The sequence below is a fragment of the Clostridium uliginosum genome, assembly GCF_900112485.1.
Lineage (GTDB): Bacteria > Bacillota > Clostridia > Clostridiales > Clostridiaceae > Clostridium > Clostridium uliginosum.
The window spans coordinates 1-111,486 of sequence record NZ_FOMG01000011.1; the positions used below are offsets into that span (position 1 = coordinate 1).

Sequence of the window (111,486 nt, forward strand, 5' to 3'; positions counted from 1 at the left end):
AAAGCAACACGTGAAGAACAAGGTCTTGCAGAAAGAGCTAAGAAATTAGGTGTTGACATTACAGGACTTTCAACAGCAGATGCACAAGCAAAAATTATGACAGCGCAAGCTCAAAAATTAGGAATAGATACTACAGGACTTTCTAATGATCAAATAAAAGCAAAAATAAAAGAAGCACACCAACATCAAGGACCTTCAGAAACAACTGAGAAGTAAGATATAGTTAGTTTAAATATTCTTAAATCGCTTTTTTACCACCCTATGGGTGTAAATTCTACTGATTAGTAACGAGGAGGGGCTGTCTCAGAATTATCAAGTGAAGTAATAATAAAGAAATAGAAATAACATTTATTAAAGAAGACTAGAAAAATAAGCTAATAGTTTCTAACATTTAAAGTTGTACCCATAAAAGATTGCTCCTAATATGCATTAGGACAATCATTTATGGAACAACTTCAAATAAAGAAACTCTAAGTTTATTTTTCAATGCTTCTTCTACAAATGTTATTTCTATTTTTTTTTTTGAATATACATCATATCATTAAATGATTTGTATTATGATGCAGCTCCTTTTTTGCATATAATCATTTTGAAGTATAATTTTCTTTCATGTTCCTTATTGAAAAATGTGATGCAACCAAAAGTGGTACAATATAAGGATAAATAAAAACATATAGGGAGTGTTTATTGTGAAAAGGAATTATACAATTACAAATACAACCAAGGAAGAAAGAATAAAAATTTCAAATGAAGCATTAGCTATTTCTATAATACATGGACAAGAACTAACTTATGAAACAAAAAAACTAGTTTCAGAATATATTGATGGGAAAATTGATATCTCTAGCATATTTTCATCTTTGAACTAGTCAGTATAAGTGGTATAATATTTAATAATAATATGATTATGGACAACTGACTAAACTACAATAAAAATGCTAAAGTTAAACAATCATATTAGATCAGAGGGGGAAGAAATATGATAAAAAGAATTAAAAAGGTAATGGCGTTAATGTTAATTGCTACTTCAGTAGTTACAATAGCACCGAAAAATATATTTAATGTAAAGGCTTATGCGGCAACAACATCAACAACAGCTGCAACAGGCATGGAGTGGACAGACGCGGATGAGGCTAAGGTACAAGAAGGATTAAAAGTTTATTTAAAGAAAAATGTATGTACTGATGCAGATGCTATTAAGCTTACATTTATGAAATATGTAAAGATAGATTTAAGTAAAGAAACAGCAGAAAAGATAGTAACTCCAATGGTAACAAAAGAGGTAACTGCAAAGGTAACAGCAATGGCAACAGCACAGGCAACTGCTGCAGCAAAAGCAAAATATCCTGATGCAACCGATGGACAAATTGCAGAAATGATTAAGCCTCAAGTTGAAGCTCAAGTTAAGGTTCTAGTTCCTAAAATATTACCTGGTGCGATTGCCACAGCAACTACACAACTACAAAGTGCAACACAAAAAATACCTGTATATCAATATGCAGGAGTAAAAGCTGATGGTACAGTAGTTGGAATGGGAATTATAGCTGGTGGACCAATAGCAGGAATGTTATTAAAATCAGGACAAAAGCCAATATATGTGGATACTACTAAACTTGGTGTAGAGGGTAATTTAGTTCTTGGAGAGTTAATAAATAAATTAGAAGATGTAATAAAAAATTTAGGAGATAATATAAAGGGTATAATAGGAAACATTACTGAGGGATTAAATGACATATCTAATTCAATTAATGATGTTACTAATTCAATAGATGATTTATTTGATGATCTTAATGATCATACTGATGACTTCCTTGATAGAATTAACAAGGATGAAGGATGGGACAAGACGGATGGTTACATCTATTATTATGATGAGGATGGTATTAAGTTAAGAGGCGTTAATGAAATAAAAGGTAAGAAGTATTATTTTAATAGAATTGATGGTGCTTTAGAGACAGGCTGGCAAATCGTTGATGGTAAGAGATGTTACTTCTCACCTAAAAATCGTTATCAAGTATTTAGTCAATGGATAAAAGATGGGGACAAGATATATTGTCTTGATGCAAATGGAGAAGTTAGAAAATCTCAGTGGGCTCAAAATGGAAATAAGACTTGTTATTTAAAGGCTGATGGGACTGTAGTTACTAATAAGTGGTTTAAAATTGATGATTATTGGTATTATTTTGATAACAATGGGAACATGGAAAATTCAACTTGGAAGTGGTGTGGTGATTCTTGGTATTACCTAGGAAGTGATGGAGCTGCCGCTAATAAGTGGACACAAATAAATGATAAATGGTATTGCTTCAAAGATCCATCAGGTGCAATGTATACAGGTTGGTTTAGACATGACGGAAGCTGGTATTGTGCAGATGATGATGGTTCAATGAAAACTGGATGGGCATATTCAAGTGATGGATGGTGCTATTTAGATGATGAAAGTGGAAAGATGAAGAAAAATGAATGGGCTTTAGTTGATGGAAAATGGTATTACTTTAATCTTAACGGAATTATGGTAACAGGTACAAGATACATTAATGCAACTAAATACCATTTTAGTGCAGATGGAATTTTAGAATAGAGATGTTTTTTTAAGAAATATGGATATGTATTTACTACGTATTGTTGAAAAAATTTTTTTGATGCAATGACTTAAGTGAAAGGCATATCCATATTTTTTTTTAGATGCTCATTATAATAAGGAAGAAAAAATGCTTCTCAAGAAATAGAATTTATATATTACTTCAGATACTAGAAAATAAACTAAGAATTTCTATAATTTTAAAAATTAACTTAGCTAAAATAACTAAACTCACCTAAAGGTTCAAACAATAGTTATTTCTTAATGCTTAGTTAATTTTTAAAATAATGAAACACTAAAGTTTATTTTCTTAATGTATCTTGTGTAAATATAAATTCTATTTCTTTTTGTAGATGAGCCATAGGTTAAGGAAGAAATTTTTTCAGAGTTTCTATAAAATATATTTTTATGCATTTACTTTGGATACTACAAGTCTTATTTCCATTAGGAATATTAATCATTAATAGGTTAAGATTATCTTAATTTACAGATTGTTATCTTAATGGTAAAATGTAGATTAAAAGGGAGGCGGAGTTAAATGAATAAAAATATTAAACGTATTATTGCAACCACACTTGTTGTTTGTGCTTTTTCTGCAATAGAACCAGTACAATATATGAATTTAACAACAACAAAAGCTTATGCAAGTTCTAATAAAGAGAAGAGAGATAAGAGAGATAAGAGAGATAAGAGGGATAAGAAGGATAAGAAGGACAAATTTAATAAAGATAATTTTGATGACCTTAAGCTTAATGAGGAATCAAGCTCAGATAAGATTCAGCTTTACAGTAAATCTAATTGCAAGAGTGATGATGAAACAGATTTTGAATTTAGTGATACAACATATTATGCAAAGGTTTCAAAGGGGACTAGCTCAGTTAATATAACTGCAGATAATGATAGCGATTATGAAGTATATGTTTTTAAAGGAAATAATAAAAAGAAATATGATTTGGGTGATGAAATTGACATTGATTCAGGAACAACTACACTTTATGTAAGAGCATATAAAGATGGTGATTTTGATAAAGATAGTGTAAAGCGTGATGTAAAAAAGACATATACAATATATGTAAAGAATGGTTCTAGCTCAAGTTCTGATTCTGATACTACTGATGAAGATAAGGATCAAGATGATATTTATTTAGATGATCTTAGACTAAGTGAGGGAAAAATAGATTTCTCAAAAGATAAGACTTCATATGATGTAAATGTTAAGGAATCAATAGATGAAATAAAAATTACAGCAAAGCCAGAGGATGAAGATTATACAGTTAAAATTGATGGATCAAAAGTGGATGATGGGGATAATTATAAAAAGACAGTAGAGTTAAAAAAAGGCAAAAATGCAATAGAAGTAAGTATTAAAAATGGTTCAGACAAGAGAATATACACATTAAATATAAATAGAGGAACAACTTCAAGTTCAACTAATACAACAGAAAATAATAAGCCAGCAACAGGAGACAATAATATTACAGTAGATCGTCCAACACAAAGTAATAAAAAAGCTCAACAATGGGTAACTGTAAATGGCAAATGGCAATATAATGATGTAAGTGGAAATCCACTTAAGAGTGCATGGCTTCGTGATAAGAATTCAGGAAAATGGTATTTCTTAGATGCAGATGCTAATATGGCTACAGGTTGGTTATATACTGGTGGAGTTTGGTATTATTTAGATAATAGTGGAGCTATGCAAACTGGATGGATACAACTTGATAGAAAATGGTATTATTTAGATACGAATGGAGTTATGAGAACTCAATGGATAAAGGTCGATGGTAAGTATTACTATTTAAATGAATCAGGAGTAATGCGTTATGATACCATTATAAATGGATACAAATTAGATGCAAGTGGAGCTTGGATCGGATAAGGCATATTCATTCCTAAAAAAGGACATATTAGCATGTAGTGATACATTGTAAATAATGATTTTAGTGTTTCATCATTTCTGTTATAGAATTTGGCATTGCTTGAAGCTTTAGCTGAGTTTGCCATAATTCTATTGCAGAAATGATAGAAACACTTAATCACTATTTGCTAGTATCCGTAGTACTAATATGTCCTTTTCTAGGTATAGATGTTCTTAGGTATATTTAAAAGAATAGCTAGTTAGTATGTTAGTCTATTTTGTGTTATATAATCTTCTAATGTAATAGAATATAATATAAAAAATTTATATTTATTTACAATATTTACATATAAATATTGTTATTTAAGTTAAAAGGTAGATATAAATATATTAAAAGGTACCGAAAATTGCATTTGCTGTTGTATATATTAGTGAAGGTTTAAAATAGAAATTATAGGATAATATTCTATAATTTATCTTTGTCCTATTATTTTATTTCATATGATTAAGACATCTTCAAAAGAATAACTAGTCAGTATGCTAGTATATTTTTCACTATACTGAATCGACAGAATCCTGTGATAGGACAATTATCATTAGAACTGTCTATTTATTTGACACAAAATATCCGTTGCATAATTTAAACTTAAGAATAAATTAAGAAATTCTTAATTTTTAGTTTAATATGTTAATGGTAAAATTTATGATAAAAAGGGGAGGAATATTTTAATGAGTAAGAAATTAAAGAAAGTAATAGCAATGGTTCTTACAGTAGCTGCATTTGCTACAATAGAACCTTCAAAGTATATTAATTTGACAACAACAGTAGCACATGCAAGTGTATCTAGTGATGCATTAAAGAATCTTGAAGTTAAGAAAGGATCAAAGGAGCTTCAACTTTATAATAATTCTAAGTGCAAGAGCCGTGATGAGGTAGATTTTAAGACTGATAAAACAGATTATTATGTCAAAATTGGTAGTAGTAAGTCAGTTAAGATAAGTGCAGACTTAGGTGCTGGTTATAAAGCAAAAGTTGTTAAGTCAGGTAGTAAAAAGGAATATGATTTAGATGAAAAACTTTCAGTAAGTGATGGAACAAAACTTAAAGTAACAGTATATAGTGAATCTAATAAAAATGACGAAGAGACTTATAATATAAAAGTAAAAAGTACTTCATCAAGTTCAAGGGATGATGACGATGATGATGAAGATTATGATGATATTTATTTAGATAAAATTAAGTTAAGTGACGGCGATATTGATTTTTCAAGAAAAACATCTTCATACACTGTAAAGGTTAAAGAATCAGTTGAATCAATAAAAATAACAGCAGAGCCAGAAGATGATGACTATACAGTTAAAATTGATGGTAAAAAAGTTGATGAAGATGATAAGTATAGAAAAAATGTAGATTTGAAAAAAGGTAAGAATGAAATTGAAATAAAGATTAAGGATGACTCTGAAAGCAGAACTTATACTTTGAATATATATAGAGGAACTTCTGATGCTATAGATGAAGATGATGATGATAATCAAGATGATGTATATCTAAAAAATATTAGTTTAAGTGATGGAGAGATTGATTTTAAAAAGAGGACAAGTTCTTATGATGTATCTGTTGAAAAGTCAGTTGATGATATAAGAATAACAGCAAAGCCACAAGAAGATGATTATACAGTTAAAATTGATGGTAGAAAAGTTGATGATGATGATGATTATAAAAGAACAGTTGACTTAAAAGAAGGTAAGAATGAAATTGAAGTAATGGTTAAAGATGGTTCAGACCAAAGAACATATACTTTAAATATATATAGAGGAACTAAACCTGATAAAGATACATCAACTGATACTAATGAAAAAGCAAAACCTAACCAATGGGTGACTGTAAATGGTAACTTTTATTATAATGATTCTATAGGAAATCCAATTAAGAATTCTTGGTTCATTGATAGAAATCTTGGTAAATGGTATTTTATGCAAGCTGATGGAAGTGCAGCCAAAGGTTGGTTATATAATAATTCTACATGGTATTATTTAAATTATGGTAACGCAGCTATGGAAACAGGTTGGTCATATATAGGTGGAACATGGTATTACTTAGGAAGTAATGGAGCTATGGAAACAGGTTGGAAGTATATAAATGGAACATGGTATTACCTAAATTCTAATGGTTCTATGAAAACAGGATGGTTAAATGATGGTAATGGTAGATGGTATCTATTAGATAACACAGGAGCAATGCTTGCTAATACAACTATAAATGGTTATAAATTAGGAGCAAATGGAATGTGGATTAGATAAGATTCCAAAAGTAAGTTTCCTTTTTAAAATAGGATATAGATGGTTTTAAGGCATATTAAAGAAAATAACAAGTCAAAGATGCAACGTATATTTTGAGTCAGACAAGGAGATGAAATTAACGCATAGCAAGCTATGGGTTGATTTTATCGACGCAGTATGACGCAAAATAGACTAACATACTGACTTGTTATTTATTTTATTATGCCTAAGTATAAAAATAAATGCAAATAAATAGAGATATGATAGGCTACAGATACGAAAAGTAGTTTCGTGAATAGTTTATATCATATCTCTATTTTTTATTTTTAAAACATTAGATAAAAATTTAGTATAAGAAGCAACTAAATCTTCAAATTCCAGTAAAAAGGGAATTGAAGATGCCATAAAATTAATATTATCTTAAGGTATTAATAATTTACGTTTTAACATTATAATGTTAAAATTATTAGTATATACATAAGGCATATTGACTTGTTATTTTTTGAAGATGCCTAAGTAGAAGGGGGAGGAGTATGAATAAAAGCATTAAACATATACTTTTAGGAGCTTTAGTTGTTGGTGTATTTGGAGTTATAGAACCTGCAAAGTATTTAAGCTTAACGACTACAAAGACTTATGCTGCAAGTAGAGTATATTTTAAAAGTGTATCTTTAAGTGATGGATGTAATATTAATTTCTCTGATGATGTATATTCTTACGTTTTGGATGTTGATAAATCTCTTGAAGAAATAATAGTGAGGGCTAAACCGGAAGATTCTGATGATAAGGTTAAAATTAATGGTGAAATAGTAACTGAAGAGGACAAGTATAGAAAGATAGTAGAACTAAAAGACGGTAAGAATAAAATTGAACTGGAAGTTAGAGATGATAATAGCGCTAACACAGCTATTTATACTATTTATATATATAGGGGTGGAAAAGAAGCTCTTTATTTAAAAGATATGATGATTGATGGGAATAATATTGGATTTGAAAAGACAAAGCCTTTTTATAATATAGAAGTTGATGAAGATACATCTAGAGCACTGCTTAATCCAGTGACAGAAGACGATAATTATACAGTTTCAGTTAATGGTACTGAGCTAGATCCTGATAATAGTTTAATTAAAATAAGATTTAGTGGTATAGGTAAGTATATTATTAATGTTAATGTTAAAGATAAGGAAACTAAGAGAGAAAAGGCATATATATTAAATATGTATGTAGGTATTCCTATATCACCCGATGTTTCTAATTCAGTTAACTCAGTAATCAAACCTAATCAATGGATAGTTGTAAATGGCAGGTGGAGATATAATGATTCAATTGGTGAATGTTTAAATAATATATGGTTTTATGATAAAATGTATGATAGATTTTTTCATTTTAATAAGAGAGGAAATATGCAGACAGGCTGGATATCAGATAAGGGTAATTGGTATTTTCTAGCTTCACATGGTGCAATGCAAACAGGCTGGATATTAGATGATAATAAATGGTATTATTTAAACTCATATGGTGTGATGCAAACAGGTTGGGTTGAAAGCAATAATAAATGGTATTTTCTAGATTCAGATGGTGCAATGAAAACAGGGTGGATATTAGATAAGGGTAGCTGGTATATATCAGATTATACTGGAGAAATGCAAACAGGTTGGATAATATATAAGGGTGACAGGTATTTCTTGAATTCAGATGGTACAATGAAAACAGGTTGGCTTAAGAATGGTGATGACTGGTATTTTTTTAATGATTACGGAGGCATGAAAAGTGGAGAATGGGTATTAAATAATGGTAATTGGTATTATATAAATTATAATGGAACTATGAGAACAGGAGGGTTAAATGAAGGTGATAGGTATTACTATTTAAATGATGATGGAACCATGAATACAAGTACTAAAATTATTGATGGACATACTTATAACTTCAATGAAGATGGATCAGTTATATTTTAGATATCTTTAAAAATATGTTGCATATTGATAAGGCACATGAAAGAAAACAATAGATCACATATACATGTACACTGGTCTATTATTTTTTTAATATGACTAAATCAAACAACTGAAATGAAATATATAAATTAAAATCAATGAAATATAAAGTCTTAGGTGCTAATTCAGAGCATCTAAGGCTTTTTTATGTTGCAATTAACTGTATATAGATGGATTGTTTATGGGTATATTATTCATATTTTACAGTTTACTGGGTTACATAATGGGAAAAGTTTGTTATTATGGTATTATAGTAGATAATAGGAACTATTAGGAACTAATAAGCTTAGGCATTTTCAAAAGATAACAAGTCAATATATAAGCATCTTTGACTTGTTATTTTATTTCATATGCCTTAAGGAATTAGAGATTTACATAAAGCGGAGGTAATATCAATGAAAAATGTAGTTTTAAAAAAGGCAGTAGCAGCAGTTTTGGCCGCCACAACAATTTTAACAGTAGTTCCAGTGGGGGCTTCAGCTGCTTGGATAAGAGAAGGCCAAAGTAACTGGAGCTGGAATGAAAGTGGAGCAACTTTTATAGGATGGAAAAATATTGATGGAAATTGGTATTATTTTGATAATAATGGAATTATGATAACTGGATGGATTAATAACTGGGGGAATTGGTATTACACAGATAGTAGTGGCGTAATGCAAAATGGTATAATTGAAGTTAATGGAAAAGTTTATGCACTAGGATCAGATGGAGTTATGCAAACAGGAAGAATTTCAATTAATGGACAATCTTATAATTTTGATGAAAATGGTATTGCAACAGGAGATAGAATTCCTAGTGCTAATAAGACTTTTGATGTTGCTAATAATGTTTTACCAGGAGGTTATAAACCACCATACAGTAGTGATGGGAATTTGTGGGGAGCAGCTTCATCAAATAATACAAATTCATCAAGTAAATCAAATTCCTCAAATAACTCGAGTTCATCAAGTGATGATATGTTTGAAAATGCTAAAGAAATTATAGTTAAGTATAAGGTAACTTTTGATTCAAATGGTGGAAGTAAGGTATCTTCAATAAATGGTGTGAAATCAGGAAAAACAATAGATTTACCAGATGAACCTACAAAAGATGGTTATAAATTTGATGGTTGGTATAAAGATGATGATGATTTTGAAAAGGAATTTACAGAGGATACAAAAGTAAGAGCTGATATTAAATTGCATGCAAAATGGGTAAAATCAGATGGATCTGCGGATACAAAACCAGATACAAAGCCAGGTGAACAAGTAGTGCTACTTTCTAAAGTAATTACTAATAATATATCAGGAAAAGACAGTGTTAAAGTGAGCGCAAGGGCCACTAATTATACAAATGGAGCAAAAGCTACGATTGAATTATTTGAAAAGTCTACTGGAACTGTAGTAAAGACAGAAACTGTAGATATAGGATCAAGGGGTCTTATAAGCTATACATTTACAGGAGTAGGCGTAGGGACTTATACAGCTAAAGTAACTGTTGGGACAGTGAGTGCTAGTTCAGAAGAATTTAATGTTATATCATCTTCAGATGCAGCAGACACTGCTATTAAAAAAGATGCAGAAGCACTTAGCTTAGGTGATTTAAGTTTTGTAATATCAGATTTTAATTTACCAACGGGAGGAAGTTATGGAACAACTATTACTTGGGCATCAGATAATGAAGATATTATTAGTAAAGATGGAAAAGTGAAAAGACCAAATGGAACTGATACTAAAGAAGTAAAATTGACAGCAACTATATCAAAAGAGGGTGGACTTTCAGTCAAAAAAGACTTTACAGTAACTGTTAAGAATTTAGATGAAAAATTAAAGTCAGCTGTACAAGAAATTAATATTGCAATGGCTACAACTAGTGATGCAGCAGCAAAGTTTAGTGCTATTAAAACAAAACTTGATGACAAAGAAATTATGGTTGTATTTGGAGTAAGTAAAGAAGAATATGCAAACTATGTAGCATTGAAAGTAACTGGTGATAAGTATCAAATAGAAGTGGCAAAAGGAGTTTACGATGCAAGTAGGGGTAAAGCTTATGTAGAAGATGAAAATGGAGCAAAAGCAATTAAAACTGCATTCAATACTGGAGTTAAAAAACAAACCAGTCAAAAGGGGATAGATGATAAGAATTCACAAGGAGAAAAAGATTTAGTAGCTGCAAGAGAAAAATTAATAAAACTAATAAATGAATATGAAGCTAAATCAGATGTAACTGAGGATAAATATACAGCAAGTAGTTGGAAGGCATACCAAAATGCATTAGCACAAGCAAAGGATGCACAAGATAGAACAAGTATAAATTTTGTACAAAGTTCAATGGAAAAATTAAAATATGCATTCGATAATTTGACTGGAGCTTATTTAGTAAATATAGATATTAATTTAAATGGTACAGTATGGGGTGGATTTAGAACAGTAACCTTAGAAAAAGGATCAGAAAAGATAGAAGCAAAAGATACAGAAACAGGAGTTAAGGCATCTTTAATAAATGGAAGATATAAAATAGTTGTTGATGGTGAAGATACTGGTAAAATAATAGAAATAACTAATGCTAGTCCAACTAAAATAGTATTAGATTATTATACAATAAATTTAAAAATGAAAACATCAGACTTAGTAAGAGGTGAAATAATTAAAGGAACTTATGGTGATAAGAATATTGCAAGTGAACTTCAAGGATCAAAAATGGTGCTTGGAGGGAAAGAGTTAACTATTAAAGTAAATGGTACAAGTAGCAATGTAAACATAAAGAACTTCAAGTATGCATGGTCAGAAGAAAATATTGTAAAGTCAGAAGGTCAAACATTTGTAATTAATGAGGTTAAAAATAAATTAGATTTAATATGTAAAATTACACCAGATGACCGTTTGATAAATAAGATTTTAGTTTCCAGTGATAGTTCAGGTAAAGTTACAGTTAAGGCAGATGCATTTAATGTTGGATCAGAAACAATAAAAGCTGAATTAATGCAAAATGGAAAAGTAATTGAAAATGGAACATGTAATATGAAAAAAGATTCAGAAGCGGAAGATAATTTTATAGCAGAATTTAATAATATAGCAACCGGTAGTTATATAGTAAGGGTAACAATTAGCTCAGGTGATAATGCAGTAAGTAACGAAGCGAGAGTTGTTGTAAAGCAAATAGATTCAAACTTAGTTAAGGCGATACAAGAAATTAATGGAGCAATAGATAAGGGAACAGAGGGGGATAAATTTACATCTTTAAAAACAGCAATTGAAGTAAATTATACAAATTTTAAAATAACTAATGAAGAGTATAATTTATATAAAGCTCTGGAAACTTCAACAGAGCCAAAAGATAAATATCAAATAGAAGTCTTAAAAGCAGTTTATGCAGGTAGTAATCAAAAAGCTTATTCGTTAGATGAAACTGGAGCAGAATCTATTAGAAGTAAATTCACTGCTGCGGTTACAACTCAAACAAATGAAAAGAAGAAAGTGGAAGATAATGTAACTGCAGCTGCAGAATTGGCAAAAGCAAAAGAAGATTTAACAGCATTAATAGATGGTGAAATTGGTACAGATCGTAATAATCCACAATATATAAAAGATGAGGTTAAGTATACTGTGGAAAGCTGGAAGATTTATTCAGATTCAATAATTAAAGCATTAAATGCTGAAAAAGTTCAAAATCCTACTTTAGTAAATGTAATAAAAGCAAAAACTGACTTAGAATCTGCAAAGACTCAATTACAATTAGGATATGAAGCAACAATAAAGGTTACAAAAGATGGAACTGCATATGATAATTTTGGTATAGTAACTTTAAAACAAAAGACATTAAATATAATACAATCAAAAGAAATAGCAACAGAAAAACCAGAAACGGGTGTTGTTAAGGCAAGTAGATTGGCAAATGGAGAATATGAAATCTTTATTAATAATAAAGATACTGGTGACACTATAACAATAAAAGATGGTGTAAGTGGAAATAAAGAACTAAAATACTATACAGTTAGTTTTAATTTAGATAAATCAGAAGAATTAGTTAATAGTACAATAACTGCAAAATATAATGATAAGGATATTATTAAATCTGGAGATGTAGTACTAGGAGGCCAAAATTTAACTGTTACAGCAATTGGTAAAAGTAGTGTTTCAGGTGTAAGCAACTTTATTTATACATGGACAGGGTTAACAAATATACCAACAGATAATGCATCAATAGTTACAGAGCATACAGTTGGAAAGAAATTAGATATAACCTGTAAAATTAGCACACCTGGAGTGTAAACAGAGTGTTAGATATTATAACATAGTATAAATTTTAAGATTTTAGAAATATTTATAGAAAAATTTACAAGGGAGTATTATGTTAATATTTAAGATATAATAAAAGTAATGTAGAAATATTTAGGTTAGGAAGTGAAGTGTGTGGATAAAGAAATATTAGAGTTATTGCAAAGGATAGAAGGACGATTTGATAAATTAGAAGTAAGATTTGATAATTTAGAGGGTAAAGTGGATAAATTAGAGAACGGACAAGAAAAGATAGTAAACAGGTTAGATGACGTAGACAATAGATTGGATAAAATAGATATTAGATTAGATAATTTAGAAATTGGACAAAAAGAAATAAAAGATAAATTAGATGACATTTCATAAGATATGACTGCGGAACTAACTCATATAGCAAATATAGTTAGTGGAGTAGATAAGATAACTGTAAAAAATTCACACGATATAACTGACTTAAATATTGAGGTAACTAGATTACAAGCTTAAAAAATAACTGAAAACTATATATAAGGTATTAGTTTTGTATTAGCTAATACAAAGAAAAAAGTGTTGTCTCAAGATGATTTTGAGACAGCTTTTTTCATATTAGGCTATGTTTTAAAACCGTGTTGATATTGTTACATATTGTTCAGTGTGCTAAAGAATTGATATAGGAAACTCGACTCATATTCATTCGATGAGTAAGTTCGAGTAATAAAATATAAAATTTTGACTCTCACTTAAGAGTTCTAAAAGTCCAATTCTAATGCACACTTCACAAAAATGTAACAATATCAACACTATATTAAAACATAGCTTTATATTAAGATATCCAAACTAGGATTGAAAAATTCTATTTGTTGGAAAACTTTCTTTTGGATATAATTATATATAGGTGGAGAGGGTAAACTTAAAGCAAAAATCGAATTATTAATAAGTAGTAGTTTAATAAATCTCTTTTTGTTTTTTTATTGTTGCACAAAATGAGTTTAATGTAGTATAACATATGCTAATATAGTATTATTACATTAAAATTTAATTATATTTTATTAGGGGTTGATATTGTGAATTCTTTATATGTACCTATTTATGCCACACTAAGAAAAATATCTATAGAGTTAGATAAATTAGATTTTATAAAATATGTATTTGTATATGGAAGTGTTTCTAAAAAACATATTCATAATGATAGTGACATTGATTTGTTAATAATAGGAACTAAAGATAAAAATATAGAATTAGTGAATAGTTTATCTAAAATTTTTGATGATTTAGACATTAATGTGGATGTGGATTTTAAGTATTACGAATTTAATAAATTTAAAATCATATATAAAACTAACACATTTTTAAAATATATTGAAAAAGATTGTAAAACAATTAAGGAGGTACAGAATGAATTATCTAGATTTTGCAAATAAAGATTTAAATTCAGCAAAAATATTACACAAATATACTGGAGAATATGATAACATTGTTGTGCTATGTCAACAATACTTAGAAAAGGCATTTAAATATCTATTAGATAGAAAATTGGGAGAATTAAGTAAATCACATAAATTGGTCACATTATCTAAAAAATTAGAAATAAATGAATTAGATAAGTATGAAAATTTTTTAAGAAAAGTACAGGATTATTATTTTGATAAAAGATATCCAAGTGAGGATTATATGGAAACAATAAAAGAAGAATGTGATGAAGTTGTAAAAACTACTTTAATTATTAAAGAAATTATAGAAGCAGAATTAAATAAATTAAACAAAGTAAATACAGTAAATACAGAATTAAAACAATGTAATTTATTTGATAACTTGAAATAAATTAGCACCAGTAGGATGTAAATTTTAGCACTTCAGGAATAAATTTAGTAAAATTTACAATATAGTATTGTACTAGCTAATATAAAGAAAAAAGTGTTGTCTCAAGATGATTTAAAATGATTTTGAGACAGTTTTTTTTCATGTTAATCACTGTGTTAAAACTATGTTTATATTGTTATATATTATAAAGTGGGCTAAGAAATTGAACTTTACAAAAATATAACAATATTAACACTTTTCTAAAAAATAGCTTCGCATCAAAATAACAAAGTTAGGATTGATAAATTCTATTTGTTGGGAAATTTTATTTTGGATATAATCATATATAGGTGGATATTAATTTTCTAAATATGTCTAAACAGAAGAATGCTTATGTATTTGGGCACTTATATGTGATATAATACTTTATGCAACTTACTAAGTAAAAGCGTATGTGAGTTGAGTTTCATAAGTAAGAATCCAAATTTAATATTTGGTTATTCGAACTTACTCAGCGAACGTATATGAGTCGAGTTTCATATATAAGTCTAAATTTTACATTATTATATATAATGTATTTTATTTTGAAAAAATGGCTCTGTTTTAATATAGTGTTTATATTGTTACATTTTAGCCCATTGAACAATATGTAATAATATCAACACGGTTTAAAAACATAGCCTAAAAAATATATATGTTGCATTGATAATTTTATATTTTGCAACTTAGAAATTTTGAAAACTTTTTAATGTTAGGGAGGAATTTATCTTTGGCTGATTATATAAATGAAATTGAAAAGAGAAGAACCTTTGCAATTATTTCCCATCCGGATGCTGGTAAAACTACACTTACAGAAAAATTATTACTTTATGGTGGTGCTATAAGACTTGCAGGTTCTGTTAAGGCTAGAAAATCATCAAAACATGCAGTTTCTGACTGGATGGAAATTGAAAAACAAAGAGGTATATCAGTTACTTCTTCAGTAATGCAATTTAATTATGATGGATATTGCATTAATATACTAGATACTCCAGGTCACCAAGACTTCTCAGAAGATACTTATAGAACACTTATGGCAGCTGATAGTGCAGTAATGGTTATTGATGCTGCAAAAGGTATAGAGGATCAAACAAGAAAGTTATTTCATGTTTGTGCTTTAAGAGGAATACCTATATTTACGTTTATAAATAAAATGGATAGAGAAGCTCAAGATCCTTTTAAGTTATTAGAGGATATTGAAAATGAACTTGGAATTAAGACTTATCCAATTAACTGGCCTATAGGTTGTGGTAAGGAATTTAAAGGTGTATTTGAAAGAACTAATAATAGAATATTAGCTTTTAATTCTGGAAACCATGGTCAAACAGAAGTTAGTTCTGTTGAAGGTGATGTAAATGATGAGATATTTAAGGATCTTTTAGGTGCTCCTTTACATAATAAGCTTATGGAAGACATAGAGCTTTTAGATATAGCAGGAGATGATTTTGATGAATCAAAGGTTAGAGGAGGAGATCTTACTCCAGTATTCTTTGGATCAGCATTAACAAACTTTGGAGTTGAGCCATTTTTAGCTCACTTCTTAAAAATGACTTCATCACCGCTTCCTAGAAATTCAAGTGCAGGTGAGATCAATCCATTTGATAAGGAATTCTCAGCGTTTGTCTTTAAGATACAAGCTAATATGAATAAAGCTCATAGAGATAGAATTGCATTTATGAGAATATGTTCAGGAGAATTCAAAAAGGGAATGGAAGTTATGCATATGCAAGGCGGAAAGAAGATTAAGCTTGCGCAACCTCAACAATTCTTAGCTCAAGAAAGAGAAATAGTTGAAGAAGCTTATGCAGGAGATATAATTGGTGTATTTGATCCAGGTATATTCTCAATAGGAGACACTTTATGTACTCCATCAAAGAAATTTAAATTTGAAGGAATACCAGCCTTTGCTCCAGAACATTTTGCAAGGGTAAGACCAATAGATACAATGAAGAGGAAACAATTCGTAAAAGGTGTTACTCAAATAGCTCAAGAAGGAGCAATTCAAGTATTTAAAGAAACACATATAGGTATGGAAGAAATCATAGTTGGTGTTGTTGGTGCACTTCAATTTGAAGTATTAGAATACAGATTAAATAATGAGTACAATGTAGATATTAAGATGGATAGATTATCTTATAGATATGTAAGATGGATAGAAAATAAGGATGTGGACATGGATTCATTAAACTTAACTTCAGATACTAAGAAGGTAAAAGACTTAAAGGAAAGAAATCTACTTATATTCCAAAACGATTGGGGAATAAGTTGGGCATTAGATCATAATAAGGGATTAATACTTTCAGCTGTGGGTAAAAGTGAAGAATAGAGGGTAAAAAAGGTTTTGTATATAGCTATGTTTTAAGTGAAAAGGGCTGTCTCAGAATACAAATCATTTAATGGTATTATGTATATTCAAAAAAATAGAAATAACATTTGTGTAAGAAGCATTGAAAAATAACCTTAGCGAAATTTTTCTAGTCTTCTTTAATAAATGTCATTTCTATTTTTTTGTTATTACTTGACTTGGTAATTCTGAGACAGCCCTACTATTTTAAAACATAGCTTTTTATATTATTTTGGTGTAATTAGCTGTTTTAAGATTTATTTTGTTTTAAAACATTATAAATAATTGATGCTGCTTCTGTATTAGTTATATTGTTTGAAGCATTGAAATTTCTATTATTATCACCTGCAATGATATTAAGTCCATAACATATTGAAGCATAACCCTTTAATTCTTCAGGGATATTATCTTTAAATGGATTAATAAATATTTCAGAGTGCTTTGCTATTTCTTCATACTTTAAATATCTAATTACAAATTTTGAAGCATCTTGGTTTGAAACAAAGGCATTTGGTGTTTTTTCTTCTTCTTTAATAATACCATCTTTTATTAGCATATTATAAAATTCTTCATCATTATAATAATTTTGAATAGGAGAATAAAGATATTTTAAGAAGTTATCTTGTGTTATATTGCTGTCTGGATTAAATTTATCACTTTTAATATAGTAACCATTGTTTAAAAGTTGTTTTACAGTTTGTTCACAAGAATGTCCAGATATATCTGTGTACTCTGGTACTTTATAATCTTTATATACATCTCCTTTAAAATCTAATCTTGTTCCATTTACAGGATCAAGAAGATATTCTCTATCTAAATTTAAAAAGTTATAAATTAACCCAACCTTATCTTTATCTATCAAGGAATATTCTAAGTTAAAGCCTACTGCACTACTGATTTTATCAAATGCATTTTCTTTATTTATAGTTCCGTTAATAGAAGGAAAGGTTACATTATCATACCAAGATCTATTATATTGAATTATTTTACCTGTGCTTTTATTTATTTCTACATTTAATGAATTGCTAACAAAGTCTATTCCATTTACTTGACGAACAAAATTAAAGGAAGAGATATCATTTTTATAGTTATCTGATTTGTCAGTATTTAAAATTAATTCATAAGCACTATTGTATTTTGTAGATGAAAATTTATCTGGTGCTACTTGTTTTAAAAATTGCTCTGCCATATCTAAAGCTTCGTTTTGTGAGATATTTTTATCACCTTTTGCTTCTTGTGAATAATAATTAAAAGAAATTAACTCTTCAGATTTTGCATTTACTTTACCATAACCACCTTCAAATGTAAGTTGCCAAATATATTCATCATTTAAATAATCTTTGTTTAAAGAGGCATCTATTAATTTCATATTAGAATCTATAAGATCTATGTGAGATTTTAAAATACTTTCAGCTTTTTCCTTTGTAATGAGCCCAGAAACATTTTTAATAGCATTTTCTTCTTCTGCGGTTAAGGTATTAATTTTATCGGCCATTCCTTCAGATAAGTTCATTTTATTTGCCATGTAAATATTATTCTCATTATAAAGTTTAATGGCAGCTCCTGTTTTTGCATCTATTGCTTGTAGGTTACTGTTATTTACAGAATAAGCAGGAAAAATATTTAATTTTTTTTGAGAATAATCATAATAAGAATAATACTTTAAATCTAAACCTAGCTTGTCTAAGTATGCTTTTTTAGCTGTAGCATAATCTATTTTATTATCTAAAGTTGGATATTCAAATATTTTATTTGCTACATTTTGAGTTAGTCTATTAAATGTAGTAACTTCACCAGTATATTTGTTTACTCCTATATTTACAGAAGAAAAACTAATAGGTACATCATTTGAAAATTGTTGATATATAAATGTATATTTATTATCTTGAAAATTATTAGTTTTTGTGTCAATAAGCTTCATTTGATTTGAAGAAGAAGGAAATACCTTTGATAAAAATTTTTCGGCAGAATTTTTAGCTTCTTCTTTTGTAATTTGTGCTAAACCACTTGAAATATCATTAATACAATATTTGTTGTATTCATATAAATTTTTATTTTCATCAATCAATGCATGGATTTCTCCATAATCTGATTGATCTTTTTTCCAAGTAAGTTTCCACGTTGTAACCTTATCACTACTTGTCCCGCTTCCTGATGAAGAATGTGTGAAATTAGTGTAATCATCTGGAACTGTTATAATGTTTTTTGCGGCAGTAATAGCTTGCTCAAGACTTTTACTATCAGTTTCTGCTGCAAATACTGGAGCAGGAAGTATTAATAAGAAAAAGGTTAAAATTAAACTTAAAAATCTCTTATTTTTCATAAAATACACCACCCTTTATAATTTATTTAATAATTTCCTAAAATAGGTATTTATATTATAATAACATATTTTGGATATAATGTATTATTATACAAAAAAGTATTAAGTAAAGATTTTAATTTAAAAACACAGTCCAATTCTTTAGCACTCTGAACAATATGTAACAATATCAACACGGTTTTAAAATAGAGCCAAATAAAAAAATGTTTCAAATAATGCAACATTTTATCTTTTTAAATTGTGTTATAGGTGAGGGGGGAATCATAATGAATGATATTTCATTGCGTACGAATGAAATTACATCAGAAGATTTAGATAACTATGGAGATATGGTATTAAGGCTTTCATATTCTTATATGAAAAACATACATGATTCAGAGGATATACTTCAAGATGTTTTAATACAGTTAATTAAAAACAAATCTAATTTTAAAGATGAAGAACACAAAAAGTCTTGGATTATTTGTGTAACTAGAAATCTTTGTATAAATAAGTTAAAATCTTCATGGTTTAAACATAGACAACCATTAATAGAATTCCCCTATTATGATAATTATAAAGAGACTAATAGTGATGTATTTGAGGCTGTAATGAAATTGCCAGTAAAATATAGAGAAGTTATTCATCTGTTTTATTATGAGGATTATACTACAGCAAAAATCGCATCGATAATTGAAAAAAAAGAATCCACGGTACGTTCTTTATTACATAGAGCAAGAAATATACTTAAAAAAACATTGAACGGGGGATACGATTTTGAGTAAGAAATATAAATACTATATGAATAAAATTACTATGGATGAAGACATGAAAAAAAGGATACTTGTTAATATAGATAATATAGCTAAAAAAGAGGATATAGAAAATAGAAAAGATAAAATAAAAAGCACTCATAGTAGGTTTATAAAGAATCTTTTAATGTATGCAGCATGTTTTGCAATTGTTTTATGTAGTATAACTAATAACTCATTTATAGATTTTTTTAAATCTAAGAAATTAGATTTAAAGTCAGTTGAAGTTTCAAACCCTACTGATTCAATAGAAGTAGCAGAAAACAAAGAAATGGATGTAGACTTACCAAATGAACAATTAGAATCACGGGAAAGAGAGCAAAGTACGGAAAAAAATATAAATTATCAAAATACAAATAGTTCATCAAAGAAAGTATCTGAAAATACAAAAATAGAAAAGTCATATTCAACATCAGAAGAAGGTGATACAAAATCATCATCAGAAAGCGGACAAGCAAAGGATGTAGATTCAAATTTAAATTATAGTAATTCATATAATGATTCTTCGCCTTTAATTGAGAAAGCTAATAGTGATAATGCATATTTAAGTGATAGACCTAATGATGTTAAATTTAATGATAATAATTTAGATAAACAGATTACTAAGTTAGATAATGATAATTCACTTTTAAGTAATAGATCTAATAATGTTAAATCTAATAATAATAATTTAGATAAACCAATTTCCAATATAGATGGGGCAATTATAAATAAAACATTTGAAGAGAAAAAATTTAATAGTTTAGCAGCGTTGAAGAATTCAGCTAATTTTGAATTTAAGGTTCCACAAGAATTGCCTCTAGATTTTAAAATAGATAATATAAGCTCTATTTCAAATAAAGTAGTATCAATAAATTATGTTAATGGTGATGATACTATTGTATTTAGAACGGCTAAGGTAACAGAAGATATAAGTGGTGACTTCACTAAATATGAAGTAGAGAAAACAGTAAATTTTAATTCAATGGATATAATTTTAAAAGGAAGTAATGAGTTTATTAATCTTGCAAAATGGAATAAAGATAATATATCATATAGCATTTTAGCGAAAAAAGGTCTTGGGGAAGATGATATTTTAAATATGGCTAAAAGCATTGACATACCTAAATAAGGTACATGAAAGAAAATAATAGACCAAAGATGCATCGTATATTTGCCGACGCAGTATGACGAATAATAGACGAGCATACTGGTCTATTATTTTTTGAATGCGTCTAAATAACAATATTGGCTAGTTATTTACCTGTAGATTCCTTAAGTTAAAGTTAATCATTTTTCTAGATTTACAGTACATATTTAGGTTAATTTCATATAATGTAGTACAGGAAAATAATAGACTGTTTGATTAAACAATGGAGGAAATCTCAATGAGAATGATAGACAAAGCGCAGTTTGATACTAATGATAGCAAAGGGAAATTTGATTTAGATATTGAATCAAATTCTAATTCTTGCAAATTAAAGTTAGGAATACGTCCACAAGATAAAATGATATATATATGCGCAGGGAAAACTAAATATTTTGAATATGAATCTTCACAATCTTGTGGAAATTTTGTGGTTAATTATTTAGGTTCTAATTACAAGAATGATGATGATGTTGTAATAGGTGATTTAGGTAAATATATCATAACTAATACAGGGATAGCAGTATCAACCAATAATGCGTTAACACCTGGTCAATCTGATAGTTTAAACTTTGAAGTAGTAAGTAAATGCGGAACTTATACATTTAAAGTAATATTTACTTATTATCCAGAAGAGTGTTGTATTAAATAATTTTTTAAAATAAAGATGAAAGTAATTTAATGAAAGGCTATGTTTTAAAAGCGTGTTGATATTGTTACATATTGTTCAGCGGGCTAAAGAATTAAACTTAAGAACATCTAAATGAGTATAGTCCCATTCCAGCTTGCTCCAAAGACAAGTTTTGGACAAGCAACTAATGTGACAATACTCATTAAGAGTTCTAAAAGTCCAATTCTAATGCCCACTGAACAAAAATGTAACAATATCAACACTATATTAAAACATACCCTTTTTATTTTTTAGAAATTTTAGAAATAGCTTTGTAACTAGAATTAACTATATATTTATTCTTTGAGTACATTATTAACTAGTATATATTTAATTAAGTATAATGTTTTAAAGTGCAAATTTTTCTATTGCTTTTGCAACTCCATCATTTACATTTGTATCTGTTACATAATCAGCAACTTCTTTTGCTAAAGCACATCCATTACCCATTGCAACGCCAAGTCCTGCATATTTAAGCATTGAAACATCATTTTCATTATCACCTATGCACATTATTTCTTTTTGATTAATTCCAAGTTTCTCTGCTAGTATTTTTGCGGCATTTCCTTTTGATACTCCATGTTGCATTATTTCAAAGTTATTACCACCTGAACTTACTGTTTCTAAATCAGAAAATTTAAGCAGTTCTTTTTTTACTTCAAGAAGTTCAGTTTTATCTTCTCTATTATCTAAACATATAATTTTAATAATTTCATCACCATATTTGTTGATGATTTCATTTATATCTGAAGTTATAAAGAATTTAATTTTTTTCTCATCAGGTACTAACTTATTTGTAACCACATATGTATGATCTTCTGGAAATTCTTTTTCCATAATTGCAGTATCGCAAGTATAATATATAATTTTAAAATTATGATTATTTACTGTACGATATATTTTTAATATTTGTTCTTTTTTTAGTGTACTTGTGTATATAACCTCATTAGTAGACTTATCTTTAATGTAAGAACCATTACATGCTATAAGAGCTGTTTTTATACCTACAAGATCTGAAAAGTAATCTGCAGAAGCAAATATTCTTCCTGTACAGATTGCAACATTTATTCCTGAAGCAACAGCTTTCTTTAAGGTATTTTTATTTTTTTCACTAATTTCGCTATGTTTATTTAATAAAGTTCCATCCATATCAATACAGATTAATTTATAGTTCATTATGTTTTTCCTCCTAAGTAAGTACCTACAGGATACCCCGAGGTACTATTTGTACTATTATTGTACTATTCTTGTATATAATCTTCAAGGTATGCTCTTCCAATTATTCAGCCTTTAAAATCTTATTTATGGATATTAAGATACTTATATGATTAATTTACACTTCTTATATATTGTGATAAAATTAAGTCAAGTTTAGTAATAATTTGTTGATGAAATTTCATGACTTTTAACAATTAAATAGAGGGGAGAAATGACTGTTTTGATTATAAAAAACAAAATAACAGCTTTTTTACTAGTTTTTGCAATGATAATTAGTTTAATTCCAGCAACAACTGCATATGCAACAATAACAGATATTAATATAATATCTGACACACAGGTAACTGCAGAGCAAGCTAAGAAATGGGCAAAGACTAAAGGCGCAAGTGAAGAATTTTTAGCCTTAGCGGATCTTTATTGGGAATACGCAGAGGAATGTGGTAATGTAAATCCAGGAATTGCATATGTACAAGCTGGTAAAGAAACTGGGTTTGGTAAATTTGGAGGAGTATTAGATGCAAGCTATCACAATCCATGTGGAATGAAGACTTCTGCAGGTGGAGGAGATACTGATAAAAATGCTCATAAAAGGTTTGATTCTTGGGATGAAGGGGTACAAGCTCACTTAGATCATTTAGCATTATATGCAGGAGCTAAAGGATATCCAAGAAGTGATAGTTATGATCCAAGACATTTTATAAGCATAAAAGGGAAGGCAACTACTGTTAACTCTTTAGGTGGCAAATGGGCGCCAAGTAGCACTTATGGTGAAGAAGTAAATAGCTATTATAAAGCTTTATGCTCTTATTCAGGCATAGATAGTGCAGATAATAATAGTCAAAATGAAAATAATAACAGTTCAGGCACTTTAAACCCAGGTACTACTGAGTCTAAACCAAATGAATTATCAGTAGAACCAGTAATTAAACCTGAAATACCAATAATACCTCCAGCACCCTCTAAGGAACCAAAAGTTACATCAACAATTGGTTGGAAGAATGAAGATGGAGTATGGTATTATTACTATTCAGATAATACTAAAGCAAAAGGATGGATTAAACCAGATGCAAATTGGTATTATTTAAATGATTCAGGTAAGATGCTAACTGGATGGTTAAACGATAATGGAACATGGTACTATCTTAACGATAATGGAACAATATCATTAGGTTGGAAACAAATTGATAAAAAATGGTACTATATGCAAACTAGTGGAGCTATGTCAAAGGGGCTACAACATGATGGATCTAATTGGTATTCCTTTAAAGATTCAGGGGTTCTAGTAACTAATGGATGGTTGTCAATAGGTAAGAAATGGTACTATTGTGAAGATAGTGGAAAGCTAAAGACAGGATGGTTTAAAGATGGTGACACTTCTTATTACATGCAAGGTGATGGAAGTATGGCAACTGGTCTTAAATCTATAGAAAATAAAACTTATTTATTTGGAGATAATGGAGCAAACAAGACAGGATGGACATCCATTAATAATTATTGGTATTTCTTTAATGAAGATGGAGACATGTCTACAGGCTGGATTAATCTAGATGGAAACTGGTATTACTTATATAATACAGGAGCTATGGCAAAGGGATGGCTTGATCTTAGTGGAACTTGGTATTATCTAAATAGTAATGGAAGTATGGCAACTGGTTTTGTAAAAAGTGGTTCTGATTATTATTATTTAGATAAGTCTTCAGGTAAAGCTCTTACTAATACTACAATAGATGGATATAAAATAGGTGCTGATGGTAAGAGAAAAGGACAAAGCTCAAATAATGATAATACAAACACACCTAATACGCCAAGTACTCCAGGAAATAATACAAATTCGGGTGGAAAGAAATTAATAGTAATAGATCCAGGACACAACTTTGGTGGAGATGATGGAGCTTATGCTACACATGATAGAGTTACATATATAGAAAGAGATTTAAATATGCAACTTGGAGTTAAGCTTAAATCAGATCTTGAATCTAAGGGATATACAGTAATGATGACTAGAAATGAAACAGATAGAGAAACTTTAGCTGTAACTCCAAGTCTTACTAAGAGAGTTAATTTAGCTAATGATATTGGTGCAGATTTCTTTGTAAGTTTACATCATAATTCAGCTGATGCAGCATCTGCAAATGGTATAGAAACTTTCTATAGTTCAAAATCACAAGATGAGAACTTTGGAGGCGCATATAGTGATTCTAAGATTTCTATTAGTAAATCTATGGCAACAAATATTACAAATAATATTTGTAATAAAGCTGGATTTACAAATAGGGGAGGTAAGGACAGCGGATTATTTGTTTGCAGAAATACAAAGATGCCTTCAGTATTAGTAGAATGTGGATTTATAACAAATCCATCAGAAGCAATTAAATGTACAGATTCAAGTAGTCAAGAAATTGTTACATCTGCAATTGCAGACTCAATAGCAAGTGGATTGAACTAGGGATCTTCAAAAAATAGGGATAAGCATTTACTTAGTATTGCAGAAAATTTCTTAAAGAGTTATCTATCATTTCAAAACTGAAAAGTGTTAAACTCGAGATAAATCTCTCAGACAATAACACTTTTCACCTTTGAAATGATGAAACTCTAATAAGAAATTTTTTGATGCAATACTAAGTAAAAGGCTTATCCCTATTTCTTTTTTTAGATGTTCTAGTTGGTGATAGTGAGACACTAAGGTTTATTTTTTGATGTAATACTACGTAAAAGACATATCTCTATTTCTTTTTTAGATATTCTATCTTATATTTTTATGGATTTGAAGAAAATGCATAATACTTATGTGGATAATTTAAAAACAAATTTAAGTGTTATTTGATTTTTAATAACATTGTAATATTTAAAATGTTTACATGATTTTATTGGTAAATAATAGATGGATAAATTTGAGGATTTGGCATAAAGCGTGTAAAATCAAGGGGGAAAGGGAAGAATGGAGAGGATTTATCTAATTTACTTTTCTTTTTGTATATGTTAAAATTATTGTGATTTTGGAATATTATGATGGAGTTTTTTGATGAATTTTGTAATGATATTTCTAAATTTAATTAGGTATTTGAAAAAAATAACAGTCCAATATGTTATGTATATTAACTGATTATTTTTTGAAAATGCATTAGGTTAAAAAGAAATGGAGGGAAGGGAAAGTTTTGAATATTAATAAAAAGGTAATTTCATTTTTTCTTGCTTTAGCTATTGTGTTATCAATAGCTCCAACGACAAGTGTACAAGCTGCTATTGCTGACATTAATATAGTGTCAAATACTCAAGTAACTGTTGAGCAAGCTAAAAAATGGGCTAAATCTAAAGGTGCTACTAATACTTTTATAAATTTAGCAGAGCTTTATTGGAAATATGCAAAAGACTGTGGAAACGTTAATCCAGGCATTGCATATGTACAATCAGCTAAAGAAACCGGATATGGGAAGTTCGGTGGAGTATTAGATGAAACTTACAACAATCCTTGTGGACTTAAAACTTCAGCAGGTGGAGGAGATACTGATCCAAATGCTCACACAAGGTTTAATAGTTGGGATGAAGGAGTACAAGCTCACTTAGATCACTTGGCATTATATGCAGGAGCTGAAGGATATCCTAAAAGTAATACTTATGATCCAAGACATTTTGTAACTATTAAGGGTAAATCACCTACAGTAAATTCATTAGGTGGAAAATGGGCTCCAAGTAGCACATATGGTGAAGAAGTTAATAGCTTATATAATGATATGTTAACTTACTCAGGCATTAATGTTAAGCCGGAGGTAACACCAAATACTGATGATAAAGGTGGATCTGTAAGCCCAGAAAAGCCTGTCATTCCAAACACACCAACAGCTCCTGAAGTAACTTCACCAATTCAAAATTCAAATGATAGTAGTACAAATATTACATCATCAATTGGATGGAGATGTGAAGGTGGAACATGGTATTACTACACATCAAATGGTAGTAAAGCTACAGGATGGATAAAACCAGATAATAATTGGTACTATTTATATAGTGATGGTTCTATGGCAAAAGATTGGCTTAGGGCAGGAAGTAAATGGTATTATCTTCAATCTTCTGGAGCAATGAAACTTGGATGGCTTAAAGATGGATCCAAGTGGTATTACCTTCAAGGTGATGGTAGTATGGTTAATGGATTTAAGTTAATTGACAACAAAAAATACTTTTTAGATAGTAGTGGAGCAATGAGAGTTGGTTGGTTTTCAATAAGTGGAAATTGGCATTACTTTAATACTGATGGAAGTATGCTTAATGGATGGATAAGACCTGATAATAATTGGTATTACTTATACTCAGATGGAATTATGGCAACAGGTTGGTTTAAGCTTGGAGAAACATGGTACTATTCAAATAGTAATGGATCTATGGCAACAGGTTGGACAATGAGTGGCAATGATTTCTATTATTTACAACCTTCCTCAGGTGCAATGCTTAAAGACACTGTAATAAATGGATGGCAAATAGGCACAGATGGTAAGAGAGGTAGTAGAGTTAGTGGTGGTTCTTCAAAATTAATAGTAATAGATCCAGGACATAACTTTGGTGGCGATGATGGTGCTTATGCTACACACAATAGAGTGACGTATGCAGAAAGAGATTTAAATATGCAACTTGCAGTTAAGTTAAAGTCAAAACTTGAAGATCAAGGATATCAAGTAATGTTGACTAGGAATGAAACTGATAGAGAAACATTAGGAGTGACTCAAAGTCTTACTAAAAGAGTTGAGATGGCAAATAATTTTAATGCAGATTTCTTTGTGAGTTTACATCATAATTCAGCTGAAGCAGAATCAGCAAAAGGAGTAGAAACTTATTATAGCTCAAACTCACAAGATGCTAACTTTGGTGGAGCATTTAGTGATTATAAGCTTTCTATAAGTAAAAATATGGCAGTTGATATTACAAACAGCATTGTAAATAAAACTGGTGCTGTAAATAGAGGCGGAAAAGATGGAAATCTTTTTGTATGTAGAAATACAAAGATGCCTGCAGTACTAGTAGAATCTGGATTTATAACAAATACGGAGGAAGCAGCAAACTGTGCTGATTCAAATTATCAAAATAAAATAGCAGGTGCAATTGCAGATTCTATATCAAGTGGAATTTAGGCATCTTAAAAAAAATAGCAGTCCAATATTATATGTATATTGGCTGCTATTTCTTTTGCTTAATGATTAATTTTAGGCATACTCCCCAAAAAATAATAAGTCCTTATGTCTAAAATTATAGTTTTTTTTCAAAACAATGAAATTTACCTTTTCGAAACTGAACATCACCAACATAAAGATAATTTAAACAACTATATAATTTCAAGGCAAAAGGATTTTGAGAAAATGCATCAAGACGAATTGCACAGTAACCTTGTTTTATTAATTCTTCTTCACCTAACATAACTATTTTTTTACCAATACCTTTTCCTTGAATGTTAGGATCAACACATACACGATGGATTATAGAGACTTTGCCAGAAGCTTCTTTAAAATCATATTTCCAATTAAGGTCGTTATATTCTTTATCATGTTCTTCATTCATTACAATTGTTGCAACAGGAGTATCATTAATTGTTAATATGTACATTTTATTGTTCTCTATGTCGTTTCTTATAACATCTTCATTAGGATAAAGTTCATCCCATTGATTAATTCCTAAATTTTTCATGTTTTCAACTGCACTAAAAAATATTGATAGAATATTATCTATATCTTTTTTATTTGCTAATCTAAATTCGTTTTTCATTTTATCCCCCTAAATAAGTTATTTGCGTTCATATGCCTAAATTGCTATGGAATTTATTTGAATAGTATATTCTAAAAATTTTAAATAAGTCTTATTTTTAAATATATATATTCTAAAAATAATTGTTCATTTGAATTTATTCAGTATCTCTATTATTTCTTTAAATGTTAACCATATAAATAATGAATTATATTAATTAGAACATATATATACATTTTTAATTTTATATTGTACAACGTAAATTGTAAAATGTAAATTAATGTAGTTACATTCAAAAAAATAATAGATCATTATTATGCGCTGTTACTTTATTTCATTTCATGTGTCTTAATCTATAAAGATAATGCTAAATTAAACGAAAATATAATATGATTAATAGTTTAAAAATAGTGTAGATGTATGTATTAATTATATATATATAAATTGAGTTTAAATTACATATTTTTTAAAAATATAATTACCCAGGAAATAAATATCAAAAAATATAATATGGTATTATTTACACAGTGTGATATTAATAACAATTGCTGTAAAAACCTTATTTTGTGTAGAAAAATATGATAATATATAAATATATATTATAAGTTGGGAAATAAGATATTAGGGGGATAAAAATGGGAAAGAAAAACAATAAAAAGAGAATTATATCTTTATTAATAACATTTATGTGTATTTTTTCACTTCTACCTACGTCATGGGGTGGATATAGTGAAAAAGCTAATGCATCAACTCCATCAGGAGCAGGCTATGAAATAACTGTTGGAGGAGTAAAACTTGATACTAATACTCAAGATCCTAGTAATACAGTAGGTCAAGATTCAAATGATAAAAGTATTTATATAACAAAGGGAAGATTTAAATCTTTTGAAATAAGTATTCCGGATAATCCAAAAGATACAATAGAAAATAAAGAAAGTACATTAGGAAATATAACAACTAAGATTGAAACTACAACTAAAATTGAAAGAAAACTTGAACTAACAACTATTAATAAGATGAGCTTAGACGATACACAAAAACTTGGATGTACAGTTACAGATAATGTTGGATTAACCAAAAATGGACTTGAAATACATGACCTTCCATTAGGTATTAATGAAATAGGTTATAAAATTAAAGAAACAACTACAATAACAAATAAAAAGACAACTTATACTACAGATGATAAGGGTAACATTAGTAATAGTACAGAAGTTACAGAAGGTCCAACTTCAGCATCACAATATACTAAGGAAGAAGCTATAACTATTGAACATGCCTCAGTATATGCACAAGATAAAATAGATAAAATAGATTTTTCTAGTTATATTGGTAAGAAAGATGCTAATATTGAAAATACAGAGAAAAATAAAGTACCATTTTTATATAAAAAGCAATTAGAAACAACAGAAACTGAAACTTTTTTTACATATGAACACATTGTAAATGACCAAATTAGTACTTTAGATTATGTAATAAACTTTCAAGAGTCGTTTAATTTAGATAGTGCTAGAGTGTGGATGGATGGTATAGAAGATTTAACAGTACAGAAAAACGGAAATAAACTAATTGGATCGTTAAGTAAAACTGATTCAAAGATTATGGTAATTAGTATACCTAATGATAATAATCTTGGTAAAAATTACGCTATTAAATTAAAGTTTAAAGATGAAAATAGTACTGATGACTATACTCTTAGAGGAGTAAAAATTGACAGTAAATATTATAGTGATATTATTACAGATAATGAAAATTATATAGGAAAGTCATTTGAAGATCTTGGGAAAAAGGGTGGCACTAAAGTATATAAAGGCCAAATTACTTTGGATAAACGTGCTGGAAAGGTTAAAATAACTCCTACATTTGGTGCAAAGAGTGGCTATGTGATTAAAGCAAGTAATCATTATATTAATGATTATGGTGGAACCACTATAAAACAACAAGACTTTGATCAATATGTTTCTTTTAGTGATAGTACTAGCACTAAAGAAAATGCAAATGTAATTTATTTAGATGTTTATAAAGGATCAAGTGATTCTGATGTGTTAGGAGATCCTTTGGCAACATATCAATTAGAGGTTAAATTCAGTGGTGAAGAATCTAATTTTAATTTTGCTTTTGATAATGCAATTTTAAAGGAAGCTAATGGTGGAACTACACCAATACCATTTAATTCTTCTACATATAAATATGATTTTTACCTTACTGATCCTACAAAACCAGCAAATATTAAATTTACTACTATAGGTAATTTTTTAGATGGTGCTATAGCAAAAGTTACAGTTAATGGACAAGAAGAAGTTGTTAATAAGGATGGAAATTTAAGTTTAGACTTAAGTAAATGCGCTGGTAAACAAATGATCATAAGACCTTATAAAAATGGTAATCCAGTAGGAGATAAGTATATATTTAATATACAAGGGGATGGTAAAGATCCTGAAAATCCAGAAGTTCCTAGTAAGGAAAATGCTTATTTAAGTTCTTTAAGCTTTAGTACAGGAGATTTAAAGAAGGATGATGGAACTGCAGGATTTTCAAAAGAAACATTAAATTATGATTTGACAGTAAAAAAAGATAATAAAAAGATAGATGTAACTGCAGTAACTGATGAGCTTAAAGCTAATATTACTGAAGCAAAAGTTGTAGAAACTGGAAAGACATATGCCTTAACTTCAGGTTCAAAGATGGAGATTCCATTACAAGAAACTGGTGAAACTACATTGCAAATTATTGTTACAGCTGAGAATGGTAAGACTAAGAAGCTTTATACTGTTACAATTAAACAAGATGCTAGAAGTTCTAATGCTAAATTAAAAAATGTAGAACTTAATCCAGGAGATTTTAATTTTGATCCTGATAATGATACATGCAAAGTTCGTGTAGATCCAGATGTAAAGAGTATTAAAGTTAAGCCTATTCCTGAAGATGAAAACTATTCAAACATTACTGTTGATGGAGAGAAGTTTACTAGCTCACCGATATCTGTAAGTCTTAAGGGACAATGGAAAACAGAAATTGAAATAAAAATTACATCTGAAGATGGAACAAAAACTGAAACTTATACTTTAAATATCTATAGAACTAATGATGATATAAATGATATTAAAGATCCAAATGATGATAATAATAATGAAGATAATAATAAGAATGATGCATATTATGATGAAAGCAATAAAATTTGGATTGATTTGAGTAAATATGAAGAATGGGCTAAAGTAAAAGGAAACTATATTTACTTTGACAACAAAGGTAGACAAGTTAAAGATGCTTGGGTAAAAGTTGAAAAAATTTGGTACTATGTAAATTCATCAGGATATAGAGCAACAGGTTGGAAACAAGAAACTGATGGAAGATGGTATTGCTTAGATAATAATGGAAAAATGCAAATAGGCTGGTACTATGACAAAAATAGAGGTAACCAATATTACTTTAACGCAAATGGAATCATGAAAACAGGATGGCTACTTTCAGGAGGATCTTGGTATTACTTTGATGGAAGTGGTAGAATGCTTCAAAATGAAAGAGCTTATATTGATGGTCAATGGTATTCATTCTCTAGTTATGGAATGATGTACTAAGGCACATGAAAGAAAATAACAGATCAAAAAATGCACTGTTTACTGGATGTCAGGCAAGGATGCAAGTTCTGCTAATAGGGGCTATCAGTAGAACTTTCCGACACAGTATGATAATCAATAGACAAGCATACTGGTCTGTTATTTTTTGAATGTGTCTAAAATATAGTAGACACAAAAAAGAAGATATATTATCACTTGGTGATAGTAGTAAAAAATATATAAAACCAGAAATGGGACAAATAGTGCTTTATAAACTAGGAAGATTATACTAAGTATTTCTAATGTTTATCTCGCAATTATTTGTCCTATTTTTTAGTGTAATTTCTTTATAAGGCTATGTTTTAGAAGAGTGTTGATATTTTAATATAAAGGCGAACTGGCATTGGAATTTGCTTTTTAGAACTCTTAATGAATATTTGTACTATTAATTGCTTGTCACAATCTTTGATTGGGAGCATGCATTAATAGGACTAATCTTTATTTTAGAGTTCTTAAAGTGAATTCCACCGTCCAGGAGCTTTAGATTAAAATATCAATACTCACTTAAAACATAGCTTCATTTATAATCATTTTTTTTATATGTCTTAGTTTAGTAAATAAATTACAGTACGTTTCCTGCCAAATTTTTTAACTTTATCATGTGATGGTAGCCATACATCTATTATGTAGGTTCCATCATTTTTTATTTTAATTGCGCCACCTCTATCCTCAACATTAAATATACAATCTGATTTATAGGACTTTAATTCAGGAATGAACATTTTACTTCCAAGAGGAACGTTTTTAGGCGCTGCAATAACACCTATTCTAGTCTGTGTTTGCATTGCAGTTTTTTTACCCCATGACTCTGAGCATGAAGCACAATTGCAATAAGCAGTTAATTCAGCTTTAATAGGTGTTCCTATTTCACCACCACGACTTATTTTAATTTTATTATCATTTATTTTAATATCTTTAGGCATATCATATACTGGATAAGGTGGAATTTCATCATACTCCTTAACATAATCTTTATGCACATATCCTGTGGTGTAATCATGTTTTATTTTGTACCATTCGCCTTCTTTATCTAATATATCAAAAATCATGCCTTTATATAAACCATAATATACTGAACCATTTTTATTAGGGTTCTTTCTAATACAAAGATTAGAATCAATATTTACTACTTGTCCATGTTTTTTTAAATCCTTGGAAATATCATTAATTTCCTCATTTTTGCTATTTGCTGTTAACTTTATTTCTGAACTTGAAATATTCCAAGCTTCATTTGAAGCTATGTTGTTAAGTTTTGTATTGTCATAAGTTAAAGGCAGAAATGTTGATGAACATATATATAGTCCACATAAACATTTTGCTAATTTTGACAACCAATCACTCCCTTCAGTTTTTCCTTATAGGATTAAGAAAAAGTATTTATTTAATCTTTAAAATAAAATTTCAATATACAGTATTATAGACATATAATAAGTAATATATACTAATAAATTACATGGTTCTTATATAAATACATAATTTTATTATTATGTATAATAAACGACAATTTATAATTAAATTTCATAAATTATACCTAGTTTTTTGCCCGATAAATTTAATTATACCAAAAAATAAAGAATTAGGAAAGCTTTTTACTAATTACCATGTAAGTAATTACTTTCATTTGTTGTTGATTAACAGCAGAAAAGCTATAATAATTCAGGATATAGTGTAGTTTTAAAACAAAGCCTAATATAATAATAGATTGGATATAATTACAATATATATTATAATAAATAGGTATTATAAGATAAGGCATATTCAAAAAAATAGCACGTTAGTATGCTAGTCTATTTTGTCTTAAGGCGAGGTGCCCCTTGAGGGTATAAGTTCATCTTATGTCACACTACATCGGTATGTTCACTTAATAGACAAGCTACGAGCAAACATATCTCCTTGTTATTGTGAAAAATATACATCACATCTTTAACTTATTATTTTATTTAATATGCCTAAATTAATATAAAAGGAAAAATGAGGGGGAAAAGGGTATGATAGAAGTAAAATATAAAAATACAGAAGAACAGTGGATAGATTTTTCAATCTATAAAACTAATAATTCTGAAGTCCATCAAAAATCGGTTAAAATAAGAAAAAGGATAGTTGTTTTTTTAGGGCTTTTCATTGGAGTACTTTACTGCATTTTAGGAATGCAAGAATATAATCAAGGAAATAGTCCGATTTTTTCAATTATATTTGCACTTATTTTTATTACATTAGGAATTACATCACCTTGCTATTTACCAAAATTTTGGTTGAATAAAGCTAAAAAGAATCTTAAAGAAAGATTAAAGAATGATGAGGGTATTTTAGGAAAGAACATAACAATAACATTGAACAAAGAAGAAATGAATATTACTAAAAAGAAACATAAAAATAGTGTTCCATTAAGTTTAATTACAGATTTTACTACAATAGATGATTGTCTTTGTATAAGTTTTGAAGGTAATGAAGAAGTTATTATTCCTTATGATGCATTTAAAAGTGATGAAGATAAAAAGATATTTGAAGATACTATCAAAAAATATCTTTTTAAGAAATAGAATTTAGGCACATTCAAAAAATAATAGGAAAGCATGCTTGACTATTTTGCGTCATACTGCGTCGGCAAATCGCTATTAATCGAATATTTGTCTCCTTGTCATTGTACCAAATATACGATGCCTATTTGGTCTATTATTTTCTTTCATGTGTCTTATATATTACTTTAGATGCTAGAAAGTGTGTTCTAAAAAATTGATAAGTATTTAACATTAAAGAACTTATATCATTAGTAATAGTGATATAAGTTCTTTATTTACATGTTGTAAAATCATGTTATAGAAATTTAGTAGGGAGGTTATTCGTACATATTTTGATACAGAAGATTATTGGTGTTAGTATAAAGTAGTGGACACATTAATTTATCTTACTTTTTAATTCATCTATTATCTTTAATAGTAGTTCTTGATTTTTCTTATACTCTTCCTGTTGATCTATTAACAAATCAATTTTATTATGCAAATCTTCTATTATAATTTCAGATTTTAAGTTAACAAGGTAGTCATTTGCAGCAGTTAATCTATCTTTTTCTGATTGACGATTTTGTGACATCATGATTATTGGAGCTTGTATAGCAGCAAGACAAGATAATATTAGATTCAAAAATACAAATGGATATGGATCAAATGCTTTATTACTTAGAATAACAGCATTTCCGATAATCCAAATTGCTAATACAACACCAAAAGTTATTATAAAGGTCCAACTGCCACCAAATGTGGCTATTTTATCAGCAGTTCTTTCTCCTAACGTGAAGTTTTCAGCATGTATATTATTTATATTCGTTGAAACCTTACCACTAATAAGTTCGTGAAGTAATTCTTCATCAATATTACTTCCCTTTATGTCCTTATCTTTTTCTAATATTTCTCGTACCAATTCTTCTTTGCTATTGCATATTGTATCCTTACCATCCATAAATAATCACTCCTATTCATTATGTGATTTTTCCTGTCACTTTATCCATAAATTGTAACCTTAATTATCCCTAAGAAAAAGTTCATTTTATTTAGTTTAAACAAAATTATTTATAGGGGACTCACATATTTCTTCTAACTTTAGTAGAACATTTTTATAACCTTCTTTTATTATATTATTGTTAAATAAGTCTTTATAAGATATATCTTTTATATCTTTTTCTAAAATTTTATTAAAATTCTTACCATATAATTTTTTTAAAAATATTTCACAGTCTATTTTTATAAGTTCATACATATCTTCACTTGTATAGTTAAAATTTTTCATGTCATAATTTATTTTTTCTATAATTCCATAAAGTTGATAAAGGTAACTCATTTCTTTTAGATCAAATATACCAGTTAGAGAAACTATAGCTTTAGAATACTCACCATTTACAGGGATATATATAGGAAACTGATTTTTTGTGTTATGAGTAAGTATACGTAAATTATCTATACTTTCAAATATAGCAGTGCATATGTCTAAACGTACAATATTTGCATAAGCACATAAGTTTTTATGATTCATTTTTTCTTCTAATTGTCTATTTTCTTTTACAATTTTAGTTTGTACTTCAATGTTTTTTAAGGTAGTAATTTTATTTATCCTCCAGCTACAAATTGCTCCTATTGTAGCACCTAGTAATATAGATATAGCGGAAATAATTGTTGTTATTAATGATTCCGGCATAAATGTTTTTCCTTTCGCATTGTTATATATATAAGTTCCAATAAAGTTTGTTCATTAATATAAGGCACATTCAAAAAAATAACAAGTCAATATGATAGTCTATTTTGTGTCATGCTGCGTCAGCAGAATGGCCTAATAGCTCGCTATTAAATTATTCTGTTTCCTTGCCTGACGCAAAATATACATCGCATCTTGGACTTGTTATTTTCTTTCATGTGCCTAAATCTTAGAATATTTATAAATGTTATAACTCACCAGTATAGTGAGGAACTTATATAGAAAATTTATGATATATATGCTTCTAACTAGATATTGTTAATTAAAGATATAATTTTCTATAAAAATTATATAAAAGATTATAAATGTATTAACTTAATTAGAACATATATATTAATAATTTCGGTATGTTTTAGATGGGTGTTGATATTATTATATAATATAGAACTGGCATTGAAATTTGCTTTATATTAAAATATCAACACGGTTTTAAAACATAGCCAATAATTTTTATATTTTATAAAGTCAAAAAATAATTTTAAAATTTACTTTTGTGTTAAATGTATTATGTGCTTATTTTTAGATTTATAAGCATATAATACATTTAATTATTTTTTTGAATATATCTTAAATATGAAAAAGCTCCTCATATCATAAAGTTTAAGATCGTTTATAGGTTAAGGCATTTAGCTAAATCTAACTAACTTGATTAAGTATTACACTCACAATTCTATTTATTTTTAGATAATAGAGTAAAATAGACTGAAACACAAAAGTAAGATAATGAAAGTTAATGTTCATATTGTACATATAAGAATGGAGGAATATTACTATGTTTACGCTATCATTTAAAAATGATAAAAAACAACCTACTGTTAAAAAAAATTTAACTACAGAGGTAAAGATAATTGAATTTAAAGGACTTAAATGGATTGATATTATTAGACCTACTAATAAGGAAATTCAAATGCTTAAGGATATGTATGAATTTCATGATCTCTTGCTAGAAGATTGCATGACTGAGCATCAAAGGTCAAAGGTAGATTCCTATGAAGATTATAGTTTTATCGTAATTCATCTTCCAAGATATAGAAAAGAACTTTTCAGAATTGACTCTGAAGAGATAGATATTTTTATAGGTCATGATTACTTAGTTACACTTCATGAGGGAGAACTTAAACCTTTAGTGGAGCTAGCAAAAAAATGTCAATCAAAAGAAGAATTACGAAGTGAATATATGGAGCAAGGTTCAGCATTATTGCTTTATGAGATAATTAAAACACTATTTGATTATTGCTTTCCTATGCTTGATAAGATTGGAAATATAGTTAATGAAATAAATAGAAAAGTGTTTGCTAATCGTTCTAAATCAATGCTTGAAACTATATCAAGAACTAAGATGCAGATAATAAACTATAGAAGTGTAATTAAACCATTAAGACCAGTTATAATAACTTTAGAAAAAGCTATTAAAAAATATCTGCCTAAAGATATGGATATATATTTTGATGATATTACTGACAAGATAGAAAAAATATGGGATATGCTTGAAAATTATAAAGAAGTTATTGAATCTGCGGATAGTACTTTTGCATCACTTACAAACCATACAATAAATGGTTTGATGCGTACTTTTACAATTATTCAAGTTGCTATATTGCCAATGACTCTTGTTAGTGGACTCTTTTCTATGAATGTACAAGGAATACCAATGCACAATTATGAAATGGCATTTTGGATAGTATTTGGAATGATATTTATTCCAACTGTACTTATTGGATTAGTATTGCTCATTAAGAAAGATAAATGGTTTTAGTAAAGGAGAATTGGAATTGATTATGATTTTTTAGTTGCTATAGGCAAATGTTGCAAATACTTTAAAAGTTATTAAATGTTCAAAATTACCACAAATAAAAATTTCAAAAATGTGAATAATAAGAAGTATTGAATTTCATAATTAATAGAAAATAAAATTCATATCTTATTTGGATTAAGTATCACAATTAGGATATATTAACCATGGGTATAAAATTTAGATTTCAAAATTATTTAATTAAATATAATAACTTATTTAAATCACATTGGAGGATAAAAAATTGAAAAACAAATTAAAGTTCTGTTTATTTTTTGCAAGTATGCTTTTTGTTATTTTTCTATTTAAAGAAAATATAAGTAGCATGCCTGTAGCATCTAACGTAACAACCACTAAAAATTTTAATATAAATGAAGAAGTAATTAGTGATAGAAAAAAAGTAATTTATTTAACTTTTGATGATGGTCCTAGTGGTAAAGTAACAAATAGAGTGTTAGATACTCTAAAAGAAAATGACATAAAAGCAACTTTTTTTCTTATTGGTAATCAAATTAAAGGTCGAGAAGACGTGGTAAAAAGAATGTATGATGAAGGACATAGCATAGGACTTCATACCTATACGCACAAATTTAAGAATATTTATTCAAGTGAAGATAAATTTGTAAAAGAAATGATTGATTGTCGTAATGAAATAAATGAAGTAGTTGGGATTTCTCCCAATATAATTAGGTTTCCAGGAGGTAGTAGAAAACATTTAAGTAACAATTTTTTAAATAAATTACATGATAATAATTTTAAAATATATGATTGGAATTTAGAAAATTCAGATGGGTTAAACCCTAAAATTCCACCAGATAAATTATATAGAAAAGCTACAAAGGGAAGTGAAAAGTTATCAAGGGTCATACTTCTTATGCATTGCACCGCTATGCACAAGAACACTTGCGAAGCTTTGCCAGAAATAATAAAATATTATAAATTACAGGGGTATGAATTTAAGACTATTACAGAAGATACACCAGAATTATATTTTCCAATAACAAGAAAAACATTTAATTTTTTTGAATAGATCACCTAAGGCATATTAAAGAAAATAACAAGTCAAAGATGCAACGTATATTTTGAGTCAGATAAGGAGATGAAATTAACGCATAGCAAGCTATGGGTTGATTTTACCGACGTGAGTAGAGAACCAAAAGTGAGAATCGAAATTTTATATTTCGTTCTTCGAACTTTCACACCGTGCAATCTATGATTTTGTGTGAATCACTTACTCAGCGAGTGTATACGAGTCGAGCTTCCTTATGACGCAAAATAGACTAACATACTGACTTGTTATTTATTTTAATATTCCTAAGTATTTCTATAATAAATAAGTTTAAGAAATAAGATTTAGAATTTATTTATGTTGATAAAAAAACGATTTTAAGAAATAGAATTTATACATTACTTGAGATGCTAGAAAATGAATCTTGCGTAAGTATAAATTCTATTTCTTTTTTTATATGTCTTATTAAAACTCACTTACAACTATTTGTTTGTGTATTTTATCTTTGAATTTGTCTACATATAAAGAGCCTGAGCCTGTATAGGTTGCTAAAAAAACTTCAGAAGGATCATCTACTCCATATTTCTTTAATTGATATTTCAACCATTTGCGATCACGATTAATTTGTTTTAAGTTTGTATCTACTACTATTCCATCATAAATTAAATCTAGACCTATTCTTGCCTTAGGTACAGGAATATTCATATTTTTTGGTGTTAATGGTTGTAAGTCGGATTTTTTTAGAACAGAAAGCTCACCATTTGTTTCTAATACTGCAAATTGAACTTCACTTATATCAAATATATCTTTACATCTTAATTGATGTTGTAAGTTTGTAGCATTGTATTTTAATTTACGCATAGTATCTTCTAATATTTTACCGTTAATTATTATTATACTTGGTTCACCTTCTATATGTTTTGCCATATATCTTGATTTAGTTGTGAGTAAGTCAATACCTAATCCTAGAACTACCCAAGCAAGAAGTCCTATCCAATGAGTCCAAGCCGCGCTTGATAAATCAGTTGTTAGGGTAGCGGCAATTGACCCAATAGTTATCCCTAGTACATAATCAAAGGGCGTAAGTTGAGATATTTGTTTTTTACCTAGAATTCGTGTAAATATTAGTAGTGAAAAAAAAGCAAAGATTGCTCTTACCAATACTATAATTCCTTCATTCAATTTATATCACTCCCATGTAAATAAATATTTTTTAAAATGTGCCTTATTTTTATTAATATATTAGATAGTGTAACAAATAAATCAGTAATTATTCTCACTATTCTTTTTAGTTAAAGATGCTATTTAGGGTGTTATGAATTGTTTATATAATTAAGAATTATATTTTAAAAATAATTTAAATAAGATTTTTTAAAATATATTTACTTTTAAATTATGCTGTACTATAATTTATATAGTTCATATTATGAACTATATAAATTATAACAACATATATATAAGTATTATATGAAGTGTAGAGTAGATTTAAGGGGGATTTTTATGTTAGAGGATAGATTAGAGATATTAAAGATATTAAATGATAATTTTAATATTAATCAAAGGGAATTAGCTAAGAGGACAAATATTTCATTAGGCAAAGTGAATTCTATTTTGAAGGACTTTACGCTTGATGGAACTATAGAGAGAATTATTAATAATAGAGGGATTTTATATAGGGTAACTGAAAAAGGTATGAATATTTTAGAGGAAAATCTTGCTTCTGCTAAGAATACAAGATTAAAACTTCATGAAGAAGAAAAGAAAATTGTTAAGCAAGCTGTGATTCTTGCAGCTGGTAGAGCTAAGGAATTTGGAAGACCAGTTGGAATGCTTGAAATTGAGGATTTTAAGTTAATTGATAGAACTTTAAATATCCTTAAAGAGAATGGAATAAATAAAATTGTGATTGTTATAGGTTATGAAAGTCAATATTATGAGGAATATTTTAAAGATATTAAGAATGTAACTTTAGTTAAGAGTGATACATATAAATGGACTGGAACAATGCATTCTTTATCACTTGCTAAGGACTATATTGATGATGATTTTTTACTTGTTGAAAATGATCTAATCTTTGAAGGTAAAGCAATTAAGGAACTTGCTGAAAGTGAAAATCGTGATTGCATACTTTTTACTAATGAGAGTGGTTCTGGTGACGAGGCCTTTGTTGAGATAAGGGATAATCATTTATTTAAGATGTCTAAGGATATTCACCAATTTAATAAAATTGATGGTGAGATGATTGGGCTTACTAAGATTTCTTATAAGTTATATTCAATGATGCTTGAGGAGTTTAATGGAAATGTTAATCCATATTTAAATTACGAGTATGTATTATTAGATGTAGCTAGAAGTTATAATATTGGATTTGTTAAGATAGATGATCTTGCTTGGGGCGATGCAGATACTCAAAAAGAGTATGAAAAAATTAAAAATTATCTTTACCCAACTATAAGAAGAAGAGAGCTTAGCTATGAGATAAATAATATAAAGACTATTGTTCGTGAAGCTTTAAAAGCAGATGATGATGATATTACAGAGGTTGTACTAGCAGGCGGAATGACTAATAAGAATTATAGAGTATGTGTTAAGGGGAATAGATATATCTTAAGGGTTGCAGGCACTGGTACTGAGCAAATGATTAATAGAAATACAGAAATGTTTAATTCAGCAGTAGCTTCAGAAAAAGGATATAATGTGGAAGTTCCTTACTTTAATCTTGAAACTGGGGTTAAAATATCTAAGTTTATAGAAAATGCAGAAACACTAACTCATAGAAGTATTAAGAAGGAAGAAAACTTAAAGCAAGTTACAAGTATTTTAAGAGACTTGCATGAATGTACTGATTTTCATATGGACAATGAATTTAATGTATTTAGAGAACTTGAAAAGTATGAAAATATTTTAAAAAGCAATAATGGAGATTTCTTTGATGATTATGCTCAAGTGCGTGAAAAGGTAATGATATTAGAAGAAGAATTAAAAGAATGTAATAGAGTTTTTGTACCTTCTCATAATGATTTAGTTTCTGAAAACTTAGTCAAAGATACAGAAGGCAGAATTTATTTAATTGATTGGGAATATAGCGGAATTAATGATGATATGTGGGATTTGGCAGCACTTTCTTTAGAAAATGAATTTTTAGAAGATGATGTTGAACTTATGTTTAGACTTTATTTTGGAAAAGAAGCGGATGAAAACTCAAGAAGAAGATTACTAATTCATCAAATTTGCCAAGATATATTATGGGCAGTTTGGACACTTATAAAAGAAGCTGAAGGAGATAATTTCGGTACTTACGGAATTGATAGATACAATAGAGCTAAGGAAAATTTAAAAAGACTTTAAAATTATTTTTTGATTTTTAAGGAGAAGATAACATGAGAGCAATTTTAATGGCAGCAGGTATGGGAACTAGGCTTAGACCTTTAACAGAAACTACTCCAAAGTCTTTAATAGAGGTTAATGGAATGCCTTTACTTGAAAGACAAATAATTAATTTAAAAGAACGAGGAATTGATGAAATTATAGTATTAACAGGTTATTTACATGAAAAATTTGATGAAATAGTTAAGAAATATAATTTAATAAAGGTAGTTAATGATAAGTATGATGTTTACAACAATATATATACAATGTATTTAGTAAGACAATATCTAAAAGATGCATTCGTTATTGATGCAGATAATTATATTACAAGAAACTTCTTGCCTGAAGATATGCCAAATACTTCGGTTTATTATTCAGCATGTAAGGAAAACATTATTGGAGAATGGATTCTAAACTATGATGAAAATGAAAGAATATTTGGAGTTGATATTGGAAAAGAAGGAGATAAACCTAGTTACATAATGTCTGGTGCATCTTTTTGGACAGAAAAAGATGGTATTTTAATAGCTAAAAAAGTTGAAGAGGTAGTTGCTGGTGGAAATTTTAAGGATTTATATTGGGATAGTATTGCGGTAGATAACCTTAAAGACATGGATGTGCGTATTGAAAAAATAGACTCAAATGATATTTTTGAAATAGATTCACTAGAGGATTTAGAATACTTAAAGAATACACTTAAAATACAATAGATAGTGGTGGAAAGAAATAGGGATAATCATTTACTCGTATTGCAGAAAATTTCTTAAAGAGTTGTCTATCATTTCAAAACTGAAAAGTGCTAAACTCGAGATAAATCTCTCAAACAGTAACACTTTTCACCTTTGAAATGATGAAACTCTAATAAGAAATTTTCAATGCAATATTACGTAAAAAGCTTATCCCTATTTCTTTTTATAGAGAGACTATAATGAAATAATCCTAAAATGATGAAAATATAATAAAAGTTTTTTTACGCAATATTACGAAAAAACATATCCATATTTCTTTTATTGTAGATGATATATTAAATGAGGAAAAAAATTCCTTATTATCTGACACTAAATGTATGACATGTTTTTGGTCTATTATTTTATGTGCCTAGAAATTATGTTTATCATTTCTTTTACGTTCTAATACATTTTTAATTATGAAAATAATTCCTGCTACCAGTGCACCAACCATAAATGCTTGTATACCACTACTGCATTCCATAAAATACCTCCTTTGAGTTTTACTTCAATTATACAATATACGAAATATTTATAAAATAATATTAATTTTTATGCATTTTTCCTAGGTATAAATTTTATTTTGTAACTCTTTGCTTAATTTTAAGGTTCTGTTTTAAAAGATGAAAAAAGTAATAATAAATACTAATTGACAATATTACTTGTTAGAATAAAGTATAGATACGGATAATGAATCATACCAAAGAATTAATGATATGTGAATTTGACAAGATTTTATCTTAGTGTAAAATATAGTAGAAGTAAAATAATCCAGAGGGGATTATAGGAGGAAACATATGGCTAAGTCTATGTCAAAGAATGCATTTTTTAAAGCAATGTTAAATTTATTTAATATAATTTTACCTATATTAGTAGGTCCGGTAATAACTAGAGTGTTTGGGCCAGATCTTTATGGATATATTGGGTATGGAGAATCTTTAACTGCATACTTTTTAATATTTGCAAGTTTTGGAATTTATCAATATGGATTGAGAGAAGTTAGTAGAGTTAGAGACGATAAGGTTAAACTAAAACAGACTTTTACTAGTTTATTTATTTTTACGACTGTTACAAATATTGTTACTTCAGCTGCATATATGATTTTTGTATCAATAGTTTATAAAAATCAACCATATTTTTATACATGTATAATTTTAGGCTTTAATTTAGTATCTAATCTTTTTTATGTGGAATGGGTTAATGAAGCTTTAGAAAATTATGATTTTATAGCTATTAAGACAATGATAGTTAGAATAATATATTCAGCTTTAATAGTATTATGTGTTAGAAATCAAAAAGACTTTTTATTTTATTTATATTTAGTTGTTTTCTTTAACTTATTAAATAACATAATAAGCTTTATATATATTAAGAAGAGAATAAATTTTGATTTTAATAATTTACATTTTGCAAGACATATTAAACCTATGTTTTTTGTTGTTATCTTATCAAATACAGGAGTTTTATATACTCAGCTTGATAAGATAATGATAGGTAATTATATTGGACTAACAGATGTTGGTTATTATTGTACAGCTCAAAAAATAATGACTATAATAAATACACTTATGCTTACGGTAATTCAAGTAACAATGCCAAGGCTTTCTAATTATTTGGGTAATGGTTCAAAAGATGAGTATATGATACTGCTTAAAAGGATAGTAAAAATTTATTTTATGTTTTTATTTCCAGCTTCAATAGGAGTATTATGTTTATCAAGAGAAGTTATTTTAATTTATGGGGGGATAAAATTTATTGAAGCAGTTCCTATAATGATAATGTTCTCTATTTATATGTTAAGTATTGGAGTAGAAGGAATAATAGCAAATCAAATTATATACCTTCATGGAAGAGAAAAAGATGATGTTAAATTAATATTTATAGGTGGAATATTGAACTTAATATTCAATAGCATATTGATATTTATAGGCAAATTTAGTGCTACTAATGCTATAGCTACTACACTTTTGGCAAATTTAATTGTTATAGGTTTTGAATATAGGCTAGTTAAAAAAAATATGAAAATAGATATAAATTTATTTAGTTTTGAAAACATAAAATACTTCTATTACTCTTTATTGTTTATTCCACTAACATTAATAGTTAAGTATTTTACAAATAGTGTAATTATGGTAACCTTAGCAGTAGTATTTTTATGTGGAATATATTATGTGGGAATTTTAGCAGTTACTAAAGATAAGGTATTTTTTCAACTTTTAGATGTATTCTTAAAAAAATTAAAAATTAAAAAATCTTAGAATATTTATAGTATATATGCATTAATAAATTTACATTTGAAATTACAGTAAATTTAAATTATTTATATGTTGTAGTAAACACAATTTATTGCAACATATAGTGTTACATTATTACAAAAGATAAAAATAACTTGGGAATTTCAAAAAAATAATAAGCTAAAGGAGTTCTTGATATAGTGGTTTAGTATTTTTTCATATTTAGAAGAAAAGGTGAGATATAATGGAGTTATTTATTAAGAATAGAAAAAATATAGTAAGAGGTTTACCAGCAGATAAGATAAAAGAAGCACTTAATATAATGAATACTAATGAAGAGAAAAGAAAAGATAAGTATATAATAATATCTAAAATTGATAAAGTTAAAAAGGAATTAACAACTGCAAAGGATATAAGCAAGGTATCTACGGCTCAAAGAAATTTAAGAAGGATGGCAGAACTAGAAAGTGAAATACGAGGATTAGAAACAAGCCTTAGGAATGTAGAGATGTTTGAAAATAGACAATTAAAAGTAGAGATAGATAATGCTGTAATTAATCCTACTGCGATTAATGTGTTATCTGCATATGAGTTAAGTTGTGAATCTTATGAACAATTTGATTCAGAGATAAACGAAATACTTAATGAAAAGAAACTTGTGGCATCATCTAATATTAACGAGGCATTTTTAGATAGTATGCAAGCATTAACAGAGATACAACAATTAATGATTAAGATGTTGATAAATGGTGATGATTTGAGCAAAGTATCAGATGATTTAGAAAATATAAAAAAAGTTATAAAGGAGAGATACCTATAACTCTTACCCCTGAGTTGTAAACTTGCTAGAAATTTTCCAATGAGTGAATATTAATCTGGTTTTCTTTAAAAAAGAGGATATATTTGTACTATATATACTAGTAAATAGTTATTAAGGCTTTCTATTTACAATGTATTATTTCGTACATATATATCCTCTTTTTTTATTTTATATGTTTGACTATGTTTTAAATTAATGTTGATATTGTAAAAGATAGTCAAATATTTTTATATGAACGTATTGTATTGAACAATGAACAATGATAATATAAAATTGTTCAAAAAATGAACTTATTAAATGAATGTGTTAAAATACATGATTAATATAAATTATATTATAGAAATTAAAAAAGTTCTAAAGCAATATTAAAAAGGGGAGATTATAATGGGTTTTGATAAAAATAATTATAAAAAAGGTGTAATGAGTGGAGTTATTTCAGCTATTTCTTGGGGAGCAGATACAGTACTTATGGGATTTATTTTAGCTATGACTCCATTTGTAAAAACACAAGAAGCAATACTTTTAGCACCAATTATTACTGCATTTTTGCATGATAGTTTTTCAACAATATGGACATTCATATATCTTGGTTTAAGAAAACAACTAGGAAATTTCTTTAAAGCAGTTAAAAGTAAAAGTGCTTTATGGGTTGCATTTGGTGCACTACTTGGAGGACCAGTTGGTATGACAGGATATTTATTATCAGTAAAATATATCGGACCTTCATATACTGCAATAATCTCATCTTTATATCCAGCAGTTGGAGCAATACTTGCAATGATAGTATTAAAAGAAAAAATCAATAAAAAAGGGTGGATTGGATTAGTAGTAGCAATTATAGGAGTATCAGTTTTAGGATATACTTCAGCATCAGGATCAACTAACCCTATAGGGTTCTTATTTGCACTATTATGTGTAGTTGGATGGGGCAGTGAATGTGTTATATGTGCTTATGGAATGAAAGGTGATGAAGTCACTTCAGAATTTGCACTTCAAATAAGACAATTTACATCAGCAGTAACTTATGGATTCTTAATAGTTCCAATAGTCGGTGGTATAGGTTTAAGTTTTGATATATTAAGAAACGGTGTTATATTCTGGATTGCTGGAACAGCACTAGCTGCAACAGTATCATACTTATTTTATTACACTGCAATTTATAAAATAGGAGCAACAAGAGCTATGGGTATAAACATAACTTATGTTGTATGGTCAATTATTTTTGATAAGATATTCTTGGGAAGTCAAATAGGATTATTAACAGTTTTAAGTAGTATACTTGTTATAGGTGGAGTTTACTTTGTAGCAAAAGAACCAACACCAGAAAAATTAAAATAAGCCCAATTTTTAAATTTGGCTATGTTTTAAGTGAATGTTGATATTGTAATATAAAGCTCATGGACAGTGGAATTCACTTTAAGAACTCTAAAACGAATATTAGTCCTATTAATGCATGCTCCTAATCAAAGATTATGACAAGCGTTAATAGTACAAATATTCATTAAGAGTTCTACAAAGCAAATTCCAATGCCAGTTCGCCTTTATATTAAAATATCAACACTATTTTAAAACATAGCCTTAAATTTTAATTATTTTTAAATCCGCACTATAGTTTAAACTATAGTGTGGATTTTTAGTATATTGCTAAACAATAGTATTATTTAGTATAATAATGTCTTAATAATATTTATTTTGTAAAAATATAATATATGATTTTTACATTAGGTTCTGTTTTAATATCAACATGGTTTTAAACAGAATCTCACATTAAATATCAATGAGGTGAAAAGATGAACATAAGAAAAAAGTTTATTACTTTACTTATTTTATTGGCTACAATACCTGTAATTATTTCGACAAGTATATGTCTTGGTAGCTTTAATAATAAGTATATAAAAATGATTGAGCAAAATGTAATAGCAGAAGCTAAAAATCAATCAACAAATTTAGAAAACTTTTTTGGACAATGTGTAATTAATCTTAATGTTATTATAAATATGCCAGCATCGATTGAATTATTAGCTGATTCAAATAATAAAGTTAATTCTGAAGATACAAAATATAATATGAAAATAGTAAACCAAATTTTAACTACAAGCAAAAATGAACAATCTTTTATAAATATAATGTCACTTATTAATAAAAATGGAATTATAATTGCATCAAGTGGTAATGAGTATATAGGTAAAGATACGATACTTTCTAATCAAGATATAGAAAAGCTTTCACATAATCAAACGATTGTAACGAAGATTATCTCAAGAGAAGATTTTAACAATGGTGTAAAGAGTTGTATTATTGCAACTCCAATTTTTTGTGAGGAGAAATATCAAGGATCTGTGCTTAGTATAATAGATATGAGCTATTTTGAAAAAATTGTAAATGATAAGGTTTTTTTCAAAACAGGTAAAATTACAGTTATGGATGGAAATGGAGATGTTGCAGCGACTGTTAATGAAAATTTAACTGATAATATTAATAATATTGAAAAGCCTAATACTTTATCTCAACAATGGAACAAGATAGATTTTAATAATAATCAAAAAGGAACAATTGATTACACTATGGATGGAATTCATAAAATAGGTTATTACTCTAAGATTGCAGATACAGGATGGACAGTATTAAGTGTAGTTGAATGGGATGAATTTACAATTCCGCTAAAACAAAGTATTAAAGTAATATTTATTTCAATAGTATTTATTTTAGTATTAATAATAATTGCTAATACATTTATAATTAACTATTTTTCTAAGCCAGTGTATAAATTACTAGAATCTATAAAAAGAGTACAACAAGGTAATTATGCAAAGCGATTTATATATAATAAGGCAAATGAATTTGGAGAAATAGCTATAGCATTTAATGAATTAATAGATACAATAGTACAAAACGAATCAGAAATAGAACATAGTAATAGAAAGCTAAAATCTTTAGTTTCTAATATACCAGGTGGAGTTCATCGCTCTAGAATAGAAAATGGTTGTTATATTTTAGATTTTATGAGTGCTGGAAGTTTAAATGTTTTAGGGTATAACAAAGAAGAAATTAAAACAAAATTTGATAATCAATTAATTAATATAGTTTATGAAAAGGATCGTGATAAAGTAAGTACTGAAATAATGAAACAATTAAATGAAGATGATAAATTTAATATAGAATATAGAGTTGTACATAAGGATGGAAGTATTATATGGGTACTTGATAATGGTCAAATAGTTGAAAATAAAAGTGGCCCAATATTTACTTATAGTGTGGTAATAGATATAACTGAATCAAAAACTGCACAAGAGAAACTTCGATTAAGTGAAAATCGACATCGTATTATTATGGAACAAACAGAAGATATAATTTTTGAATGGACTATTGCAGAAGATACGATTTCTTATTCTTCTAATTGGAATAGTAAATTCAAGTATATTCCATTTAAAAGTAATGTTAAAGAAAATGTATTTAAAAGTAACAGTATTTATAAAGACGATGCAGAAGGATTTAAAGAATTATTACTAGATATTGAAAAAGGAAATCCATATAGGGAAACTGAAATTAGAATCCGAACAGAAAAAGATAATTATATTTGGTGTAGGGTTAGGGTAACTGCAATATTTGATGAAAATGGATTTGTTTTTAAGGCGATCGGAGTAATAATTGATATTGATAAAGAAAAAAGGAAGACTGAGAATCTTTTATTTAAAGCTCAAAGAGATAGCTTAACTGAGTTATATAACAAAGGAACAGTACAGCAAATTATTGAAAATTATATAGATAATGATGGAATAAATGGTAAGCATGCATTATTTATGATAGATATTGATGACTTTAAATCAATTAATGATAATTTAGGTCATTTATTTGGAGATTCTGTTTTGCACGAGGTTTCTTTAGCAATCTCAAATGTTTTTACAAAAGATGACGTTGTTGGTAGAGTAGGCGGAGATGAATTTATGGTGTTCTTAAAGAATGTAGATTCAGAAGAGTTAATTCTAAAAAAAGCTGATGACTTAGTTCAAGCATTTAAAAAGATTTTTACAGGAGAAAATTTGAAGTATAAAGTATCTGGTAGTGTAGGTATTGCTAGGTATCCATATGATGGTGAAAATTTTAATGAACTTTTTATAAATGCAGATAAAGCTTTATATTCAGCTAAAAATCAAGGAAAAGATAACTATTGTATTTTTTCGAATACCTTATAAAAACATACAAATAATGACTTGATATTATTATATATAATAGAAGCTATGGCAAAGAAACTACATAATAACTAGTAAAGGATGCTGTATCAAATTATTTTTAAATAGTTTGATACAGCTTTTTTATTTGTGAAAAAATAAATTGATAAAATTTTCCATGAACTTATTGTATTGAACAATGAACGGTGGTAGTATTAAGTTGTTCAAAAAATGAACTATAAAAACCGCAAGGGTATCTTAAAAATAGGCGTTGCTTTAAAACCGTGATGATATTGTTATATATTGTTCAATGTCCACTTTATAACAATATAACAATATAAACACTCTTCTAAACAGAGCCTAAGAATTAAAGGATTTATAGGGGGAGAAATGTTATGAATAAGTTTATAAAAAAAGTTTGTACTATAGGATTAATTACAATGATAACAAGTGGATTGGTGGCATGTGGAACGGGAACAGCTAATGGATCAACCAAGGTACAGAAAACTGCTGATGGTAAAATTCAAGTAGAGTATTGGTATGGTCTTGGAGGAAAGCTTGGAAAAAATATGGAGAAGGTAATTAGTGAATTTAATGCATCACAAGATAAGTATGAGGTTAAAGGGGTAGCTCAAGAAGATTATGATACTACTTTTAAAAAGCTACAAGCAGGCATTGCTGCAAAGAAAGCTCCAACACTTGCAATAATAGAAGCTGATAAGGCAGCTATTTTAAATAATAGGGATGTATTACAGAATATAGGTGATTATACAAGTCAAGATATTGATTTTGAAGAAGAAAATTATATAGAATCTTTTATGGAATTGGGTAAGAAAAATGATAAGCAGTTTGCTTTTCCAATGTATGGGACAACTCAAGTTTTGTATTATAACAAAAAGGCTTTTCAAGATGCAGGGATATCACAGGATTCTTTAAAGACTTGGACTGGAATTGCAGAGGCTAGTAAAAAGTTAGTTAAGAAAGAAGGGGATGAGGTTAAATTTTATGGATGGGAGCCAATGTGGGGAGCAGATAATTTAATTGATGCTTCTTTAAGTAATGGAGGAACAATTTTAAGTGGTGACGGAAGTAAGGTATTAATTAATTCTCTAGAATGGATAGAAGCTTTTGATGGATTTAGAAGTTGGATACATGAAGATAAGGTTATGCGAATTCACTCAGGTGGACAAGGATGGGAATATTGGTATTCAACAGTTGATGATGTTATGAAAGATAAGAGTGCTGGATATACTGGTTCTTCAGGAGACCAAGGAACTCTAGATTTCGAAAAATTAGCTGCATGTCAGCAACCATCATTTAAAGCAGGAAAAGAAGCAAAACCAATTGCAGAAGCAAGATTTTTAGTTATTCCAAGTGTTGTAAATGATGAAGCAAAACAAGGTGCTTATGAATTTATTAAATATTTTACTAGTGCAAAAGTTAGTGCAGAATGGTCAATGGATTCAGGATATATTTCAGTAAATAAGAAAAGCACAGAAACACCTGAATTTAAAGCGTTTGTAGAGAAAAATCCACAAGCAGCTGTACCAAGTGCACAAGCGCTCCATGCTACAAAGACATTTATAGATCCTACAGATGGAAAAATATATGATGCATTAAAAATTGCAGCAGACAAAGTGGAAATAGAAAATATACCAGCTAAAGAAGCTTTAGATGAAGCACAAAAAACTGCTCAAAAGGAACTAGATAAAGCTTTAAGTAAATAGATGTATCCTGTAGATAAGTATAGTGAAAAGTGGATAAAATATTAAAAATTGTGGATAAGCTATGTGAATATGTTTACAACTTTATAAAATTATAAATATTAACTGTGAAAATAATTAGGTTAATAGATAATATTAGTTCATAAAATAAAAAGGTTATGTTTTAAGTGAATGTTGATATTGTAATATAAAGCTCATGTACAGTGGAATTCACTTTAAGAACTCTAAAATAAATATTAGTCCTATTAATGCATGCTCCCAATCAAAGATTGTGACAAGCAATTAATAGTACAAATATTTATTAAAAGTTCTAAAAAGCAAATTCCAATGCCAGTTCGCCTTTATATTAAAATATCAACATTATTTTAAAACATATCCAATAAAAAAATTGCGGATTAAAAATAAATAGTTATATCTATTAATGCATTTAATTAATTATTTTAAAGAAAGGAAAAGTATAATGAATTTTACTGCATGTTCATTATACAAGGTGGAATTATGAAGAAATTAAAATCTAAAAAAGTTAAACATATATTAATTGTACTAGGATTTATATCGCCAGCAATAATTCCACTTATTATATTTTGGATATATCCAATAATTAAATCTATATTTATAAGTTTTACAGATTGGGATTATATAACTTCTAACTATAATATGGTTGGACTTAAAAATTATGAAGAATTGTTTTCAAATCCCATGTTTTATGATGCATTAAAAAACACTTTGATATTTACTTTAGGGACATTAATACCTACCATAGCAGGAGGACTAGCTCTTGCTATGGTGTTAAAATCAAAACTTAGATGTTCAGCTATATATAAAGCCATAATCTTTTCTCCATGGATAACACCTACAGTTGCTATTTCTATTGTATGGAGCTGGATTTTTGAACCACAATATGGATTTGCAAATTATATATTGCAAATTTTTAATCTACCTAAATCTGAGTGGCTACAAAGTTCAAATACAGCTATGTTTTCAGTAATTATTGTTACTGTTTGGAAGGGGCTAGGATGGGCAATGGTGTTTTATTTGACTGCATTAGAAAAAGTCCCTAAGGATTTATATGAAGCAGCTTCAATTGATGGAGCAAATACTTTTAATAAGTTTAAAAGTGTAACATTACCACTTATATCACCAACTACTTTCTTTTTGAGCATAATAACAACAATAAATTCACTTCAAGCGTATGATCAAATTCAGGTTTTAACACAGGGTGGACCATCAGGAAGTACAAGAACCTTATTATATATGTATTATCAATCAGCTTTTGAAAATTTTAATATAGGACAAGCAACTTCGATAGCTACTGTGATTTTAGGTATTACAGGTATCTTAGCAGTGTTACAATTTATTGCATCGAAAAGATGGGTACATTATTAGGCATATTCAAAAAAATAATAGACCAAATATACGACGCATCTTTGGTCTATTATTTTCTTTCATGTGCATTAAAGAATTGAAAATGCCTTAGTTTTAGGGGGGAGAATATGGAGAAAAATTCAGATCAAAAGTACAACACTACTTTAGAAAAAAATAAAGAGTTTATAATTAATGAAGCAAATATAATTGATGATTATAAAGAAATAAGCAAAAAGAAAAAAGTACTTAATATTAATAACTATAGAAAAATGTATAATATACATAGCATAGATAGGGAGAAAACAGATAAATCAATAGATAATGAAATAGTAAAAAAAGCTCCCAAAAAATTATTAATTTTAAATGCTTTTAGACATCTTCTAATTTTAAGTGCAAGTTTGATTGCATTTTTTCCTTTCCTATGGATGGGGTCTAGTGCTTTAAAGACAAGTAGCGAAATATTTAATTTTCCACCTAAGCTAATTCCGAATAGTCCTCAGTGGAGAAATTTTATAGAGGTATTTAAAGAAGCACCTTTTGGAGGATATATGTTTAACAGTTTGTTTACAGCATCTTTTGAAGTGGCTTTTCAAATATTAACTTCTGCTATGATAGCTTATGCTTTAACTCAGCTTAAATTTAAAAGTAAGAAAATTTTATTTGGAGTAATAATGGCTACATATATGTTACCTTCAGCTACAACATATGTACCATGTTATATATTACTATCAGATATGAATTTGATAGATACTCTGCTAGGACTTATTATAAGTAATACAGCAAATATATTTGGGATATTTTTATTTAGACAAGCTTTTCTACAGATTGATCACAGCTTAGTAGAGGCTGCAAGGATAGATGGTGCTTCTCACTTAAAGATATTATGGAAAATAATATTTCCATTAACTAAACCAACATTTATAATTTTTGGATTAATAAGTTTTGTAACTTGTTATAACGATTATATGTATCCATCTCTTATTATAAAAAGTCCGGAAAAATTTTTAGTTTCAGCCGGACTTAGACAATTTTTTATTGAAGGAGGAGCATATGGGATAAAGTGGCCTCAAGTTATGGCTGCAAGCACACTTACAGTTTTACCACTTCTGCTTTTATTTATAATAGCACAAAAGTGGTTCATGAAAGGGGTTGAGGATACCGGAGTGAAAGGATAAATTATTTCTTTTAACAAATAAATAATATTCAAGTTAAGAACAGGAGTTGCAATAAGAAACTTCTGTTCTTTTGTTTTTAAACAATAAAAAAACGTATGCACATAATACTTTTTAATAGTGAGAATAATGAACTAAAATTATGGAACTGATATCATATAATTACGGGTAGATAATAAAAATTAATATGGAAATAGAATCATATAAATAGTTTTACTAATAAATAAAAACTATAAGTCAAGATATAATTTAGGTATATATATATTTAAATAAAATATAAAATAAATTTCAGATAACAGAAAAAAATATAAAAATATTGACATATCATATATGGAATTGGTATCATAAAATAAAGTTCTTAAACAGTGGAAACGTTTTTCGATTAAAAAGTTAGGGGAGATGTTATTATGAAAGAAAATGTAGTAGCAAAAGAGATATTAGAGAATATCGGTGGAAAAGAAAATATTAAATCTATAGAACATTGTGCAACTAGATTAAGAATCATATTAAAAGATAAGGAAAAGATTAATGAAAAAGCAATTGAAAATATTGATGGCGTTAAAGGTCAATTTTTTGCAGCAGCACAATATCAAATAATCCTTGGAACAGGATTTGTAAATAGGGTATATGATGTAATCGTTAAGAACACAGAAGAATTATCAAACAGTAGTGCAAAAGAAGATGCTTATAGTGAAATGTCAATGTTACAGAAGATATCAAGAATATTTGGAGATGTATTTGTTCCAATAATCCCTGTATTAGTTGCAACAGGGTTATTCATGGGATTAAGAGGACTTTTACAAAATTTAGGAGTAGCAATTGGTGGTAACTTCCTTCTTTTCACACAAGTATTAACTGATACAGCATTTGCATTCTTACCAGCACTAGTTGCTTGGTCAACAATGAAAAAATTTGGTGGAACACCAGTTATAGGTATAGTAATAGGATTAATGCTTGTATCACCAAGCTTACCAAATGCTTATAGTGTAGCAGCAGGAACAGCTGATCCAATACATCTTTCTATATTTGGATTAAGTATTCCAGTTGTAGGATATCAAGGATCTGTATTACCAGCATTAGTATTAGGAATTATTGCAGCTAAAACTCAAAAGGCTCTTAAGAAAGTTGTACCAGATGTATTAGACTTAATAGTTACACCATTTGTTACATTATTAATATCAATGATATTAGGATTATTAGTAGTTGGTCCAATAATGCATAATACTGAACAACTAGTTTTTGGAGCAATTAAAGGATTTATGAACCTTCCATTTGGAATAGGTGGATTAGTAATTGGAGGAGTTCATCAACTTATAGTTGTTACAGGAGTCCACCATTCATTAAGTGCTTTAGAAGTTGAATTATTAGCAAGTACAGGAAGAGATGCATTCAATGCAATGATAACTTGTGGCATAGTAGGTCAAGGTGCAGCATCAGTAGCAGTAGCATTAAAGACAAAAAATAAAAAGAAACGTTCATTATATATTTCATCAGCAATCCCAGCATTTTTAGGAATTACTGAACCAGCAATATTCGGAATTAACTTAAGATTCATGAAACCATTTGTATTTGGTTGTGCAGGTGGAGCAGTAGGCGGTATGCTTGCAGGAATGCTTCATATGGCTGGGACAGGAATGGGGGTCACAGCTCTTCCAGGAACATTGTTGTATATGGATAATATAGGTGGATATGTTTTAATAAATGGAGTAGCAATAGCAGTAGCATTCTGCTTAACATATTTCTTCTTTAAAACAGAAGAATAAGAACAATAAATATAGTATATTAAATAATAAACTAGATAGATTTAATGATAGAATTGTACTTTCACTAAATCTATCTAATTATAAATAGAGTAAAATAAAAATTTAACACAAATTAAAAAAATGTTTAGTGAAATTAATAAAATTAGTGATACTACATAGATAACTTATTTTTTAATATTATGAAATAATAAGTTATAATAATATTAAAAAGTAAGGTATATATGGAGGTTATTATGTATCGAAAAGTTACGATTCAAGACATTGCTAATATGGTCAATGTATCTAAAAGTAGTGTTTCGAGATATTTAAATAATGGATATGTAAGCGAAGAAAATGCTAAGAAGATAAAAGAAGCCATTGAGAAAACAGGCTTTGAAACTAATTTTTTTGCAAAAAGATTAAAAATGAAAAGAAGTAAATTAATAGGCATTGTACTTCCAAGAATTGACTCCGTTACAGTGGGAAAATTATTAACTGGAATTAATAGTAGACTCGAAGAAAATAATTATCAAGGTTTAATATTAATAAGTAATTTAAGTATTGAAAAAGAATTAGAGAATATAAATAGTTTGTATCAACAAGGTGTTGACGGAATTATTATTAATGCTATTGCTATTACTAAGGAACATATTAAATTAATTAGTAGATTAAATGTTCCAATGATTTTTACAGGACAAAAAAGTGAATTTGTTAATTGCATCAAGATAGATGATTATGAAGCAGGAAGAATAATGGGAAATTATTTTAAGGAAAAAGGCCATAAAAACATCGTTTTTGCAGGAGTAACAGAAGAGGATAAAGCAGTTGGTGTGGAACGTAAAGATGGATTTATAAATGCTTTTAAACATAATAACCAAGAAAGTAGTGTTAATTTTGTAGAGACAGGATTTTCATTTGAAAAGTCATATGAAATGGCTAAGGAAATATTAAAATACAAGCCAACAGGAGTAGTTTGCGCAACTGATAATATTTGTTTAGGAATACTTAGATATTTACATGAAAACAATATTAAAGTGCCAGAAGAAATTTCAGTAGCTGGCTTTGGTGGATATGATGTAGGAAGTGTTTTGTATCCTACACTTACTACAATTGCTTTTGATTATGATTTGACTGGAGTAAAGACGGCACAAGGTATTTTAGACTTAATCGAAGGAAAAGAATTAGAAAAAGATAATGAGGTAACTTTAAGGTTAGTTGAGAGAGAAAGTGTAAGAAATTTTTAATAGGAAGAAATAATTTATATAAGGCACATCTTTGCGCTATTATTTTCTTTCATGTGCCTAATCAGAAATTAAGGAATCTTAAAGCGATAGAAAAATAATTTAGTTAATGATAAGTTAATAAGCTTTAGAAATAATAGAAAAATAATGCAGATATATTAAGAAAGAAAGAGGTAGTTATGTCAGGTAAAGATATATACTCCAGAATACAACAAGACTTAAATAATTATTATAGTAATAAGGATAACAACATATGGAGAAATAATTTCCACATAGAAATGCCATTTGGTTTAGTTAATGATCCTAATGGATTAAGTTATTATAATGATAAATTTCATATTTTTTACCAATGGAATCCGTTTGGATGTGAACATAAGAATAAACACTGGGCTTCAGTTAAGACAACTGACTTTGTTAATTTCACTAAGCCAGAAATAATTTTAAAGCCAGAAGATTGGTTTGATAAGGATGGATGCTATTCTGGTGGTGCATATGTAAAGGATGATACTCTAAAATTATTCTACACAGGAAATGTTAAGGATGAGAATAATAATAGGGAATCTTATCAATGTATAGTTGACTATCATAAGGATGGAACTTTTGAAAAGAGAGGTCCAGTAATACTTAAACAACCTGAAGGATATACTGCTCACTTTAGAGATCCAATGATATTTGATCACCATGGAATTTACTACATGGTACTTGGAATCCAAACTGAAGATTTAAAAGGAAGAGCTTTAATTTATAAATCAGAAGATATTGAAAAATGGAAGTTTGCTGGAGAATTAAAGACTAATATGAATGATTTTGGATACATGTGGGAATGCCCTAACATGATTAGCATAAGTGATAATAAGTATGCATTTTTATTTTCACCACAAGGATTAGAAGCTGAGGAGTTTAAATATCAAAATATATATCAATCAGGATATGTAATTGGAGATTTAGATTTACATAAAGTGGCTTTAAATCACCATAGTGAATTTAAGGAATTGGACATGGGATTTGATTTTTATGCACCACAAGTATTTAACCATTATGGTCAAAATATTATGCTTGGATGGGTAGGTATGCCAGAGGAGGATGCTGAATACCCAAGTGCAACTAATGGAGGATGGATGTTCCCCTTAACTTTGCCTAGAGTATTAGAATACAAGGACAATGTATTATATCAGAAACCATTTAAATTAGTAGAAAACTTAAGAGAATCACAAGCTTTAAGTGTTAAGGATGTAATTTGTGATGATTATAAATTAAAATTAGATTCAAGAAATGTAGAAATAAACTTAGATTTAGATTTAAAAGAAAGCAATTATGTAGATTTAAAGTTTAAGTTTAACGATGAATATATATCGTTAATTTATGATAAAAAGTTAGAAGTATGTATTATAGATAGAAATAATATGAAATTAGGCGGAAAAGGAATCAGAAAGTTTAAATTGAAAGTTGAGGATTCATTAAAATTACATATACTTATTGACAATTCTGTTATTGAAATATATTATCAAGAAGGTTTGGAAACAACAACATTTATGTATTTTCCTAAGGAAGATAAATTAGAAGTGGAAATTAAAAATGATGATAAATTAAAAATAAACCAATTATGCGTTTGGAATTTAAGGGGTGTAAAGTATGAATAAAAACATTTTTTGTATTGGAGAACTTTTAATTGACATGGTATGTGTTGATAACAAAGGTTTAAAAGATGGTGAAAAGTTTGAAAAAAAAGCAGGTGGAGCACCAGCTAATGTTGCAGCAAGTATTACTAAGCTGGAGGGAAATGCCTATTTTTTAGGTCAAGTTGGAGATGACTTCTTTGGAAAATTTTTGATTGGATTATTAAATGATTTAAACATTAATACTGAAATGGCAGTAGAAAAAGGAAGCACAACAATGGCTTTAGTAGGAATTAATTCAGATGGAGAACGCAACTTCGATTTTTTAAGAGGAAGTGACGGAGATTACTCATTTGAGAATGTTAATACATCAAAGATAACATCGACAGACATAATCCATTTTGGATCAGCTACAGGATTCCTAGATGGAGAATTAAAGAAGACATATTTTAAATTATTAAAATATGCAAAAGAAAACAACATATATGTATCATTTGATCCAAACTATAGAGATGCATTAATCAAAGATGATATGTTAGATCAATTTATAATAGATAGTAAGGAATTCTTAAAGTATAGTGATTTCACTAAGTTAAGTGATGAAGAATTATACTTAATCACTAAAGAAAAAGATATTACAGATGGAGTTAATAAGCTACATAAGTTAGGAGTTAAAGTAGTAACTATTACTTTAGGTTCTAAGGGAACTTACTTAAGTATTAATGGAGAAAATGTAATAATTCCATCAATTAAGATTAAGCAAGTAGATTCAACAGGTGCTGGAGATTCATTTGTTGGAGCTGTATTGAAGCAAGTATCTGATTTTGAAGATAAGAGGAATATTAGCATAGATCAATGGAAGAACATAATTGCTTTTGCTAACAAAGTAGGAGCAATAACATGTACAAACTATGGTGCAATAGCATCAATGCCTACATTAAGTGAAGTACAATAATCATAATTAAACTATACTATTATGTAGTGCAATATAAAGTTATGGATATAATTTTATAAATATTAGAACTAGTAAAGATACAATAAGGAATTTTATCAACACTCTGCTAAAACATAGCCTAATAAAAATATTGAAAAAATTCCTTATTGTGTATATAAGGCACATGAAAGAAAATAACAAGTCCAAAATGCCATGATTATTTTTCATCAAGCAAGGAAGCAGATTGGTCTCATAGCGGGCCTATTAGGGCAATCTGCTGACGCAGCATGATGGAAAATAGGCTTGGCAGATGGACTTGTTATTTTTTTGAGTGTGCCTAAGTAGTTGTAAGATAGATTGTTTTATTTTAATATGTTCATTACAAATTTATAAATTTTAGGATTTGTTTTAAATAATGAGAATAGCACTATCCATTTAAATTCATGTTTACTACTTTTAATATATTGACTATATACTTTAGTAGCTTTATTTTTAATTAAACTTATTGTTTCATAATCATCAGGGAAATTCTTTATACATCCAAAGTAAAGGTCTATGATTGACCAAAGATACCATTTTAAAGTTTTAGCATATAAACTTTCATTATTTAATTTAGACATAAAGTCTACTTTTTCATCAAATACATCTAATACACATAATCTTTTTTTATCGAATTTAGCATTCATAATACTATCAGGTGTATTTCTATAGTAATATAGTTTTTTGTTTGTAAAAATAAGTTTATTTGATGAAAATAATAATTTATACATTATAGCTTCATCTTCAAAGATTTTAATTAAAGGAAATCTTATCTTATCAAATAAGAATTTCTTATAAATTTTATTCCAAAGAACAACTGTTGAAACATACATATCATTATATAGATTATGTAGTGATTCTATATTATCAAAATATGTTATAATTTCATTTTCTTGATTTATAATTTTTACATTTTCATCTTCTGCCTTTAAATAATTGCATTGAGCAATATCTGCATTACTATTTTCAGCTAAATTAAATAATGATTCGTACATATTAGGTTCTATCCAGTCATCACTATCAACAAAGGCAATATATTGTCCTTTTGCTATATCTAATCCAGCATTTCTAGCAGTACTTGCACCACCATTTTCTTTACGAATTACTTTTATTCTATTATCTTTTTTAGCAAATTCATCACACATTTTACCAGAATTATCAGGTGAACCATCATCAATTAGAATTAATTCAAAGTTTTTTAATGTTTGATTTAATATGCTATTAATAGATTTAATTAAATAAGTTTCAGCTTTGTATATTGGCATAATAATACTTATTAAAATTTGAGGATTTTCAATATTATCCTGTATTTTTATGTTCATATTTTATTATCTCCATTACTTTTAGATATTTGTAAACTATTTTAATAATAGTCTATTTTGTAATATTATATCATTATATATATTATTATGTTAATATATATTTTACATTTTTACTTATAAATGAAAAGTATAAATCAAAGAATTTTAATGACTAAATTTCTAACAAATACAGAAAGATTTATCTTATATTGCACATTGTTAATTGAATTATATATATGTTAATAAAAGTAGTATTTTTGTATGTGTTTTCATTGACATAAGTCAAGTTTGATAATAACATTAAAATGAATATTTAAATGGAATTATGTAGAATTTGATTTAAAAATAAGTTTTATAGATACATTGAGAAGGTGGCATAAAATGAATAATATATCAAAGAAAACAAGTAGTAACGTATATAAAAAGGATGACTACGAAGATTTAAGTTTAAAGGATGCACAAGCTTTAATGGTTAGTATTTTAAAAGATGTAGATCAATTATGTGAGAAACATGGACTTAAATATTTTTTAGATGCTGGAACTTTACTTGGCGCAGTAAGGCATAAGGATTTCATTCCTTGGGATGATGATATGGATATTGGAATGCTAAGACAAGATTATGATAAATTTTTAGAGATAGCAAAAAAAGAATTACCAGAACATTTATTTTTGCAAACATTTAAAACTGATAAGTATTATGATATTTATCCAGTACCTTGTAAAATTAGATATAATGGTACTATTTTAATAGAAAAGGCAATAGGTGAAAATGACAAAATGCACAATGGAGTTTATATAGACATATTTCCATATGATAGTCTACCTAAAACAAAGTGGGTTTATAAGCTTCAAAGAACTTTAAGTTATGAGATATTAAAAAGTTTAAATAGACTTCGTGATAAGCCAGAACATTTAAGTTTTAAAAACAGGATAACTTTTACGTTCTATAAATTAGTTACAAAGATATTTTCTATTAAAAGAAGAGAAAAGTTTTTTAAGTTTTTAATTAATTGGAATGACCCAAATTCAAAGTATATGGGGTATGGTGTTGATACATATTGGAGTGAGTATGTTTACAAAAAGGAAGATTACTTTGATTTAGTTAAATTAGAATTTCAAGGAGAGCATTTTTATGCACCAAGAAATTATGATGCGATTTTAACTCAATTATATGGTGATTATATGACACTTCCAAAAGAAGAAGAGAGAGTATGGCATGCTAAAGAAATTAAAAAACTTAAAGAAGTATAGATGCCTAAGGTGAAAATTGCACTTATGCAAGACTAACCGAAATAAAAGGGAAGTGTTTATTTCGGTTGCTGAAGATTTGAATGTGGATTTCTAACAATAGAAGTTGCACCATTTTTGCTTGTTCCCAAGGCAAGCTTGTGACAAGCAACAAATGGAACAACTTCTATTGAAGAAATGCCTACATTCAAATCTTTTGATGCAACACTACATAAACACTGCCCTTTTATTTCTTTATTTAGTGCATAAGTATGGATGCTGGTACCTATAATGAAGAGAATTATGAACTTTTACTTAAGAAAAATGACTAAATATTGCATATATTCAACAATATTAGTATAATTCAAATAGTGTTTAAATTTAGATGAAATAAATAATAAAGTATTGATAAGCATAATTGAAATAGTGTTTAAACCAAGTATATAAATAAAGAAGTAGGCCTAAGATGATAGAAGGAGTGACTGATTTGGTAAAGGTATCTATAATTACTCCTGTTTATAATGTGGAAGAGTGTATTGAAAAGAACATAAAGTCAATTATAAGTCAGACTTGTAAGGATTTTGAACTTTTGCTTATAGATGATGGATCTAAAGATAGAAGCATTGAAATAGCAAGAGAATTACTTGAAACTTCAGATATAAATTATAAAATTATATCCCAAAAAAATTCAGGCGTGAGTACAGCTAGAAATAGGGGAATTGAAGAAGCAAATGGAGAGTATATATCGTTTTTAGATTCTGATGATTATATTGATTCCAGATATGTTGAACTTATGTATGAAAAGGCAATTACTAATGATTGTGATGTAGTATTTTGTGATTATAGTGAAGTTGATGGTGATGGAAAAATATTAGCACAAAGTTCAACTAATTTTTTGGATGATTTTATTGAGGGAAAAGAAGGTGCACTTAGGCAATTAAATGGAGAAATTAACTTAGGGATGAGAAGTGCAATATATAGAACTTTGATTATTAAGGGAAATAATCTTGAGTTTGATAGTAATAGAAAGTATGCTGAGGACATGGTATTTATAGTTAAAGCATTACTATATGCGAAGAAAGTAATATCAGTTGATGAAGTATTGGCATATTATGTTAGATGGGATGCGGCAGTTACAAGAACTGCATCTTTAAAACATTTAGATTGCTATTATTCATATGTTGATTTATTAAAATATATTAAAGAAATTGGGGATTTAAGAGAGATAGAAGAGTTCTTAATTCAATTTAAGATTCCTTATTCAATTTCTCATATTTTTTCTACGTTATGTAGAGAGGAAAAATTCCATGAAGACCTTTTTAGATTTTTAAAACAAGATGATGTTAGTCAAGCATTAAAAAAATATAAACTTCAAAAATTTGATAAGAATAACATTAGATATTTAATTCAATGTAAAGGGATGAAGTGTTGTCCTAATCTACTTTTAAAGGCTTTTAATATTATATTAAGATAAGGCGAAATTAAAAATAACTTGCTTGAATTTTAGCAAGAATCTCTTAAATGGGAGGAGATTAAGATGAAGAGTTGGAAAACGGCAATAATAATGATAATAGATATATTTATGGTTAATATGGCATACCTTTTTGCTATAAATATAACACACACTGGCAGTTTTACTGAGATTGCTAATATATACTCTAAAGATGTTATAGTTTTAAGCATAATATATTTAGTATGTTTTTATTTATTTAAAATGTATGAGAGTCTATGGCATTTAACAGGAACAGATGAATTTTTATTGGGTGTTGGAGGAAGTATTTTAGCAGGATTACTTACTATTGGTTATACTAGAACATTAGGTTCAACTATACCTTTAAATGTTTCTGTTGTAGGAATACTTTTAACTATTTTCTTTGTATTAGGATATAGAATTCTTTATAGGGTTTATAGAAGGACACTTTTATACATACCATTTAAATATTCATCAGATCAAAGAAGGGTAATGATAGTTGGAGCAGGTTCTGCTGGTACTATGATTATTAATGAAATGATGGCAAGGAGAGAATTAAAGTATAACCCTATAGTACTTATAGATGATGATAAAAGTAAGCTCGGCAGAAGAATATCAGGAGTTAAGGTAGAAGGTAATAGACATGATATACCTTACGTTGCAGGAGAACAGGAAATTGATTTAATATTAATTGCTATTCCATCACTTGATGCTAAAAATAAATCCGAACTTATTGAAATTTGTAAAAACACTAATTGTAAGTTACAAATAATACCTGGTATGTATGAGATTTTAAGTGGTGATGCTACAGTTAGCAGGATTAAAGATGTTGATTTAGAAGATTTACTTGGAAGAGATGCTATACAATTAGATAACAAGGGGATTTCTGATTACATACAAAATAAGGTTATTTTAGTTACTGGTGGAGGTGGCTCTATTGGTTCAGAGCTTTGTAGACAAATAGCCTTATATAAACCTAAGAAACTTATTATATTTGATATTTATGAAAATAATATATATGATATTCAAAATGAACTTAGAGAAAAGTATCCAGAATTATCTTTAAAGGTATTAATAGGATCAGTTAGAGATAGAAAAAGACTTCATGAGGTTTTTTCTAAACATAATATAAATGTTGTATTTCATGCAGCAGCTCATAAACATGTACCTTTAATGGAGGATAGTCCCAAAGAAGCTGTTAAGAATAATGTATTTGGAACATTAAACGTAGCAACAGAAGCCAGTTTAGCTAATATAGATAGATTTGTATTAATATCAACTGATAAAGCTGTTAATCCAACTAATATTATGGGTGCAACAAAGAGACTTTGTGAAATGATTATTCAAGCTATGGATAAACAATCAAAAACTGAATTTGTTGCAGTTAGATTTGGTAATGTACTAGGAAGTAATGGATCAGTTATTCCACTATTTAAAAGACAAATTGCTCATGGAGGACCAGTTACGCTTACTCATAAAAAAATCGTTAGATATTTTATGTTAATCCCAGAAGCAGCTCAATTAGTTCTTCAAGCAGGTGCTTTTGCTAAAGGGGGAGAAATTTTCGTTCTGGATATGGGCAAGCCAGTTAAAATTTATGATTTAGCTTGTGACTTGATTAAGCTTTCAGGATTTGAGCCAAATAGGGACATAAAAATTGTAGTTACAGGACTTAGACCGGGAGAAAAATTATATGAAGAACTTCTTATGAGTGAAGAAGGACTTAAGGATACTGAACACAAAAAGATATATATAGGTAAACCTACATTTGAAAGTATGTATACTTTAAAACGAAAGCTTGACCAATTACAAGGATTATTGGATTTAGATGATATTAGAGAAGTCAAACAACAAATGCAAAGGATAGTACCAACTTATCATTGTAAAAATGAAGATGAGATTGCAGCAGATAATGCTGATAAGGAATAAAAATACAGGCGAGAATAGAAAGGGCGGTGAGAGTCTGATTAGATTTATAACTGATCAGACCTATATGGATAGAGCAAATAAAGTTAGAAACATATTCTTAGCAATTTTATTTATAATTGCTGGAGGAATATCAATATTAAATGGTAGTTATTTAGTAACAGCAATGTATATATTAACAATATTGTTAGCCGTATATATTATTAAAGATAAGGATATTTATAATCTATTATATGCCACACTTTTAGTTTCGCTATTTTATGATTACACATTACATGTTCCTAAAATTGAAAGTATATATTTCTTTCATATAGTTTTAGGAATATTTACTTTGTTATCATTATATAGAGTCTTTAAAGAGAGAGAGATACTAGCTAAATTAGATAAGAAGGTTTTAGCTTTTTTTGTGATTTGGTTTATATATATGTGTGTTAGTATTACATGGGCTTTAAGCAAAAGTTTATCTATTAAATATATAGCTATATATTTAATGATGTTTGCTTTTATTGTGGACATGATGATATATAATATAAACAAAGAGAGAATCAAAAAAACTGTCAATTTATTATTGCTTTTAGTATCACTTATAGCAGTTGTTGGAGCAGTAGAAGTTTTCTTGGGACAACAACTTCCAGTAAAGCATTACTTTGATACTTTTAAATTATCAAACTTACATCTTAGTATAATAAGAGCAAGGCCAATAGTATTTTCATTTAATACTAATAATTTAGCAGCAGCACTTGCTATTTTATCGCCAATATGTTTTTATGCTATATATAAATTCGAGAATATAATCCTAAAGATAGTATTTACTTTAGTTACATGCATAGCATTTTCATTAATAATGATTATAACTTCAAGAACAGGCTATGTATCTATGCTATTTGGATTTGCAGTATATTTTATATATTCTTTATTCAATATTAAAAATATAAAATTAAAAGGATTTATATTTCCTTTAATTTTAGCAATTAGTTTTGTTTTTTTATATAAATATAGTTTTATGTTTATGAATATTAAACCAATAGAGGATGAGCTAAATGGTAAACCTCAAGTTGGGAATATGCTAGCAGATAAGATGCATTCATTAGAATCAACACAGTTTGAAGACGGTGGAGAAGGTTCAACAAATGTAAGAGGAACTATTATACATGATGTTTTACAAGGGGTTATAAAAGAAAAGAACTACTTAGGATATGGAGTAGGTAATGTAGAACAATACATTAGAGAACAAGGAAATACAAACAAGGTATATAGTCCTCATTGCTACGCTGTAGAGATACTTGGAGATTTTGGTGTTGGAGGAGTCTTATTGTATGGAGTATATTACTTATACTTATTAGTTAGTAATATTATTATAGGAATAAAGAAAAAGAGTGTTATGTGTTTTGCAGCTGTATCAGGGCTAATAGCATTTGCACCAGCAAGCTTTGGACCAAGCTCAATAACATATGTATTTTCATATTGGGTGCTTATGGGATTTGCAATTTCATGCATTCAAGTTTACAAAGCAGAAGATACTAGTTATATAGGAAGAAGATCAAAAGAATTTACATTTTTAAGGTAAGTGATGTTTTAAAAATGTGTTGATATTGTTATATATTGTAAAGTGGGCTAAGAAATTGAACTTAAGAACATCTAAATGAGTATAGTCCACTTTTAGCTTGTTCCAAAGGCAAGCTTTTGACAAGCAGAAAAGGTGACAATATTCATTAAGAGTTCTAAAAGTCCAATTTCAATGTCCACTTTACAAAAATATAACAATATCAATACTTTTCTAAAAGGTATATTAAAAAATAGCTATATTATTCATTAATAAATGCAATAATATAGCTATTTTTTATGTGAATATATGCCTAACCTAAATATCTTCTAATTATGTCTGTAATTATATCTGAGGTATCTCCATTTCCAAATGCTGAAGGTGGGGTACCTGTTGGGCTAAAGTTTGAGATTGCATCTAATATTTTATTAGAATCACTTCCAACGATTGTGTTCCAACCATTTTGAACAGTTTCAACCCATTCAGTTTCATCACGCATAGTTATACATGGTTTCTTTAAGAAGTATGCTTCTTTTTGAACTCCACCACTATCAGTTAAAATTTTCTTTGAATTGTTTTCTAAAGATACCATTTCCAAGTAACCAACTGGATCAATAATTTTTATATTATCACCGATCGGTAAATTATATTCTTCAATAAACTTCTTAGTTCTTGGATGAAGTGGAAGTATTATTTTTTCGTTGCAGTTACTTAAAGCACTAATTATTGAAGTTAATCTTTCTATGCTGTCTGTATTTTCAGCACGATGAATGGTTGAAAGTATATAGCTTTCTGGAGTTAAGTCAAGAGTTTCAACTATTGTTGATACTTTCTTAGCTCTTTCTTTAAATAAGTTTATAGCATCATACATTACATCACCAGTATTATACACACCTTTTGTGATATTTTCAGCTGCTAAGTTTTTTTGAGCAGTTAATGTTGGTACAAAAAGCAAATCAGAAATGTGATCTGTTAATATTCTGTTTTGTTCTTCAGGCATAGCCCTGTTGAAGCTTCTAAGACCTGCTTCTATATGAGCTACTGGTATTAATAATTTACTAGCACATAAAGAACCAGCAAGTGTAGAGTTGGTATCACCATACACTAAAACCATATCAGGTTTTTCTTTTAGATATATGTCTTCAAGAGCAATTAACATATTACCAGTTTGATGTCCGTGATTTGATGAACCTATGCTTAGGTTATAATCAGGCTTTGGAATTCCAAGCTCCTCAAAAAATATATCTGACATATTATTATCATAATGCTGTCCAGTATGTACAAGTATTTCAGTATTTTTTTTTCTAATTTTATTTGAAATTGTTGCTGCTTTAATAAATTGAGGTCTGGCACCTATAACAGTTAATACTTTCATATATTGTTACCTCCTTTTAAATTTATCATAATTAAGGCTAATATGCCTAATATCTTTATTTTAGCACATTTTAATTGATAATTCTTTTGTTTTACATATTGTTTTACATATTGTAAGAGTTATTTAATTTTTATAGATTTAAATAAAAAAAAATTTGTGTTATAATCTACTAGAATTAAAAGAAAATTATTATAAAATAAGGGATTTATGCAAAAAACTAATATATGCTTTTAGTATATAAGGCACATTCAAAAAACAACAAACCAGTATGCTTGTCTATTTTCTTTTATGTGCCTAAAATCTATATATTGAGTTATAGATTAGATATTAAGGAGAGAATTTTAAATGAACATTTTACTTATAAATCACTATGCAGGTTCTGATTATCATGGAATGGAATTTAGACCTTATTATATGGCTAGAGAATGGGTTAATATGGGACATAATGTAACTATTATTGGTGCTGACTTTTCTCATTTAAGAAAGAAAAATCCTAAGATAGAAGATAGTATTCAAGAAGAAATTATTGATGGAATTACTTATGTGTGGGTTAAAACACCTGAATATAAAGGTAATGGTATAGGAAGAATAAAGAACATATCTACATTTATGTATAAATTGAGAATGAATTATAAAAAATTGGCAGATAAATATAAACCAAATGCAGTTATTGCATCTTCAACTTATCCTTTAGATATATATCCAGCTTATAGGATTGCAAAGAGATGTAATGCTAAGTTATGCTTTGAAATACATGATTTATGGCCATTAACGCCTATGGAAATTGGGGGATATTCAGAAAAGAACCCTGCTATAGTATTGCTTCAAAGAGCAGAGGACTTTGCATTTAAAAACTCAGATAGAGTTGTATCAATTTTACCTAATGCAGATAGACATATAAAGGAAAGAGGCTTTAATACAGATAACTATGTGCATGTTCCAAATGGTATTATAATTGATAGCGAAAAGAAAACACCTCAAATTGAAAACAGTATAGAAAGATTACAAGAATTAAAGAATCAAGGATATTTCTTAATTGGATATACAGGAAATCATTCTCCAGCAAATTCATTAAATACAATGCTTGATGCTGCAAAGAAGACAGAGGATGAAAAAATAAAATATATATTAGTAGGTAATGGAAATATCAAAGATGAATTAATTGATTATGCAAAGAGCAATAATATAACTAATGTAGAATTCTTAGATCCAGTATTAAAAGATAATATGGAAAATGTACTAAGGTTGTTAGATATTTGTTATATAGGATTAAGAAAAGAAAAATTATTTATGTATGGTGTTAGTCCAAATAAATTATTTGATTATATGCTAGCATCAAGACCAATAATTTATTCTATAGAAGCATCAAATGATCCAGTAACAGATGCACAATGTGGAATTTCTGTACCAGCTGAAGATTCAAATGCAGTAGTAGAAGCTGCTCTTAAGATAAAGAATTTATCAGAAGAAGATAAGATTATTATGGGTCAAAATGGACATGAGTATGTATTAAAAAATCATACTTATCATGGATTAGCAGAAAAGTTCTTAAATGCTTTGAAATAATTTTAGCAGATGATAGATATTTGAAATAATTTTAGTAGAGGATAGATATATGAATAAATTTAATAAGATAGTTAAAAGAATATTTGATTTTATATGTTCTTCTTTAGGACTTATAGTACTTAGTCCTGTTTTTCTTATAATAGTTTTAAAAATAAAATCTGGATCAGATGGTCCGGTGTTCTTCAAACAAATAAGAGTTGGAGAATATCAAAAAGAATTTAAAATTTTAAAGTTTAGAACTATGGTTGTGGATGCAGAAAAGTTAGGAAAACAGATTACAGTAGGTAAGGACAATAGAATCACTAAGGTTGGATCTTTCTTAAGAAAATATAAATTAGATGAATTACCCCAATTGATCAATGTATTTAAAGGGGATATGAGCCTTGTAGGACCAAGACCAGAAGTACCAAGATATGTTGAATTATATAATGAAGAACAAAAGCAAGTACTTGAAGTAAAACCAGGTATAACTGATTTAGCATCTATAAGATATAAGGATGAAAATGATTTGCTTGGTACAGCTGAAAATCCGGAAGAATTTTATATAAACACAATTATGCCAGATAAATTAGCATTAAATGTAGAGTATATAAAAAAGAGTAATGTGTTTTTTGATATTTATATAATAGTAAAGACTATACTAAAGTGCATATAAGGCATCTTTAAAAAATAACTAGTTAATATTATAGTTTATTTTTCACCATACTTTGTGGATAAAATAGATATTACATATTGGACTGTTATTTTTTCAGATACCTAATCTAAATATATAGAAAAGGTAGTGTGAAATTATGAAAAAATTAAAGTTTGCAATTATAGGTTGTGGAAGAATTTCTTATAAGCATGTGGAGGCTTTAGCTAAAAATTCTGATGAAGCTGAATTAGTTGCAACATGTGACGTTGTTTTAGAAAATGCTGAGGCAAAGAGAACAGAGTATATGGAAAAGAGCGGGGCATCTGCTGATTCTGTTCATACATATGAAGACTATAAGAAGATGTTAGAAAATGAAGATATAGATGTTGTTACAATAGCAACAGAAAGTGGATATCATGCTGAAATAGCTATTTATTGTATGAAAAAAGGAATAAATGCTTTAATAGAAAAGCCAATGGCTATGTCAATTGAAGATGCAAATGAAATGATTAAAGTAGCTAAAGAAAATAATGTAAAGCTTGCTGTATGTCATCAAAATAGATTTAACAAGCCAATACAAAAGTTAAGAGAAGCTATTGAAGAAAATAAATTTGGAAGATTAATTAATGGTACTGCAAGAATACTTTGGAATAGAAACATGGGATATTACGAACAAGCACCTTGGAGAGGAACTTGGGCTTTAGATGGTGGTACATTAATGAACCAATGTATACATAATATTGACTTACTTCAATGGATGATGGGTGGAGAAGTTGAAAAAGTATATGCTGAATGTGATACTTATTTAAGAGATATTGAAGGCGAAGACTTTGGTGCAATTATTGTAAGATTTAAAAATGGAGCTATAGGAATGATTGAAGGATCAGCTTGTGTTTATCCAAAGAACTTAGAAGAAACATTAAGTATATTTGGTGAAACTGGAGCAGTTTCTATTGGTGGATTAGCTGTTAATGAGCTTGAAACTTGGAGATTTGAAGGTGAAGATGAAGAGAAGATTAAAGCTTCAGTTAATGTTAAAATAGATAATGTTTATGGTGAAGGACACACTCCATTATTTAAGGATGTAATTGATGCTATAAATAATGATAGAGCACCATTAATTTCAGGTGAAGAAGGAAAGAAGGCTATGTCAATAATTCTTGCTGCATACAAGTCAAGAAAGACAGGAATGCCTGTAAAATTCCCATTAGAAAACTTCAAGACATTAGATATGAAAGATGATTTTAAAGGAAGAAAATAATCATAAAATAGAATATATTTTAAAACTGTGTTGATATTGTTACATATTGTTCAGCGTGCTAAAGAATTGGACTTAAGAACATCTAAATGAGTATAATCCCATTCCAGCTTGTTCCAAAAACAAGTTTTAGACAAGCAATTAATGTGACAATACTCAAGGAAACTCGACTCATATTCATTCGCTGAGTAAGTTCGAGTAACAAAATATAAAATTTTGACTCTCACTTAAGAGTTCTAAAAGTCGAATTCTAATGCACACTTCACAAAAATGTAACAATATCAACACTATATTAAAACAGAGTGTATTTTTAAAAAAGTAAATATAATTAAGGTACATTTAAAAAAATAACAAGTCAGTATGCTAGTTTATTTTGTATCATACTACGTCGGCATGTCCACCTAATAGCACACTATTAGGCAGATATACCTCGTTGTCTGACACTAAATATACATCACATATTTGACTTGTTATTTTATTTCACGTACCTAAGAAAATATTTCAACTTTTTGTCTTGAATTAGGGAAAATAATATATCCAATTAATATAGCAAGTATAGTTGGAATCAACCAAGCAAATCCTAATTTAGCTAGAGGAATAAAGTTTAAATTAAGTGATGGTATTATTTGAGCTATTCCAAAAACTAATGAAGTATAAACACCTAGACGTACTGCTTTTATGTTTACAATGTATTTATTAGCTAAAGTTGTTATTATTAAAGTAATAGCAACTGGATATAATACATTTAAAATAGGACCTGATAGTACAACTATTTTATCAACACCAAGAGAGCCTATTACAATGCTTATTAATGAAATTACAATAGCATTAAATTTATAAGATAATTTACCATTAGATATTTTTTCAAAAAAACCAGAGCCAGCTGTTAACAATCCAATAGATGTTGTTAAGCATGCTAGACCGATAGCAACTCCGATAATAGTAGTTCCTATATTACCTAATATACTTTTTGATACTAATAATAAAATTCCTGTTTTAGATATATCACTAATATTCATACTGCTTGTCTGAGCGCCTAAAATAACTAATCCACCATAAATAAAGGCTAAACCTGTAATGGCTACAAGACTTGATTTAATTGTCATAGGTAATATTTCTTCTTTTGAATATCCTTTTTCTAAAACTGCGCTTGAAATAACTGTTGCAAATAATAAGCCAGCTAGAGCATCCATGGTTTGATATCCTTCTATAAACGATGATGATAATACTGAAGTTGCATTGGTAGAGATTATATCACCTATTGGCATGATGAGTCCTTTAACTATTATAAATGTTAATATTAATATAAGTAATGGAGTTAAATATTTACCTATTGTATCTATTATCGAAGATCTTTTCAATACAAATGCTAGGTTTATGATAAAGTATATTATCATTGAAATAAGAGGAGTAATACTAGGAAATAAAGGGCTTATTGTTAACTCATAAGTGGTTGCAGCAGTTCTTGGAATTGCAAGCATTGGACCTATTGCTATAAATAATATTATAGCAAAAATCACAGAAAATCTTTTTCCTATTTTTGATGCCATCGTTTCAAATGTACCATCACCTTTTGCTGCAGATAAAATTGCAAGAAGTGGTAATCCGACTCCGGTACATATAAATCCTATCATTCCTGCAATATATTGCGTGCCTATTGAATGTCCTAAAAATGGTGGAAATATTAAATTACCAGCACCAAAAAACATAGCAAATAGAGCAAAGCCTATTATAATTATATCTTTAGTGTTTTTTTTCATAATGGGTTCCTCCTTAAATATCTAAATATATAGTTTATTGATTCCTCCCTATTGCTCAAGAGAAAAAGGTAGTGATTTCATATGATATAGGAATCAATTTATAAATTTTCCAAAAAACAAGTATAAATACTAATACTTTTGATATTAGCATAATATTACCAAATTATCAACATATAATAACATTATGTGACTAATTAATTATAATAGTGCTATATAATTATATAGAATTTTATAAAATTATAGAAAAAAATTAATATTTCATAATATAATGAAATTTTCATATAGTATACGTATTAGATATTAACACATTAATAAATATGTGATAACATAAGGGTATAGAAGATTAAAAAATTTTTTATATAAGGAATCTGAAAAAAATAATAGACTAGCATACTATCTAATTATTTTTTAGAAATACGCATTACATGAGAGGAAGATATAAGATGAAAGTTAAAAAGGCAATTATACCAGCGGCTGGACTTGGAACAAGATTTTTACCAGCAACTAAGGCTCAACCTAAGGAAATGCTTCCTATAGTTGATAAACCAACAATTCAATATATAATTGAAGAAGCTGTTGCATCAGGAATTGAGGAAATCCTTATTATAACTGGTAGAAATAAAAAATGTATTGAAGATCATTTTGATAAATCAGTAGAATTAGAACTTGAATTAGAAAAGTCAGGAAAAGAAGAATTATTAGAATTAGTAAGAAATATTTCAGATATGGTTGATATACATTACATAAGACAAAAGGAACCAAAGGGATTAGGTCATGCTATTCATTGTGCAAAAACTTTTGTAGGTAATGAACCATTTGCAGTTTTATTAGGTGATGATGTGGTTGATAGTGAGACACCTTGTTTAAAACAATTAATTGATTGTTTTAGTGAATATAATACTACTATTTTAGGAGTTCAAACTGTTCCGGAAGAGAACGTTTCAAAATATGGAATAGTTGACGGAATTCATGTAGAAAATCGAGTATATAAAGTTAAAGATCTAGTTGAAAAACCATCAGTTGAAGAATCACCAAGCAATGTTGCAATTTTAGGAAGATATATAATAACTCCACAAATATTTGATATTTTAGAAAATACTGCGCCAGGTAAAGGTGGAGAAATACAATTGACAGATGCATTAAAAACTTTAATCAGTCAAGAAGCTATGTATGCTTATAATTTTGAAGGTAAACGATATGATGTAGGAGATAAGCTTGGATTTTTACAAGCTACAGTAGAGTTTGCATTAAAAAGAGATGAATTAAGAGATAGTTTTATTGAATATTTAAACACAAAACCTTGGGAAAAATAGTAGTAAGGTTTAAAATAATAATGAGTTAATATGTAAGATAATGAATACATATTATTAAGGTATTTTCAAAAAAATAACAGTCTAATATACATTGTATATTAGACTGTTATTTTTTTATTAAATTGCTAATTATAAACAATAGTCAATAATATTTTTATTAATTTTTAAATCAAAAATGACAAAATAATTAAAGATTTTACAAATAATAACGAAAATAATAATAATAATAACAAAAATATGAAGTGATAAGGGGCGGATTTTAATGAATAATAACAAACCAGAAGTTAAAGATAAAATTTTATTATTTAAATTTAAGACTCTTAAGAGCAAATTAGTTGCAATGATGATAATGATTGCAGCAATTCCAATTTTAGCGTTAGGAATTACATCCATGATAGGATTTTCAATTTCTAGTGATAAGGATTTTAAAAAAAGTGGAGTTAGTTTAGGTCAAGCAGTAGATGAAACTATAAATACAAAGATTCATAACGCAGAAACAATGTTAAATTATGTTGGAACAAGGCATGCCTTTGATGATAGTGAAGTTGATAATAAAGAATTATATCAAGATTTAAAATTATTTAGAGAAGGAAATGCAGATGTTCAAAGTGCTTATTATTATAGTGGTAACGCTAAAAAATTTGTTATATATCCTGATGCGAATATATCAGATGGTGATTATACACAAAAACAATGGTATTCAAAAGCTAAAGAAGCAAATGGTAATTTTGCCTTTACAGACGTCTATGTAGATATGGCAACAAAAGAATATGTAGCAGCAATATCTAAGATTATTATACAAAATGGTCAAATAAAAGGAGCTTTATGTATAGATTTTAAATTAACAAGTATTGCAGAATCAATAGCAAATATTAAATATGGTGATAAAGGATTACTATCAATTGTTGATAATAATGGAACTGTAATAGCACATACAAATAAAGAATTAATAGGAAATACAGACATAACTAAAAAAGAAGAATGGAAGAATATATTAAGTTCAAAGAGTGGAGCTACTAAGATTAAGGAACAAGATGAAGAGTATAGTGTCAATTTTACAACTTCAGATGTAACCGGATGGAAAATATTACTTCAAATACCTCAATCAGAACTTAACCAATCACAACAAAGCTACAAAGTAATTCTATTTATAACAGCACTTGTATTATTAGCACTTGTAATAATATTAGGAAGAATTTTTGCTGTTGGATTAGCTAAAAATATAAATAAAATTAAAGAAGTAATTGGTGAAGCTGCAAATGGAGATTTTACAAAAAATATCGATATTTCAACAGGAGATGAACTTGAAGAACTTGGAATGAGCTTTAATGAAATGCAAGATAATATTTCTAAGTTAATTAGCAAGGTTGATGATTCTGTTAAAGAAGTTAATGGTACTTCAATTAATTTAGCTGGTATGAGTGAAGAGGTTTCATCAGCGATTGGGGAGGTAGCTAATACTATAGGTGAAATTTCAAAGGGTAGTATGGAATCGGCTCAAAATCTTGAAGTATTATCAACGAATTTAGAAGATGTATCAATTGAATTAAATACAATTAATAGTGCAACTAAAAATATAAATTCTGTAGTTATTGATACAAATAACTTAGGAAAACAAGGTCTTGAAATAATGCAAGTGGTTATGGGAAAATCAAGTCAAACTAAGATTAGTACTATGGAAGTTAATAGTGTAGTTTCTATGGTTTCTGAAAGTGTCCAAAATATTGCACTTATGAATCAAACCATATCACAAATTACTCAACAAACTAACCTTTTAGCACTAAATGCTGCAATAGAAGCTGCTAGAGCTGGCGAGGCTGGAAAAGGATTTGCTGTTGTAGCTGATGAAATAAAAAAGCTTGCAGAACAAACAGCATTATCAGCTAAAGATATTGATTCAATAATAAAAGAAATTGCAAGTAATGTAAGCACTGCTGTAAATCAAGTTCAAGAAACTAATAAAACAGTAGAAAGTCAAGAAGAATCAGTACTAAATGCAGAAAAGATATTTAATGATATGATAACTGCTATAGATGATTTAACTAAGAAAGTTCAAGAAATTGCTTCAGGTGTTATTCAAGTTACTCAAAAGAAAAATGAAGTTGTAAATCAAGTACAAAATTTATCAGCTATAGGAGAACAAACTGCAGCAGGAGCAGAAGAAGTATCTGCATCCTCTGAAGAAGTTGCAGCATCAACTGATGAATTTGTAGGACATGCAAATAAATTAAAAGATTTATCAAAAGAATTAAGTATAGAAATCAAACAATTTAAACTTAAATAAAAATTAAGAGTTTAATTAAAAAAATGATAAGGAACTAGATCAAAAAATATCTTTATACTAAAATATTAACCCCATTTTAAAAAATAGTTTATTTATTTTTGTATAGTACATTTATGTTGAAACAATCTATATCCAGTCCTAAATAATTTTTTTAAAAGAGATATGATGAACTCAAAAATGAATTAATCCTTGTTGAGTTTATATCATATCTTTTTTAAAAATTAAAATACCTTAAACAGCAAGAACAAGTGAAGATATAAAGGCAGCTAATGCGCCACCGGTAATTGCTTGAAGAATGTTTGGAAGAGCTTTTTTAAAGCTTGCACCTAATACAACAGTTGCAGTTAATACACCAATACCAACTGAAACCCCTTGATCAACCCAAGCTCCAGTTTGATGAATTAGTGGTAGTGCTGTGCCATGATTTAAGCACCATGTTAGTCCAACAACAAATGCACCTGCTATCCAACCACCTATAGCTCCAAATTGATTAACTAGTTTTCCCCATGTCATTCTTATAAGAAATGGAAGCATAAAGCCACCAACCATTGTGTGTATAGCCATTGACGTACTCATAATAATCTTCTCCTTTTAACAATAATTTTTTTTGATAATTACTTTACTTTTCAATATTTTAAACGTTTTCTTTTTCTAGTTCTTTAAACTCAACAGTTTGTTCATTTTTAAGCTTTTGTGCTTCATCTTTCATAAAATCTTTTTCAATCATTCCAGCAACAAATCCACCAACAATAGCTCCTATTATTACACAAATAAGTGTTGGCAAACCATTTGCTAAAGGTTGTACTGATTTTTCGATAAAGGCTTGTTTTAAAAATAAACAAGTACCTATACCAAGTCCCATGTCAATAAAACCAGAATTGTCATCAAATTTTATTAATCCTAAATAATGGTTCATGTACCAAAGGATACTGATAATAAGTGTACAAGCTAATAATCCTCCAGCTATTCCATACGCCTTAACATAATCTCCCCATACAAGTGCTACAAACAAACCAGCATAAGCATAACCAATAACCCCTCTTAAGAATTTCATAAATATAACCCCCTTAAATTTTATATATTAAATACTGTTAATTTAAATCTCTCATAAATTTAATAGCTTGTACAATATTAAATATTAATAAAAGATAAAAAATTAACAATGTTTAAACTTATGGTTTTTATTTTTAAGCTAAATTTTAATAAAATAAAATAGTGAGTACAGGATCAATTTTAAATATAATTTTATAAATTAAACGATAAATTTTTTCTAAGCTTGTACTATACGATACAAATTATCTGAATATTTCGAATATAGAAATATATTATCATACGAATTATGTTCAAACAAACATTTTCAAAACAATTATTTTGACATTATTAGTATAAAAAATAATTTGATTTAATCAAGAAAAAACGTAATTAATTATTAAAAAAACGTTATTAATTTTAGTGAATATATGGAAAATAGTGATTTATGAGGGTGATAAGATTAAAAAGAGCAGTGTTACAAGTACGAATTTTACTGTAAAATTTTGTTTTAAATTATCGTCTATAAATAAAAAAGAATGTTAAAAGTTTATTAATTTATAAAAAAAATTAAATATATGGTGCTATATTTTAATAAAAAAATTAAATGAAGAAAATATAACAATTAAAATTTTAAGTTATGTTTTAAGTGAGTTTTTTTGTCTATGAGCTTTATTTGATAGCTAGCAACAATAATACTCATTAACGGTTGCACATTCAGGGATAACACTTTCTACCCCACAGTTAAAAGCAAGTTTCACCTGAGAGTAAGAACTGTATTTATATTAGAATATCAACACAATTTAAAATAGAGCTAAATTTTAAAAATAAGCAATAAAAAATAGAAGCCAAACGGCTTCTATTTTTTATATTTAAAATGTTTTTGGAATGAATCCTATTTTCTTTTGCATTTTTCTTAATGTTTTATTAGCAACATAAGAAGCTTTTTTAGCACCTTCAGTATATATTTCTTCAAGCTTTTTCTTATCTTTTAAGAATTCAGCTACTTTTTGTTGCATAGGTACTAATTCTTGAATTACGGCATCTGCAACATCATTTTTAAGCTCTGCATAGCCCTTACCTTCATAATTAGCTACTAATGATTTTGGTTCAACGCCTTTAATAGTTCCTAGTATATTTAATAAGTTTTTAACACCAGGTTGATCATCAGTATAATTTACAATTCCAAGGCTATCTGTTACAGATCTATTAATTTTTCTTTTTATAACATCTGGTGGATCCATAATTAATATAAATCCATTAGGATTATCATCTGATTTTGACATTTTCTTTGCTGGTTCTTGAAGACTCATTATTTTTGCTCCAGCTTCAGGAATATATGGATCTGGGATTTTGAATGTTTCACTATAAGTATTATTAAATCTTGCAGCGATATCTCTTGTTAATTCTAAATGTTGTTTTTGATCGATACCAACTGGAACTAAATCAGTATTATATAAAAGTATATCTGCTGCCATTAATACTGGATAGTTAAATAATCCTGCTACGATTGAATCACCATATTTTTGTGATTTATCTTTATATTGAGTCATTCTTCCAAGTTCACCCATGTAAGTATTACAAGTAAGTAACCACGAAGCTTCTGCATGGGCTGAAACATGAGATTGAATAAACAATGTATTCTTATTTGGATCTATACCTGCAGCAAGGTAGATTGATAATAACTCTAAAGTTCTTCTTCTTAAATCAGCAGGTTTTTGACGAACTGTTATAGCATGTAAGTCTACAACACAATAGTAAGTATCAAATTCATCTTGCAATTTAACCCAATTTTTTAATGCTCCAAGGTAATTACCTAAAGTTAAATCACCAGAAGGTTGAATACCACTAAATATAACTTTTTTATTTTCAACTGTATTTTCTGACATGAAAAACACCTCTTTCTTAAGGTACATAATAATACTTATATTATAGGTTTTGCTTACATGTAAGTCAATTATTACAAGAATATGGAGAAAAATAGACTATTATTATTGACTAGTTATTTTGAAAAAAATGTCTAGATAGTTAATGATCAACCTATTACTTTCTTCCATGCTCCTTATAATGAAGAAATACGTATAATAGATTAATAATAATTAATATGATAAAATGATTGTAAAAATAGTAAATGTAATTTTAATAATAGACTATGTTTTAGAATAGTGTTGATATTGTTATATTTTGTTGCTCGAACTTACTCAGCGAATGAATATGAGTCGAGTTTCCTATATTAATTTCTTAGACCACTTTACAATATATAACAATATTAACATGTTTTTAAAACAGTACCTAATAATAAAAGATATACTTAGATTTTGGAGGCTGTAATTATGAAAATATGTTATTTAGCAGATATTAATAGTGCTCATACTCATAAATGGTTAAATTATTTTGTAGAAAAAGGATATGATATTCATGTTATATCACTTGGCAAAGGTGAATATGAAGGGGTTACAGTACACTGTTTAGATGTAGAAGATGGCGTTATGAAAAAGGCTTCTGATAAGACAAAATTAGAATATTTAAAAAAGATTAAGAGCGTAAAAGAGTTGGTTAAAGAAATAAAGCCAGATATACTCCATGCTCATTATGCTAGTAGTTATGGATTGTTAGGAGCTTTAACAAATTATCATCCATATATGATTTCAGTTTGGGGAAGTGATGTATATGATTTTCCTATTAAATCTCCTATACATAAGTTTATAATAAAATATAATTTAAAAAAGGCAGATTACATTTTATCAACAAGTAATGTTATGAAGAAAGAAACAGAAAAATATACCAATAAATCAATTGAAGTAACTCCATTTGGTGTTGATATTAATAAATTTACACCGAAAAAGGTAGAAAAAGATGAAATAGTAATTGGAACAATTAAAACTCTAGAAGAAAAGTATGGGGTACAATACTTAGTTAAAGCATTTAAAGAAGTTAAAGATAGAAATAAAGATTTAAAGCTTAAGTTAAGAATTGGTGGAAAAGGAAGTCAAGAGCAATACTTAAAGAGCTTATCAAAGGAACTTGGAATAAAAGATGATGTAGCATTTTTAGGGTTTGTAACGCCAGAAAATGTTATAAAAGAATTTCAAAGTTTTGATATGGCAGTCTTTCCTTCAACTTTAGATAGTGAAAGCTTTGGAGTTGCTGCAGTAGAAGCAGAAGCCTGTGGTACACCTATAATTGTTTCTAATGTAGGAGGATTAATGGAGTCTACTAAACCTGGAGTAACTAGCTTAGTAGTTAACAAGGGGTCAGTAGATGAACTTGCAGATAAAATAGATGAATTAGTTAATAATAAAGAGCTTAGAGAAGAAATGGGAAGAGCTGCAAGAAAATTTGTAGTGGATAATTATAGCTTAGAAGATAATTTTAGTTATGTGGATAGTATATATAAAAAGGTAAATTTAGAAAAATAATATTAGCATGCCCCATCTTAGAAACTTGATGCGTATTATAAATCACAATATTGTATGGATACATTTGATTTAATCTTAAAATGATTTTATAATATTATCTAATAAGTTAAGGGGGCAAGTTAATGGAAAATAAAAATAACAATTTAAATACTAAAGAACTAGTCTTAATGGGATTAATGATAGCTTTAGTGTACTTAGCAGGCAGTATAATTAAAATTCCTTCTGTGGGAGGTTTTGTGCATATTGGGGATTGCATGGTGTTCCTATCAGTAATACTTTTAGGTAAAAAGAAGGGTGCAGTTACAAGTGCTTTAGGGATGTTTCTTGTAGATGTTTTGGGTGGATACTATTTATGGGCTCCATTTACATTAATAATTAAAGGACTAATGGCATATATTGCAGGATTTATTTTAGAAAAAATGAAAAATAATAATTCAGCTATAAGCTATGCAACTTCATTTTTTGTTAGTGGTATATTCATGGTTATAGGGTATTTTTTAGCAGGAACAATTATGGCTGGTTTTTTAACAGAAAAAACAGGAATAGTTCAAGGAATAATATATGCTTCTAAAGATATATTAGGAAATATAGTACAAGTTGGTACTGGAATTGTAATTGCAATCCCACTAAGTGCTGTAGTTATGAAAGCAAAGAAAACAGTTTTAAATTAGGATATGTTTTAAAATCGTGTTGATATTGTTTAGTGTGCTAAAGAATTAATATAGAAAACTCGACTCATATACGCTTTAGCTGAGTAAGTTCGAGATACCAAATGTAAAATGTCCACAGGGAAAGTTCATGTTTCCAAATATAAAATGCTCATAGAGAAAGTTCGAGGAACCAAATATGAAATTTGGACTATTACTTTTGGACATTTACTTTTAGACTCTTACTTAAGAGGTCTAAAGACAAAATAAAAAGTTCTCTATGAGTAATTAAACTTCATAGAGAACTCTTTTAAATAACAGAATTAATTATCTTCTGTTATTGTTTCTGTCATTTTTTCTAGCTCTTCTACAATCAGGACATCTTACAGGTTCGTTTTCAAATCCTTTTTCTTTGTAGAATTCTTGTTCTCCAACTGTAAAAATAAATTCATTTCCACAATCTTTGCACATTATTTTCTTATCTTCCATTTTAAAATCCTCCTTAAAATTCATAGGGTAAATTGACTTTGATAATTCCAACCTTATAAACTAAGAAGGAACGGAACATTATCATCGAGAATTACCTACTATACTTTAAATTTATTATAACATATATATGTTATAATACAATATTTAAACATTTAAATATTGTATTATAATATAATTTTTATTAATATATTTTTAAAATTATATATTAAATTAATCATTAATTTATTTCTGATTTTTTTTATATTTTATAGATACTATCATATAACTTATAAGAGGTAAAATTAACAAGAATGTTAATGAAGCTAATTGAAAGTATTTTAAAGAATAAAATAAAGTATAGTTATTTTTTGCAACTATATATGATAATAAAAATACTATTAAAGAAAACAAACTAAAGTATATTATTTTGTTTTTTATTTTATCCTCATATATTAAGTATATGCCATAAGCACATAAAATATACTTAATGAAAAAGCCTATAACAATTCTGAATATGTAAAAAAATTGTCCAAATTCTATAAATTCTAATACTCTTACTCTTTCAGCTTGAATTAAACCTGGATAAAATATATTAGCAGCTCTTTGTGGTCCTAAAAATGCAATTGTCCCTACTATAGAAAAAACTAATATTATTGAAGTCAGTATACATCCAATAAGTGTATGCTTTTTTAGATTATTTTTATCATTTAACAATTTTAAATAAGGAAGAGTTATTGATATTGAAGATAAAGAACCTAATATCAAAATAATAGATTTAAACGTATCTTTAGTTAATCCATCTGATAATATGGGTAGAACATAGCTATAATTTTTATAAGGTTCCATTAAAATAGCAAGAACACCATCATTAAATAGTAAAAATGAAAAAGATACAATAATGACTATTAATATTGTTGAAAATTTTTTGCTTAAAACATAAATGCCAGGTATTAAGAATAATAAAAGATAACACCAAATAGGAGACTCAACAAATAAATTAGTATGTATAAAATTTACTTCAGATGATGAACTTTCTATAGCAGTTAACAAAAGTCCAATTGAAAACAGAAACATAATTAATTTTGCTATAGGTTTAGGAATATAAGATGTAAATGTTTTCGTCATATTAAGAGTGTTAACTTTAAGGGATGTATGAATTACAAAATAAAAAAATAATGTCATGATTACTAATGATATTAATAAACATATCCATGTATCCTGTTCACCATATTTTATAAAAAGAGAAGAATAAGTTCTAAGACTGATTAAAGTAGTGGCTAATATTAAAAATATATAATGTTTACTTGATAAATCTTTTTTCATTTAAGTTACGCCCCTTTTATAATCTCTAAATAATATTTTTCTATATATTATCAATAATTTTAAATATTGTAATTAATCCTAAAATGCCTCAACAGACAAAGAACAATCTACAATGAATGATAAAAACTTTTTAGAATTTCATCATTCATTGTCAATTGCTAATAATATATCTTCAACTATATTTTAGTATTAACAAAAAAATGAATATTAAACCATTTACGAGAGATAATATTTTTAGGTGATGTATTTATGAATAAAAATTTAGATTATTTAAAAAAACGTTTTGAGTGTGCATTTGATGTAAAGTATAGAGATGTTGATACAAAATTAGGGAAAGCAACATTAATATTTATTGATACATTGTGTAATTCTCAATTCATAAGTGACTATATTGTAAGTCCTCTAAAAAATGAAAAATATGAATGTAACAATATAAATGATGTTGTTACAAAAGTATTAGAGATTAATATAGTTAATTATGTAAAAGATTTAGAAGATGCAACATTACATATACTGTCAGGTGATATTGTATTAATTTTTGAAAATGAGAAACAAATGATTTACTGTGAAGTTAAAGGATTTGCAACAAGAGGGGTTGGAATTCCTTTAACAGAGTCTGTAGTTAAAGGACCAAGGGAAGGCTTTAATGAGCTTTTTGTTAACAACATTTCTTTAATAAGAAGAAAGATCAAAAATTCAGACTTGAAATTTGAACCTATGTATGTAGGAGAAAAATCTCAAACAGTTGTCTGTATGTGCTACATAAAGGGAGTAGCTCCACAATATTTAATTGATGAGGTTAAAAATACAATCAATGATTTAGACTTACAATTTATACTTGATACAAACTACATAGAAGCAAAGCTTAAAAAAAAGAATTCTGCATTTGACACTGTAGGATATACAGAAAAGCCTGATGAGGTAGCTGCAAAAGTTATGGAAGGTAGAGTGGCTGTTTTAGTAGATGGTACTCCTTTTGTATTAACATTACCTTATTTCTTTTTAGAGAATTTTCAAACACCAGATGATTATTACTTAAACAAAGTATTTGTTGATTTTATGAGATTATTAAGATGGGCAGCATTTTTTATTGCAACATTTATGCCTGGATTGTATGTAGCTGTTGTAACTCATCATTTTTCTTTGCTTACGCCTATGTTTACTTTTAGGTTAGCGGTGTCAAGAGCTGGAGTTCCGTTTCCTACTTTTTTTGAACTTATTATAATGATGTTAGCATTTCAGCTTATTAAAGAAGCAGGATTAAGACTACCACAGCCAATAGGAGGAGCAATGAGTATAGTTGCTGCTTTAATACTTGGTGATGCTTCAGTTGGAGCAGGAATAGCATCTAAAATAACCATAATAATAGTTGCACTAAGTACATTAAGCTACTTTTTGATACCTAAAATATATGGAGCGATTTCTATATGGTCTATAATAATTGTAATTTTTAGTACATTATTTGGCCTTCCAGGATTTTTTATGATATTTATAATTTTACTAACTAATATAGCAGACTTAGAAACTGGAGGATATTCATTTTTATTTCCAATTGGAACTAATACAATTTATAAATTTAAAGATACAATATTTAGAGGAAGTTTGAGTAAAATATCCAAAACAATAATAGGAAAGGGGAAGGGCGATGAAATTTAAAAGATTATTTATAATTTTATTAATAGTTATGATGTCCTTTTCCATGACTTCATGTTTTGATTATAATGACATGAATAGAGTAACATTTGCAACAAGTATTATTTTTGATGAAGATGAGAACTCAAATGTAGTGCTATATTTAGATTGTGTTAAGGCTTATAGAAATGCTAATGATAGTGCTGATAAAGGAAAGAGAATATTATATAAAGGACAAGGAAAAACAGCTTTAGAAGCTATTAAAGATATAAACATGTCATCTGGTTTTAAACTTGATTTCAGTCAAAATAGAGCATATATTTTTACTGGAAATTCAGTTAAAAATGGAGTCAAGAAATATATGGATTTAATAAATAATAATCCTGAATTTCCAATAATACCTAATGTATTTGTATACTTTGGAGAGGTTAATAAGCTTTTAGATATTTCAACTAGTGATCAGGAGTATTTAGGATTATTTTTAGATGATCTAGCTGAAAAAAATAAAGATAACCCTAAAGCAATAATTTTAAATACAAATGATTATTTAATTAAGAGTGTAATGAATGACAACTTGGCTATTATGAGTTCAATAGAGCTAAAAGAAGATGTGGTAGATAAAAAGATTGAGCTTAGTGGTGGGGTTATAATGCAAAATGATAGAATGATTGGAAAGATAGATAGATTAAATACATTAAGTTACAATTTATTAAGTGATAATGTTAAAAGTGGAACATTAGAAGTTATAAATCAAGACACAAAAAATGATTTTATAACATTAAATATTCTTGATTCAAAAACTCATACAAGTGTAAGTTTTGATCAAGATAACATTATTTTAAAGAAAAATATTAAATTAAAAACGAATATAGCAGAGTCACAGAGTAATATTATGGTTGATTCTAAATTTCTAAAACAATTGAAGACTTTAGAAGAGGAGAATATTAAAATTTACATAAATAATATTTTTAACGAATATAAAGAGAAAAATATAGATTTGTTTGAAGTTTTAGGATTAATGCATAAAAAATATAATTATGAAAAAACTGATGATTATTTATCTAAGGTAAAGCTACAAGTAGATGTAGATTTAGATATAAATGAAGCTGGAAGGGCTAAAAACATCTTATAGAAAATTATAATTATGTTTTTTGTAAGATACTCTTTAAAATTATTATAGGATATTAGTCATATTTAATTTGGTCTGTTATTTTATGTGCCTTAAAATCAAGTCACATATGTAATATTAATTTTATATATCAGTTAAAAGGTAGGAGTAATATGAATGATTATAAGAAAGTATATAATTCTTTAAGTAAAGAATATGAAGCATATAAAAAGTTTGTGGAATGTTATATACAAAAAATAAATCAAGAAAATATAAGATTAAAAATACATATGCAAAAGGATTTGTTTTTAGATATCTATAATAGAAAGTTTTTTTTGCAATTTTTAGAGAAAAGATTAACTCAGAATTCAAATGAAAAATTTTCAATTACTATGATAGATATAGATAATTTTAAAAATGTTAATGATACATATGGACATCAATTTGGAGATGAAGTTTTAATTAGTGTATGTAATATTATTAAAAACTGTTTGATAGAAGAGGAGTATGTATTAGCAAGGTATGGTGGAGAAGAATTTATATTATATACTGTTAATGATAAGGGAGAAGAATATATATATAATATAATAGAGTTTATAAGAGTTTCTATTGAGAATACTATAGTAAATTTTAATTTTATATCTGCAAGTGTAACTGCAAGTTTTGGAATTGCCTTTTTCCCTAGAAATGGAAAGAATATTAATGATATAATAAGAATAGCAGATGAATTATTATATAAGGCAAAGTATGCTGGTAAAAATAGAGTTATAATATCAGATTCATATAAAAAATAATATAAGTGTTCTAAGTATCCTTATTATTGTTATTAAGAGTTATTTATTTTATAATGCCTTAATTGTAAAAAAATCTTAATAATTATTTTAAGGATATTTTTTTGATGAAAATGGTATCTCTTGATAAGGCTTTGTTTTAATATCAACACGGTTTTAAAACATAGCGTTTGATAAAGAAATAACGTAAATACATCAATTGTTGCCAAAATATTAGCATAACGATATACTATACATAATATATATTTAAGTTTAGTTAAGGCATATGAAATAAAATATACTAACATACTGACTTGTTGTTTTTTTGAATATGCGTAATTTATTTAGGAGGTATTATAAATGGCAAATGTATTGGATGAGTTACTGGATCGTGGGTACATAAAACAATTTACTCATGAAGAAGAGACAAGAAAATTATTAGAAAATGAGAAGGTAACTTTTTATATAGGATTTGATCCAACAGCAGATAGTTTACATGTAGGTCACTTTATTGCAATGATGTTTATGGCACATATGCAAAGAGCTGGTCATAGACCAATTGCCTTATTAGGTGGGGGAACAGCTATGGTTGGAGATCCTAGTGGTAAGACTGACATGAGACAAATGCTTACAAAGGAACAAATAAAGCATAATGTTGATTCTATAAAGAAGCAAATGGAAAGATTTATAGATTTCTCTGATGATAAAGCATTAATAGTAGATAATGCAGATTGGTTATTAGAGCTTAATTATGTTGATTTCTTAAGAGAAGTAGGTGTTCATTTCTCAGTAAATAGAATGCTATCAGCAGAATGCTTTAAGCAAAGATTAGAAAAAGGATTATCATTCTTAGAATTTAATTATATGCTAATGCAAGGATATGATTTCTATGTTTTAAACCAAAAATATGGTTGTAAGATGGAACTTGGTGGAGATGATCAATGGTCTAATATGATTGCTGGTGTTGAGCTTGTAAGAAGAAAAGCTCAAGGTGAAGCAATGGCTATGACTTGTACATTATTAACTAACAGTCAAGGACAAAAGATGGGTAAGACAGTTGGAGGAGCATTATGGTTAAATCCAGAAAAAGTATCTCCATTTGATTTTTATCAATACTGGAGAAATGTTGATGATGCAGATGTAGAAAAGTGCTTAGCTTTATTGACATTTTTACCAATGGATGAAGTTAGAAGACTTGGAGCATTAGAAGGTGCAGAAATTAATAAAGCTAAAAAGGTTCTTGCATTTGAAGTAACAAAGCTTGTTCATGGTGATGAAGAGGCTAAGAAAGCTGAAGAAGCTGCTAATGCATTATTTGCTGGTGGAGCTGATATGACAAATGTACCAACAGTAACAATAAGCAAAGAAGAAGTAGGAAAATCAATATTAGATTTATTAGCTAGTACTAAAATCTTACCTTCCAAAGCAGAAGCTAGAAGATTAATTCAACAAGGTGGATTATCAATTAATGGTGATAAGGTTACTGATATAACTAGAACTTTAAATGAAGATGATCTTAAAGATGGTTCAGCACTTATTAAAAGAGGTAAGAAGAACTATAATAAAATAGAAGTTAAATAATATTTTATTAATTTACTTTGTTTTAGAACCGTGTTGATATTGTTATATAAAGCTCATGGACGGTGAAATTTACTTTAAGAACTCTAAAATTAATATTAGTCCTATTAATGCATGCTCCCAATCAAAGATTGTGACAAGCAATTAATAGTACAAATATTCATTAAGAGTTCTACAAAGTAAATTTCAATGCCAGTTCGCTATTATATAACAATATCAACACTCTGCTAAAACATAGCCTATAAGAAAAGAATATTAAAAGGAAGCTATGTATATGAAAAGTAATTACTAAAGTTAGGCACATTAAAATAAATAACAAGTCAGTATGCTAGTCTATTTTGTGTCATACTGCGTCGGTAAAATCATCCTATAGCTTGCTATGAGATGATTTTATCTCCTTGTCTGACATAAAGTGAAACTTTTCAGGTGGAGTTTTATACTCCACCTGAATTTAGTTGAACTTATCTTAAGACAAAATATACGTCGTATCTTTGACTTGTTATTTTCTTTAATATGCCTTAGTTTATAAATTTTATAATTGATTGATTTAAATTAGAATTTGATTTAGGCATCTTGAAAAGAATAATTAGTGAATATGTAGTCTATTTTGTGCAATACTCTGTGGACGTAATCTACTGATAGAATCACTACCAGTAGATTTACATTCCTCGTTTAGTACAAAATATACATCTCATATTGTACTATTAATTTTTTCAGATGTGTTTAAAAGTCAAATTCTATTTTTTTATCTAGTATATTTTAACAAAAATAAAAAATAAAAGTTAACTTATTTTTCTTTAATACGATAAATATAGTATGTTATAAGCTCATGATAAAAGTAGCTTTGTTTAATTGTAAGTAAATTATATTAAAAAATGAATAGGTTAGGGGGAAAATATTGTATGCCAGGAATTTGGAATGTAAATAATGTCTATACTAATAATACTAAGAAAATTTCTAGTAAACTGACATTTGAAGCGGGAGAGAAATTTACTGGAAGAATTGTTGGAAAAGGTGAAGGAAAAGATGTTACTATAAGATTATCTGATGGATGGCAGTTTATTGCGGAACTCGATGAAAATGTAAATCTAGAAGATCTTAAATTAGTGAGGTTCCAAGTTGATGATTTTAAAGATGGAAAATTAAAATTAGTAATAGCTGATACAAGCAAACCAGAGGTTAGTGATGATGTCTTTCAAGAAATTATAGAAAAAGAAGGACTTTCAAGTGATGATGTTAAAATTTTAGAAAAAATGCTTAAGCATGATATGGCTTTAACAAGAGAAAATATAAATAAGGTTAAAGGATTAATTCAATTTAATGAAAATATAAATGCTAATCCAGAAGAAATAGATACTTTTATAGCAAATTATCTTCAAAGTAAAGGGATCGATTCATCAAGTCTTAAGGGAGAAATGGTAAAACAAAATTTAACTGAATTTTTTAATACATTTAAAGACATGTCAGCAGAAGAAATTATTATTTTTATAGAAAATAATCTTGACTTTTCAAAAGAAAATATAGATAGTTTTAATAAGTTATTTAAAGGGAATATGCCTATGGAAAAGTTACTTATGCAGTTAAGTTCATCTTTAGATGATTCAGATACACAAATAAGTAGATTAGATAATAAGGATATAACATATGAAAATATTAAAGTGAATGCAGAAAAAACAGTGGAAGACAATGAAACTGTAAAAAGCAATAATATGAATTCATTAATTTCTAAATTATATGATTCAAATGATAACTCTAAAAATAAAGTAAGTATGCTGTCTTTAATGAAAAGCATAGTAGGAAATGATGATGAATTATTAAATTCTCCATTAAATGAGGTTATTAATTCAAGAACAGATGATTTAACTACAAAGGAATATAATAGATTAACTTCTATAGTTTCTAAAATTAGTGACAAGGATATTATTGATTTACTAAAAAATGTTTTAAAGGATAAAGGAATATCATTAGAAGATGTTAAAACTAATGGGTTAACAAGCTTAGGGGATAATGGGAAAAGTATAGTAGAAGAAACAATATCTAAGGCACTAGGTAAAGAAATTAAGCTTACAAATGAAGAAGCTGAGAAGTTTAATGATTTAATAAAATATAAGCTTCAATCTGAGACTACAGATAAAAATCCAGAGCCTACTAAAGGTAATACTAGTAATGTAAAAGAACCAATAGTGCAAGGAAATAAGGACATACAATCACCATTAATTAAGAACGAAATTAAGAATGAAATTAATAGTATATTTCAAAAGGATACAAATATAATTTCAAATAAAGACTTAATACAAGGAGAAATAAGAAATAAATTAGATGGAGTAAAAGATATAGTAAAAGATATAATAAGTAATATTGAACAAAAAGGCGTTGGATATGAGAAGGTTATGGAATTAATAAAGACAAATATTAATGATTTTAAAGTATTTAATTCTATAAATAATGAATATTATTATTTGAATTTTCCGGTTCATGTAAATTCTGAAGATTATCCTTGTAAATTAATTATAAAAGACAACAGAAAAGATGGTAAAAAAATAGACAAAACCAATGCTAAGATGGTAGTTAACGTAAAAACTATAAATATAGGTGAAGTAGACGGATATTTAACACTAGGTGAGAATAAAATAGATGTAAATTTAAGATGTGAAAAAGATTATATGTCTATTTTAGCTAATAATAAAAATAAGTTAATTAATGGATTAGAGACATTAGGATTAAGTACTAGCATTAAGGTATCATTGAAAGAGGAAGAAGCAAATTTGGTGACTTGTGGGAAATTTTTCAATGATTCAAGTGTTTCTAGCATTGATATTAAAGTATAATCAAGTTAATTTAGTAATTTATAAGTTTTTTTATAATACTAAACTTAAGTAGAGTATTCATTAGGTATTGCAAAATAAATAAATAGTCAAAAATTTTCAGGATTTTTTGAACTAGACAAGAAGACTAACTAGTTATTTATTTGGAGATGCCTTATAAGAAAGTTTGAATATGAGATTAGGAAACACTTGATGGAGTAGGTGGAGGTTATGATTCAAAGAAAAAAAGCAGCAGTTCTTAAATATGAACTTAATAGTGAAGCTCCAATTATAACAGCATCTGGAATGGGACATATTGCAGATAAAATAATTGAGAGAGCAGAAGAGAATAATGTTCCAATAGTTTATAATAAAGAATTGACAGAATTACTTTGTAATGTAGATGTTGGAGATGAAATACCAACAGAGTTATATGAAGCAGTAGCTCATGTAATAGCATTTGTTACAGATTTAGATAAGGGATATTCAAAAAAATAAAATAGCTAAAATAATAGAAAAAGGTGATATAGAAAATGGCACTTTATACTATTTCTGATTTGCATTTGGCATTTAATCTTGAAAAGCCAATGGATATTTTCGGGGATAATTGGATAAATCATTGTGAAAAAATAAAGAATAATTGGATTAACAAGGTAAAAAAAGAGGATACAGTTTTAATTGCTGGTGATATTTCTTGGTCGCTAAAGGAATCTGACAGTAAATATGATTTAGATTGGATAGACTCATTACCTGGTAGGAAAATTATAAGTAAGGGTAATCATGATTATTGGTGGGGCAGTATTTCTAAGTTAAACGTAATGTATGAAAATACTAAATTCATCCAAAATAATTTTTATTCTTATGAAAAATATGCTATATGTGGAACTCGTGGATGGACTTGTCCTGAAGGGGATAAGTATTCGTTAAAGGATAAGAAAATTTATGATAGAGAGCAAATACGCTTGAGACTTTCAATTGAGGCAGCCAAGAAAAATGGATTTGAAGATATTATAGTTATGCTTCACTATCCTCCAACAAATGAAAAGTTTGAAAAATCAGCTTTTACTGAAATTTTTAAAGAGTATAAGGTAAAAAAGGTTATATACGGACATTTACATGGACCATCTTTACAAGGGAACTTGCTTGAAGGAAATGTTGATGGGATAGAATATATAGTATCATCAGCAGATTATATTGATTTTTGTCCTAAAAAAATACTTTAGAAACTTTAACCATAAATTTTCTATTTAAGAGTAACATATATAATATAACATTTGGGAGAAGATTATGGACATTAATAATAAAAATAAGAGACCCAAAGTAAATATACCTAAATCAAATATAGAAAGCATAATTGGTGTTATTTCTATATTAGGAGTTATTATAGCTTGGATTTATTTAATAGCTTCATGGATAAATTTACCTTATGAAATACCAACACATTTTGGTTCTTCAGGAAAAGCAGATTCATGGGGTGGGAGATATTCATTACTAATTCTTCCAATATTAACATCTGTACTGCATATTCTTCTTACGACTGTTTCTAAGTATCCACAACACTTTAATTATGTAGTTAACATTACTGAAGAAAATGCAAAAAGACAATATAAAAATGCACGTACCCTTATAGTATGCTTAAAGATGGAAATTATAGCTATATTTTTATATTTAGAATGGCAAAGTGTTCAGGTTGCAATGAATAAATCTACTGGACTTGGATTATGGTTTTTGCCAATATTTTTGATAGTTGTGTTTGGAACTTTGGGAGTATGCATTTATAAAATGTTTAAATTAAAGTAGCTTTGTGATACTGAGTTTATTATTTATAATCACAAAGAGATTGGGTAAGGGAGCATTAGTTGTTCAATATTAATATAAGTAAATAAAATTGAATAGGAAAAATAACAGATCTAATTACCGTATTATTCAGAAATGAATTTGCGGTATTTTTTAATTTAATTTCAGTTTTTTGATTCATCATTAAATATAAATAATATCTACTTTAAATAGAGTTATTGAATTTAATCATATAGATTCAATAATTCTTTTTGCATATTGATAGGTACTTTAATAAAAGTAATTAATAATTATGATATTAGCACTAGCTGCTCTGTTCTTGGAATAACTAAAAGTACATACTATAAAGAAATAAATAAATGTTATTGTATATTTTAACAAGTAGTAGTATTATTTTTTTATTACTGATATTTAAAGTTAGTTAAAGGAATGTTGTGGATATGTTATTTAAATTAGGAAAATAAACCTAATAATATAAAGGTTTCCTGAAAAATGTCGATATAAATAATATGACTAAATTAATTAGTAAAGGTGACGTTATATGAAGTGTGAAAAAATAAAAATAGATAAGAAGATTTTCGACGATATAATAAGTGAATTGAATATGCTAAAGTTAAGTACAAATGATAGTAATTCAAGAAAGATTACGGATAAAGTATTAGATATATTGAAATCTTGTGAAGAAGAAGATATGAAGATATCTTTGCAAAAAAGAATACAGGAAAAGATGATAGAAGTTAAACATAAAAATTCTGAGCTGAATACTTCGTTATATATGTTATTAAGAGAATTTGAAAATGGAAAAATATCAAAAGAAGAAACTAAAGATATTTTTGAAAGACTTGTTGCATGCTCGGAATTTGATAAAAAGATATATTAGAATGAGCACCAATGGCTAAAGCCCAGTTATTGGTGCTTGTTTTGATGTAGGAGTTCTTCTAGTTCTATTTTTCAGGTGTAAAACAGGGTACAATTTGAGCAACTATTAGCCACCTAAAATAGAAATAGTCAAATGTAGAGTGTAATGACAAAATGTAGCGTAACACATTTAACTGTAAAATATTATTATCATTTTTTAAATGTATCTTGCATAAGTATAAAGTATATTTCTTTTTTAGATGAGCATATATATATTTGATTAATTCTTTAGGCAACTGAATAATATCAACACGGTTTTAAAAAAGAACCAAATAAAAAAATATTCTACTTATCTCGACTTAATGTGTCTAATGTTTTATAATAATATTATATGCTTAAATTAGAAAAAATCATAAAAGCAGAGAAAATGTAATATAATATACAATTAAAGGCTTAAGTCATTTACCAAAAAGAAACAAATTATTAAATTTTAGTTTGTATAATAAGAGAGATGGATAATTATTATGAAAAAACGAAGACATAAACACAGCAAAAATAAAAAAGGTCTTATAATATCACTTTGTACTTTAATGGCTATGTATTTGGGAGTATCAGTATTTTTTATGAATCATTTTTATTTTGGTTCTCAAATTAATGGAATTGATATTGCAGGTAAAACTGTTAAGCAAGCTGATGAACAAATATCATCAGCTATTAGTACTTATGCATTGGAATTAGAAGAACGAGGCGATATGAAAGAAGAAATTAAGGGAGATGATATTGGATTAGCATATGATCCAAAGGATAAAATTAAAAATCTTAAAGATAGTCAGAATCCTTTAGGATGGCTTACGTCACTTTTTAGTAAAAGTCATTCGCAAATAGATGGAATAGTGACTTTTGATGAAAATTCATTGAAAGAAAAATTAAATAAATTATCTTCTTTTAATAGCAGTGATATAATTGAACCTAAAGATGCTAGTTTTAAATATACAGATAATGGCTATGAGATTGTAGATGAAGTTAATGGAAATAAAATCAATAAAGATACCATATATGAAAATGTGGGAAATGCAATTCTTGCAGGTAAAAAGACATTAAATTTAGATGCAGAAAATTGTTATGAAAATCCAAAATATACTTCAAAATCTAAGGAAGTTATTGATGCTAAAGATCTGTTTAATAAGTATACCAGCTTGAAAATTACATATACTTTTGCTGATAAGAAAGAAGCCATAGATGGTTCTACTATAAATAAATGGCTTGATGTTGATAAAGATATGAATGTTGTATTTAATGAGAAAAAGGTGAGAAGTTATGTAGATTCACTGGCAAGTAAGTATAATACATTTGGTAAGACTAGAGACTTTGTTACATCATCAGCAAAAACAATACAAGTTAGTGGCGGTAATTATGGTTGGATTATTAATAAGTCTGAAGAAGTTAAAGATTTAATTGAAATCGTAAAAAAAGGACAAGATATAACAAAAGAACCAATATACTCACAAACAGGAGTATCTCGTGATAATAATGATATTGGAGACACATATGTAGAACTTGATATGACAAAACAACATTTATGGTTTTATAAAAAAGGCTCTCTTATTACAGAGGGAGATGTAGTTACTGGTAATGTAAGCAATAATTGTGGAACACCAGTAGGGACTTATAGATTAACTTATAAAGAAAAACATGCTACATTAAAGGGTGAAAATTATGCTGCACCAGTTGATTTCTGGTTACCTTTTAACGGAAATATCGGGATTCATGATGCAACTTGGAGGTCACAATTTGGGAAAGACATCTATATGACAAGTGGTTCTCATGGATGTGTAAATGCACCATACGAATTAGCAAATAAAATATTTGATAATATTGATGCAGGAACTCCTATTGTTTGTTATTCAGAGTAATTTGTGCTTTTAAGAAATAGAATTTATATTACTTTAGATGCTAGAAAATGAACTAAGAGTTTCTATCATTTTTAAAATTAACTTAGCTAAAATAACTAAACTCACCTAAAGGTTCAAACAATAGTTATTTCTTAACGCCAAGTTAATTTTAAAAATAATGAAACACTAAAGTTCATTTTCTTGATGCATCTTTCGTAAATATAAATTCTATTTCTTTTTATACATATCCATATTTCTAAAAAAGCATATTTAGAAATTTTTTTCTGTTGTTGAGGTTATATATTCTTGAGTAGTCATATCCCCATTTCTTTTTGTAGATGTGCTATAAGGTAATGAATAGCAGAAGATATCAGGGAATTCTTCAAGTTTTGTATCTGTAATTTTATCTAATGCAACAGTTACTGAAAAAAATTTCAAGTGAAGAGGTGTTTAAAGCATTAGAAGATTGTAATGTAAATGCTCTATAAAAGAAGTTGCTTCACAGACTTCTTAATGTACAATTTTAGTGCCAATTAAGAATTAAGCTTAAAGAAAAAGTTCGAGAAGACAAATACAAGATTTGGCTTCTCGAACTTTCTTTTTATGGAATTTCTAAAAATATTGTTCTACTTATTGTATCAAATTTTAAATAATGCTTTGTTTTAAAAACGTGTTGATATTGTTACATAAAACTCATGGACAGTGAAATTTTTATAGGAAACTCGACTAATATGCATTCGCTGAGTAAGTTCAAGGAACAAAATATAAAATGCGCACAGAGAAAGTTTGAGTAACCAAATATAAAATTTGGACTCTCACTTTTTGAATCTCACTTAAGAATGTTTACTTTTATGATTATTAATAGATGTTGAAGAACGAACTATTAATTTAGGTTCAATTATCTGTTCTTTTGGATATTCTTTCTCTTTGTCTTGTATCATAGAAATTAATTGATCAATGGCAGTAGCAGTTATTTCAGAAACGGATTGCTGTATGGTAGTTAAAGAAGGAAAATACTCTGATGCTTCTTCAATATCATCGAATCCAATAATTGATAAATCTTCTGGAATTTTAATTCCAATCTGTTGTGCACTGCTAATTGTTTGTAAAGCTAATTTATCTGTTGCGCAAACAATAGCTGTAGGTGGAGAAGATAGTTTTTGTATGTTCATTAGATAATCGGTAATCATTGACTTTTTTTTAATATCATTTTGCCATGCCTTTGAATTTGCAGGTAGTTTCATTGCTTCAATTTCTTTTTTAAAATAATTAAATCTATGCTTAACTCCCAAGAGTTGGTTACCTATATAACCAATATTTTCATGTTCTAACATGATTAAGTGATTTACTGCCATTTCAATACCTTTTTTTTCATCTGTACGAATGACAGGACTAACAAAATTTTCAATATCACCTGCGATAGCAACAAAAGGAACACCTTGTTTTTTTATATTTTGTATAAATAAATCATTTTCAGAAAGGTTATCAAGTATTATTAATCCATCAAACAAGTAATTGACCATAGCATTTAATTGTCGTTTTGCTGTTTCATATTGGTAATCAGTATGACCAATAAATAATTCTAAGTTTTTTTCATGTACATAATTTTGCACTTCTTTTACGATTTTAGATAGCAGGGGATCCATAATATCCCTTATGATTACTCCTAGTACACCTGTGTTTTTTGTACGCAAAGCAGATGCAAAAGGATTTTGTTGATATCCTAAAGAATTCGATATATCAAGCACTTTTGTTTTTGTATTTTCGCTAATTTTTATGTTCCCATCTTTTTTGTTTAATATCCGAGAAACAGTTGCAACAGAAACATTGGCGGCTTTAGCAACTTCACTAATAGTAACTTTTTTACTCATAAATAATTGGCTCTCTTTCTATAAATAATTGGCTCTCTTTTTATATATTAATGTAAAAGTGTATTTTTTAGGTGTTTCAAGAGACATTTTAATATATATTTACTATACCATTATTTTTGTGAAATGCTAAATTTCTTTTTTAACTTTACTCTTTTATCGGTAACCAATTAATTATTTTTTTAATTTGTTGATCCCAGAAATTCCATTCGTGTGAACCAGGTCCTTCAGAATAAACATAATTAGGTAATTTATTCTGAAGATTGTCGCGGAATCTAACATTATCTTCATATAAGAAATCTTCTGTGCCACAACATTGATAGACATGTAAATGAGAAAGATCTTCTATATTTTCATCTCTTGTTAAATAATACAAATCATGTTTAGTACCCTCAATTTCGTGGTTTCCATAAATTAAATCAAAATCTTTCATTTGCACATCTTTATTATTAGGGAAGTTTTTAATATCAACTACCCCAGAAAGAGAAGCAACTGCTGAAAAAAGGTTAGGATAATTGAAAGCCCATTTGTAAGCTCCATATCCGCCCATAGATAAACCAGCTATAAAATTATCATTTCTTTCACAAGATAATGGAAAGAAATGACGCACTTTTTTAGGCAATTCGATTGTTAGGAATGTCCAATAGTTACCTCCATAGCACATATTCGCATAAAAACTACGTTGAACTTGTGGCATAACAACTGCAATACCACGTTCATTAGCATAACGTTCTATAGATGATTGTCTAGTCCATGAAGTAGCATCATCAGAAAGCCCGTGTAATAACCAAAGAGTCGGATATTTTTTATTAATATCTATTTCTCCTACCTTACCACCTTCTTTTTTTTGTTCTGGTATGATAACTATCGCTGAGGTAGAAATCTCTAAAACATCTGAATAAAAATTACATGTAATTAACGCCATAAAAAGCAACTCCTTTTAATTATTTTAAAAACACTTGTATTATTTTCTTTCATAGTTTATCATAAAGATTATAAAAAGTAAACGTTATACGTTAAACGTTTGAGGGAAAATTAAAGGAGGATAATTATGAACAAAATTCAAAAGGAAAAAGGATCTATTATTTTTATTGTCTTTATTTGCATAGCCGCTGCTTTTGGTGGGCTACTATATGGATATGATTCAGCTGTTATTTCAGGGGCAATTGAATCAATTCAAGCTAAATTCCAATTTAGTAGTGCAATGGTTGGATTTGTAGTTTCAAGTATTTTAATCGGTGGAGTTATTGGAGTATTAATTTCCGGTTCTTTTAGTGATTGGATAGGTCGTAAAAAGGTACTAGCAATTTCAGCAATATTATTTGCAGTATCCTCAGTTATCCAATCTCTTGCACCAAATGTAGCAGTTATTATTTTAGCACGTTTAGTTGGGGGCGTTGGTATTGGAATGGCTTCTGTATTATCAGTTACATATATTTCTGAAGTTGCACCTTCTCATATGAGAGGACGTTTAGGTTCAACTTATCAATTTGCTTGTGCTATTGGTATTGTATCTGTTTATTTTATTAATGCTGGCATAATGAATGGTGCTGATTCAGTATGGAAAATTAATACTGGATGGCGTTTAATTTTAGGACTAGCTGGTGTTCCTGCATTGCTTTACCTACTTATTTTATTGCCAATACCTGAAAGTCCAAGATGGTTAATAGCTAAAGGTAAAAGTGAAGAAGCCAAAATAATTTTAGAAAAGATTAATGGAACTCTAGAAGCTAATAAAGAGCTCATTAATATTCAACATTCAATTAAAGTTAATAAAAAAAATTCATGGTCTGATTTTAAATCTCCAGGAATAAAAAAAGCACTTAGAGTAGGTATTATCTTAGCTGTATTGCAACAATTAGTGGGTATCAATGTTATTATTTATTATGCTCCACAAGTATTTAAAGCAGCTGGTGCAAATGGAGATATGGGAACACTTACTATTTCAATGATAGGTGTAGCAGCTTTCGCAGGTGTATTTTGTTCTATGTGGCTTATTGATAAAATTGGTCGTAAAAAACTTTTAATGCTTGGTAGTTTAGGTATGGCTTGCATGCAAGGTCTTGTTGGTATTTCGCTACATTTTAATTTGAATTTAGGAATATTAACAAGTATTTTCATTGTATTATACTTATTTTTGTTTAATGTTTCTATGGGACCTGTTGTATGGGTTATCCTAGGTGAAATTTTTCCAAACCAAGTTCGTGGAAGAGCAATGTCAATTGCAACATTTTTTATGTGGGTAGCAAATTGGATGATTTCACAATTGTTCCCAATAATTTTATCTCGTTTCGGCGGTGGAATAACATTTAGTTTCTTTGGTATGATGTGTATTATTTCTTTCTTCTATACATGGGTAGCACTTCCAGAAACAAAAGACAAATCACTTGAAGAGATAGAACAAATTTGGGTTTAAAATAGTTGCTTTAGCCAACAAACCTGTTATACAATGGAAATTAAATTAAAAACTATTTTTAATTCGAAGGGATAAATATTCAGGGTAAAGATATATTTGAGGTTTACGTTTATAGCTTAATATAAAATAAAAAACACCTATACGTAAGTATAGGTGTTTTATGGTTGCGGGGGCAGGACTTGAACCTACGACCTTCGGGTTATGAGCCCGACGAGCTACCAGCTGCTCCACCCCGCGTCAATATATTTGTAAGGCTTGTCTAGATTCTTACTATACCTTAACAAATACTGAAAGTCAAGGAAATTAAATATATGCTTAGCAGTAAGTGTAGTAAGATAATTACCATTTGTATATATTACCGGTAAACAAGAAACATTGGGAGATAATTAAATATTATATTGACAAATTAAATCTACAAATGTAAACAAAAAAGTAATATGAAGTTGATTTAAATATTATCTTATGCTAAAATTCATTTATTAGTTGAAATTTAAAAAATCTATATAGTTTTCTAGGGTTCCGCAGTTTATAACTGGCAGGTCCGAGAGAAAGCGCACAGTTAATTGTGTACACGGAAGGATAAAAGCCTGGGAGATATTTTAATAATATTTCTTTTGGCTTTTTTATTTTTTACTTATTTTAGAATTATGCCAAGAAATATTATCATTATATTAATTGTAAAATAAAGAATACACTAATTTAAGGAGTGAGAAATTATGGAATGGGTTTATTTAGTGATAGCAGGATTTTTTGAAGTAGGGTGGGCAATTGGATTAAAATATTCACAAGGATTTACAAAAATGATACCTAGTATGTTAACTTTAATAGGGATGATTGCAAGTTTCTATTTTTTATCATTATCTCTAAAAAACCTTCCAATAGGTACTGCATATGCAATTTGGACAGGTATAGGAACTGTAGGAACTGTCATTCTAGGTATTGTTTTGTTTAAAGAACCATTTGATGCTATGCGTATAATTTGTATTGTATTAATAGTTAGTGGAATTATTGGATTAAAATTAACATAGCTATACCAATAATATCAAATGAAGTAATAGGAATATGATAAGAAATTACTAAAAATAATTAGTTTAGTATTTATAAAAAGGAAGGATGAAACTAAAAGATGGTAGGAAAAATATTAATTTAAAAGAATATCATTATAAATTATGAGGTGAAAAAATGAATAATAAAATATTTGTAAATTCTGCAAAGGAAATAGATATAGACATTTGGATGAATTTAATTGAAATTGTTAAGGATAATTTTCCAGGATTAGTTCTTGAAGATTATAGAAAAATTTTAAAAGAAAGTATTAAAGAAAGAAACGCTTTGATTGTCAAAGATAACACTAATGCAATTGGAGTATTAATATTTTCGTATGAAAATAAGGAAATCGCTTTTCTTGCAGTGCACCCAGAGTATAGAAAAAAAGGGATAGCCACTGCTCTAATTGAAAAAATGTATGAACATTTTCCAAAAGGCTCAGAAATTATAGTAACTACCTATAGAGAAAATGATGTTAAAGGAAAAGCTGCAAGAGCATTATATAAAAATTTAGGATTTGTTGAAGAAGAACTAATTATGGAATTTGGGTACCCATGTCAAAAATTTGTTTTTAAAGGAAGTAAATTTTAATAATATTTTGGTGCTTAATGGATAGTTTTAATATTTTGTTTGATAAAAGTTAATAGCATATCTCCTAGTTCAACCATAGATCTATTTTTTGTTTGTATAAACCATAATGAAGGACTAATTGCATCAATATCTTCTTCAATTGAAAGTATTTTTATATGATCTATCTTTTCTGGAAAGTCATTTATTATAGTATAATCAGGACCAAATGAAATGGCTATATTTTCTTTAATAGCATTCATAATAGAATTAAGATTATTGGTTTCAAATAAAATATTTGCTGACTTTTGAGTTTTAGCTTCTAAATTGCTTAAATAGTTTAATATGAAATCATCTTGATAAATAGCTAATGGCTGTTTAATAATTTCATCATATGTCAAAATATTATTGTAAGCTAGAGCAGAAAGTTTGTTTATTGCAAAACAAAATGAACCATTTGTAACTTTAGTGAGGTCATATGGAAGATTGTGATTTTTTATATTATCAGTAAAAGCAATTAGAGCAAAATCTAATTTCTCTTGTTGTAGTGATTTTAAAAGTTCTGTAGTATTTTGTTCGATAATTGAAACTTGAATAAAAGGAAATTCAGTTTGTAATACTTTTATGGATTTTATAAGGGGGTAGTTGACACCAGGAATAGAACCAATTATTAATTTGATTTTAGGAAAATTAAATTTATTAGAAGTATATGAATAGATATCACGTTGTTTTTGTAATATAACATGAGAATTTTTAATTATGTATTGTCCTTGAGTAGTTGCAAAAGTACCTTGTTTTGAACGATTAAATATAGTAATTCCAAGTTCTTTTTCTAAATTTGAAACTGCTTGACTAACAGCTGAAGTAGTTAGATGAAGTTTATTTGCAGTTTTGGAAAAGCTTTTTTCTTGTGATAATGTAGTAATAATTTTAAGTTGTTCAAAATTCATAGTATAGATCTCCTTTTACATTTAATTTTACTTAACAATAAGTTAATTATATTTAATTTTACTTAAATACATTCGAGTTGTAAACTTATAATATCAAGATATTCTTAGATTCAGATGGAGTTTGCTAGAGTTTTTATTCTCAAATATAGTTTTCTTATATGAATACATTATATCCATCTGAGTATTAGGAAAACTTATTTGGGGATGTAACAACTCTTAGTTATATATTTCAGAATATGAAGTATTATAGTCGTAAACATTGGATAAATTAAGTAGAAGGAAGTGTTAAAAATGTGTACTAGTTTAACATTAGAAACAAAAAATGGACAACATTTACTTGGACGTACAATGGATTTTGCAATTGAATTTAATCAGTCAATTAATATTATTCCAAGAAATTATGGATGGACTAATATTATAGATAAGCAAGAAAGAAAAACAAAATATGCTTTTATAGGTATGTCAGTTATTATAGATGGACATCCAATTTTAGCTGATGGATTAAATGAAAAAGGATTAATGTGTGCAACGCTTTATTTACCAGGTTTTGCGGAATATTCAAAAATAGAAGTTAAAGATAAAGAAAATATTACATCATATGATTTTGTATTATGGGCATTATCTCAATTTGAAAATTTAGATGAAGTAAAAATAGCATTAAAAGATTTAGAAATTATTGATAAGCCTCTTTCTTTATTAAATTTAACACCACCATTACATTGGATTTTATCTGATAAATCAGGAAAAAGTATTGTTGTTGAAAGAACAGCTACAGGATTACATGTTTTTGATAATCCAGTTGGAGTTATGACAAATAGTCCAGATTTTCAATGGCATTTAACTAATTTACGCCAATATATTGCTGTAAGATCTAAACAATTTGATCCAATTACATGGGGGGATTTAGATTTATCTGCATTTAGCCAAGGTTCAGGCACATTTGGTTTACCAGGAGATTTTACTCCTTCTTCTCGTTTTGTTAGAGCAACATATTTAAAAAATAATTTAACACATATTGATAATGAAATTGAAGGAATTAATGGTATTTTTCATATCCTTTCTAATTGTCAAATACCTAAAGGTGCAGTTGTGACGAGTGAAGGAAGTGAAGATATTACAATATATACATCTGCAATGTGTAGTGAATCAGGTACATATTATTATAATACATATGATAATTGTCAAATTTCAGCTATTAAGCTATTTAATGAAGAATTAGATAGTATTCATATTAAATCTTATCCTATTAGAAATGAACAAACAATTTTCAGAGAAAATTAAATTAATCAAGTGATTTTAAGGTTCAAGTTGGGTTTGCTTATGAGAAATACCTATCCATTTGAACCTTAGAAGATGAAGCCTTAACATTTCCATAATATCCAGCCTCCTTTTAATCTATATTATTATTTATCATCATTTTATTAAGATTAGCATAAAATATATGTATTTTGCTATATCTTAAACTGAGTTAAATTTACATTTTATTAATTTTATGGTAAAATATGTATTAGAAATGGGAACAAACATTTATTTTACATTGTTTAAAATTTTTATTAAGTGCAATTTTCAATTTATAGAGTATTACTTTTAATTTAATTTTTATATTAAAATTTTAATATTATTTATTATTTGAGAGATTTTAGACTCAAATAGAATCGATGAAATATCGATTATGATATTATTTTGACAAAATTACTATTAATATGAAAAAAATGAAAAAAATATTAAAAAGTATAAAGTTTTACAAGTATTGTACGATAATTTAAATATAGAATTTATAAATTAAATAATATAAACTCAGGAGGAGTAAAAGCATGCAAGTAAAGCACAGGAGGTGCAATTTTACTAGCATAGTCTTTTATTTCTTTTTTTAATTTATAAAAAAATGTAAAATATATAAGAAAATGTTTATTTCAAGGAGGAAATTTGGATGTTAGTATTAGGAAGAAAACCTGGGGAATTTGTTATGATTGGAAAAGATATAAAAGTTATGGTTATTAAAACCGAAGATGGAGATCTAAGATTAGCAATAGATGCACCAAAGGATATTAAGATAACTAGAGGAGAAATACTAGTACACGACTAGTTTCAGAATGTGCTATATATGATTTTAGAATATAAAAACATAAATTTCTAAAAAATACTATAAAGTTATTTATTAAGGTAACGATAATTAAGTATAAATAGAAAAAATAGCTCAGGAGGAGCAAATTAATTTAAGCAAGTTGCAGGATGCAAAATTTGTTTAAATTAGTTTGCTCTTTTATTTTTTCTATAATTATATTTTTAAAATGGCTTTGTTTTAAAATAATGTTGATATTGCAATATAAAGCCTATTGATGGAAAAATTTACTTATATTTTAAAATTTAATACAAGTCTCAGGAAGAGCAATTAATTAATTCTGGTAGGAAACCGGAGTTCGTTAATTGCTCTTTTTTTTGTTAGTTCACCCGAAAGGGTTACTATAAATTTCAAAACAGTGGAACAAGGATGTCCACTTTAAAATTCAAGGAGGTAGAAAATTATGATAATCAATCACAATATGAACGCAATGAACGCACACAGAATGATGGGTGGAAACACAGCTAATACTGGAAAAGCTATGGAGAAATTAAGCTCAGGTTTAAGAATAAACAGAGCTGGAGATGACGCAGCAGGCCTTGCAATTTCAGAAAAAATGAGAGGTCAAATCAGAGGATTAGACCAAGCATCAAGAAATGGACAAGATGGTATATCAATGATTCAAACAGCAGAAGGTGCTTTAAATGAAACTCACAGCATTCTTCAAAGAATGAGAGAACTTGCTGTTCAATCATCAAATGATACAAACGTATCAGTTGACCGTGGAGAAATCCAAAAGGAAATGGATGAATTAGCTAAAGAAGTAACAAGAATAGCTAACAATACTGAGTTCAATACTCAAAAGCTTATAAACGGTGGAATTGATGCAAATGGAATAAAGGCAGCTAAATTCCATATCGGAGCTAATTCTGGTCAAGATATAGAACTATCTATTAAGGCTATGGATGCTAAGTCATTAGGAGTATCAAGAGATTTAGTAACTGCTACTGGAACAGGTGCTGGTAATGTTAAAAGTGCAACATTTCAAAGTACTGTAGGAAGTAAAGTGGTAGACGGAGCAGTAATTACTTTTGCATATTCTAAGGTAAATGCATCACCAGCTACAGCTTCAAAGGTAGATGGTGCTGCTAACTTTACTTCAGCAGATTTATCTAAGCTTAATGCTGATACTAACATGACTATTAAAGTTGGTGCTGATACTTATACATTAACTAATACTGCATTAAAAGCATGGGATGATAAAGCTGGACATAATGCAATTACTGATACAACAGCATTTTTAGGCAATGCTGTAAATGCTACTGGTGGCAAACTAAGTGATGTTGTTAATATAACAAATGCTTCCGGTAAAATATCTCTTGAGGCTAAAACTGCAGGAGCAAATGCAATAACAGTAAATTACAATGGTACTGATATCGGTAAAGTTGCAGGTGTTTTTGGAATGGCTGATAAACTTACAAACACAGGTAATGCTGAAGTTAAGCCTGGAGAAAAGATTACAATAAGTAATGCAACAGGTGATAATCAAGTAATTGATATTACTGATAAAGCAGCTACAAGTTTAAAGGTTACTTCTGGAGATTATGCAGGAATGACTATTAACACGATTGCGGGTCAAGCACTTAAGGATCTTACAGCTGCTAATGATAAAGTAACTGTAGCTGCAACAACTACAGCAGCAACAGTAACTACATTTGCTAATAATGAAAAAACTGCAGACGCAGTAACTGAAGCTGGTATAGATGTATCAACTCAAGATAAAGCAAGTAAATCAATTACAACTATTCAAACTGCTATCGAAACAGTATCAGCGGAAAGATCAAAGTTAGGTGCTTATCAAAACAGATTAGAGCATACAATAAACAACTTAGGAACTTCATCTGAAAACTTACAATCTGCTGAATCAAGAATTAGAGACGTAGACATGGCTAAAGAAATGATGAACTTCTCAAAGAACAACATACTTAGTCAAGCTTCACAAGCTATGCTTGCTCAAGCTAAATCACAACCAGAAGCAGTTCTTCAATTATTAAGATAAGCAGGGAACCAATTTTAGTTTTAACTAAAATTGTGTGAGTCGCTTACTCAGCTACCGTAGGAAGTCGAGTTTCCTTTAACTAAATCTATGATTTAGTTAGTGGAACTTACCCAGCGACCAAAGGGAGTCGAGTTTCCTTAAAAATAGGATTGTAAAAGAAATATTAAGGAGTCAGGGCGAAAGCTCTGGCTTCTTTTTTGTAAAACTTAAATTTATTTTAGGAAGGAGAAAAATTATTCATTCTGTTGTTTGTAAAGATTGTTGTGCTATAATTAGTTTATCTGGTGATAATATAGGAGATAAGATAAAATATTATGGAACTTGTTTTAACTGTGGGTATGATTATGATGCAAATTATAAGGCTAAAAGTGGCGAATACATGCAGAAAGATGGAGTGAAAAGAGAGCGTAGGAGGTGTTTAAATGGATATAGCAGCATTATCAATGGTAATGAGTCAATCCAGAGTACAAGAATCAGCTGGTATAGCAATAATGAAGGTGGCAATGGATACTGGTAAGGACAATGCTATTCAGATGACAGAAATAATGAAGAATTCTATAGTAGACCCTAATCTAGGCAACAACTTGGATGTAAGTGTATAGTATAAATGGATGAAAGAGAAGAATTAAAGCAAGAATTGCAACAAGAATGTGGGTTCAGTACAGGCAGAAGATGCTAGACATGATGGAGGAAAAGCTCATTCAAATGAGAGAAATAGCTGAGCAGACTAAGCAAGAGAATCTTACTCCAGGAGAACTTGAAGTACTAAATGTTAGGTTAAACGACTTAACAACACAGGTCAGAGCAATAGATGGAGAAAGCAGAAGAACAGAAGATAGAAGAATACTAGAATGAGCATCAATGGCTACACGAATAGCTGTTGGTGCTTATATTTATGTTTAAATAAATTTAAATATGGTAGAATAGATATAAAGCTATCAGAAAGAAAAAGGAAGTGATTTTGCTATGGAAAAGGAATTTAATATAACAGGAACATGTATACCTAATATGCATTATATGGTTGATATATCTAATAAATTAGAAAATGTTCTTAAGTTAATTAATAAAGGAAAATATTTTATAATAAATAGACCAAGACAGTATGGAAAAACTACCACATTGTTTTTAATAAATAAAGGTTTAAAAGAAAGAGAAGATTATTTTCCTATAAAAATAAGTTTTGAAGGTATAGGAGACTTAATTTTTGAAAATGAAGAAATATTTTCAAAAGAATTTTTGCAGATATTAGCAGATAGCGTATTATTGAATAATTCTGAGTTAGCTAATTTTTTAGAAGAACAAAAAAATACTGTAGATAATTTTAGAGATTTATCAAGAGCTATAACTAAATTTGTTGCAAAATCCAATAAAAAAGTAGTATTAATGATAGATGAAGTTGATAAAAGCAGCAATAATCAGTTGTTTTTAAGTTTTTTAGGTATGCTTAGAAACAAGTATTTACTTAGAAATGAAGGATTAGATTATACTTTCCATAGTGTAATTCTTGCAGGAGTTCATGATGTTAAGAGTTTAAAAATAAAAATAAGACCAGATGAAGAACATAAGTATAATAGTCCTTGGAATATAGCTTCTGACTTTGATTTAGATATGAGCTTTTCTGTAGAAGAAATAGAAACAATGCTTGATGATTATGTAAAATATAAAAGAGTAGAATTAGATAAAAATTATTTTTCAGAGAAACTTTACTTTTATACTTCAGGCTATCCATTTTTAGTAAGTAAACTTTGCAAAATTATAGATGAAAAGATAATGCCAGAAAATGAGTTCAAATGGGAAAAAGAATATATGGATATGGCAGTAAATCAATTATTAAAAGAAAGCAATACTAATTTTGATAGTCTTATTAAAAATATAGAGGATAACACTAAACTTAAAGAGTTGGTGAAAAAGATAATTTTAGATGGTTATGAAATTAGTTATAATCAGGATAATATTATGATAGCCATAGGAATAATGTACGGCATATTTAAAAATTATAATGGAAAAGTTAAAATTCATAATAGAATATATGAACAAAGGATATATAATTACATGAGTTCATTAATAGAAACTTCGATAGATTTAGGATCTTATAATGAAAGAAAAAAGTTTATAAAAACTGATGGAAATTTAGATATAGAAAAAGTACTTATAAAATTTCAAGAGTTTATGAAACATGAGTATTCAGAAAAAAGAGAAGGATTTTTAGAAGAAGATGGACGATTAGTTTTTCTAGCATTTATAAGTCCAATAATAAATGGAACAGGTTTTGCTTTTAAAGAAGTAAAAGGTGGAGAGGAAAAAAGATTTGATATAGTAATAACCTATAATAAAAGAATGTATATTTTAGAGCTTAAAATTTGGCGAGGAGAAGAATATCATAAGAAAGGTTTATTGCAACTAGGAGAGTATCTGGAACAATATAGATTAAACAAAGGACATCTTTTAGTGTTTGACTTTAGAAAAACAGAAAATAACATAGGTGAAATAGATGAAAGTATAGTTAAAGTTAATGGAAAAGAAAAGAAAATAACAGCTGTATATTGCTGACACAGGGGTAAAAACGTTCTAGGATTAGCTTAGTGTTACAGCACTAAGCTTTTTTACTTATATTATTAAGGGACTCTAGATAGTTTTGTGTTATTAACACATTTATCATTAAAATATTACTGGAAATTTTGTTTTCTGGTAATATTTTTTTATTTTTAGTAAATACTAAAAATATGTTT

Annotated in this window: 80 protein-coding genes, 1 tRNA gene, 1 pseudogene and 1 riboswitch; of the genes and pseudogenes, 63 read left to right on the forward strand and 19 right to left on the reverse strand. The window is 27.9% G+C overall.

The window, feature by feature from the left end; genetic code table 11:
* The 11 genes and pseudogenes from BM027_RS18225 to BM027_RS08875 all read left to right on the forward strand — a co-directional run.
* Positions 1-216, forward strand: a pseudogene (locus BM027_RS18225) (hypothetical protein); the annotation flags it as partial.
* A 473-nt stretch (positions 217-689) separates the two neighbouring features.
* The gene (locus BM027_RS08830; RefSeq protein ID WP_090090948.1) at positions 690-869 is read left to right on the forward strand and encodes a hypothetical protein; all 180 of its coding nucleotides are present in this window, start codon (positions 690-692) and stop codon (positions 867-869) included.
* Positions 870-979: 110 nt separating this feature from the next.
* Entirely contained in the window at positions 980-2,581 is a 1,602-nt protein-coding gene (locus BM027_RS08835) for an N-acetylmuramoyl-L-alanine amidase family protein (RefSeq protein WP_090090950.1), read from the forward strand.
* A 538-nt stretch (positions 2,582-3,119) separates the two neighbouring features.
* The gene (locus BM027_RS08840; RefSeq protein ID WP_090090952.1) at positions 3,120-4,460 is read left to right on the forward strand and encodes an N-acetylmuramoyl-L-alanine amidase family protein; all 1,341 of its coding nucleotides are present in this window, start codon (positions 3,120-3,122) and stop codon (positions 4,458-4,460) included.
* A 708-nt stretch (positions 4,461-5,168) separates the two neighbouring features.
* Positions 5,169-6,740 (forward strand): cadherin-like beta sandwich domain-containing protein, encoded by a 1,572-nt coding sequence (locus BM027_RS08845; RefSeq protein WP_090090954.1) that lies wholly within the window; start codon positions 5,169-5,171, stop codon positions 6,738-6,740.
* Positions 6,741-7,252: 512 nt separating this feature from the next.
* Positions 7,253-8,677: a cadherin-like beta sandwich domain-containing protein gene (locus BM027_RS08850; protein WP_090090956.1), complete on the forward strand. Its 1,425-nt coding sequence runs from the start codon at positions 7,253-7,255 to the stop codon at positions 8,675-8,677.
* Positions 8,678-9,111: 434 nt separating this feature from the next.
* Positions 9,112-12,966, forward strand: a complete 3,855-nt coding sequence (locus BM027_RS08855; RefSeq protein WP_090090958.1) for an InlB B-repeat-containing protein — start codon at positions 9,112-9,114, stop codon at positions 12,964-12,966.
* A gap of 141 nt (positions 12,967-13,107) precedes the next feature.
* Positions 13,108-13,338: a hypothetical protein gene (locus BM027_RS08860; protein WP_090090960.1), complete on the forward strand. Its 231-nt coding sequence runs from the start codon at positions 13,108-13,110 to the stop codon at positions 13,336-13,338.
* 677 nt (positions 13,339-14,015) lie between these two features.
* Positions 14,016-14,372, forward strand: a complete 357-nt coding sequence (locus tag BM027_RS08865; RefSeq protein ID WP_175559959.1) for a nucleotidyltransferase domain-containing protein — start codon at positions 14,016-14,018, stop codon at positions 14,370-14,372.
* Positions 14,347-14,772 (forward strand): HEPN domain-containing protein, encoded by a 426-nt coding sequence (locus BM027_RS08870; protein ID WP_090090964.1) that lies wholly within the window; start codon positions 14,347-14,349, stop codon positions 14,770-14,772. The genes BM027_RS08865 and BM027_RS08870 overlap by 26 nt, the downstream gene beginning before the upstream one ends.
* A 748-nt stretch (positions 14,773-15,520) precedes the next feature.
* Entirely contained in the window at positions 15,521-17,116 is a 1,596-nt protein-coding gene (locus tag BM027_RS08875) for a peptide chain release factor 3 (RefSeq protein ID WP_090090966.1), read from the forward strand.
* 268 nt (positions 17,117-17,384) lie between these two features.
* On the opposite strand, the gene BM027_RS08880 is transcribed toward BM027_RS08875, so the two are convergent.
* Positions 17,385-19,457, reverse strand: coding sequence for a YcdB/YcdC domain-containing protein (locus tag BM027_RS08880; protein ID WP_090090968.1), 2,073 nt, complete (start codon positions 19,455-19,457; stop codon positions 17,385-17,387).
* Positions 19,458-19,723: 266 nt separating this feature from the next.
* On the opposite strand from BM027_RS08880, the gene BM027_RS08885 reads away from it, so the two are divergent.
* The 3 genes from BM027_RS08885 to BM027_RS08895 all read left to right on the forward strand — a co-directional run bounded on the left by BM027_RS08885 (position 19,724) and on the right by BM027_RS08895 (position 22,026).
* Positions 19,724-20,221, forward strand: coding sequence for an RNA polymerase sigma factor (locus tag BM027_RS08885; RefSeq protein WP_090090970.1), 498 nt, complete (start codon positions 19,724-19,726; stop codon positions 20,219-20,221).
* Entirely contained in the window at positions 20,214-21,359 is a 1,146-nt protein-coding gene (locus BM027_RS08890) for a hypothetical protein (RefSeq protein WP_090090972.1), read from the forward strand. Before BM027_RS08885 ends, BM027_RS08890 begins: the two co-directional genes overlap by 8 nt.
* A 256-nt stretch (positions 21,360-21,615) precedes the next feature.
* Complete coding sequence (locus BM027_RS08895) at positions 21,616-22,026, forward strand: hypothetical protein (RefSeq protein WP_090090974.1); 411 nt, start codon at positions 21,616-21,618, stop codon at positions 22,024-22,026.
* Between the two features lie 366 nt (positions 22,027-22,392).
* Here BM027_RS08895 and BM027_RS08900 read toward each other — a convergent pair whose 3' ends face one another.
* The gene (locus tag BM027_RS08900; RefSeq protein WP_090090976.1) at positions 22,393-23,220 is read right to left on the reverse strand and encodes a Cof-type HAD-IIB family hydrolase; all 828 of its coding nucleotides are present in this window, start codon (positions 23,218-23,220) and stop codon (positions 22,393-22,395) included.
* Between the two features lie 262 nt (positions 23,221-23,482).
* Here BM027_RS08900 and BM027_RS08905 point away from each other — a divergent pair, with 262 nt between their 5' ends.
* Together BM027_RS08905 and BM027_RS08910 are read left to right on the forward strand one after the other, a co-directional pair.
* Positions 23,483-25,708, forward strand: coding sequence for an N-acetylmuramoyl-L-alanine amidase (locus BM027_RS08905; protein ID WP_090091114.1), 2,226 nt, complete (start codon positions 23,483-23,485; stop codon positions 25,706-25,708).
* 709 nt (positions 25,709-26,417) lie between these two features.
* Positions 26,418-28,382, forward strand: coding sequence for an N-acetylmuramoyl-L-alanine amidase (locus BM027_RS08910; RefSeq protein WP_090090978.1), 1,965 nt, complete (start codon positions 26,418-26,420; stop codon positions 28,380-28,382).
* A 115-nt stretch (positions 28,383-28,497) separates the two neighbouring features.
* Here the strand turns inward: BM027_RS08910 and BM027_RS08915 are convergent, their stop codons facing one another.
* On the reverse strand, positions 28,498-29,010 hold the full coding sequence (locus BM027_RS08915) for a GNAT family N-acetyltransferase (RefSeq protein WP_090090980.1): 513 nt from the start codon (positions 29,008-29,010) through the stop codon (positions 28,498-28,500).
* Between the two features lie 614 nt (positions 29,011-29,624).
* On the opposite strand from BM027_RS08915, the gene BM027_RS08920 reads away from it, so the two are divergent.
* The gene (locus tag BM027_RS08920) at positions 29,625-32,567 is read left to right on the forward strand and encodes a cadherin-like beta sandwich domain-containing protein (RefSeq protein ID WP_090090982.1); all 2,943 of its coding nucleotides are present in this window, start codon (positions 29,625-29,627) and stop codon (positions 32,565-32,567) included.
* A gap of 584 nt (positions 32,568-33,151) precedes the next feature.
* Here the strand turns inward: BM027_RS08920 and BM027_RS08925 are convergent.
* Positions 33,152-33,937 (reverse strand): SH3 domain-containing protein, encoded by a 786-nt coding sequence (locus tag BM027_RS08925; protein WP_090090984.1) that lies wholly within the window; start codon positions 33,935-33,937, stop codon positions 33,152-33,154.
* 657 nt (positions 33,938-34,594) lie between these two features.
* On the opposite strand from BM027_RS08925, the gene BM027_RS08930 reads away from it, so the two are divergent.
* The gene (locus BM027_RS08930) at positions 34,595-35,146 is read left to right on the forward strand and encodes a hypothetical protein (RefSeq protein WP_090090986.1); all 552 of its coding nucleotides are present in this window, start codon (positions 34,595-34,597) and stop codon (positions 35,144-35,146) included.
* Between the two features lie 355 nt (positions 35,147-35,501).
* Here the strand turns inward: BM027_RS08930 and BM027_RS08935 are convergent, their stop codons facing one another.
* Both BM027_RS08935 and BM027_RS08940 read right to left on the reverse strand, forming a co-directional pair.
* Positions 35,502-36,062, reverse strand: a complete 561-nt coding sequence (locus BM027_RS08935; protein WP_090090988.1) for a DUF1003 domain-containing protein — start codon at positions 36,060-36,062, stop codon at positions 35,502-35,504.
* A gap of 96 nt (positions 36,063-36,158) precedes the next feature.
* A complete protein-coding gene (locus BM027_RS08940; RefSeq protein WP_090090990.1) occupies positions 36,159-36,794 on the reverse strand; it encodes a hypothetical protein in 636 nt (211 codons plus the stop codon).
* Positions 36,795-37,623: 829 nt separating this feature from the next.
* Here BM027_RS08940 and BM027_RS08945 point away from each other — a divergent pair.
* Positions 37,624-38,607, forward strand: a complete 984-nt coding sequence (locus BM027_RS08945) for a magnesium transporter CorA family protein (protein WP_090090992.1) — start codon at positions 37,624-37,626, stop codon at positions 38,605-38,607.
* 280 nt (positions 38,608-38,887) lie between these two features.
* Positions 38,888-39,673: a polysaccharide deacetylase family protein gene (locus tag BM027_RS08950; RefSeq protein ID WP_090090994.1), complete on the forward strand. Its 786-nt coding sequence runs from the start codon at positions 38,888-38,890 to the stop codon at positions 39,671-39,673.
* 444 nt (positions 39,674-40,117) lie between these two features.
* Here BM027_RS08950 and BM027_RS08955 read toward each other — a convergent pair whose 3' ends face one another.
* A complete protein-coding gene (locus tag BM027_RS08955; RefSeq protein ID WP_090090996.1) occupies positions 40,118-40,834 on the reverse strand; it encodes a DUF421 domain-containing protein in 717 nt (238 codons plus the stop codon).
* A 318-nt stretch (positions 40,835-41,152) separates the two neighbouring features.
* Between BM027_RS08955 and BM027_RS08960 the strand changes: the two genes are divergently transcribed.
* The 13 genes from BM027_RS08960 (at position 41,153) to BM027_RS09020 (ending at position 60,787) form a co-directional block, all read left to right on the forward strand.
* The gene (locus BM027_RS08960) at positions 41,153-43,000 is read left to right on the forward strand and encodes an NTP transferase domain-containing protein (protein WP_090090998.1); all 1,848 of its coding nucleotides are present in this window, start codon (positions 41,153-41,155) and stop codon (positions 42,998-43,000) included.
* Positions 43,001-43,032: 32 nt separating this feature from the next.
* Entirely contained in the window at positions 43,033-43,731 is a 699-nt protein-coding gene (locus BM027_RS08965; protein ID WP_090091000.1) for a sugar phosphate nucleotidyltransferase, read from the forward strand.
* Positions 43,732-44,546: 815 nt separating this feature from the next.
* Positions 44,547-46,007, forward strand: coding sequence for an oligosaccharide flippase family protein (locus BM027_RS08970; RefSeq protein ID WP_090091002.1), 1,461 nt, complete (start codon positions 44,547-44,549; stop codon positions 46,005-46,007).
* A gap of 220 nt (positions 46,008-46,227) precedes the next feature.
* A complete protein-coding gene (locus BM027_RS08975; protein ID WP_090091004.1) occupies positions 46,228-46,803 on the forward strand; it encodes a hypothetical protein in 576 nt (191 codons plus the stop codon).
* 384 nt (positions 46,804-47,187) lie between these two features.
* On the forward strand, positions 47,188-48,141 hold the full coding sequence (locus BM027_RS08980; RefSeq protein ID WP_090091006.1) for a DMT family transporter: 954 nt from the start codon (positions 47,188-47,190) through the stop codon (positions 48,139-48,141).
* Between the two features lie 452 nt (positions 48,142-48,593).
* The gene (locus BM027_RS08985) at positions 48,594-50,996 is read left to right on the forward strand and encodes a diguanylate cyclase domain-containing protein (RefSeq protein WP_090091008.1); all 2,403 of its coding nucleotides are present in this window, start codon (positions 48,594-48,596) and stop codon (positions 50,994-50,996) included.
* Between the two features lie 371 nt (positions 50,997-51,367).
* A complete protein-coding gene (locus tag BM027_RS08990; RefSeq protein WP_090091010.1) occupies positions 51,368-52,699 on the forward strand; it encodes an ABC transporter substrate-binding protein in 1,332 nt (443 codons plus the stop codon).
* A 495-nt stretch (positions 52,700-53,194) separates the two neighbouring features.
* Positions 53,195-54,082, forward strand: a complete 888-nt coding sequence (locus BM027_RS08995) for a carbohydrate ABC transporter permease (RefSeq protein ID WP_090091012.1) — start codon at positions 53,195-53,197, stop codon at positions 54,080-54,082.
* A gap of 248 nt (positions 54,083-54,330) precedes the next feature.
* Positions 54,331-55,236, forward strand: coding sequence for a carbohydrate ABC transporter permease (locus tag BM027_RS09000; protein WP_090091116.1), 906 nt, complete (start codon positions 54,331-54,333; stop codon positions 55,234-55,236).
* A 404-nt stretch (positions 55,237-55,640) separates the two neighbouring features.
* Positions 55,641-56,996, forward strand: coding sequence for a sucrose-specific PTS transporter subunit IIBC (locus BM027_RS09005; protein WP_090091014.1), 1,356 nt, complete (start codon positions 55,641-55,643; stop codon positions 56,994-56,996).
* 233 nt (positions 56,997-57,229) lie between these two features.
* Positions 57,230-58,219 carry a LacI family DNA-binding transcriptional regulator gene (locus tag BM027_RS09010; protein WP_090091016.1) on the forward strand — a complete coding sequence of 330 codons (990 nt, stop codon included), beginning with the start codon at positions 57,230-57,232 and terminating at the stop codon, positions 58,217-58,219.
* A gap of 176 nt (positions 58,220-58,395) precedes the next feature.
* Complete coding sequence (locus tag BM027_RS09015; RefSeq protein WP_090091018.1) at positions 58,396-59,856, forward strand: sucrose-6-phosphate hydrolase; 1,461 nt, start codon at positions 58,396-58,398, stop codon at positions 59,854-59,856.
* The gene (locus tag BM027_RS09020) at positions 59,849-60,787 is read left to right on the forward strand and encodes a carbohydrate kinase family protein (protein ID WP_090091020.1); all 939 of its coding nucleotides are present in this window, start codon (positions 59,849-59,851) and stop codon (positions 60,785-60,787) included. Before BM027_RS09015 ends, BM027_RS09020 begins: the two co-directional genes overlap by 8 nt.
* Positions 60,788-61,128: 341 nt before the next feature.
* Here BM027_RS09020 and BM027_RS09025 read toward each other — a convergent pair whose 3' ends face one another.
* Positions 61,129-62,127, reverse strand: coding sequence for a glycosyltransferase family 2 protein (locus BM027_RS09025; protein WP_090091022.1), 999 nt, complete (start codon positions 62,125-62,127; stop codon positions 61,129-61,131).
* A gap of 360 nt (positions 62,128-62,487) precedes the next feature.
* Here BM027_RS09025 and BM027_RS09030 point away from each other — a divergent pair, with 360 nt between their 5' ends.
* The 4 genes from BM027_RS09030 to BM027_RS09045 all read left to right on the forward strand — a co-directional run bounded on the left by BM027_RS09030 (position 62,488) and on the right by BM027_RS09045 (position 68,297).
* Positions 62,488-63,357, forward strand: coding sequence for a LicD family protein (locus tag BM027_RS09030; protein ID WP_090091024.1), 870 nt, complete (start codon positions 62,488-62,490; stop codon positions 63,355-63,357).
* Positions 63,358-63,820: 463 nt separating this feature from the next.
* Positions 63,821-64,807 carry a glycosyltransferase family 2 protein gene (locus BM027_RS09035; protein ID WP_090091118.1) on the forward strand — a complete coding sequence of 329 codons (987 nt, stop codon included), beginning with the start codon at positions 63,821-63,823 and terminating at the stop codon, positions 64,805-64,807.
* Positions 64,808-64,870: 63 nt separating this feature from the next.
* Positions 64,871-66,733 carry a polysaccharide biosynthesis protein gene (locus tag BM027_RS09040; RefSeq protein WP_090091026.1) on the forward strand — a complete coding sequence of 621 codons (1,863 nt, stop codon included), beginning with the start codon at positions 64,871-64,873 and terminating at the stop codon, positions 66,731-66,733.
* Positions 66,734-66,797: 64 nt separating this feature from the next.
* Positions 66,798-68,297, forward strand: a complete 1,500-nt coding sequence (locus BM027_RS09045; protein WP_090091120.1) for an O-antigen ligase family protein — start codon at positions 66,798-66,800, stop codon at positions 68,295-68,297.
* Between the two features lie 289 nt (positions 68,298-68,586).
* Here BM027_RS09045 and wecB read toward each other — a convergent pair whose 3' ends face one another.
* Entirely contained in the window at positions 68,587-69,648 is a 1,062-nt protein-coding gene (gene wecB / locus BM027_RS09050) for a non-hydrolyzing UDP-N-acetylglucosamine 2-epimerase (RefSeq protein ID WP_090091028.1), read from the reverse strand.
* A gap of 345 nt (positions 69,649-69,993) precedes the next feature.
* Here wecB and BM027_RS09055 point away from each other — a divergent pair, with 345 nt between their 5' ends.
* The 3 genes from BM027_RS09055 (at position 69,994) to BM027_RS09065 (ending at position 73,109) form a co-directional block, all read left to right on the forward strand.
* On the forward strand, positions 69,994-71,214 hold the full coding sequence (locus BM027_RS09055) for a glycosyltransferase family 4 protein (protein ID WP_090091030.1): 1,221 nt from the start codon (positions 69,994-69,996) through the stop codon (positions 71,212-71,214).
* Between the two features lie 49 nt (positions 71,215-71,263).
* Entirely contained in the window at positions 71,264-71,869 is a 606-nt protein-coding gene (locus BM027_RS09060; protein ID WP_090091033.1) for a sugar transferase, read from the forward strand.
* Between the two features lie 136 nt (positions 71,870-72,005).
* Complete coding sequence (locus BM027_RS09065; protein WP_090091034.1) at positions 72,006-73,109, forward strand: Gfo/Idh/MocA family protein; 1,104 nt, start codon at positions 72,006-72,008, stop codon at positions 73,107-73,109.
* A 485-nt stretch (positions 73,110-73,594) separates the two neighbouring features.
* On the opposite strand, the gene brnQ is transcribed toward BM027_RS09065, so the two are convergent.
* Positions 73,595-74,866 (reverse strand): branched-chain amino acid transport system II carrier protein, encoded by a 1,272-nt coding sequence (gene brnQ, locus BM027_RS09070; protein ID WP_090091036.1) that lies wholly within the window; start codon positions 74,864-74,866, stop codon positions 73,595-73,597.
* Positions 74,867-75,309: 443 nt separating this feature from the next.
* Between brnQ and galU the strand changes: the two genes are divergently transcribed.
* Together galU and BM027_RS09080 are read left to right on the forward strand one after the other, a co-directional pair.
* Positions 75,310-76,179, forward strand: a complete 870-nt coding sequence (gene galU, locus BM027_RS09075; RefSeq protein ID WP_090091038.1) for a UTP--glucose-1-phosphate uridylyltransferase GalU — start codon at positions 75,310-75,312, stop codon at positions 76,177-76,179.
* 262 nt (positions 76,180-76,441) lie between these two features.
* Positions 76,442-78,463 carry a methyl-accepting chemotaxis protein gene (locus BM027_RS09080; protein WP_090091040.1) on the forward strand — a complete coding sequence of 674 codons (2,022 nt, stop codon included), beginning with the start codon at positions 76,442-76,444 and terminating at the stop codon, positions 78,461-78,463.
* 231 nt (positions 78,464-78,694) lie between these two features.
* Here the strand turns inward: BM027_RS09080 and BM027_RS09085 are convergent, their stop codons facing one another.
* The 3 genes from BM027_RS09085 to trpS all read right to left on the reverse strand — a co-directional run bounded on the left by BM027_RS09085 (position 78,695) and on the right by trpS (position 81,381).
* Positions 78,695-79,039, reverse strand: coding sequence for a Lin0368 family putative glycerol transporter subunit (locus BM027_RS09085; RefSeq protein WP_090091051.1), 345 nt, complete (start codon positions 79,037-79,039; stop codon positions 78,695-78,697).
* Between the two features lie 58 nt (positions 79,040-79,097).
* Positions 79,098-79,517, reverse strand: coding sequence for a Lin0368 family putative glycerol transporter subunit (locus BM027_RS09090; protein ID WP_090091053.1), 420 nt, complete (start codon positions 79,515-79,517; stop codon positions 79,098-79,100).
* An 847-nt stretch (positions 79,518-80,364) separates the two neighbouring features.
* Positions 80,365-81,381 carry a tryptophan--tRNA ligase gene (trpS, locus tag BM027_RS09095; protein WP_090091055.1) on the reverse strand — a complete coding sequence of 339 codons (1,017 nt, stop codon included), beginning with the start codon at positions 81,379-81,381 and terminating at the stop codon, positions 80,365-80,367.
* A gap of 444 nt (positions 81,382-81,825) precedes the next feature.
* Between trpS and BM027_RS09100 the strand changes: the two genes are divergently transcribed.
* Together BM027_RS09100 and BM027_RS09105 are read left to right on the forward strand one after the other, a co-directional pair.
* A complete protein-coding gene (locus BM027_RS09100) occupies positions 81,826-82,911 on the forward strand; it encodes a glycosyltransferase family 4 protein (RefSeq protein WP_090091056.1) in 1,086 nt (361 codons plus the stop codon).
* 122 nt (positions 82,912-83,033) lie between these two features.
* The gene (locus BM027_RS09105; protein WP_090091058.1) at positions 83,034-83,582 is read left to right on the forward strand and encodes an ECF transporter S component; all 549 of its coding nucleotides are present in this window, start codon (positions 83,034-83,036) and stop codon (positions 83,580-83,582) included.
* Between the two features lie 303 nt (positions 83,583-83,885).
* On the opposite strand, the gene BM027_RS09110 is transcribed toward BM027_RS09105, so the two are convergent.
* Together BM027_RS09110 and BM027_RS09115 are read right to left on the reverse strand one after the other, a co-directional pair.
* A complete protein-coding gene (locus tag BM027_RS09110) occupies positions 83,886-84,047 on the reverse strand; it encodes a zinc-ribbon domain-containing protein (RefSeq protein ID WP_090091060.1) in 162 nt (53 codons plus the stop codon).
* 222 nt (positions 84,048-84,269) lie between these two features.
* Positions 84,270-85,349, reverse strand: coding sequence for a GerAB/ArcD/ProY family transporter (locus BM027_RS09115; protein ID WP_090091062.1), 1,080 nt, complete (start codon positions 85,347-85,349; stop codon positions 84,270-84,272).
* A 249-nt stretch (positions 85,350-85,598) separates the two neighbouring features.
* Between BM027_RS09115 and BM027_RS09120 the strand changes: the two genes are divergently transcribed.
* From BM027_RS09120 to BM027_RS09165, 10 genes are all read left to right on the forward strand, one after another.
* Positions 85,599-87,005 carry a spore germination protein gene (locus BM027_RS09120; RefSeq protein WP_090091064.1) on the forward strand — a complete coding sequence of 469 codons (1,407 nt, stop codon included), beginning with the start codon at positions 85,599-85,601 and terminating at the stop codon, positions 87,003-87,005.
* Positions 86,995-88,113, forward strand: a complete 1,119-nt coding sequence (locus tag BM027_RS09125) for a Ger(x)C family spore germination protein (protein ID WP_090091066.1) — start codon at positions 86,995-86,997, stop codon at positions 88,111-88,113. The genes BM027_RS09120 and BM027_RS09125 overlap by 11 nt, the downstream gene beginning before the upstream one ends.
* Positions 88,114-88,262: 149 nt before the next feature.
* A complete protein-coding gene (locus BM027_RS09130; protein ID WP_090091068.1) occupies positions 88,263-88,883 on the forward strand; it encodes a GGDEF domain-containing protein in 621 nt (206 codons plus the stop codon).
* A 336-nt stretch (positions 88,884-89,219) separates the two neighbouring features.
* Positions 89,220-90,440: a tyrosine--tRNA ligase gene (gene tyrS / locus BM027_RS09135; protein WP_090091070.1), complete on the forward strand. Its 1,221-nt coding sequence runs from the start codon at positions 89,220-89,222 to the stop codon at positions 90,438-90,440.
* An 899-nt stretch (positions 90,441-91,339) separates the two neighbouring features.
* Positions 91,340-93,265, forward strand: coding sequence for a flagellar hook-length control protein FliK (locus tag BM027_RS09140; RefSeq protein ID WP_090091072.1), 1,926 nt, complete (start codon positions 91,340-91,342; stop codon positions 93,263-93,265).
* A gap of 207 nt (positions 93,266-93,472) precedes the next feature.
* On the forward strand, positions 93,473-93,739 hold the full coding sequence (locus BM027_RS09145; protein WP_090091073.1) for an EscU/YscU/HrcU family type III secretion system export apparatus switch protein: 267 nt from the start codon (positions 93,473-93,475) through the stop codon (positions 93,737-93,739).
* 35 nt (positions 93,740-93,774) lie between these two features.
* On the forward strand, positions 93,775-94,464 hold the full coding sequence (locus BM027_RS09150; protein WP_090091075.1) for a metallophosphoesterase: 690 nt from the start codon (positions 93,775-93,777) through the stop codon (positions 94,462-94,464).
* A 64-nt stretch (positions 94,465-94,528) separates the two neighbouring features.
* Positions 94,529-95,041: a DUF1648 domain-containing protein gene (locus BM027_RS09155; protein ID WP_090091077.1), complete on the forward strand. Its 513-nt coding sequence runs from the start codon at positions 94,529-94,531 to the stop codon at positions 95,039-95,041.
* Between the two features lie 538 nt (positions 95,042-95,579).
* The gene (locus BM027_RS09160) at positions 95,580-95,918 is read left to right on the forward strand and encodes a hypothetical protein (RefSeq protein ID WP_090091078.1); all 339 of its coding nucleotides are present in this window, start codon (positions 95,580-95,582) and stop codon (positions 95,916-95,918) included.
* Positions 95,919-96,420: 502 nt separating this feature from the next.
* Positions 96,421-97,809 (forward strand): L,D-transpeptidase family protein, encoded by a 1,389-nt coding sequence (locus BM027_RS09165; protein ID WP_090091081.1) that lies wholly within the window; start codon positions 96,421-96,423, stop codon positions 97,807-97,809.
* Between the two features lie 812 nt (positions 97,810-98,621).
* Here BM027_RS09165 and BM027_RS09170 read toward each other — a convergent pair.
* Together BM027_RS09170 and BM027_RS09175 are read right to left on the reverse strand one after the other, a co-directional pair.
* Entirely contained in the window at positions 98,622-99,659 is a 1,038-nt protein-coding gene (locus tag BM027_RS09170; RefSeq protein WP_090091083.1) for a LacI family DNA-binding transcriptional regulator, read from the reverse strand.
* A gap of 145 nt (positions 99,660-99,804) precedes the next feature.
* The gene (locus BM027_RS09175; protein WP_090091085.1) at positions 99,805-100,581 is read right to left on the reverse strand and encodes an alpha/beta hydrolase; all 777 of its coding nucleotides are present in this window, start codon (positions 100,579-100,581) and stop codon (positions 99,805-99,807) included.
* Between the two features lie 126 nt (positions 100,582-100,707).
* Between BM027_RS09175 and BM027_RS09180 the strand changes: the two genes are divergently transcribed.
* The gene (locus BM027_RS09180) at positions 100,708-102,072 is read left to right on the forward strand and encodes a sugar porter family MFS transporter (RefSeq protein WP_090091095.1); all 1,365 of its coding nucleotides are present in this window, start codon (positions 100,708-100,710) and stop codon (positions 102,070-102,072) included.
* A gap of 161 nt (positions 102,073-102,233) precedes the next feature.
* On the opposite strand, the gene BM027_RS09185 is transcribed toward BM027_RS09180, so the two are convergent.
* Positions 102,234-102,309 (reverse strand) — tRNA-Met (locus tag BM027_RS09185).
* 263 nt (positions 102,310-102,572) lie between these two features.
* A riboswitch (guanidine-I (ykkC/yxkD leader) is annotated at positions 102,573-102,668 on the forward strand.
* 120 nt (positions 102,669-102,788) lie between these two features.
* Between BM027_RS09185 and sugE the strand changes: the two genes are divergently transcribed.
* The gene (gene sugE / locus BM027_RS09190; protein WP_090091097.1) at positions 102,789-103,100 is read left to right on the forward strand and encodes a quaternary ammonium compound efflux SMR transporter SugE; all 312 of its coding nucleotides are present in this window, start codon (positions 102,789-102,791) and stop codon (positions 103,098-103,100) included.
* A gap of 154 nt (positions 103,101-103,254) precedes the next feature.
* A complete protein-coding gene (locus BM027_RS09195) occupies positions 103,255-103,710 on the forward strand; it encodes a GNAT family N-acetyltransferase (RefSeq protein WP_090091099.1) in 456 nt (151 codons plus the stop codon).
* 14 nt (positions 103,711-103,724) lie between these two features.
* On the opposite strand, the gene BM027_RS09200 is transcribed toward BM027_RS09195, so the two are convergent.
* Positions 103,725-104,636, reverse strand: coding sequence for a LysR family transcriptional regulator (locus BM027_RS09200; protein ID WP_090091101.1), 912 nt, complete (start codon positions 104,634-104,636; stop codon positions 103,725-103,727).
* 291 nt (positions 104,637-104,927) lie between these two features.
* Here BM027_RS09200 and bsh point away from each other — a divergent pair, with 291 nt between their 5' ends.
* The 6 genes from bsh (at position 104,928) to BM027_RS09230 (ending at position 111,307) form a co-directional block, all read left to right on the forward strand.
* On the forward strand, positions 104,928-105,917 hold the full coding sequence (gene bsh / locus BM027_RS09205) for a choloylglycine hydrolase (RefSeq protein WP_090091103.1): 990 nt from the start codon (positions 104,928-104,930) through the stop codon (positions 105,915-105,917).
* A 649-nt stretch (positions 105,918-106,566) separates the two neighbouring features.
* Positions 106,567-106,722: a carbon storage regulator gene (locus tag BM027_RS09210; RefSeq protein ID WP_090091105.1), complete on the forward strand. Its 156-nt coding sequence runs from the start codon at positions 106,567-106,569 to the stop codon at positions 106,720-106,722.
* A gap of 439 nt (positions 106,723-107,161) precedes the next feature.
* Complete coding sequence (locus BM027_RS09215) at positions 107,162-108,757, forward strand: flagellin N-terminal helical domain-containing protein (protein WP_090091108.1); 1,596 nt, start codon at positions 107,162-107,164, stop codon at positions 108,755-108,757.
* A gap of 422 nt (positions 108,758-109,179) precedes the next feature.
* Entirely contained in the window at positions 109,180-109,359 is a 180-nt protein-coding gene (locus BM027_RS09220; protein ID WP_090091110.1) for a YjfB family protein, read from the forward strand.
* Between the two features lie 103 nt (positions 109,360-109,462).
* A complete protein-coding gene (locus tag BM027_RS18510; RefSeq protein WP_242943302.1) occupies positions 109,463-109,612 on the forward strand; it encodes a hypothetical protein in 150 nt (49 codons plus the stop codon).
* 111 nt (positions 109,613-109,723) lie between these two features.
* Complete coding sequence (locus tag BM027_RS09230; RefSeq protein ID WP_090091112.1) at positions 109,724-111,307, forward strand: P-loop NTPase family protein; 1,584 nt, start codon at positions 109,724-109,726, stop codon at positions 111,305-111,307.
* Positions 111,308-111,486: the final 179 nt, after the last annotated feature.

Bases quoted from the DNA above. Each gene is read 5' to 3' on its own strand.
- BM027_RS09230 (WP_090091112.1), top strand. From the start codon at position 109,724: ATGGAAAAGGAATTTAATATAACAGGAACATGTATACCTAATATGCAT.
- brnQ (WP_090091036.1), bottom strand. From the start codon at position 74,866: ATGAAAAAAAACACTAAAGATATAATTATAATAGGCTTTGCTCTATTT.
- BM027_RS09080 (WP_090091040.1), top strand. From the start codon at position 76,442: ATGAATAATAACAAACCAGAAGTTAAAGATAAAATTTTATTATTTAAA.
- BM027_RS08900 (WP_090090976.1), bottom strand. From the start codon at position 23,220: ATGAACTATAAATTAATCTGTATTGATATGGATGGAACTTTATTAAAT.
- BM027_RS08945 (WP_090090992.1), top strand. From the start codon at position 37,624: ATGTTTACGCTATCATTTAAAAATGATAAAAAACAACCTACTGTTAAA.
- BM027_RS08850 (WP_090090956.1), top strand. From the start codon at position 7,253: ATGAATAAAAGCATTAAACATATACTTTTAGGAGCTTTAGTTGTTGGT.
- BM027_RS08985 (WP_090091008.1), top strand. From the start codon at position 48,594: ATGAACATAAGAAAAAAGTTTATTACTTTACTTATTTTATTGGCTACA.
- trpS (WP_090091055.1), bottom strand. From the start codon at position 81,381: ATGTCAGAAAATACAGTTGAAAATAAAAAAGTTATATTTAGTGGTATT.
- BM027_RS09060 (WP_090091033.1), top strand. From the start codon at position 71,264: ATGAATAAATTTAATAAGATAGTTAAAAGAATATTTGATTTTATATGT.
- BM027_RS08835 (WP_090090950.1), top strand. From the start codon at position 980: ATGATAAAAAGAATTAAAAAGGTAATGGCGTTAATGTTAATTGCTACT.
- BM027_RS08980 (WP_090091006.1), top strand. From the start codon at position 47,188: ATGGGTTTTGATAAAAATAATTATAAAAAAGGTGTAATGAGTGGAGTT.
- BM027_RS08935 (WP_090090988.1), bottom strand. From the start codon at position 36,062: ATGGATGGTAAGGATACAATATGCAATAGCAAAGAAGAATTGGTACGA.
- galU (WP_090091038.1), top strand. From the start codon at position 75,310: ATGAAAGTTAAAAAGGCAATTATACCAGCGGCTGGACTTGGAACAAGA.
- BM027_RS09005 (WP_090091014.1), top strand. From the start codon at position 55,641: ATGAAAGAAAATGTAGTAGCAAAAGAGATATTAGAGAATATCGGTGGA.
- BM027_RS09040 (WP_090091026.1), top strand. From the start codon at position 64,871: ATGAAGAGTTGGAAAACGGCAATAATAATGATAATAGATATATTTATG.
- BM027_RS09055 (WP_090091030.1), top strand. From the start codon at position 69,994: ATGAACATTTTACTTATAAATCACTATGCAGGTTCTGATTATCATGGA.
- BM027_RS08960 (WP_090090998.1), top strand. From the start codon at position 41,153: ATGTTAGAGGATAGATTAGAGATATTAAAGATATTAAATGATAATTTT.
- BM027_RS09085 (WP_090091051.1), bottom strand. From the start codon at position 79,039: ATGAGTACGTCAATGGCTATACACACAATGGTTGGTGGCTTTATGCTT.
- wecB (WP_090091028.1), bottom strand. From the start codon at position 69,648: ATGAAAGTATTAACTGTTATAGGTGCCAGACCTCAATTTATTAAAGCA.
- BM027_RS09015 (WP_090091018.1), top strand. From the start codon at position 58,396: ATGTCAGGTAAAGATATATACTCCAGAATACAACAAGACTTAAATAAT.
- BM027_RS09160 (WP_090091078.1), top strand. From the start codon at position 95,580: ATGAAGTGTGAAAAAATAAAAATAGATAAGAAGATTTTCGACGATATA.
- BM027_RS09045 (WP_090091120.1), top strand. From the start codon at position 66,798: ATGGATAGAGCAAATAAAGTTAGAAACATATTCTTAGCAATTTTATTT.
- BM027_RS09020 (WP_090091020.1), top strand. From the start codon at position 59,849: ATGAATAAAAACATTTTTTGTATTGGAGAACTTTTAATTGACATGGTA.
- BM027_RS09030 (WP_090091024.1), top strand. From the start codon at position 62,488: ATGAATAATATATCAAAGAAAACAAGTAGTAACGTATATAAAAAGGAT.
- BM027_RS09110 (WP_090091060.1), bottom strand. From the start codon at position 84,047: ATGGAAGATAAGAAAATAATGTGCAAAGATTGTGGAAATGAATTTATT.
- BM027_RS09025 (WP_090091022.1), bottom strand. From the start codon at position 62,127: ATGAACATAAAAATACAGGATAATATTGAAAATCCTCAAATTTTAATA.
- BM027_RS08895 (WP_090090974.1), top strand. From the start codon at position 21,616: ATGAGAATGATAGACAAAGCGCAGTTTGATACTAATGATAGCAAAGGG.
- BM027_RS09170 (WP_090091083.1), bottom strand. From the start codon at position 99,659: ATGAGTAAAAAAGTTACTATTAGTGAAGTTGCTAAAGCCGCCAATGTT.
- BM027_RS08855 (WP_090090958.1), top strand. From the start codon at position 9,112: ATGAAAAATGTAGTTTTAAAAAAGGCAGTAGCAGCAGTTTTGGCCGCC.
- BM027_RS09145 (WP_090091073.1), top strand. From the start codon at position 93,473: ATGATTCAAAGAAAAAAAGCAGCAGTTCTTAAATATGAACTTAATAGT.
- BM027_RS08915 (WP_090090980.1), bottom strand. From the start codon at position 29,010: ATGAAAAACGAATTTAGATTAGCAAATAAAAAAGATATAGATAATATT.
- BM027_RS08995 (WP_090091012.1), top strand. From the start codon at position 53,195: ATGAAGAAATTAAAATCTAAAAAAGTTAAACATATATTAATTGTACTA.
- BM027_RS08990 (WP_090091010.1), top strand. From the start codon at position 51,368: ATGAATAAGTTTATAAAAAAAGTTTGTACTATAGGATTAATTACAATG.
- BM027_RS08940 (WP_090090990.1), bottom strand. From the start codon at position 36,794: ATGCCGGAATCATTAATAACAACAATTATTTCCGCTATATCTATATTA.
- BM027_RS09180 (WP_090091095.1), top strand. From the start codon at position 100,708: ATGAACAAAATTCAAAAGGAAAAAGGATCTATTATTTTTATTGTCTTT.
- BM027_RS09105 (WP_090091058.1), top strand. From the start codon at position 83,034: ATGGAAAATAAAAATAACAATTTAAATACTAAAGAACTAGTCTTAATG.
- BM027_RS09090 (WP_090091053.1), bottom strand. From the start codon at position 79,517: ATGAAATTCTTAAGAGGGGTTATTGGTTATGCTTATGCTGGTTTGTTT.
- BM027_RS09200 (WP_090091101.1), bottom strand. From the start codon at position 104,636: ATGAATTTTGAACAACTTAAAATTATTACTACATTATCACAAGAAAAA.
- BM027_RS09155 (WP_090091077.1), top strand. From the start codon at position 94,529: ATGGACATTAATAATAAAAATAAGAGACCCAAAGTAAATATACCTAAA.
- BM027_RS08840 (WP_090090952.1), top strand. From the start codon at position 3,120: ATGAATAAAAATATTAAACGTATTATTGCAACCACACTTGTTGTTTGT.
- tyrS (WP_090091070.1), top strand. From the start codon at position 89,220: ATGGCAAATGTATTGGATGAGTTACTGGATCGTGGGTACATAAAACAA.
- BM027_RS08965 (WP_090091000.1), top strand. From the start codon at position 43,033: ATGAGAGCAATTTTAATGGCAGCAGGTATGGGAACTAGGCTTAGACCT.
- BM027_RS09100 (WP_090091056.1), top strand. From the start codon at position 81,826: ATGAAAATATGTTATTTAGCAGATATTAATAGTGCTCATACTCATAAA.
- BM027_RS09000 (WP_090091116.1), top strand. From the start codon at position 54,331: ATGTATAATATACATAGCATAGATAGGGAGAAAACAGATAAATCAATA.
- sugE (WP_090091097.1), top strand. From the start codon at position 102,789: ATGGAATGGGTTTATTTAGTGATAGCAGGATTTTTTGAAGTAGGGTGG.
- BM027_RS09165 (WP_090091081.1), top strand. From the start codon at position 96,421: ATGAAAAAACGAAGACATAAACACAGCAAAAATAAAAAAGGTCTTATA.
- BM027_RS08970 (WP_090091002.1), top strand. From the start codon at position 44,547: ATGGCTAAGTCTATGTCAAAGAATGCATTTTTTAAAGCAATGTTAAAT.
- BM027_RS09120 (WP_090091064.1), top strand. From the start codon at position 85,599: ATGAATAAAAATTTAGATTATTTAAAAAAACGTTTTGAGTGTGCATTT.
- BM027_RS09175 (WP_090091085.1), bottom strand. From the start codon at position 100,581: ATGGCGTTAATTACATGTAATTTTTATTCAGATGTTTTAGAGATTTCT.
- BM027_RS09195 (WP_090091099.1), top strand. From the start codon at position 103,255: ATGAATAATAAAATATTTGTAAATTCTGCAAAGGAAATAGATATAGAC.
- BM027_RS08880 (WP_090090968.1), bottom strand. From the start codon at position 19,457: ATGAAAAATAAGAGATTTTTAAGTTTAATTTTAACCTTTTTCTTATTA.
- BM027_RS09215 (WP_090091108.1), top strand. From the start codon at position 107,162: ATGATAATCAATCACAATATGAACGCAATGAACGCACACAGAATGATG.
- BM027_RS08885 (WP_090090970.1), top strand. From the start codon at position 19,724: ATGAATGATATTTCATTGCGTACGAATGAAATTACATCAGAAGATTTA.
- BM027_RS08920 (WP_090090982.1), top strand. From the start codon at position 29,625: ATGGGAAAGAAAAACAATAAAAAGAGAATTATATCTTTATTAATAACA.
- BM027_RS09220 (WP_090091110.1), top strand. From the start codon at position 109,180: ATGGATATAGCAGCATTATCAATGGTAATGAGTCAATCCAGAGTACAA.
- BM027_RS09115 (WP_090091062.1), bottom strand. From the start codon at position 85,349: ATGAAAAAAGATTTATCAAGTAAACATTATATATTTTTAATATTAGCC.
- BM027_RS08975 (WP_090091004.1), top strand. From the start codon at position 46,228: ATGGAGTTATTTATTAAGAATAGAAAAAATATAGTAAGAGGTTTACCA.
- BM027_RS09125 (WP_090091066.1), top strand. From the start codon at position 86,995: ATGAAATTTAAAAGATTATTTATAATTTTATTAATAGTTATGATGTCC.
- BM027_RS08930 (WP_090090986.1), top strand. From the start codon at position 34,595: ATGATAGAAGTAAAATATAAAAATACAGAAGAACAGTGGATAGATTTT.
- BM027_RS09010 (WP_090091016.1), top strand. From the start codon at position 57,230: ATGTATCGAAAAGTTACGATTCAAGACATTGCTAATATGGTCAATGTA.
- BM027_RS09210 (WP_090091105.1), top strand. From the start codon at position 106,567: ATGTTAGTATTAGGAAGAAAACCTGGGGAATTTGTTATGATTGGAAAA.
- BM027_RS08870 (WP_090090964.1), top strand. From the start codon at position 14,347: ATGAATTATCTAGATTTTGCAAATAAAGATTTAAATTCAGCAAAAATA.
- BM027_RS09130 (WP_090091068.1), top strand. From the start codon at position 88,263: ATGAATGATTATAAGAAAGTATATAATTCTTTAAGTAAAGAATATGAA.
- BM027_RS09140 (WP_090091072.1), top strand. From the start codon at position 91,340: ATGCCAGGAATTTGGAATGTAAATAATGTCTATACTAATAATACTAAG.
- BM027_RS08845 (WP_090090954.1), top strand. From the start codon at position 5,169: ATGAGTAAGAAATTAAAGAAAGTAATAGCAATGGTTCTTACAGTAGCT.
- bsh (WP_090091103.1), top strand. From the start codon at position 104,928: ATGTGTACTAGTTTAACATTAGAAACAAAAAATGGACAACATTTACTT.
- BM027_RS09150 (WP_090091075.1), top strand. From the start codon at position 93,775: ATGGCACTTTATACTATTTCTGATTTGCATTTGGCATTTAATCTTGAA.
- BM027_RS18510 (WP_242943302.1), top strand. From the start codon at position 109,463: ATGAGAGAAATAGCTGAGCAGACTAAGCAAGAGAATCTTACTCCAGGA.
- BM027_RS09065 (WP_090091034.1), top strand. From the start codon at position 72,006: ATGAAAAAATTAAAGTTTGCAATTATAGGTTGTGGAAGAATTTCTTAT.